General features: G+C 42.2%; 84 protein-coding genes (1 of these 84 running past the window's edge). 77 read left to right on the plus strand and 7 right to left on the minus strand.

The genetic code is table 11. From position 1 onward, the window contains the following. The first annotated feature begins 12 nt into the window (after positions 1-12). The 42 genes from D6853_RS10225 to D6853_RS10425 all read left to right on the plus strand — a co-directional run bounded on the left by D6853_RS10225 (position 13) and on the right by D6853_RS10425 (position 56,831). Positions 13-3,090 (plus strand): hypothetical protein, encoded by a 3,078-nt coding sequence (locus tag D6853_RS10225; RefSeq protein ID WP_120657921.1) that lies wholly within the window; start codon positions 13-15, stop codon positions 3,088-3,090. Then, positions 3,090-4,181: a WG repeat-containing protein gene (locus tag D6853_RS10230; protein WP_158588729.1), complete on the plus strand. Its 1,092-nt coding sequence runs from the start codon at positions 3,090-3,092 to the stop codon at positions 4,179-4,181. The genes D6853_RS10225 and D6853_RS10230 overlap by 1 nt, the downstream gene beginning before the upstream one ends. Positions 4,182-4,217: 36 nt before the next feature. Then, on the plus strand, positions 4,218-6,812 hold the full coding sequence (locus tag D6853_RS10235; protein ID WP_147367744.1) for a hypothetical protein: 2,595 nt from the start codon (positions 4,218-4,220) through the stop codon (positions 6,810-6,812). Positions 6,813-6,826: 14 nt separating this feature from the next. Next, a complete protein-coding gene (locus D6853_RS10240; RefSeq protein WP_120657924.1) occupies positions 6,827-7,807 on the plus strand; it encodes a hypothetical protein in 981 nt (326 codons plus the stop codon). Between the two features lie 49 nt (positions 7,808-7,856). Next, complete coding sequence (locus D6853_RS10245) at positions 7,857-8,873, plus strand: hypothetical protein (protein WP_120657925.1); 1,017 nt, start codon at positions 7,857-7,859, stop codon at positions 8,871-8,873. A 37-nt stretch (positions 8,874-8,910) separates the two neighbouring features. Beyond that, a complete protein-coding gene (locus D6853_RS10250; RefSeq protein ID WP_120657926.1) occupies positions 8,911-12,528 on the plus strand; it encodes a hypothetical protein in 3,618 nt (1,205 codons plus the stop codon). Further along, positions 12,519-13,673: a WG repeat-containing protein gene (locus D6853_RS10255; RefSeq protein WP_120657927.1), complete on the plus strand. Its 1,155-nt coding sequence runs from the start codon at positions 12,519-12,521 to the stop codon at positions 13,671-13,673. Before D6853_RS10250 ends, D6853_RS10255 begins: the two co-directional genes overlap by 10 nt. Before the next feature lie 174 nt (positions 13,674-13,847). After that, positions 13,848-14,576 carry a hypothetical protein gene (locus D6853_RS10260; protein WP_120657928.1) on the plus strand — a complete coding sequence of 243 codons (729 nt, stop codon included), beginning with the start codon at positions 13,848-13,850 and terminating at the stop codon, positions 14,574-14,576. Between the two features lie 150 nt (positions 14,577-14,726). Beyond that, positions 14,727-15,500 carry a hypothetical protein gene (locus tag D6853_RS10265; protein WP_120657929.1) on the plus strand — a complete coding sequence of 258 codons (774 nt, stop codon included), beginning with the start codon at positions 14,727-14,729 and terminating at the stop codon, positions 15,498-15,500. A 21-nt stretch (positions 15,501-15,521) separates the two neighbouring features. Next, on the plus strand, positions 15,522-16,043 hold the full coding sequence (locus D6853_RS10270) for a hypothetical protein (protein WP_120657930.1): 522 nt from the start codon (positions 15,522-15,524) through the stop codon (positions 16,041-16,043). A 20-nt stretch (positions 16,044-16,063) separates the two neighbouring features. Continuing rightward, positions 16,064-17,038 carry a hypothetical protein gene (locus D6853_RS10275; protein ID WP_120657931.1) on the plus strand — a complete coding sequence of 325 codons (975 nt, stop codon included), beginning with the start codon at positions 16,064-16,066 and terminating at the stop codon, positions 17,036-17,038. 337 nt (positions 17,039-17,375) lie between these two features. After that, positions 17,376-18,254: a hypothetical protein gene (locus D6853_RS10280; RefSeq protein WP_120657932.1), complete on the plus strand. Its 879-nt coding sequence runs from the start codon at positions 17,376-17,378 to the stop codon at positions 18,252-18,254. Positions 18,255-18,325: 71 nt separating this feature from the next. After that, positions 18,326-18,499, plus strand: coding sequence for a hypothetical protein (locus tag D6853_RS15315; RefSeq protein ID WP_158588730.1), 174 nt, complete (start codon positions 18,326-18,328; stop codon positions 18,497-18,499). Positions 18,500-18,545: 46 nt separating this feature from the next. Beyond that, the gene (locus tag D6853_RS10285; protein WP_120657933.1) at positions 18,546-20,180 is read left to right on the plus strand and encodes a hypothetical protein; all 1,635 of its coding nucleotides are present in this window, start codon (positions 18,546-18,548) and stop codon (positions 20,178-20,180) included. A 17-nt stretch (positions 20,181-20,197) separates the two neighbouring features. Continuing rightward, positions 20,198-20,482, plus strand: a complete 285-nt coding sequence (locus tag D6853_RS10290) for a hypothetical protein (RefSeq protein ID WP_120657934.1) — start codon at positions 20,198-20,200, stop codon at positions 20,480-20,482. A gap of 5 nt (positions 20,483-20,487) precedes the next feature. Further along, positions 20,488-21,351, plus strand: coding sequence for a WG repeat-containing protein (locus D6853_RS10295; RefSeq protein WP_120657935.1), 864 nt, complete (start codon positions 20,488-20,490; stop codon positions 21,349-21,351). A 105-nt stretch (positions 21,352-21,456) separates the two neighbouring features. Further along, the gene (locus D6853_RS10300) at positions 21,457-23,097 is read left to right on the plus strand and encodes a zinc ribbon domain-containing protein (RefSeq protein ID WP_147367748.1); all 1,641 of its coding nucleotides are present in this window, start codon (positions 21,457-21,459) and stop codon (positions 23,095-23,097) included. An 11-nt stretch (positions 23,098-23,108) separates the two neighbouring features. Further along, entirely contained in the window at positions 23,109-26,222 is a 3,114-nt protein-coding gene (locus D6853_RS10305; protein ID WP_120657937.1) for a toll/interleukin-1 receptor domain-containing protein, read from the plus strand. 24 nt (positions 26,223-26,246) lie between these two features. Then, complete coding sequence (locus tag D6853_RS10310; protein ID WP_120657938.1) at positions 26,247-29,375, plus strand: TIR domain-containing protein; 3,129 nt, start codon at positions 26,247-26,249, stop codon at positions 29,373-29,375. Positions 29,376-29,432: 57 nt separating this feature from the next. Next, positions 29,433-31,163: a DUF6709 family protein gene (locus tag D6853_RS10315; protein ID WP_120657939.1), complete on the plus strand. Its 1,731-nt coding sequence runs from the start codon at positions 29,433-29,435 to the stop codon at positions 31,161-31,163. Positions 31,164-31,310: 147 nt separating this feature from the next. After that, positions 31,311-32,606, plus strand: a complete 1,296-nt coding sequence (locus tag D6853_RS10320) for an ATP-binding protein (RefSeq protein ID WP_120657940.1) — start codon at positions 31,311-31,313, stop codon at positions 32,604-32,606. 66 nt (positions 32,607-32,672) lie between these two features. After that, positions 32,673-33,491: a PP2C family protein-serine/threonine phosphatase gene (locus tag D6853_RS10325; RefSeq protein WP_120657941.1), complete on the plus strand. Its 819-nt coding sequence runs from the start codon at positions 32,673-32,675 to the stop codon at positions 33,489-33,491. A 9-nt stretch (positions 33,492-33,500) separates the two neighbouring features. After that, entirely contained in the window at positions 33,501-35,186 is a 1,686-nt protein-coding gene (locus tag D6853_RS10330; protein ID WP_120657942.1) for a serine/threonine protein kinase, read from the plus strand. 37 nt (positions 35,187-35,223) lie between these two features. Beyond that, the gene (locus D6853_RS10335) at positions 35,224-35,700 is read left to right on the plus strand and encodes a hypothetical protein (RefSeq protein WP_120657943.1); all 477 of its coding nucleotides are present in this window, start codon (positions 35,224-35,226) and stop codon (positions 35,698-35,700) included. Next, positions 35,687-37,573 carry an excinuclease ABC subunit UvrC gene (gene uvrC, locus D6853_RS10340; protein ID WP_120657944.1) on the plus strand — a complete coding sequence of 629 codons (1,887 nt, stop codon included), beginning with the start codon at positions 35,687-35,689 and terminating at the stop codon, positions 37,571-37,573. Before D6853_RS10335 ends, uvrC begins: the two co-directional genes overlap by 14 nt. Positions 37,574-37,605: 32 nt before the next feature. Further along, positions 37,606-39,426: a hypothetical protein gene (locus tag D6853_RS10345; RefSeq protein ID WP_120657945.1), complete on the plus strand. Its 1,821-nt coding sequence runs from the start codon at positions 37,606-37,608 to the stop codon at positions 39,424-39,426. A gap of 51 nt (positions 39,427-39,477) precedes the next feature. Continuing rightward, positions 39,478-39,939, plus strand: a complete 462-nt coding sequence (locus D6853_RS10350) for a hypothetical protein (protein ID WP_120657946.1) — start codon at positions 39,478-39,480, stop codon at positions 39,937-39,939. Beyond that, positions 39,936-40,634, plus strand: a complete 699-nt coding sequence (locus D6853_RS10355) for a hypothetical protein (protein WP_120657947.1) — start codon at positions 39,936-39,938, stop codon at positions 40,632-40,634. The genes D6853_RS10350 and D6853_RS10355 overlap by 4 nt, the downstream gene beginning before the upstream one ends. A gap of 33 nt (positions 40,635-40,667) precedes the next feature. Continuing rightward, positions 40,668-42,356, plus strand: coding sequence for a substrate-binding and vWA domain-containing protein (locus D6853_RS10360; protein WP_120657948.1), 1,689 nt, complete (start codon positions 40,668-40,670; stop codon positions 42,354-42,356). 27 nt (positions 42,357-42,383) lie between these two features. Then, complete coding sequence (gene hprK, locus D6853_RS10365) at positions 42,384-43,328, plus strand: HPr(Ser) kinase/phosphatase (RefSeq protein ID WP_120657949.1); 945 nt, start codon at positions 42,384-42,386, stop codon at positions 43,326-43,328. A 76-nt stretch (positions 43,329-43,404) separates the two neighbouring features. Next, complete coding sequence (locus D6853_RS10370; protein WP_120657950.1) at positions 43,405-44,340, plus strand: ROK family glucokinase; 936 nt, start codon at positions 43,405-43,407, stop codon at positions 44,338-44,340. A gap of 54 nt (positions 44,341-44,394) precedes the next feature. Then, positions 44,395-45,306, plus strand: a complete 912-nt coding sequence (gene murB / locus D6853_RS10375; RefSeq protein ID WP_330542127.1) for a UDP-N-acetylmuramate dehydrogenase — start codon at positions 44,395-44,397, stop codon at positions 45,304-45,306. A 39-nt stretch (positions 45,307-45,345) separates the two neighbouring features. Further along, complete coding sequence (rapZ, locus tag D6853_RS10380) at positions 45,346-46,221, plus strand: RNase adapter RapZ (protein WP_092246507.1); 876 nt, start codon at positions 45,346-45,348, stop codon at positions 46,219-46,221. Positions 46,222-46,239: 18 nt separating this feature from the next. Next, entirely contained in the window at positions 46,240-47,181 is a 942-nt protein-coding gene (whiA, locus tag D6853_RS10385; protein ID WP_120657951.1) for a DNA-binding protein WhiA, read from the plus strand. Between the two features lie 13 nt (positions 47,182-47,194). Continuing rightward, a complete protein-coding gene (locus D6853_RS10390; RefSeq protein ID WP_120657952.1) occupies positions 47,195-47,458 on the plus strand; it encodes an HPr family phosphocarrier protein in 264 nt (87 codons plus the stop codon). A 281-nt stretch (positions 47,459-47,739) separates the two neighbouring features. Further along, entirely contained in the window at positions 47,740-48,693 is a 954-nt protein-coding gene (locus D6853_RS10395; protein WP_120657953.1) for a GNAT family N-acetyltransferase, read from the plus strand. A 166-nt stretch (positions 48,694-48,859) separates the two neighbouring features. Continuing rightward, positions 48,860-50,653 (plus strand): Na/Pi cotransporter family protein, encoded by a 1,794-nt coding sequence (locus D6853_RS10400; protein ID WP_120657954.1) that lies wholly within the window; start codon positions 48,860-48,862, stop codon positions 50,651-50,653. A 52-nt stretch (positions 50,654-50,705) separates the two neighbouring features. Beyond that, entirely contained in the window at positions 50,706-51,266 is a 561-nt protein-coding gene (locus tag D6853_RS10405) for an NUDIX hydrolase (RefSeq protein ID WP_120657955.1), read from the plus strand. Positions 51,267-51,328: 62 nt separating this feature from the next. Continuing rightward, positions 51,329-52,093, plus strand: a complete 765-nt coding sequence (locus D6853_RS10410) for a Crp/Fnr family transcriptional regulator (protein WP_120657956.1) — start codon at positions 51,329-51,331, stop codon at positions 52,091-52,093. A gap of 13 nt (positions 52,094-52,106) precedes the next feature. Continuing rightward, positions 52,107-52,838, plus strand: a complete 732-nt coding sequence (pflA, locus tag D6853_RS10415) for a pyruvate formate-lyase-activating protein (protein ID WP_120657957.1) — start codon at positions 52,107-52,109, stop codon at positions 52,836-52,838. Between the two features lie 164 nt (positions 52,839-53,002). After that, positions 53,003-55,267, plus strand: coding sequence for a formate C-acetyltransferase (gene pflB / locus D6853_RS10420; protein ID WP_120657958.1), 2,265 nt, complete (start codon positions 53,003-53,005; stop codon positions 55,265-55,267). A 211-nt stretch (positions 55,268-55,478) separates the two neighbouring features. Continuing rightward, positions 55,479-56,831: an MATE family efflux transporter gene (locus tag D6853_RS10425; protein ID WP_120657959.1), complete on the plus strand. Its 1,353-nt coding sequence runs from the start codon at positions 55,479-55,481 to the stop codon at positions 56,829-56,831. 30 nt (positions 56,832-56,861) lie between these two features. On the opposite strand, the gene D6853_RS10430 is transcribed toward D6853_RS10425, so the two are convergent. After that, on the minus strand, positions 56,862-57,368 hold the full coding sequence (locus tag D6853_RS10430; RefSeq protein ID WP_120657960.1) for a helix-turn-helix domain-containing protein: 507 nt from the start codon (positions 57,366-57,368) through the stop codon (positions 56,862-56,864). Positions 57,369-57,803: 435 nt separating this feature from the next. Here D6853_RS10430 and D6853_RS10435 point away from each other — a divergent pair, with 435 nt between their 5' ends. The 5 genes from D6853_RS10435 to D6853_RS10455 all read left to right on the plus strand — a co-directional run bounded on the left by D6853_RS10435 (position 57,804) and on the right by D6853_RS10455 (position 69,371). Beyond that, the gene (locus tag D6853_RS10435; protein ID WP_120657961.1) at positions 57,804-59,573 is read left to right on the plus strand and encodes an ammonium transporter; all 1,770 of its coding nucleotides are present in this window, start codon (positions 57,804-57,806) and stop codon (positions 59,571-59,573) included. 103 nt (positions 59,574-59,676) lie between these two features. Next, positions 59,677-61,260 (plus strand): asparagine synthase B, encoded by a 1,584-nt coding sequence (gene asnB / locus D6853_RS10440; RefSeq protein WP_120657962.1) that lies wholly within the window; start codon positions 59,677-59,679, stop codon positions 61,258-61,260. Further along, positions 61,261-63,396: a glutamine synthetase III family protein gene (locus D6853_RS10445; RefSeq protein ID WP_243108335.1), complete on the plus strand. Its 2,136-nt coding sequence runs from the start codon at positions 61,261-61,263 to the stop codon at positions 63,394-63,396. Positions 63,397-63,460: 64 nt separating this feature from the next. Continuing rightward, a complete protein-coding gene (gltB, locus tag D6853_RS10450; RefSeq protein ID WP_120657963.1) occupies positions 63,461-67,870 on the plus strand; it encodes a glutamate synthase large subunit in 4,410 nt (1,469 codons plus the stop codon). Between the two features lie 13 nt (positions 67,871-67,883). Beyond that, a complete protein-coding gene (locus D6853_RS10455) occupies positions 67,884-69,371 on the plus strand; it encodes a glutamate synthase subunit beta (RefSeq protein ID WP_120657964.1) in 1,488 nt (495 codons plus the stop codon). Positions 69,372-69,497: 126 nt separating this feature from the next. On the opposite strand, the gene D6853_RS10460 is transcribed toward D6853_RS10455, so the two are convergent. Beyond that, the gene (locus D6853_RS10460; RefSeq protein ID WP_243108336.1) at positions 69,498-70,697 is read right to left on the minus strand and encodes a peptidoglycan recognition protein family protein; all 1,200 of its coding nucleotides are present in this window, start codon (positions 70,695-70,697) and stop codon (positions 69,498-69,500) included. A 238-nt stretch (positions 70,698-70,935) separates the two neighbouring features. Between D6853_RS10460 and D6853_RS10465 the strand changes: the two genes are divergently transcribed. From D6853_RS10465 to D6853_RS10550, 18 genes are all read left to right on the plus strand, one after another. Then, complete coding sequence (locus D6853_RS10465; RefSeq protein ID WP_120657965.1) at positions 70,936-72,645, plus strand: methyl-accepting chemotaxis protein; 1,710 nt, start codon at positions 70,936-70,938, stop codon at positions 72,643-72,645. Positions 72,646-72,997: 352 nt separating this feature from the next. Then, positions 72,998-74,362 (plus strand): magnesium transporter, encoded by a 1,365-nt coding sequence (gene mgtE / locus D6853_RS10470; RefSeq protein ID WP_120657966.1) that lies wholly within the window; start codon positions 72,998-73,000, stop codon positions 74,360-74,362. A 35-nt stretch (positions 74,363-74,397) separates the two neighbouring features. Then, positions 74,398-76,251, plus strand: a complete 1,854-nt coding sequence (locus D6853_RS10475; RefSeq protein ID WP_243108337.1) for a 5'-nucleotidase C-terminal domain-containing protein — start codon at positions 74,398-74,400, stop codon at positions 76,249-76,251. A 336-nt stretch (positions 76,252-76,587) separates the two neighbouring features. Next, positions 76,588-77,442 carry a MerR family transcriptional regulator gene (locus D6853_RS10480; RefSeq protein ID WP_120657967.1) on the plus strand — a complete coding sequence of 285 codons (855 nt, stop codon included), beginning with the start codon at positions 76,588-76,590 and terminating at the stop codon, positions 77,440-77,442. 316 nt (positions 77,443-77,758) lie between these two features. After that, entirely contained in the window at positions 77,759-78,178 is a 420-nt protein-coding gene (locus D6853_RS10485) for a hypothetical protein (protein WP_120657968.1), read from the plus strand. 124 nt (positions 78,179-78,302) lie between these two features. Further along, positions 78,303-78,968: a hypothetical protein gene (locus D6853_RS15495; protein ID WP_120657969.1), complete on the plus strand. Its 666-nt coding sequence runs from the start codon at positions 78,303-78,305 to the stop codon at positions 78,966-78,968. A gap of 134 nt (positions 78,969-79,102) precedes the next feature. Then, positions 79,103-80,917, plus strand: a complete 1,815-nt coding sequence (aspS, locus tag D6853_RS10495; protein ID WP_120657970.1) for an aspartate--tRNA ligase — start codon at positions 79,103-79,105, stop codon at positions 80,915-80,917. Positions 80,918-81,146: 229 nt separating this feature from the next. Then, on the plus strand, positions 81,147-81,422 hold the full coding sequence (locus tag D6853_RS10500; protein ID WP_243108338.1) for an AtpZ/AtpI family protein: 276 nt from the start codon (positions 81,147-81,149) through the stop codon (positions 81,420-81,422). Between the two features lie 37 nt (positions 81,423-81,459). Beyond that, positions 81,460-81,870: an ATP synthase subunit I gene (locus tag D6853_RS10505; RefSeq protein WP_120657971.1), complete on the plus strand. Its 411-nt coding sequence runs from the start codon at positions 81,460-81,462 to the stop codon at positions 81,868-81,870. 10 nt (positions 81,871-81,880) lie between these two features. Beyond that, positions 81,881-82,651 (plus strand): F0F1 ATP synthase subunit A, encoded by a 771-nt coding sequence (locus D6853_RS10510; RefSeq protein ID WP_120657972.1) that lies wholly within the window; start codon positions 81,881-81,883, stop codon positions 82,649-82,651. A 64-nt stretch (positions 82,652-82,715) separates the two neighbouring features. Continuing rightward, positions 82,716-82,997 carry an ATP synthase F0 subunit C gene (atpE, locus tag D6853_RS10515; protein ID WP_120657973.1) on the plus strand — a complete coding sequence of 94 codons (282 nt, stop codon included), beginning with the start codon at positions 82,716-82,718 and terminating at the stop codon, positions 82,995-82,997. 35 nt (positions 82,998-83,032) lie between these two features. After that, a complete protein-coding gene (atpF, locus tag D6853_RS10520; protein WP_243108339.1) occupies positions 83,033-83,569 on the plus strand; it encodes a F0F1 ATP synthase subunit B in 537 nt (178 codons plus the stop codon). Positions 83,570-83,588: 19 nt separating this feature from the next. After that, a complete protein-coding gene (gene atpH / locus D6853_RS10525; RefSeq protein WP_120657974.1) occupies positions 83,589-84,128 on the plus strand; it encodes an ATP synthase F1 subunit delta in 540 nt (179 codons plus the stop codon). A gap of 25 nt (positions 84,129-84,153) precedes the next feature. Beyond that, positions 84,154-85,686, plus strand: a complete 1,533-nt coding sequence (gene atpA, locus D6853_RS10530; protein WP_092246435.1) for a F0F1 ATP synthase subunit alpha — start codon at positions 84,154-84,156, stop codon at positions 85,684-85,686. A 14-nt stretch (positions 85,687-85,700) separates the two neighbouring features. After that, complete coding sequence (gene atpG / locus D6853_RS10535) at positions 85,701-86,561, plus strand: ATP synthase F1 subunit gamma (RefSeq protein ID WP_120657975.1); 861 nt, start codon at positions 85,701-85,703, stop codon at positions 86,559-86,561. Between the two features lie 110 nt (positions 86,562-86,671). Beyond that, complete coding sequence (gene atpD / locus D6853_RS10540; RefSeq protein WP_092246429.1) at positions 86,672-88,066, plus strand: F0F1 ATP synthase subunit beta; 1,395 nt, start codon at positions 86,672-86,674, stop codon at positions 88,064-88,066. Positions 88,067-88,077: 11 nt separating this feature from the next. Further along, positions 88,078-88,494, plus strand: a complete 417-nt coding sequence (gene atpC, locus D6853_RS10545) for an ATP synthase F1 subunit epsilon (protein ID WP_120657976.1) — start codon at positions 88,078-88,080, stop codon at positions 88,492-88,494. A gap of 153 nt (positions 88,495-88,647) precedes the next feature. Further along, the gene (locus D6853_RS10550) at positions 88,648-90,546 is read left to right on the plus strand and encodes a sialate O-acetylesterase (protein WP_120657977.1); all 1,899 of its coding nucleotides are present in this window, start codon (positions 88,648-88,650) and stop codon (positions 90,544-90,546) included. Positions 90,547-90,549: 3 nt separating this feature from the next. Here the strand turns inward: D6853_RS10550 and D6853_RS10555 are convergent, their stop codons facing one another. Next, a complete protein-coding gene (locus tag D6853_RS10555; RefSeq protein WP_120657978.1) occupies positions 90,550-91,443 on the minus strand; it encodes a helix-turn-helix transcriptional regulator in 894 nt (297 codons plus the stop codon). 117 nt (positions 91,444-91,560) lie between these two features. Here D6853_RS10555 and D6853_RS10560 point away from each other — a divergent pair, with 117 nt between their 5' ends. The 3 genes from D6853_RS10560 to D6853_RS10570 all read left to right on the plus strand — a co-directional run bounded on the left by D6853_RS10560 (position 91,561) and on the right by D6853_RS10570 (position 97,417). Then, complete coding sequence (locus D6853_RS10560) at positions 91,561-93,507, plus strand: alpha-glucuronidase (protein ID WP_120657979.1); 1,947 nt, start codon at positions 91,561-91,563, stop codon at positions 93,505-93,507. A 151-nt stretch (positions 93,508-93,658) separates the two neighbouring features. Then, positions 93,659-95,779: a glycoside hydrolase family 3 C-terminal domain-containing protein gene (locus tag D6853_RS10565; RefSeq protein WP_120657980.1), complete on the plus strand. Its 2,121-nt coding sequence runs from the start codon at positions 93,659-93,661 to the stop codon at positions 95,777-95,779. 156 nt (positions 95,780-95,935) lie between these two features. After that, on the plus strand, positions 95,936-97,417 hold the full coding sequence (locus tag D6853_RS10570) for an L-fucose/L-arabinose isomerase family protein (RefSeq protein WP_120658142.1): 1,482 nt from the start codon (positions 95,936-95,938) through the stop codon (positions 97,415-97,417). A gap of 135 nt (positions 97,418-97,552) precedes the next feature. On the opposite strand, the gene xylA is transcribed toward D6853_RS10570, so the two are convergent. After that, positions 97,553-98,875, minus strand: coding sequence for a xylose isomerase (gene xylA, locus D6853_RS10575; RefSeq protein ID WP_120657981.1), 1,323 nt, complete (start codon positions 98,873-98,875; stop codon positions 97,553-97,555). A gap of 188 nt (positions 98,876-99,063) precedes the next feature. Between xylA and D6853_RS10580 the strand changes: the two genes are divergently transcribed. The 9 genes from D6853_RS10580 (at position 99,064) to D6853_RS10620 (ending at position 111,980) form a co-directional block, all read left to right on the plus strand. Then, positions 99,064-100,776, plus strand: a complete 1,713-nt coding sequence (locus D6853_RS10580) for a GH25 family lysozyme (protein ID WP_158588731.1) — start codon at positions 99,064-99,066, stop codon at positions 100,774-100,776. Between the two features lie 162 nt (positions 100,777-100,938). Next, complete coding sequence (locus D6853_RS10585; RefSeq protein ID WP_120657983.1) at positions 100,939-102,168, plus strand: UTP--glucose-1-phosphate uridylyltransferase; 1,230 nt, start codon at positions 100,939-100,941, stop codon at positions 102,166-102,168. A 42-nt stretch (positions 102,169-102,210) separates the two neighbouring features. Next, complete coding sequence (gene galE, locus D6853_RS10590) at positions 102,211-103,227, plus strand: UDP-glucose 4-epimerase GalE (protein WP_120657984.1); 1,017 nt, start codon at positions 102,211-102,213, stop codon at positions 103,225-103,227. A 35-nt stretch (positions 103,228-103,262) separates the two neighbouring features. Beyond that, positions 103,263-103,532 (plus strand): hypothetical protein, encoded by a 270-nt coding sequence (locus D6853_RS10595; RefSeq protein ID WP_120657985.1) that lies wholly within the window; start codon positions 103,263-103,265, stop codon positions 103,530-103,532. A gap of 107 nt (positions 103,533-103,639) precedes the next feature. Further along, positions 103,640-105,166: a S1C family serine protease gene (locus D6853_RS10600; RefSeq protein WP_120657986.1), complete on the plus strand. Its 1,527-nt coding sequence runs from the start codon at positions 103,640-103,642 to the stop codon at positions 105,164-105,166. A 29-nt stretch (positions 105,167-105,195) separates the two neighbouring features. Continuing rightward, complete coding sequence (gene clpX / locus D6853_RS10605) at positions 105,196-106,821, plus strand: ATP-dependent Clp protease ATP-binding subunit ClpX (RefSeq protein ID WP_120657987.1); 1,626 nt, start codon at positions 105,196-105,198, stop codon at positions 106,819-106,821. Between the two features lie 98 nt (positions 106,822-106,919). Then, complete coding sequence (locus tag D6853_RS10610) at positions 106,920-108,674, plus strand: hypothetical protein (RefSeq protein WP_120657988.1); 1,755 nt, start codon at positions 106,920-106,922, stop codon at positions 108,672-108,674. Continuing rightward, positions 108,671-110,446, plus strand: coding sequence for a hypothetical protein (locus D6853_RS10615; protein ID WP_120657989.1), 1,776 nt, complete (start codon positions 108,671-108,673; stop codon positions 110,444-110,446). Before D6853_RS10610 ends, D6853_RS10615 begins: the two co-directional genes overlap by 4 nt. Positions 110,447-110,468: 22 nt before the next feature. After that, positions 110,469-111,980: a hypothetical protein gene (locus D6853_RS10620; protein ID WP_120657990.1), complete on the plus strand. Its 1,512-nt coding sequence runs from the start codon at positions 110,469-110,471 to the stop codon at positions 111,978-111,980. A gap of 46 nt (positions 111,981-112,026) precedes the next feature. On the opposite strand, the gene arcC is transcribed toward D6853_RS10620, so the two are convergent. The 3 genes from arcC to D6853_RS10635 all read right to left on the minus strand — a co-directional run. Further along, the gene (arcC, locus tag D6853_RS10625) at positions 112,027-112,965 is read right to left on the minus strand and encodes a carbamate kinase (protein ID WP_120657991.1); all 939 of its coding nucleotides are present in this window, start codon (positions 112,963-112,965) and stop codon (positions 112,027-112,029) included. Between the two features lie 65 nt (positions 112,966-113,030). After that, the gene (locus D6853_RS10630; RefSeq protein ID WP_120657992.1) at positions 113,031-114,965 is read right to left on the minus strand and encodes a glycoside hydrolase family 2 protein; all 1,935 of its coding nucleotides are present in this window, start codon (positions 114,963-114,965) and stop codon (positions 113,031-113,033) included. Next, positions 114,952-115,343: the 3' portion of a DUF975 family protein gene (locus D6853_RS10635; protein ID WP_120657993.1), read on the minus strand. Its footprint extends 352 nt past the window's final position; 392 of the gene's 744 nt are visible here — the last part of the coding sequence; the start codon falls outside the window, past its right edge; its stop codon occupies positions 114,952-114,954. The genes D6853_RS10630 and D6853_RS10635 overlap by 14 nt, the downstream gene beginning before the upstream one ends.

A 115,343-nucleotide genomic window follows, 5' to 3' on the forward strand; every position in this document is an offset into this window, starting at 1 on the left:
GGAGAATAAAAGATGGGATTCAACGACGGAAAATTTTACGATGCCAAACTGTCAATGGATTATTACGATGCGTTGAAGTTTGAAAAAGAAAACTTTGATATGAAGGCAGACGGAGTCAGATTGTCCAACGACGATTTCGAAGCTAACGAGCAGTTTGACGGAGAAATGCCAAACTACCTCAAGAGATTTGTTAAGTACGGCGGCGGAAAGATGCTCAACGATAACACTGATACCTATGCTCAGATGATAAATGATCAGAGGTTTATCATGAATTCTTTTGAATCCATCGTTGACCCCTCTCCCAATGCAAGATTAGAGATAAACACACTTGAGAAGATCAATACGGATTTCAAGGCATTTCATAAAAGATTTGATGAGATAGCAAGAGAGACCCATCAGATAGTAGACGATCTAAACAGAGAGTTCGGAGGAGAGATCGACGGAGGATTTCCTCAGCCCGAAAGCCGGAGAGCGCTTGCGTCCTTTGAGGATATCTGCGGTGGATACGATCCCGGAAAAGGATTCTTTAAGGAGTGCCAGGACAAGCTCCTTGAGTTTGATGCCACGGTAAACTCTGCCCTCAGAGCAAAAGATACAAGAATGGAAGTTGCCGATCTTAATAAGAGGATACAGGCAACAAAGAATATCATAGGCAGTTACATCTACAACGATCCGAACCCGGAGAAGATAGAAACTGAAGGGGTCGGCGATTCAAAGATAAAAGAAGTAAAGATCCTTAATAAGAAGCTGGATTACTTCTGTGATAACGTAAATAAGTATTTCGATAACAGAGCAGAGATAGATGCCGTCGCGGTTGAAGCCAGTCCGATTGACGGTAATTTCTTATGCTCTTTTGACAAGATGGAAGGAAAGAAGGGGCCGTTGCCCAAAGCCATCATCAAATCCCCTACATATGGACCTTATAAGAAGATAGTTACAAAAATTGCCAAGAGATCGGAAGAAGATCCGACAGCATATACTATAACTCCCCAGGGAGCAGCGCTTACTTTCGGAGTGGGCGGAGCCATGCAGAGTTATATAGAAAAGGGTGATTTCTCCGATCTTGGAAAGAACGCCAAGGCTAACTATGAGGCTTTCCAACAGGGAAGTGTCAACTATATGATAGATAAAGTGGCGGGAACAAGATATATTCCAGGTCGCGTGCAACAGGTAGCCCATGCAATTCAAGGAAAAGTATATGATATCAATCTTCCGGATGCGACAGGAGTACCCGGTCTTTTAAATACAAGCACGACAGCTGCGGGAATGAATGATCAAATCAAAGATATCTGGTCAACATTCAGAGAGTATATGCAAGGCCAGGGTTCAGGTAAGGGAGTAAATGTTTCGGCGGCGATGAATAACTTCTTCCAAGGAGCAGGATATACAACTCTATTTGGATCATCATTCTTTGGCAGCAAATTTGCAAATAAACAGGGCACTGCTTCAACAAAGGGGGCAAATTCTAAGTCCATGACGGTTAGCATGGTAGGCAGCAAAGGAGTCAAAACAACCCCTCAGAAAGAATACGATGAAAAAGTATCAGGTAATCAGTCTAATGTGTCAGGAATAAAAGATGATGAAAAGCCATTGTATTACGATTTACACCAATATGGTTTTAGCGATGCGGCAATATTAGAGGCGCTCAAAAATGGCATATCTCCGGACAAATTATTGGAGCTTTGTAAAAGTTTTGATACTGAGGAAGCTTCAATCTTTCTTAACTTGGTTTTGGAACAGAAGTATGAGGAAGCATTTAGTTACCTAAGTCAATTAGATAATCCAGAGGCATTGATAAATGATTATAATCTTATGAGTGCTTTATCCTTATATAGTTTCAATATTCCTAAAATAGATAACAACGGAGACATTACTGCACAATCTCAAGAGAAATTTGCAGCATTCATGTCAGGTATTCTTAACGCGCAAGGGCCATTTAAAAACTATTCAGTTGATATATTTAAACAGATGTATATCAATTCATCTATCCTTGCAGTTGCGTATAATGATAGCGTACTTCTTACAGATATTGAAAAAGTTGGCGAAGAAACATATAAAAGGATGTGCCTGGAAGCCGAAAAGAGGATGACCATTACTAATTTCTACGCAACAGAGAGCGTAGCTTTAAAGGAGACTTCGTTAGCTACAGGAGGTGAGCCAGAAGCAAGCGTTGATATCATCAGTTTTTCAACCGGAAAATTAGAAATAGATAATTGTTTAACTTATGAAAGAGTCAATTCAAAGAAAGAAACTGAAAAATATAGAGTAAGCGTTACTCAGCATATAGATGCAGGTTCCATAAATGATAAAGAGGCGGGAATAGAATTAAATGAACTTATAAAGAAGAGAGATAAACTGGTGAATAAGCTGGTAACTGATGTGCTTAAAGATACATCATATGCGATACATCCGTTGTTGGGATATTCTGTAAGGCTTATTTGTGATATTACAGCTGGAAATGAATCTGACACACTTGACGATGCGACACGTTGCGTTAATGAAATATTGAAGACCACAAGTGACAAAAAGATAAACAGCGGAATTATAGGCGGTATTTCTGTTGCCGGTGATTTTTACGATTATTTTAAAGAGTACAACAAGATTAGTGATGAGATAGAAGGCGGGAAGCAGGGAATAAGGACAGATTGGTTTGGATATCGGTATAGTTATGATTATGATACTTATGGAGGTATATTTGCTGCTAAACACGAGACTGATTTTACTAGTGTAACATCTAATCCTATTAGGCCGGATGCTTATCAGCTTATGAAAGAATGGGAAGCAGGTGGAATAAATTCCTTGATAGCAAATTCAGATGTGATAAAGGACCCTGACAGTGTAGTTAATTCATTTGATGAAAAGTTTAAGACAAGAATAGATAATAGTAATTTGGATCAAGACCAAATTGAGCTTGCAAAAAAGCTAGTATATGGAGGAGAGGATCTAGATTTAAGAAGTGTTGATTACGCTGACTTTAATGCTTGTATCAACTTTTTGGACGAGGTTTACCAAGATACAGGTGATGGAGGATGCTTCGGATCGGTACATGCTTTATGGGATTCTAGAATACAGCAGTTTGGAGGCAGATGATGAAACGAAAAGGAATAGTAATTCTAGCAATCATAGCTTTTGGAGTTTTTTTATGGTTGATATACATGAATGGTTATAAACGAGGGAGTTGGTATCTCATTGATGCTACCGGCAACCGAGTTTCAAATATCGGTTATGAGGATTGCAAAGGAGTAATCGAAATAGAAGATAAGCATTTTTTTGTTTTTACCAAAAGGAACAGATTCAGTACGAAAATTCCGTTCTATAAAGAGACTTTTTTCATAGTTGATAATGAAGGAAAAACAATATTTAAAGGTGATTCAAAAAGAATAGAAATAGACGATTTACACAATCTGATTCAGGACAAGGGCCGATACATAATTATAGATGCTAAAGGGAAGACTATATATAAGGCGCCTAAGGATAAAGGAATAGAAGATGGTACCAATTATTTTGGAGTAGTACCTTTTTATTATAGAGATGAAAATGTCTCTGAGGATGATCGCAGATATGGTTATATAAATATGCAGGACGAGGTAATTTTGGAACCACAGTTTAAGAGGGCCGATCCGATTGGAAAAGATGGCCTTGCCTGCGTAGTCACAGAAGAAGGAAAATATGGATTTATAGATGCAAAAGGTGAATATGCGATTCCACCAATATATGATTATGCAGATGAGTTTTCAGATGGCCTTGCACAAGTTGCATTGGGAGAAAAAAGAGAATATGTGGATACAGAAGGAACCGTAGTTCTTGAAAAAGAAGGCGGATATTTTCATGAAGGGTTTGCTTCTATAAAGAATGAATCTGGTAAAGAAGCGTATATGGATAAGAACGGAGAATTAATAACAGATTATGATTATGACATAGCATATCCTTTTTATAATGGATATGCGATAGCAACCATTGATGGGTTGGATGGAGCTATCGATACTAAAGGTGAGATTATAATCGAGCCCAAATTCAAGAATTTGGGCCTTTTTTCAGAAGATGGTCTTGCAGCTTTAAAAGGTGATAATGGATTTTATGGATTCATAAATACAAAGGGAGAATGGCAGATAGCCGCCCAATATGAAAACGTATACGATTATCGTGATGGAGTTGCGGCTGTCAAGGAAGCAGCAAAATAAAAAAGAAAGAGTAAAAAAAGAAAGCGGGGATTAATAATGGCAAAACATAAGTCTTCATCAGGAAGTTTTTCAACAATGACTGGTAATTCATTTATAATGAACAATCCTATATTTAATCAAAAGAAAATGGGATTGCAGCAGAGTGCCAGTCAGCTGATATTCAACAAATCTCCTTTTGACATGGAAGGGGAAGTATGCGGTACGGAAAGCATGCTTTATGCGGCCCAGTGCTGGCATGAAATAGCAGATTCAAGTGATAAGCTACAGGTTTTTTTAGCTGATGATATTTATAAAATGTGTAGCAATATACAAAACTCGATAAATCAGACAGATCAGATATTGGCGGCATCTCTTTCTTGTTCTATGTCTAATTATACACAGGTAAACGTCCTTCCGGCTGTAAAAGCAATAATAGCGAAAGGAATATCAGACGCAATTAGTGTTACAACTGTGGCCAGTGCTAAATTAATGAAGCGTATGATATATATGCAGATTCGTGAAGAGTTTATGACTACATATAATATAGACGAAGAAACCATGGCACAAGTTGACGAATGGATCGAGCAATATGAGGCCGGGGATCCGGCCTTTGTAACAGTACTTAAAAAGTACCAAAACATGTCAGATAAAGAATGGAAACAGTTATACACAGATGAATCCAAGGAGCAAGAGTGTAAAGATTTTGTTGCATTGACTGTTTTATTTACTTGGTCAGGATATATGGCAGAGCAAGGAAAGGATGGAACCGGAACATATCAAGGGGTATGCGAAAACATAATATCTAATTTTTATACAGTTAAAGAAAAGAATGAAGATGATTTATTTAGTGATGCAACTATAGATAATCCGCTTGTTAATAATTTCAGGTTGGGGATGGATAGTTTAGGTGCATCGGATTCGCTGGCGTACAATATTTCTACAAAACTATTGAGCGATCAAAATGCGTATCATGTAAATAATCAAAGTGATATAAATAAAGATGTAGACGTTAATTTGTATTATGACGAAAGTGGATTTGTCGGAGTGCAGGTTCGAGATTGTAAAAGTGCGAACCCTGAAAATATTAATCAATTTCTTGCCACAGGAAAAGAGCATGCTAAAGAATATATTAGTAGTCAGAGAGAGGGAATAAGTAATTATAGTAATCATTTAATGAGTGATGATGAGCTTGCAGGAATGTTTCAGTCGGTTAACACTCCAAATGATCTTAACATCATGAGAAATCTCGTAATATCAGATTCTAAATTTATGATCGATGGAGATAATGCGTTTGATATTGAGTATATGGAAGACCACGGGGGCCAAGGGTATTATAAAGAAGGAATAAGCGACACTTTTAGCGTGGCATTGGGCCAAATGAGCTCGACTATTTTGGAGAGGGGCGCTCAAAGTGACTATGTTGATTATGAAAACTTTCTTGAAGCAGTATCTGATAGTAGTATCAAGGGAAGTAATCATAATATTTTGTTTGATATCACTACAGGCACGGGAACATATGTGGATAACTGCGCAATTAATGTTGTAGACGATGAAATTGGAGGCGATAATGACCAGGAACTAAAAGCTGCATTAAATGCAGCAAATGCCAATTTTGGAGCGCTTAGCCAGCTGTATGAAAGATATATTGATGATGCTAATCTTTTACAAGGTGATGCTACTTATTCCAATGTAGATGTCAAAGACATCTCATATTCTGAGCAAGATGGTCATTTAACCTTTTGGATGAATTGTGATAAGGAATCGGGCTTTGCTTTTTGGAGAGATAAAGAGAAGCAGGAATTTAAAATTGATGTAAATCTTTCATCTGACGGGCTTGCTTTTAAGGATCAGCAAGAGGCAATACAGCAGGATTTGAAAAATGAAATGGAGCGAAAAAAGGCTAACCTCGTAGTCGATACAGTGATAGATTTAACAGGAAATATCAATCCTTTTTTAAAAGATAGCCTTTATATTGTAAAAGATATATCTACCCAAAAGGATGTGTCAATCCATGCAGCAACGCTTGTTAAAGATGGAATGGGAAAAGTGTTTAAGGGAGAAAAGTATAAGCATTTAAACGGAGGAGTTTCTGCAGGAACTACTTTGATGGGGGCGTATTCAAAATATAATGATATTATACAAGAGTATGAAAAAGCCAAAGAGCAGTGCAATGAAGTCGAAAAATTAAATTCATTCTATTGTTTTAACACGGGTTCCCATACAGTTGGACTATATGATTATGATTCTATTAGAAGGGTTCAAAGATGGAATGAAAATGGTGTTGTTGAAATAGTTGGAGGCGATGAAAAAACTAATGATAAGATATATAATTCATTAGTAACTGATGGAGAGATAAATAATTCTGTATTGAAGACGATAGGAGTGGACTTATGCGACGAAGAACATGCATTTGACCATTTGGATGATGATAGTAAAGCCAGGCCGACAGATGCATACGATAAGATTGAACAAGATACAGGTTATACTAAAGATAATATCGAAGAGGCTCTCAATCTTATGATACATGGCTATAACAATGATGAGGATGCAACTTATCGAAGCATAACAGATATACCATTTGAGTTACAGGATGCATGTATGCATACAATTTCGGTACATGGTCCCGATTCAAATATTTATGAGGCTTGGTAAGGGGGTAGTTAACAGTGAAGAGCAATAATGTAGTATTTGTAGCGATGTTAGTATTAACGGTTATTTGTTTTTTTGCAAATGGATATGGAGGGTATGGAAAAAATATATGCAATAACTATTATAAAACCACATCTATTTATCTGGAAGATGAAGATAAGGATCGTCAAGAAGAGCTTTTAATTGGCAAGTATTCTTCTGTTGAGGATGCCATAGCTGATCTTAACATAGAGCCGTTACAAAGATATGATTGGGACGATACTATCTTTTTTAGTAGGATCGGAGTAAATGAGTCTGACCTTTCGATTATAAGTTATAGATATAACAGTAAATCTGGAGAATTATATCAATTTAAAGATTTGCATAGTTGGATAGACATAAAAAACGCCCGATATGATGGCTTTTGGTATGATTACGCTTTTGCACAAAATATTACATGGGACTGTCTTGATAATTACAAGTATATTCCGGGAACGAACGAGCATGGAGATATTTTTTACGGAGTATGGATTGGTGATGAAATAAAAACAATCAAAATCAAAAAAGGAATATTTAGCTATATTCCACTTGAATGTGATATCGATTCAGCTTATTTCTGGACATATGAATTGGAGAATTCTAAGGATTTGTTAAACTCGGTAGCAAAACCTGTAGAAAATTCTTCTACTCATTACAAATGTGATTTAGGGGATGTAAAGAAACTACTAGGGATAAAATGTAAACTATTAGTTGATAGAAGAATGATTATTTATTGGGGAATAACACTTATTTTATCAGTGTTGTTAATTCTTTCTGTTTATAAAACATATTCATTAAACAGCGAAGGGGGACATTTTGCCGCAAGAGTGGTTATGTGGTTTTTATCAGTATTTTTATGCATTATGGTATCAACATTAATATCGTATTATTTATCAAATCCAAGATTGTTTTTTGGTATAGAGGGAATAGATAAATATATAGCTAAATTTACGGGCTGGAATCTTCCAAACGTACATTAAGTAGTCTATTTTAGCAGTATCATTGTTCATGATGATAAGGGATATATAAATGAAATTTATTAACTTATTTTATCTTGGCTTACTATTTCTAATAATTTGCTTAGCCGGCGGTATATTAATTAGTTTTTATACACCTTCTAAAAATTACAAATTGTATGGTCGAAGTGAGCAATACTTACCGTTATCGGATTCCGACAAGGCTGATGATTCGAGTAAGTTTAAGCTTATAGACAAATATGAATCCTTAGAAGATGCTAAAGAAAAAATCGGTTATGAGCCACTTAAGGAATATGAATCCAATGGGGACATATACATACTGGTTTCTGAAGGTTGGGAATTGGCTGATGATAGGCTGATATGTTATTGTTACAAAACTGATTCCAAAGAACTATATAAAGTAGTAGATGGATCATTCTCGTTGTCATTAGACTGTAAGACTGGTTGTGATGCTGACTGGTATGATGAAGAACTTATATTTGAGCTTATGTGTACAAACGGAGGCTATGGACATTTTATCCCTCAAGGCGTAAGTGAAGCGGGAGACATCGGAGATGTTTATTATGGAATATGGTGTGGAGATGAGGTAAAAAATATATCTTTTGAAAAAGGAAAGTTTGATTATGTGTTAATTGGTAATCATAATGGCAGAAATGATTATCTGTGTACCTATGAATTAAAAGATTCCACTGAGATTTTTGGAAAGGCTCTTGGACGTAATGAGAAAGGATATTGCTATGATTGTGAATATGTCAAGAAGGAATTGGGTATAAAGTGCAAATATACACTTGACAAGCGCGTGATTATTTATTTGATAATAACCGGTATATTATCATTACTGGCAATTCTATCGATCATTAAAACGGTCGTACTTAATCAAAAGGTATCCGGAGTATCAATACCGCAGATACTATTTTGGGTGATTTCGATTGTGTTAATTATTTCTGTCGCATTGCTGATTACATATTTTGCCTGCAATCCAAGACTTGTATTTGGATGGAACACAAATATGCTTGTGAAAGAAGCGACAGGTTTTTCTTTACCAAATCATCCAGAAACAATATGGTAAAAACAAATAAAAACGCTTATAACAGGGAGAATAAAAGATGGGATTCAACGACGGAAAATTTTACGATGCCAAACTGTCAATGGATTATTACGATGCGTTGAAGTTTGAAAAAGAAAACTTTGATATGAAGGCAGACGGAGTCAGATTGTCCAACGACGATTTCGAAGCTAACGAGCAGTTTGACGGAGAAATGCCAAACTACCTCAAGAGATTTGTTAAGTACGGCGGCGGAAAGATGCTCAACGATAACACTGATACCTATGCTCAGATGATAAATGATCAGAGATTTATCATGAATTCATTTGAATCAATCGTTGACCCCTCTCCCAATGCAAGATTAGAGATAAACACACTTGAGAAGATCAATACGGATTTCAAGGCATTTCATAAAAGATTTGATGAGATAGCAAGAGAGACCCATCAGATAGTAGACGATCTAAACAGAGAGTTCGGAGGAGAGATCGACGGAGGATTTCCTCAGCCCGAAAGCCGGAGAGCGCTTGAGTCCTTTGAGGATATCTGCGGTGGATACGATCCCGGAAAAGGATTCTTTAAGGAGTGCCAGGACAAGCTCCTTGAGTTTGATGCCACGGTAAACTCTGCCCTCAGAGCAAAAGATACAAGAATGGAAGTTGCCGATCTTAATAAGAGGATACAGGCAACAAAGAATATCATAGGCAGTTACATCTACAACGATCCGAACCCGGAGAAGATAGAAACTGAAGGGGTCGGCGATTCAAAGATAAAAGAAGTAAAGATCCTTAATAAGAAGCTGGATTACTTCTGTGATAACGTAAATAAGTATTTCGATAACAGAGCAGAGATAGATGCCGTCGCGGTTGAAGCCAGTCCGATTGACGGTAATTTCTTATGCTCTTTTGACAAGATGGAAGGAAAGAAGGGGCCGTTGCCCAAAGCCATCATCAAATCCCCTACATATGGACCTTATAAGAAGATAGTTACAAAAAATGCCAAGAGATCGGAAGAAGATCCGACAGCATATACTATAACTCCCCAGGGAGCAGCGCTTACTTTCGGAGTGGGCGGAGCCATGCAGAGTTATATAGAAAAGGGTGATTTCTCCGATCTTGGAAAGAACGCCAAGGCTAACTATGAGGCTTTCCAACAGGGAAGTGTCAACTATATGATAGATAAAGTGGCGGGAACAAGATATATTCCAGGTCGCGTGCAACAGGTAGCCCATGCAATTCAAGGAAAAGTATATGATATCAATCTTCCGGATGCGACAGGAGTACCCGGTCTTTTAAATACAAGCACGGCAGCTGCGGGAATGAATGATCAAATCAAAGATATCTGGTCAACATTCAGAGAGTATATGCAAGGCCAGGGTTCAGGTAAGGGAGTAAATGTTTCGGCGGCGATGAATAACTTCTTCCAAGGAGCAGGATATACAACTCTATTTGGATCATCCTTCTTTGGCAGCAAATTTGCAAATAAAAAGGGCACTGCTCCTACAAAGGGGGCAAATCCTAAGTTTATGACTGTGAGTATGGTAGGCAGCTCAAAAGCGCTGGATGAATCGAATAACACTAATAATAAGACAAAGACAAAAACCAATAATGTTAGGAAGGTTACGAGCACCGAAAACTCTACAAGAACCACGTCATCAAGTGGACAGACAATAACAAGCTTGTCAAAAGCTCAGGAGTTATTGCTTAAAGATCCAACAACCGGAAAATATGGATTTGAAGAACTTGCTGAAAGGATTAGAAACGGTTATCAACCCACAAAAGAAGAGTTGGATGCCTTGGCTGAGCTTTGGGAAACATACTTTGGCAGAATTGAGGTCGGAACAGCTAAAGCGATTGATTATGAAACGGCTGAGCGGTTGCTAAAGGTTTTGGTAGTGGCGGAGACTCCTGAGGAAGCTACCGCGGGATACATATATAAATTTAATGAGAAGTTGGCAAAAAAAATAATTGATAGATTAGATCCGGATTCATTAGCGGTGTTGGCTATAGTAAACATGGAACGTTTTTCACTATGTGGACCAGAAAACGGACTTGGCACTGAATTCGCTATGAACGCATTGTCTTTTGATATAAAAAAAGATAGAGCGGGAATAGCGTTATCAATGTATGTAGATTTGGATGGGGTTGAAAAAACACATGAATACCACGAGACTATTTGCGTTGTATCAAATGAGAGTGCTACAAATTATATTAAAAGCGAGCGCGCAAAGGATTCCGGTTTTGGGAATGGTGTAAATATAGGAGAACTGGCAAGAATTTTGACATCTGTGCAAACGCAAGATGATATGAATTTCTTCGAAAAACTCATTAATGATAACAACTACAATGATGCGTTTAGTTATAAGAACGATTTATCATTCTCGGCACAAATGGGATTAGCTGATTACCATTTATATTTCTATCAAACCGATGTAGATGGAATATATAGATCAGGGAACGCTAGAGAAGGTGAATTCTTAAATATTTTAAATAGTGCAATAAGTGGAGAATCTAAATATCTGGAATATCTTTATAATGCATCAGAGCTTAGAGCAGCAAGCTCTGCAATTACAATTGCATGCTGTGATAACAGAAACTCGAATTTGAAGGCGCTTTACGGTGAATATAGAAGAGAACTGACATTGACAAATTTGTATTGGTTTGTGACGCAAAAAGATAATGAAAATAGCGATACACATGTACATATAGATGGCATTTCACAGACAGTATTTCAAGATGTAAATGTGAGTATGACGGGAGGGGTTGGAGAATCTTCTCAGACATATACATTTAGCAATGTTGATAGTAATCCCAATGGCGTAATCGGGAAATTAGAGGTATATGAAGCACATAAAATTACAGAGTTATTAGATGAGAAGGTCAAGAGTGATTTAAAAACCTTAGCAAAAGATTGTATAACCGGAGCAGCAGCCTTCTTTGGCCCGGAGGCGTTGATTTTGGCTATGCTAATAGATTTGGGAATAGATTCAACTGACACACAGCGCAAGATTTCATTAAATGGGGCATACACAAATGCATTAAAAATCGCAAAACAGAACGGTGCATCGGCGGGATCTATTGATACAGCAAGTAATATGGGATCAACAGTAATAAATGTGCTGGCTGATGTATTAAAAATATATAACGATTCTGCAGCTTATAATAGTAGATTAACTGAGGAGCAATTAAAATACAAGGCGATATGGTTTGGAACAGGTGCATATTATAGCACTGATGGCAGCAGTTACGATGTAAACTTTAATTCATCAATAATATCACCGATGTGTGTGGCTAATGTACGTGCTTGGCAAGCGCAGGGATTAGCTTTGACATTGCATTTTGGAACTTATGAAGGTTGCGATAACGATTTGGATTTAAATAATCCGGAAGATCAGCAGCTTGCAAGACTAAGAACAAGAGCTAGGGCTCTAGAAAGAGCAGAGGAAATTATACAGTATATTGGGGATAATCATGATGAATATGGAGAAGCAGCGCTTGAAAGAATAAGGCTGTATCTTACCGGTACAAATAATAATAACGATAAGTTATCCCTTTTTGGGCTAGAGGATTATGAGCAATTTAACAAAGATATGTTAATAATTGAGGATGCAAACAATGCCATAAAGAATGATAACGAACCGACAATAGATATTGAAAAAGAATGGAGTGATCTATGTCAATAAAAACCAAAAAGATTATAGTAATCTTGGCGTTTATATTTATAGCAGCTTTTTTGGCAGGTGACTTGGCTTTTGTAAGTAGATCTAATGTAGCGGAAGGTTATTACTATATCGATGAGAATTTTAATATCATTAATAAAGCTCCGGTAGACACTTTGCCCGGAAAATTTTCTAAAGAAGGATATGCTATAGGAGATGGCGGAGTAGATATATGGATAATGGATAAAGAAGGGAAGTTCGTGAAGCGACCGGATGATGATACAACAGCTACGAATTTTGAAGAAGATGGTCTTTTTAAAACATGCAAAGGATACTATGACAAAGATTTTAATTTAGTTATAGAAATTAAGTATTCGGATAATTATAGTCCATGTAAGAATATAATTGATAGTAATCCCAGGGCATTTTCATCTAATGAATTAGCAGCAGTCCCTGTTTACCGAAAAATGGATAATGATCACGCAGCTGTTGAGGTTTGGGGATATATTAATAAAAACGGAGAATTTATGATAGAACCCCAATATAAAAGTGCAGAAGATTTTGGCAAAAATGGTTATGCATTAGTAGAAAACATGGACGGTACTTTTGTATTTATTGACGAAAATGGTAATGAGGTTTCGAAAAAGTATTCGAATGCATATCCGTTTAGCGATAATGGTTTGGCTATTGTCTGCGAAAGTGATTCCAAAAGGGCTGGCTATGTTAATGATGACTTCGAGTTTGTTATTGAGAATGACGGTTACGTGAAACATCCTTTTTCAGACAACAATCTAGCCGCGGTTTCAAAAAAAGTGGATAAAGCCTTTATATGGGGGTTTATAAACGAAAAAGGAGAACAGGTTATAGATTTTCAATTTGGAGCTGTTCCATATGGTTTTGTAAATGGATATTGTGTAGTTTGCAAAGGCGGAAAATGGGGATTTATTGATGAAACAGGTAATTATATATTTGAGAAAAAATTTAGCCGGCAGCCCAATTCGTTCTCAGAGGATGGCATAGCATTGATTCAGGATGACAATGGTTTATATGGTTATATAAAAACAGATGGAACATGGCTTTTAGAGCCGCAGTTTGAAAAAGCAACAGACTATAGTAATGGTTATGCCGGAGTATGGTTGAATGAAAATCAGAAGATAAAAACTCAATAATAGGAACATTGATTGTTTATATTTTTCATCATTATATGCTAATACATAGTAGTATCATGCCAGATAATAAGTCAGGTTACTATCACTTAACTAGTAGGATTTTTAAAGGATGTTCATTTTTATATATTGAAGATATCAAATATTAATTGTGAATGGCTCTAAGGCGGTATGCGCATGAATAATATAAGAAAACAAGTAGTTATAAGTGTTTTAATTATGATTATATTTTCTTTAACTTCCTGTGGGCCGAGGTTTTATGTAAGTGAATATGATATTAATTTAGAGCACGAAGAGTGGGCTGATGAGATAGGTCTTTTTTCTCACAAGAATCTAAAGGTGAGAGAGTATGAGGCTAAAAGTACAGGTATAAGACTTGAGCTTGAGTATGACAACGGAGTGACCGGATATAAAGAGTTGTGCGATGTTGTTAATGCACACAATAAATTTGTAGAAGAGAATCCGGATTATTTTCCAAATGATTTCAATGTGACATTTACCAATAAACACGCAAGTGAATATTCACCGTCCTTTTTTTCAAATATAAGAAACGGTTCGAATGGATTAGGCTATATCAGTGAATTGGGGAGAGAAGATTCTGCGAAGCTTCTGTATATGTGTATCAGTGTAGATGGAGATCATACTGAGAATAAGGAAAATGCAGACATACATATAGATGTACCAATTGTAATCCTTCAGTCATACAACGAGTCATATACGCCTAAAGGAGAGGCATACGCTTTTTTGAAGGAATTCAACAATCTTGAGCAAGTGATAATTGATTTTTGGGAACCGGGATATGACAAGGACGGAGTATTAGATGCAATCAGAGAATATGCACCTAATGCTGAAATATATGAAGTAAAAAGCGTCAATAGAGAAGACCATTTGGAAAAATGTCCGTGAATATCGGAAAGAGGAGAGAGTAATAATGAAACAATATTGTGTAGATAAGCAGGTTGGAGTTTATTGTATTATGAATGCCTTGATGGAAGATGAAAATTGATACTGATAGCTAGAGACCACTAACAATTACTGTATTTGAAAGGAAAAAGTATGAGCAAGAGAATTAAGACTGAAATAGTAGCACTTGTGGCTATAACAATTATAGGTGCAAGCATGATGGGATGCGGAAGAAATGCTGTAATAAATGAAAATGCTACAGTATTCGATTCCGAAAAGCTTAATGAAGAGAGTACTGATCTGACAAGTGACAAAGTAGTTGAAGATAGTTCGGAATATCAATCGGATTCCAGTATCGATATGGATGATGAAACCGATAAAGAGAAGAACGAAAAAGTTGTTGAGGGTGGTTCGGATTCTATAAATGATTATTTCCCCTCTTGTGAAAAGAAAGATGATGAATATACTGTTATCAACTTTTTTGAAGAGGATACAAAGTCTATACCGGTAAGCATTAATAAATTGACTACTTACAAGAATGGTGATGTATATAATATTGCCATACATTATGAAGATGTTCCAGGAAGATATTATTGGGGAATTACGGATAGATATGATCTCGGAACATTTTACGTTACAGAAAATACAATATATATGTTAGAAGGATGTGAGGACATTCCTGGAGAAGAATTTATATCCTCTGGAACAGTTGTATGTTCAGATGAAGATACTCAGCAGAATATAGAGGGAGATGAAATAGTAATCACACATGACGGTGATGATTGTGTCTTTACTAAGAGAAATACACTTATTGAAAGTGGATTTTACTGCATATATAGATGGGCCAAGGGTAAGGGACTTGTCTACTATAAATCAGGGTATGGAGCCGAAGGAGATCCTATTGAAATTGAATTAAAGACTAATTAAAGCGAAAAAGAAGGCTAGAGTATGGGGACAGTAACAAATAATACCGCTGGCATTACAGGCAGTAGTGGACAAACCGAAGCGTTAAAAATCGAAAGTAATGAGTATACAAGTTTAGTTAGAAACATTAATAGAGCTGCCGGCATTTTGGTGCTAAAGAAAGCTGATAATAAGACAGTGGGTGAAGCATGTGGTACGGAGAGTTTGGACATAATGGCGAATTTTTGGGATAAAATCCACAAAACAGATGATTTTTATAAATCATTTGTTCAGCTTTCTGTATATCCTGCTCTTTTAAAGGTCTGTAGTATGATTTTGAAAACAGATAAGAATAATGCGCTACAGTTGAACCAGGGAGGAGTAGATACATCCGCAAGTAGTAAGTATCAAAACAGCAAAACCCAAAAGCAAAACCAATATGATAAGGCACCGGAGGAATTTACGAATGAATGGCAAGGCATTATAGTAATGAACAGGGACGATAAGATTCCGGGATCAGGAAATATTGATGCTGTTACGGAAGCTGATACAGGGCAGACTAGATAAAAATCGCTTAAGGAGAGAAGATGAAAAAGAAAACGATTAAAGTTATAGCGGTAGCGTTGTTAACAGTAATTGCTTTATCGGGTTGTGCTACACAGGTGGAGAACGAAACTGCTACAGAAAAAACAATTGAAGCGGCCATAGAAGAATCTAACGAAGAATCTTCTGTTAATGTGAGTAATACGGATACAACTAAAGACAATACTTCAGAAACAGATTCTTCTGTAGAACAAGTGGCTTTATCCGATTATGATGCTGCAGATCTGATGAGTGGAGAAGCGCTCTCAGAAGAAGAATTAAATGACTTGCAAGCGTTTATGAATAAAGCAGAAAATTATGGATATACAGTATTGCAATATAAAACTCCCAAAGACATAGATAATGAAGAATTATCCAAATATGAAACGTATTCAAAAGAAGAGATAACTTGTATAAAAGGGGTTAAAAAAGATAATCTGGTGCAAGTTGTGATAGAGTTTGTTGATTCTACCAAATACAACAGACGTATAACGTTATTAGCAACTAATGATTTAGATAATCCATATCAGTTCTATTCTAATCGCCAGCTCTGGGAAGAGAAGGCGGACAAGATTATTGAAGCAACGGATTACGATACAAATGAAAAGATCACTTGCGGTGTAATTACTGATTACGGTGAGTGGGGGCCGGAAATTGATGAGATAGAAGACAATGCAGTTAAAAATTACATTGTGCTTGAACCACCGATTGGCGACACTTTACAATGCAAAGAAGTAAAAGAAATAGCATTTTGCGATATAAATAGCGATGGAATAAAAGACATGATCGTTATTCTGGTATATGGCGATGAAACCATTGCAGTATTGTGTGGTGGAGGCCAAGATAAAAACGGAGATTTTGTGTATTACGAATGGAAATATGGTTTTACATCTTGGCTTAGTTCTAATGTTAGCGAAATCACAGCGGATAATGTAATTAGCTATATTAAGGATCATCAAGATGAGATGAAGAAAATTTAAAGGAGATATAGGAGTAATTTGATTTGGATAAGGGATCAATTTTGCTGGTGAGCTTTGATGAGGAGTATGTTACAAGTGTTGAAGGATATCTGTCAAAAAAACTATCAGAATCTTTTAAGCTTGAATTTATTACTCGAATCGAATATCTATCTGAGTATGTGAGAGTTAGATAGTATTATTAGGGGAGGATACAAGATTGATCAAAACACAGATTGTGATGAATTATTTGATGATTTAGAAGAAATCAACAAAGCTTATATCGACGTGAGCCCGGCAAGACATTCGGTACAACAGGATACTTTGAAAATATTTAGAATTTGGAGCGGAGAGAAACCGTATGATGAATAAATTTGAATATAGAAAGAAGATAGTGTTACTGGTTTTGGCGTGTACTTTTATGCTTTTGGCCGGGTGCGCCAAGCTCAATAAAGCCGGAATCAATTCGAATGACCATGTAACTGTTACGGTTAACGAGGAAACTCAAATAGATATAACAGGTAAAGCTCAGAATATTATAAGGGATGTTTATGATGATGGCGGTTCTATTTATGATTATATGCTAGGACATTTATATAGAGTAGACGATTCAGAAACAATATATATGGATAGCAACCCTTTTTTTGAAAAGGCTTCATATACAATATGCCTTCGACCGGAAAAAATACCGGATGAAGATATGTCAAAGATAGGCTATTTGGATTTTTATTTTCAGACAGAGGAATATAATTGCAAAGCCGTATCACTCTTTGAAGGTTGGGATGGGACTATCTCGAAACTAAACGACTATTTAGATGATGATAACAGCATATGTCTTGAGGATGGAAAAGGTGGAAGGGATTGCAGAATTGCGGCGTTTAAGGATGGTGAAATTGTACCGATTGAGACAATAAGTGAAGATTATGACAAAATTGCAGAAGAGATAGCACAGAAGGGATCGTTAGTTGATTATTTAAAGGCAGAAAATAAAACATATGGTAGAAATGATTCCGGAAGCTGTGTTCCTACAAGTTATACTCTCTACAGAGATGTAAATAAACAACCAATAGAATTCTACGCGTTATATTGCGCATTGCTTGATTGGGGAAGTGAGTATGTTGAAGGAAAGATTAATAACTTTGGGCTGATAATTTGGACCCCCAAAGAGGAATATGTAGATATTGTGGTTGCTTGCCCAATAGATAGTTATGAGGCGTTAATAAAAGCGGAGATGAGATAAGGGTTCATTTTTGATTTATAAACTATTAAAAGTCAAAACAATACATTATTTATAAATAGGAAAGGAGAAATATGGCACAAGATAGAAGCGCAGATATTGCGAGATTAGAGCGAGACATAGGTCGATTGGAAGATGCAGAGAATAAAGCCGGTGAGATGTTACAAGAGAATGTTATCCTGCTAGAAGATTTGGGAGATTTTCGATTTTTCAAGATCATACGAATATCCGGAAATCAGTGGAAATGATCAAAATATTATTTTACAGCGAGCAATTAGAAGCGAACTTCATGAAATGGGGCTTACAGACGAGGAAATTAAAAACGCGACGACTAAGAGCTCATTAACGTTAGAAGAGCTTGCATGCGTATGTGAAGGAATGATCGCGGAAGATAAAGTATATAAAAATGATGGAGCTGAAATAGCGCTGTTTAAAGCTGTGATTAATGGTAATGCTAAAGATGCCTATAATAAATATGGCGACAAGCTCGATGATGGTGAAACAAAGTGTTGGTACGGAGTATCAAAATACATCATGGGAACAGTAACGCTACAAAAAAATGAAAATGGAAAAGAATACCTTTGTGGCAATGTTGATGAATTTAAAGATCAGATAAATGCAGCACTTGGAAGTGATAAACCAAGAGCAATCATGAGCGCACTAAATTTAGGATCGAGTATGGTGGCATTAGATAGCAATTACTTGGCGGCAGTTACAGCGGATGATTGCGAGTGTTATAGCCCGGTATATAGAGAATATAAGAAAAATATGATTATAAATGATACATTTACATTTCTGTCATGCCGGCTAGATGATGAAGCATATGGAGTGGTGGATGATATATATAAAGACAGAGAGAATGTTGTTACCAATGTAACATATGATGATGGTCTTGTGTTAACTGTTGAATCTACAGAATATAGTTTTGGTGATGAGGTAGATCGCAAAACATATGAAATGACTGTAAAATATAAATGTGGACCTGGAGATGTTTCCAATGCTATTGCGGATGAACATTTTCAGGACGCTGTAACTGCGGCAGAAGCAGAGCAAAGGAATCTTTTGGGAAAGATTACAAAAGATGGATTTATGATTGGTGGTGCAGTTGCAGGAGGTTTATTAGCTGAAAATCCTGAAGCAGGAACCGCGGTTGTATCATATGCATATGATGCTGCCGAAGCTATTCATGACCAAAGTATTAGTGGAGATAAATACAAAGAATATATTGATAAATCAGTAAAGAAGCTTATAGATATAGATTATAAGTATGCGTCTGATGGAACTGAAAAAATGACAGGAGATGCTAAAAAAGAATATTATTCTCAAGCGTCAGAAGCGTTGTATGATACATATAAATATTTTTCATATACAGGATTGGAAGATGCCCAAAATGAGCAAGCGGATTATTATAAAGTTAAATATACGGGATCTGTTGGCTGTTGCTATATAGATGAGGCGTGTGATCCGAAAAAAGATGGAACACTCTCATATAGTTCTCTACATACTGGTTTTGTTGCGCCTGAGTATCTGTCATCATTTACGGAACTAAAAGAGAATTCGCATGTAGCATATACCAATCCAAATGGACAAGAGCATACTACTGAAGCGCATGGCTTAGCGAAGAACTGGTCTCCTGAATTTACAGAAAAGATGCTGGAAGTAATGAATCCTGACAATCCATCATCAAACGATGATTATAGATTACCTAGTCAAGAAGTCTATAATGAATATAAGGGAATACTTACAGGAGGATATGATATTACAAAGGTCGAAAATTTTGAAGATCTCGACGAGTCGCTAGAACAGATACAAGATACATATGATTATGTCGTTAATCTTCCGGAGGTGCAAGAAGCGGGATATGCACCTAAGGGCGATGGTCATAATGGCGATATTAGATACTTATGGGGAGAACAAGCAGATTTTTAATTTAAGGAAGGGTGATTATGTATTCGAATTATAAGAGCATAGTGTTTAGGATACTGTTATGTTTTTTTCTTTTATGTATGACTGTTGGTTGTAGAAAAGAAAAAAATGCGTATGGATATTATTATATTAATGAGTCAGACGAAATAGTAAGTCCTTTTTATGATTATGATTATGATATACCGTCTCCTTTTTATGATAAGAATATAGCCAGAATTGAAAAAAAAGAAAATGCCTTAGATGAAGAACGTGATGTATATTTTATAGATCGTGAGTTTAATATTATAGGTGACAGTTTTTTTTAAAAAACATGATTGAAACCGGAGTATATGAAGGTAAGCCGGTATTTATTTCCGGAACAGAAAAAGGAATAGATATATTAGATGAGAATATGAGCATTATATCATCTATTCCATATGAGATGGAAGGTGTCGAGCAAATTGAGAGCATTATATCACCGCCTGGAAACAATGGATTATTGGCACTTAAGGATTCCGAAACCGGTAAATGGGGATATGTTTCGATAGAAGGAAAACTAATGATTGATTATTCATATCAAGTGGCGCAAATTTTTACTGTTGATGGGATTGCAATTGTTAAAGCGGAGAATGGATTGTATGGTGCAATAGATGAAAAGGGCGAATATGTAATTGAACCCCAATACAATTGCATGACTAATTTTAGTAATGGAAGATCATTTGCTCAGATCAGTAAAGGTGGCGAAGGAATTCTTATAGATCTAGAAGGTAATAAATTATCAGATAATAAGTTTTGCTTTTCATCATTCCCGGATGTTGTGGATATTTACATTGATGGACTCGCTTGTGTACAAGATTATAATACAAAACTATATGGATACATTGATGATTATGGAGATTATGTTATTGAGCCCCAATTTATAAAAGCGAATGACTTTGTAAATGGATATGCGACTGTCACAGGAAGCAACGGATTGAGAGGAATTATAAACGACAAGGGCGAAGAAGTGGTTCCATGTCAATATGAGGATATGACATTCTTATCTGAAGATGGTGTTGTTAAAATTAGAAAAGACGGATTGGATGGCTATTATTCTATAGATAAAGGATGGATTATTGAACCAAAGTACAAGGACGCGACCGGCTTTTTCAATGGATATGCAATAATCAAAGTTAATGAGACGATAAAACAATAAACAAAATAATAATTGCACCTAACGTGTTATAACGAGGAGAAAAAACAAATCTGAAGATATAACCTATGGAAATAAAGCTTGCAGAACCAAGATAGGATATAAATTATGAAATGCAGCAGTTGTGGCTATGAAGTAAATGAGAATACACGCCATTGTCCCATGTGTGGCAATCCTATCTATTTACAGGAGAAAGTGCCTGTAAAAAAAGAATCCGTAACCAGTGAACCAAATAAAAATGTCGATAAGGATATTCCCGGTTTTAAGTTACCCAAGATAATGATAGATAAGAAAAGGGCAGTTTTTCTTGGACTATCTTTATTGGCATTTTTTGTATTAATTATCGGGGTTAAGTTTACCGTCTCTTTATTTGATGGTCATAGGAACTTTCAGAGTCTTTTTTCATCAAGTGATAATGATGATTATGTGGAATATACCGGAGATACCATCCTTGAAGAGGGCGGCGTTTTCTATAACAGCGCAGGAGCTGTAAATGATGATTACAAGGACAATATAATAAATATTTCTTTTGACAAGTTTTCTTCCGAAGGAGTTTTCACTGATCGGGAAGAAGAACTCTATTATATAAAAAGCGATCTGTCGGTTGAGCAGATAGGACATGCGGTTGATCTGGGCATGAATTTTAATGGCGGGTATGCATATTATATAAACGGAAAATTCGAGCTGAAAGTCATAGACTTAAGCACTATGGAAGAGTGTGGATTTAGCTGCGAAGATACCGTAAAAGAAGCCGTTCTTTCGCCAAACGGAAAGTACATATGTTATAGGAAAAGAGGCCTGAATCAAAATGATATTTGTGCAGAGGTAATTGTCAGTTCGATAGATGGCAAAGAGGTGTCAAGCTGCCAATATGAAGAATTATATTCGGATCAATATGATATCTTAAGCGTAAGTAACGACGGAACAACCGTTTTTTTGTTGAACTCAATTGGTGATGTATCTTGCGTGTACAAGGGGGAAATGCAGTCTTTATTTTCAGATCTTAAACCGGCGCTGTTCCTCAACAGTGATATGGATAAACTCTTGACACTGGGAGCATCGGGAGCAGTATGTTACTATTCTCCCGAATCCCAAAATAATTCTGTTTTAACATATGGGGATGAAGGCGGCATCTACCTGAAAAGCTATCATATATTTGACAAGGCTTATGTATTTGACGACAACAGTTTTGAGGGATGTGTAGTAGCAGAGGATGGCAAGCATTATTGGCTTGATAAGGATTTAAATAAAGTTCCGCTTGCATATGATGCGGTAACTAAGAGTGTTCCGATAAGCGGAAGAGACGGGAGTTATAAATTTGTATTTCATGACGGAGAGAATGTCCACTTGGCAACTTTCGAAAATGGAGTGGCTTCGGATAAGAAGATTCTTTACGGAATGAATAGAATAAAAAATATTTACGCCGACGGTGACTTATCAAATATATGGTCAGTCAATGAGGCTAATGAGATATATCATGTAACGGATGAAAAAGCCGATTTGGTATATCAGCAGGATTCCGACTTGGATCTGTCTGCGGCGTATGATCTGTATACCGATAAGTTGTATTTTGTCAAAGGACGAAAGACACTGTTTTCGATTGATTCCGATGAGAATATTAAAACTATAACCGACGAATGTACCGAAGTAAAACCGATTGATGAGTTTTATAAATATGTGACGTACACTGACTTTGATATATCGGATTATAGTATTATTTTTGATAACTATGTAAAGAAAGAGTATTGAAAAGGGGATTTATGAGCACACATTACAATGCATTTATTTCATACAAACACGCCGAGCTGGATAATAAGATTGCAGCTATGGTTGAGCGCGGCCTTGAACACTATCATATTCCGCGCAAGATACAAAAAAAGACCGGCATTAAAAGGATAGAGAGAATCTTTAGGGATACAGACGAACTCCCTATTACAAGTGACCTTAGCGGAACTATCGCAGAGGCTCTTGAAAACGCCGATTATCTTATAGTTATATGCTCAACAAATACTTGCAAATCCATGTGGGTAGAAAGAGAGATAAAACTCTTTTTGCAGAACCATACTCAGGATCAGATCCTTACTGTGCTTGCAGACGGAGAGCCTGTTGACGTCGTGCCTGAAATACTGAAAAACAAAGAGGTTATCAGGGTTAATGATCTTGGAATAGAAGAGACGGTAACTATTCCCGTTGAACCGCTTTCCTGTGATTTCAGACTTCCAAAGAGAGAAGCTTTTAATACTGAGCTTCCGCGGCTTGCGGCAGCTCTAGTAGGTTGCGGATATAACGAGCTTATGGACAGACAGCGCCAGTACAAGATGAAAAGACTGACCGCTGTTTTTGCAGGAGTAATGGCTATTGCTCTCGGATTTGCCGGATATATGTTTTACAGCAGAAATCAGATAAATGAAAGTTACCGTGCATCTCTTATCAGTCAGTCCAAGTACCTTGCCAATGAATCTGAGAGGCTTCTTAAAAATCAGGACAGGATTGATGCACTTCATTTGGCACTTAATGCACTTCCGAATGAAGAAATGCCCGACAGACCAGTTACAATTGAGGCAGTAAGAGCACTTACACGTGCCACATTGGCATATAAACCAGGTGATTCATCGAACATTGGCTCCTTATGGAATTATGAACTTCCAAATAGTATTTCCAAGATGGGCTTGTCATCTCAGGCTGATCATTTTATAGCTATAGATTATAAGGGTAACGTTAAGATCTGGGATACAGCTACTCATGATGAATTATACAGCTTTTATCCAAAAGACAAAAATCATGTTCCTTCTGAGTATGTGTTTATTGAGGAGGAAAAAGCAATCATCTTGGGATCCAAGATGATACGTTGCATTAGCCTTGAAGATGGTTCTGTGGAATGGGAAAACGATAGTTTTGAAGACGAGTCTATATCAGTTAAACCGATTGTGCTAACTAAAGAAGGGAATATTCTGGTATTGGCTGGAGGCTCGTTACGTGTTTATTCAACAGAGGATGGAAATGAAGTTGAAAGATATGCTATTTCGCAAGAAGTATTGGATATGCTTTTAGCTGCTAATTATATTGATAATATCAAATTTTCCCCGGATTACAGTAAGATTGCTTATACATACACGACTAAAGAAGACAAGGCGGGATTAGCCGTTTTTGATATTTCGACGGGTAATACCATCTATAAAACTACTGAGTATAATTCTGTTAAAGGACTTAGTTACCCTAAAGACGGTCAGTTGTTTTTTGCAGGCGATACAATAGACATTACAGATATCAATGATTCAAGCTATAGTGTTCTCAATATGCACGCAATCACAGAATACAGTGTAAATGTTTTTTGCTTTGATCCGGACGATCTTTCCGAAAAATGGGAAAACGAACTGACTTGTGATGGTATTTATTATGATTCTCATTTTATTTACATCCCGGATACAGATTACATTTATTTTTTCATGGCAAATGTCTGTGACTGTTATGATTTGAATTCCGGAGAGCGTATACATCATTATAGCGCCGATACTCCGTTGATATTTGGATACTTTGCCAAGGATAATCCAAATTTTATTACCCATAACGGCGGAATTGCAATGACAAGTGATTTCGGTGATAAAGATGTTTTTCAGATAATAGATTACTTTTCGGATAATTTAACCAAAGCGGCTGTAGGGAAAGGCGTTTATACAGTAGAAAATAACAGTAATCGTGTTGTCTACTACGGAGTCGGAGTTTGCGATAAGGAGTGGACTTCTTATGAGAACTCGCCACAAGTAGATAGTTTGTATAATTCGTATCTTGATGATAATGCTGCGGCTGTTATCTATGATAAAGATGAAGAAGTTTACCTTGATGTATTTGACCCGAATTCCAAAGCGTTTGTGAAAAGTATTGTTTTTCCGGAAGAAGGGGACACAAAATTTGATTATTCGATAAGAGGATCCTATCAAGATAAATTGCTTATTATCTATACGCCAAGTGGAATAGTTAAAGAGCTTATATTGTATAGTGTTGATTGTAAGACAGGAGAATATACCAGAAATAAAATTGGAAAGGATAACCCTCCGGATACAATACCTAAACTTGAAAACGGGAAGTTTGTTTTTGTTGATAGAGATTCACTGCTCTATTTTATCCGAATATACGATATAGCTAAAGATAAGTATACTAATTACAGATTCCCTACCGATGATTATAATAATGTCACTGAACTTTTTTATTTCGAAAAGCAAGGATATATCTATGCTTCGGGGAATCAGGATTTTATAGTTGACATTAATGAGAATGAGACGTATCCGGTTGATAACAAAGAAGACTGGGATAGAACCTGGGGCGTATCAATGAATGAAGATGGTTCATTGATAGCGATAAGTAATAAAAAAGATATAGTTATAAAAGATATTAAAGGGAAAGATATTGCAGAGATTCCTTGTCTTGATGTCGGAACACAAAGACCTTTTTTTTATAAAGAAAAAGGAAGTAACAAAGAACTACTTATTGTTCCCTTTGTGGATGGAAGCCTTTGCAGATACGATGCATTAACTGGTGAACTTATAGGAAAGACAGGGATATCAACAGATGGTACTCCTGATTTAAAAAGTACGGTAACCATTGATCGTGAGAATTCCTGTATATATCTTTGTAGCAGAACGATCACCAATATTATCGACATGGATAGCTATCTTGAGCTGGCATATATAACTGGATCATTAGGATATCATAAGCCTACAGACACATTTGTGTGTATCTATAAGGACGATGAACATATTGATCATCTCGGCTACTTCCGACGCTACACTTTAGACGATCTTATAAAGAAAGCCAAAGATCTTCTTATGGACCACGAGATGCCGCAGGAGCAGAAGGACGCTTACGGAATAGGATAAAAAGTAATTAGGGAAAATGATTAGATGAGCACACATTACAATGCATTTATTTCATACAAGCATGCAGAGCTGGATAACAAGATTGCAGCTATGGTTGAGCGCGGCCTTGAGCACTATCACATTCCGCACAAGATCCAAAAGAAGACCGGTATTAAAAGGATAGAGAGAATTTTCAGGGATACCGATGAGCTCCCGATCACAAGTGACCTAAGCGGAACTATCGCCGAGGCTCTTGAAAACGCCGATTATCTTATAGTTATATGTTCTACCAACACCTGCAAATCCATGTGGGTAGAAAGAGAAATAAAACTCTTTTTACAAAACCATACTCAGGACCAGATCCTTACTGTGCTTGCAGACGGAGAGCCTGCTGATGTTGTGCCTAAAATTTTGCAGAGCAGAGAAGTTACAAGAGTAACTGAACAGGGAGTGGAAGAGACTGTAACAGAGCCGGTCGAACCGCTTTCATGTGATTTCAGGATTCCGAAAAGAGAAGCGAAGAACGTAGAGTTACCGCGTCTTGTAGCTACACTTATAGGAAGCTCATATAACGAGCTTATGGACAGACAGCGTCAGTATAAGATGAAAAGACTGACTGCTGTTTTTGCAGGTGTATTGGCAATTGCTCTCGGATTTGCCGGATATATGTTCTACAGCAAGAATCAGATAAATGAAAGCTATCGTGCTTCTCTTATAAGCCAGTCCAAGTACCTTGCAAATGAGGCACAGAAACTTATGGACCAAGATGACAGAATGGATGCGCTTCATCTGGCTATTTATGCCCTTCCGAATGAAGAGATGCCGGACAGACCGGTTACCGATGAGGCTGTTAAAGCGATAACTGACGCTACAATGGCGTATATACCGATAGCTTCAGCAAATATTGCTCCGGTTTGGAATTATGAAATGCCTAATACTATAAATACGATGGATGTCAGCGTTGAAGAAAAACTCTTTGTAGCTTTGGACATTAAAGGTATTATCAAGATATGGGATGCAAAGACTCATGAAGAATTGTGCTGTTTTGTTCCGGATGACAGCAATTCGGTTCCCGAAAATTTTAAAATTCTTTCGAACAGAAAAGTACTTATAATAGGAGCTCATTTTATAAAGTGTATTAATCCCGATGATGATAGCATTATATGGGAAAAAGAATATAAGGATATATTTACCTCAAGAAATGTCAATGTAAGATCAGACGGAAATCTTTTGATATCTTTAAGCGACGGAACATTTTACATCATTTCTCAAGCTGACGGATCAGAGATTGCAGAGTATAAACTCCCGGCGGAGATAACAGAATCTGTTGGTGGTTCGGTGGGTATTGGGAATGTTTCTTTGTCGCCTGACAATAACAAGATTGCTTTTACCTTTACCAATCATGATCTAAATTGTTCGATTGGAATATATGATATAACAACAAACAAGGCAATCCAAAAAGACACCGGAATACAGTCATTATATATACATTCAGTTCTTTTGCCGACAGATAATGAATTTCTTTTGGTCTACACTACAGAAGAAATCACTTCAATGAATACCGGTTATTCTAATATGAAAGTTTTTTCTACCGATAGGGATATTGTTCAATGTTTTGATACGAACAATCTGTCTGTAAAGTGGGAAAATGATTTTTTATATGATGTTTTTTCATCCGATAGAGAATTAATATATACCCCGGCTAGCAATGCGGTGTCTTATTACTCCGGTAACGTATGCGATACTTATGACTTGGTGTCCGGAGAAAAACTGCATCACTATGCTATAGATTGTCCGATAATATACGGGTATGCAGAAAAAGATGATCCGAATCCGAGTTTTATAACTTCAAACGGCGGCAGCGCGACAATAGAACCTACAATGCAGAATAAAGGTGATACGGTCGTAGTTATGAAGTATTTTGCAGATAATATTAGAAAAGCTACACCCGGTCGTGGTATATATGTGTCAAAAAGTGGAAGCAGCCGCATTATTTATTATGCTTCACTTACAAGTGATAATGAGTGGACTGCTTATGAAAAATCTCCTGAGATAGCCAGCCTTTACAAAGCCTTTCTTGATAATAATGTGGCGGCTACGGTTTTGAAGAATGAAGAAGAAACCGTTTTGGATATATTTGATCCAAATACTATGGCTTATAAGACAAGGGCAACTTTACCGATCAATAAAGACGACTCCGGTCATCTTTCGATATTGGGGAGTCATGAGGGGAAAATCCTGGTAACCAATTCTCTCACGGGATTGTTTTCTGATCTGACTTTATATAGTGTTGACTGTAATACAGGAGAGTATACAGAACAAAAACTAAATGACCACACATTTTATGATGTGGCTCAGCCTAAATATGATAACGGAAAGATTGTATTTATTGATCGTGATAATTCCGACTATTTTGCTATAGTATATGATGTCTCAACAGGGAAAAGAGACAGGTACCACATTCCGTTAGAAAAATCAGCTTCAATCAAGAATCTGTTTTATTTTGAAAAGCAAGGATATATCTACGTATCCGGAACAAAGGATTATATTATAGACATAGACGAAAACGAAATATATCCTTTAGAATATCATGACGGATGGGGTGAAACTCAATATGTTTCCATGAATGAGGACGGGACGTTACTTGCGTCCTATGATAAAAAAGATATTGTTATAAGCGATATAAAAGGAAAAGAAGTATCAGCTATTCCGTCCCTTGATGCGGGAATGTTTAAGCCTGCTTTTTATAAAGATAAAAAAAGCGAAACCGAGCTTTTACTTGTACCGTTCTTTGACGGTAAACTGTGTAGATATAATGCATTAACGGGGGAGATTGTAGGACAATCAGATTATGCGGGATACGATGCAACAAGAAATGATTGTGAATATACTTTTGATAGTGATCGTTCTTGCATGTATTTGTATATGCCCGGAAACTCGGCAACAAGCATAATAGATGTGGATAGCTTTATAGAACTTGGATGCGTGAGATCTTCCATGGGTTATCATGAACCAACCGATACTTTCCCGTGTATATCCAAGGACAAAGAATATAAATACCACCTCGGCTACTTCCGCCATTACACCTTAGATGACCTTATCAAAAAAGCAGAAGATCTCTTGCAAGATCACGAGATGCCGCAGGAGCAGAAGGACGCTTACGGAATAGGATAAAAGATAAAAAATATGTATGAATAGAATATAGAAAAAATATAGCCATGGAGAAAATGTATGTTTAAAAGAAATTTAGTGTTCTTTATCGCGCTGATTGTTTTTATCGGTGCGATAGCGCTCTCGGTACCGAACTGGGGTGAGGTACGGGATGTAGCGACGGGGAATTATCGAGATCTGAATGAATACCTTGCGGAGAGCGGTGACGGCTTACTGCCTGATAAATATGTCACCGTTACGATCAATTCCAATATCGGATGCTTCGCAAGCCGCGACGCTAACGAAGATAATGAGGCAGAGTACTTCTATGTTGCCTGGCTTGACGATAATTCTTTTATCCCGGTAAAGGTTAAAGACGACGCGTATGATCTGATGGAAAAGATGTCAGAAAAAACCTGGGATTATGTCGACGGCAAGATCAGCGAGGATGAATATGACGCGGAGCCGTATACATTTATAGCTTCGATCAACGAGATGGAAGATGACGCTGCGAGGTTCTATCGCTCGTACATCGCGGAATGCGGAATTGATGAAAGCACGCACGTTGTTAGGTATCAGGAACTTAGAAGAGCGTATCCAAGCGTTCCTATAGTGATCATCGACAGGTTCCTGTTCCATATACTTGCTGCGATTGTCGCGCTCCTCGTGATGATCGGCTTCGGCAAGAGGATGATGTTGCAGCGTAAGAGTATGAGCTCTTTTGAGTCTTCGGTTCAGGAGTATAATCCGGCCGACAAAGTTAAAAGACTGCCGGTGGTTTCTGCGAAGCAGGCCGTTATGAGAATAGCGAATCCTGTATTTGCCAATTATCATAAGGGTAATAAGAAAACTCTTTTGATTTGCCTGATAATAATATTCCTCGGAGTCTTTATTCCCGCGGATTTGTATGCGTACAGCAAGTTTTATAAGCCCGGCGGAGACGCAGGCGTTGTCTATGATATGGACAATCCGGAAGAATTTGCCAAGGCAAAGAATAAATCCGTCGGAGAACTTAAGACTGAGTATCTTCCGGTTATAGTCCGTTCTACAGGCAGTTCAACCGGAGACTACATTGTATACGGAGAAAGTACCGGCTACATCGCCGAGCTTGATGACGGCGAGTATTCCAAAGCGTTAAAAGATATAAGGGAAAAAGGATTCACGATTCTTCACGGATACTATTCGAAAGCCTCGGATGAGACGGCTAAATATGCGATAGAGTATATCAACGATTACTTTGGCGAGAACTATGCCGAGAGTGAGTTTAACAATGTTTTCGGAAATCACAGTCTTGTGGTTGAGGAAAGCTACAAAGGCGGCGGAGTAACCGAAAGTACAGTAAAGACTATAACGGTAATAACGCTGATCGTTGCGGCGCTTGCGCTCATCGTACTTATAGGAACGATTATCTCCGTCAAGGATTTCAAGAAGGAGCTTAGTTATTTCACGGACGCCGAATATTTCGTTATAGAGTCGGAACTTGCATCTCCTCAGACTTACAAAGGCTCAGATAGTATTTATTGCACCGACAGACACATCGTCGCGCTCGGCGGCAAGAGGATGATCATACCATATTCCGATATCCTCTGGGCTTATCTTAAGATCAATTACACGAACGGCACGGAGACGAACTATGAGATAGTTGTTCTCGATAAGGAAAAAGGTGCATATAACCTGCCCGCATTTAAGCGCGGTAACGAAAACAAGCAGATAATCGGAAACATTCTGGAAAAAATAAAGACTAAGAACCCGAACGCCCGAATTGGCTACACTCAGGAGAATATTCGGGCCGCCGCGAAGGTTACGGTTTGAATTATTTTTCTCCGACCGAAAACCTCACAAACCTCCGATTCAAAAGCTCACATTTCTCCGACCAAAAGCCTTCCAAACCTCCGATTCAAAATTGATTTTTTCTCCGATTTGAGATAAAATATTCAGGAAAGACAAGGAGAAAACGGGATGAGAGAAAAGCCATACATAGAAAGATTATTTGATGGAATAGTGGAATTTACTTTGAAGAGTAAGGGTGCAATGGTCATTGTTGGACCAAAGTGGTGCGGCAAATCAACTACAGCCAACAGATACGCTAAGACAGTTATAGATTTGATGCCGCTGGAATCAAGGAATGAATTCATTGAACTTGCAAAGATATCTCCGTCAAATTTTTTGAACTATGGTCCTAAACCAATACTGATCGATGAGTGGCAGCATGTGTCTTTTATATGGGATCAAGTGAAGTACGAAGTCGATAAGACCGGTGAGTTTGGTCAATATATCTTGACCGGAAGTGTTACCGACAAGACCAGATCTGAGCTTGATGAAGATAGTAGTAGGCATACGGGGAATGGCAGGATCATACGTAAGATGATGAGGACACTATCCCTATATGAAACAGGTGACAGTAATGGAACAGTCTCATTGCTAGATCTTAAAAACGGTAAGTTTACTCAGTCAATGTCCCAAAAAGATATAAATGATTATGCATATTTTATCTGCAGAGGAGGTTGGCCAGTTGCAATAGGAAAAGATAGAGATATTTCCTTGGCGCAGGCAAGAGATTATTATGAAGTGGTTGTAACGGATGATATTTTCTCTCTTAAAGATATACCGTTAAAAAAAGATGAGCAAAAAGCCAGAAAACTGATGCGCTCATACGCCAGAAATGTTTCTATAGCGGCTACAGACGCTACACTTCGTGATGATTGCGCCGGAGGTGATGAGACATTTGATAAAGATGTTTTTGCAAAATATTTAAATGCGCTCAGAAACCTATATGTTATAGAAGAACTTCCTGCTTGGAATCCGAATCTGAGGAGCAGAACTGCAATACGAACGAAGGAAACGAGGCATTTCACAGATCCATCAATTGGAGCAGCGGCGCTGGGAATAACTCCGGAAGGGATTTTCAAGGACATAACAACATTCGGCTTGTTGTTTGAATCATTGGTGGTACATGATCTTAGAGTATATGCAGATACAATAGGGGCGCGTGTCTATAAGTATCGAGATGCCAAAAGAAGAGAGGCTGATGCGGTAATTCAATTTGCCGATGGAACATGGGCTTTGATAGAAGTAAAGTTAGGTGGACAAGATGATATAGAGCAGGCAGCACAAAATCTTATAAAGATAGCAGACGACATAGACTGGAAGAAGTCAGGGAAACCGGCATTTCTTATGGTTGTCACTAAAAATAAAGTGGCGTACCGAATGGAAAACGGAGTATACGTAGTGCCGTTATGCTGCTTAAAGAATTGATAGTAATAATGAAGTTATATATAATATAATCCAATAGCGTAAGCTAATATATATCTAGGTGACAACATGGAATTTAATGTAAGCTTTTGCACTGATAAGGGCCTTGTAAAAGAGGTCAATCAGGATGCCATAATGGTTAAGGTGGCAGGAACAACACAATACGGAAAGGTTCTGATGGCGGTTTTGTGCGACGGAATGGGCGGCTTGTCTCAGGGAGAAGTCGCAAGCGCAGACCTGGTTGCGGCATTCGCGACATGGTTTGAAAAAGGTTTGCCGGCAGCGCTGTCGGGAAAGAACAAGACAGAAAGGCTTGATGAGGACAATCAGAGCATTGAGGCTGATGTCCGGGCGGAGATCCAATATCAGTGGATTGAGCTTATTAACGACGTCAACAAAAAGCTCGGTGCGTTCGGAAGAGCGAACGGAGCCAAGCTTGGAACAACCGTTGTTGCGATTCTTTTTATCGGCGGAGAATTTATCGCCGTCAACGTCGGCGACTCCAGAATATATATGTTAAAAGACAAAGTGAAAACGCAGATCACTCACGACCAGAGCGTCGTCCAAAGTCTTATCGACAAGGGTGTCATGAATCGTGAAGAAGCAGAAGAGAGCCCTCAGAGAAGTGTCCTTTTGCAGTGCGTCGGTGCGTCCGAAAACGTAAAGCCACAATTTATTTTTGGAAGCATAGAGAAGAACACATCAGTAATACTGTGCTCTGACGGCTTTTGGAGGAAATTGTCCGAAGAAGAATTTACAGATGGACTTGACAATTTGCCCGATGTAACAGAAGATGATATGCAAAAGAAACTTGACGGGATTTTGGAACTTATTAAATCAAAAGGCGAGAAAGATAACATTTCCGCCATACACATATATGTGAAGTAGGAAACAGCTATGTTAGAGATAGGAAGTATTGTCGGAGGCAAGTATAAAGTACTTAACGTAATAGGCCAAGGCGGAATGAGCACAGTTTATCTTGCCATGAATGAGCGCGCCAACAAGCAGTGGGCGATCAAAGAGGTCAGGGAAGATGCCGTGACCAATTTCCAGCTTGTCAAGCAGAGCCTTATAACAGAGACTGAGCTCTTGAAGACTCTGTCTCATCCATACCTTCCGAGCATCGTCGACGTTATCGAAGAGGATGGTCGTTTCCTTATTGTTATGGATTATATAGAAGGTAATACTCTCGAAAGAGCGCTCGATTATCTCGGACCTCAGCCTCAGGAGTACGTAATTGAGTGGGGAATCCAGCTTTGCGACGTTCTTGAGTACCTTCATACAAGAGAACCCGCTATCATATACAGAGATCTCAAGCCTTCCAATATCATGCTTCGTCCCAACGGAACGATCACGCTTATCGATTTTGGAACGGCTCGTGAATATAAAGAAGAAAATACAGGTGACACATCATACCTCGGAACCCGTGATTATGCGGCTCCCGAGCAGTTCGGCGGAATGGGACAGACAGATGCAAGAACTGATATTTACTGTCTTGGCGCGACTATGTATCACCTTGTTACGGGACACAGCCCAAGTGAACCGCCCTATGAGTTCAAGCCTATCAGAGATTGGAATCCGTCTCTTTCACCCGGACTTGAGCACATCATAGAGAAGTGCGTTCAGAGCAATCCCGAGGATAGATATAACTCCTGCGCGGAAGTTATGTACGACCTGCAGAATTACCTTGAGCTTGATAAGGGTTATAGAAAAGAAGCTAAGCTTAGCGTTACTCTTTTTGCGACCGTTCTTATCATATGCTTCCTTGCCACGGTAACAGCGATAGATTCACACTCCAAAGCTAAAACTATGGAGAAGGACATATTTACAAAGATAATGGCCGATGCTAAGGCTGCCGATAATGAACTGACGGCAGCGGAGCTTTATACCCAGGCGATAATAGATCAGCCGAATAATCCGGAAGGATACCTGGAACTTCTTGATAATGTTTTCCTCAGGGACGATTCTTTGACAAAGGACGAGGACGAACTTATCAGACAGATTATGATCACTCCCGTGGAAAACTCCACAGTCGAGAAAAGACTTGCTCAGGACAAGGACGTTTATGCGGAAGTTGCTTACAGATATGGTCTTGCGTACTTCTACTATTATAATGAGACCGGAAACAAGCAGATGGCCGCCAAGTGGTTCCAGTTAGCGACCAGCCAGAGAAGGCTTCCCAAGGCACGTCAGGAAAGAGCTTCCAGACTTGGCAAGATCTCACAGTACTATGCGACCATAGGAAAAGAGTCCAAGAGCGGCGATAAGGAAGTAAGCTATATGGACTTCTGGAACGATCTCGTTGCCATTGCGGACGGCAATATTACTGAAAGTGACAATCTTGTAACCGCACTAGTTATTTATAAAGAGCTCGCGGTTCAGATATATGATAATGCCAACAAGTTTAAGTCTGACGGTGTCGGAGCTCAGGAAATGGCAGATGAACTTGATTATATTGAAAGACATATAGAAGAAGATATTGTAAAGGTTCATGAGCTTACGCAAAGTGATAAAGATCAATTGACAGAGACCAGAAATGCAATTGCTTCCGCACTTACCGTGCTTGAGAATTTGGGTAAATGATAGATGTTATCCCTATATAGGATAACGGAGGATTACTATGGATGAGATTCAATATTTTAAAACAGTTGCAAACGTATCTACCATCATAGCTGTAGTCATGTTGCTACTGGCTATACTTATGTGGTTCAAGCTTGGTATGTATCACTACATAATGGTTCTTAGCGGAAGCGGTGCAAGAAAAGGTGCGGAGAAGATCAGACGAGCAGCGCAGGAGCAGGGCGCGCAGAGTGGTGTGATCGGAGGAAAGGCCGGAGGAAAAGCCATAGTTAAGTGGGGCACTTCCGAGAGCCTGTGGAAAAAAGCCGAGAACTTTTTTGAGGGTAAGAACGAGAACTACCTTCTTTACAGTAAAGACCTCAGATACTTGGAGCAGACTATGCCCCTTGAAAGTGCTGAGGAGTATGCTACAAGGGTACTTGAAGAGATCAAGGATCCCGAGCCCGAGCCGGATAACAAGTCCGATTTCATTATCGAGCGCGAGATCATAAGCAAGTATTATAATGGCAAACTTTGATGTCAAAGAAGAACTGAAAAAACTCCCGAACAAGCCCGGGGTCTACATCATGCATGATGCTGATGACACCATCATGTATGTAGGCAAGGCGATAAACCTGCACAATCGTGTCAGGTCTTATTTTCGTTCAAATATAGGTCGCGGCCCGCAGATCGACAGGATGGTCAAACAGATCGCAAGATTCGAGTACATCGTCACTGATTCCGAACTCGAGGCGCTTGTATTGGAGAACAACTTGATAAAAGAGCACTGTCCCAGATACAACACACTCCTTAAGGACGACAAGACTTATCCTTATATTAAGGTGACGGTATCTGAGGATTATCCGAGAGTTCTTTTCTCCAGACTTATGAAAAAAGACAGATCGAGATACTTCGGTCCTTTTACAAGCGCGGCAGCAGTGAAGGATACGATCGATCTTATTAATAAACTGTACGGCCTTCGAACCTGCAACAGGAGCCTTCCGAGAGATATAGGGCTGGACAGACCGTGTCTTAATTATCATATGAAGCAGTGCTGCGGCCCCTGCATAGGTGAAGTAACCAAAGAGGAGTATAGGGAAAGAGTCGATAAGGCTCTTGAATTTCTTGGCGGAAACTACGGCGTTATTATAAAAGAGCTTGAGCAGAAGATGCATGATGCTTCGGATGAGCTTGATTTTGAGGCGGCGGCGCGCTACAGAGACCTCCTTGCAAGCGTTAAGGTTGTTGCGCAGAAGCAGAAGATGACCGACTCTTCTATGGAAGATAAAGATATAATCGCTATCGCTTCCGATGAAAAAGATGCTGTGGTTCAGGTCTTTTTTGTTCGAGACGGAAGACTTATCGGCAGAGAGCATTTCTATATGACACACGTGTCTGAAAATCCGCAGGCCGAGATCTTGCAGGATTTTGTAAAACAGTTCTACGCAGGTACGCCGTTCATCCCAAGAACGCTCATGCTTCCGGAAACCATAGAAGACATTGAGATAATAGAGAAGTGGCTCTCGACCAGGAAGGGCAGCAGGGTGTATATCACCGTTCCTGAAAGAGGTCAGAAGGAAAAGCTCATGGAGCTTGCGGCGCAGAATGCGCAGCTTGTCTTAAGTAAAGATAAAGAGCGCATCAAGCGCGAAGAAGGAAGAACAATAGGAGCGGTAAAAGAGATAGAAAAGCTCCTTGGCATAAAGGGACTTAACAGAATGGAAGCCTATGATATCTCGAATATCAGTGGCTTTGCCAACGTTGGTTCCATGGTCGTTTATGAAAAAGGTAAACCCAAAAAGAGCGACTACAGAAAGTTTAGGATAAAATCCGTCGCAGGTCCCGATGACTACGCCTGCATGCACGAGGTTCTTACAAGACGTCTTCTTCACGGAATAGAAGAAAAACAGGAGCTTGAAGTAAGAGATATCGATGCCAAATACGGAAGCTTTACCAAGTTTCCCGATCTTATACTTATGGACGGTGGTAGAGGCCAGGTCAATATCTGCCTTCAGGTTTTGGATGAGCTTGGGATCAAGATTCCCGTCTGCGGAATGGTCAAAGACGACAACCACAGAACGAGAGGCCTGTATTTCAACAATGTGGAACTTCCGATAGATACAAGATCCGAGGGCTTTAAGCTCATCACAAGGATTCAGGATGAGGCGCACAGATTCGCAATAGAATATCACAGATCTCTTCGAAGTAAATCGCAGGTCAAGAGCTCTCTTGATGATATTCCGGGCATCGGCCCTTCAAGAAGAAAAGCGCTGATGAAGCATTTCAGATCGATAGAGGATATCAAGAACGCAACTGTCGAGGAACTCTCCGCGGTTCCGGAGATTCCTGAGAATGTTGCGGTGCAGATTTATAAGTATTTCCGCGAAAAGACCGGAGAAACAGACAAGTAATTAAGATCATAAAAAGAAAGAGGATAATAAAAATGGGGAAAAACAGTACATACAGAAGTAAAAAGATCTGGGGGATAATTTCCGCGGCGGCGCTTATCATCCCCATGACCGCATGTTCGGACACATACACCGATCCGAATGAGCCGGTCAACCGTATTGACGAAGAGATCACTTACGGAGAAGATGATCTGGTGACAACACCGAGAAAGCTTCTTGAGGCTTCGGAAGAAACCATAAAGTATGCAGGACTTGTTGAGGCGTCAGGTCGCTATAGATATTCATATGATCACAGTTTTGGTGCGGGCAGCTCTTATTTGGACAACGGCATAAAAGAATCTTATGATGGCGTTATTACTTATTCCGGGCGAAGAGATGAATCAGGAAATACATCAAGCGTACTTTCCGGAAATATAGATTATCTACATGAAATTGACATGTATGATTTCCAAAGAATAACCAATTCAGATGGTACAGAACGCAAAGATGCACGGTATGATTACTATAGGCAGAGCACGGAAGCGGGAGAGGAAGAGCGCTTTGTATTCTTCGGAAGCGGTGAAATCTGTGACAAGATCGATATAGAGGGGATATTGATTCCGGATATCTCACAAGCAGTAGTCGAAGACGTTTTAGTTATTGATGATACGATCAAAATTAAAATGACCGGCGATATGCATTTCTTAACTGATGCGATCGGTGAAAAAATTACCGGTAGGAAGTTGATATCTGAAGCTTATTATGAGTTTGATGCCAACACCCGTGAATTAAAACAAGTGCGTGTTTCAGGAAGTGACAAGAACGATCAATCGCGGGTGAATACTATAGGTTCCGGCCAAAGAAACAATAACAATTCTTATACTTTTGAAGATATCGAAACAGAGATTTTTGACTTGGAATTGGTTATAGAAAATATTTCAAACACCCCATCTGAAATGATCGAGATCCCGGACACCGTCTGTGAAAACGGGAACATAAATAATCTGATCTTAAATGATGGCGAGTTTAAATTCGGCGATACGGTAAGCAGCCCTTTCAATATGGAAAGCGAAGCCTCAGAGGTTGTAGGCAATATCTGGACTGAGGTTACTACAAATATCGGGAAAGAAACCTGCAGTGTAAAAGAGATACAGAATGCTCTTGCGGAAATCGCACAAAACTATGGCTGCGACGATGTAAGAACCGGCTATGCTGCAGTAGGACAAGATGACCTTAACGGTAAGTATGACACGGGAGTTCTCTTAAAGTATGAACTGCTGGCTGAAGGAAACGTAAAATACGTGATGGTTGTCCCAGTCATATTTACAGATAACGAAGCAAGTTCTAATACGTGCATCGCCCTTGACGGAGAAGACTATGTCAAGGTTGGATACGAGGGTTCCATGGATTTTGTGCATGACTGTACGCCTGGTTGTCAGTATCATGCAAAATATATACTTATGGCAGACGGAACAGTAAAGGAAATGTACGAAGAGATAAAGCAAGGAAAGATCTCTGAGCTGGAGGATGAGACAAATCTTGCGGTTTTCCCGGAAGAAGATAGGGAAACGCTTAAATCCATGGCTGAAAGTCTTGATATAGCACAGATTGCAGGCATCATAAGATTCGGAATAAGCGAGAAAGATACCGAAGATGTAGATCCCAGCGGTATTGGCGTGAATTATGAGGAATTGGAAGATACGATCAAGTATCATTATGTGATTGATTATGATATCGGAGATAAAAAGGTCAATGAGATAAAAGAGCAGTATTCTCTTGATATTATCACTCAAAAAGAAAAGGATAACATGATCAGCAAGAAAAAACTTAATGTTGAAGAAGACGAGATCGAGTGGATGCAAATTTTCGATGAATAATATATAATTACTCAAAGATTGCTATAAGGAAAGAATTGGGTTTACGCAACAATGATTAATTCGGAGATCATGCTTCTGCAAAGGAAAATTGCAGATTATCCTGTGCAGATCGATAAAATACAAAAAAGATATGCGCTTGTGAATACTCCAAAGGCTACCAGCATCGAATCGGCGATAAAGGGACTGAATGCGTATATTATCCAGCTTAAAGTCAACAACAGCTCTTTTGACAAAATAAAAGAGTATATTAAGGTTGACGGAAGCAGACTGGATGAGCTGATGCAGCAGGAGCAAAGCGGGAGTGTGGAATCCGCAGATTCCCTGCAGCTTAGCAAGGTTCAGCTTCAACAAGCCGGAGCAATGGTGGAGACATATCTTAATTCTATCAGCGCACAGCTCGACGGAGCCGAGGTTGCGCTTGAAAAGCTCAGACTGGCACAGAAGCAAAAAAAGACAGTAGATGTCATCAATCTTCTTGCGATGATTGAAAAAGGAGACGGATATAGTTTATGAAGAAAAAGAATCTGATGGTAGGAATACCGTTATTTATCATAGGAATAGCCGCAGCGGTGGCAATAGGGATCAATGCTTCCGACCTTATTATTTCTCTTGGCATCGTTGTTTTCAAAATCTTTTCTTTTGTGGCGTACGCGGCACTTGGAGTGGGATTTCTTTTGATCGCGGTTCCGATCGTGATACGTCTTTTGAAGAATCGTGCGGAAAAAGAGGCTCTTGCTAAAAAGGCAGCAGAGGAAGAGGAAGCAATACGTAAAAAGAAAGAAGATGTAAAAGGACTCGTCAGAGAGTTAATGAGCGAGGAAGAGAAATTTGTTCCGATCGGACAGACTCTTTTAAAAGAAATGGAAGATATGGATGAGTTTATCGAAAGGAACGAGAAGCTCTTTAAATTCAACGATATGACTGAGTTTGAGAGCATGAAGGAGATCATTTCTCAGGCTAAGAATGCGCTTTATCATAATTGCCGAGGAGTTGTGAATCTGTATGTTGCTTTGGAATCTTCGGAGGAATTTACAACAGAATCCGGCAAGATACTTGATAGCAATAACGAGCTATTGGACAATGCAAAGAAGTTCCTGTTAGAGCTTGCAAGATATACCAATGAGCAGAATGAAGACACCGATGCGGTTACACTTATCCGTGATTATGCGGATGCTATCGGACAGTCACTGAAACATACATATAATTAAAATGTTTTAAGGAAAGAGAGTTGTGAGGAGAAAATGAAAAAAAGTAAAAGAATTTTGAGGGGGCTTGCAGCAACTGTGTTGGCGATTGCCATAACGGGCTGTAACGGGAATGTAACAGAGAACGGCACACTTAATAATTCCCTTAGCTATGATGATGCGGTGACAGAGCTTAATACCTTTGTCAAAAAAATAAATCCGACGACAATTCCGGCCAGACTTGACGTGGATATGTCGGATGCGTCCGTGGCAGATTCATTGGCAAGCATTGATACTTTTGATATGATGCTTGAGGGAAATGGTGAAATAAATATAGAGATCGCAGCGCCTTCGGAGTTTTGCGGAAAGTCATACCCGGATGAATGGCTTGTTGCCGTCGGACAAAAGTTCAACAAGGAAGGCTATACGGTAGACGGAAAGAGCGTTTCCGTTTCAATAAGAAAGATATCATCGGGTGAGACCCTGACATACATAACGGAGGGCGGATATCAGCCGGACCTTTATATCCCTTCCAATGATATGTGGGGCGACATGCTCGCCGCCGAAGGTGTTAAGACCGTTAAGCTTGCAGACAGGATAGCGGGCAATACAGCCGGTATCCTTATGTCAAAAGAGGTATATGACAGCTATACGGAAAAGTATGGAGAAGTTACGGTTGACGGCGTCCTTGAAGCCGCCAATGCGGGGGATCTCGTGTTTGCTTATACCAATCCGTATACATCAGCGACCGGAATGAACATTCTTTGTTCAATGCTTCATGCATTTGACAGTGCGAGCCCGCTTTCTGACAACGCGGTCAGCCAGCTTGTGCAGTATCAGAATAATGCGCCTACCGCGGCGTATACTACTTCTATTCTTAAGGATTCTGCCGCGAAGGGCATAATCGATGCGATGGTAATGGAAGAGCAGACGTATATCAATACGCCGGAGCTTAAGAATTATGTATATACACCGGCGGGTGTTCGTCACGATCATCCTGTTTATGCTTTCGGATGGACTGATGAAGCAGAGACGGAAGTTGCTCAAAAATTTGTGGAATACTGCCAGTCTTCGGCAAGTCAGGACATGGCAAAAGAAAGAGGCTTTAACCTTCACGAGGAATATGTTTCCGAGCAGTACGGAATGTCCGGAGCAGATTATCTCTCTGCACAGAAGGTATGGAAGACTAATAAGAACGGAACCCGTCCCACCATTGCGGTGTTTGTGACAGATGTTTCCGGCTCTATGAACGGAACGAGGATCAAGTCTCTTAAAGAATCGCTTCTTAATACCATGCAATATATAGATTCAGGCAGCTACATCGGACTTGTGAGTTATAGTGATAAAGTATTTATCAACCTTCCGATAGAGAAGTTTGATAATAAACAGCGCGCATATTTCAGCGGCGCGGTTAAGGACCTTGAGCTTGGCGGACAGACGGCGACATACGACGCTGTTCTTGTCGGAATGCAGATGCTCGTCGAAAAGAGTAAAGAAGTTCCCGATGCAAACCTTATGCTATTTGTTCTTTCAGACGGGGCGCAGAATGCCGGCTATGAACTTAAGAGAATCACACCGATAGTTGGAGGTCTTGGAATTTCGGTATATACTATTGGTTATGAGATGGAAGACTCAGATAAAAAAGAGTTGCAGACTCTTTCGGAAATAAACGAGGCAGTATGTATTGATGCAGATGCATCTGATATAGTTAATGAGCTTAGAAATCTATTTAATGTAAATATGTGATGTTATAATTCAATCCGGGAGGAAAGCATGGCAAGCGTTAGTCTTAAAACCATCATCGAGAAAATGAAGCTCGATAATCTGACACCTGAGCTGGACATCAAGAAGATCCGTATCAGCCAGCCTGATATCAACAGACCGGCACTTCAGCTCGCAGGTTACTTCGAGCACTTTGAAGCGACCAGACTTCAGGTAATCGGCTTCGTTGAGTATACGTACATGGAGTCTTTTTCCGACGAAGAAAAAGAGAAAATGTATAAGGAGTTCTTATCGTTTGATATTCCGGGAGTTGTCTTCTGCAGAGAGCTCATTCCGGATCCTATATTCATAAAGATCGCATTGCAGGAAAAAGTTCCTGTACTTATGACCAAGAAATCAACTTCCGCATTTATGGCGGAGATCATCAGATGGCTCAATGTTAAGCTTGCGCCCTGCATTTCAATCCACGGCGTTCTTGTCGATGTTTACGGTGTCGGCGTTCTTATCACGGGTGAGAGCGGAATCGGTAAATCAGAGACTGCAATAGAGCTTATCAAGAGAGGACATCGTCTTGTATCCGATGATGTTGTTGAGCTTAGAAGAGTAAGTGAGGAGACGCTTATCGGCTCGGCTCCCGATATAACCAAGCACTTCATCGAGATGAGAGGTGTCGGAATCATCGACGTTAAAACCCTCTACGGTGTATCGAGTGTAAGAGAGACCCAGACGATCGACCTTGTTATCAAGCTTGAGGACTGGGATAAAGATAAAGAGTACGACAGACTCGGCCTTGAAGAAGAGTACACAGAGTACCTCGGAAACAAGATCGTGTGCCATCGCATCCCGATCCGTCCCGGACGAAATCTTGCTGTAATCTGTGAGTCCGCAGCGGTTAATCACAGACAGAAGGCAATGGGCTACAATGCGGCACAGGAGCTCTACAACAGAGTTCAGAATTCGCTTGCAAAGAGAAGATCAGAGGAAGACGACGACTGATCTGAAAGACAGAAATAATCGGAGGCAATATTTCTTTTGACTTCGTTATCATATTTATAGAGGAGAATTATAGAAAATGAGCAGATATGTATTTGGCGTAGATATCGGAGGAACTACGGTTAAGATCGGACTTCTCACTGAGGCAGGCGAGAAGATCGAGGTTTGGGAGATTCCCACAAGGACCGAGAATCACGGAGAGAATATTCTTCCCGATGTTGCGCAGTCCATAAGAGCCAAGATGAACGAAAAGGGCATTGACGATTCTGAAGTTATCGGTGCGGGCGTAGGTGTTCCCGGTGCAGTTAATGTCGACGGAATCTGCCATCAGGCGGTTAACCTTGGCTGGGAAAAGATGAATGTAGTTAACGAGCTTCATTCAAGACTTAAGCTTCCCGTTAAGGCAGGAAACGATGCTAACGTTGCGGCTCTCGGCGAGCAGTGGAAGGGCGGCGGACAGGGTTATCCCAATATGCTCCTTGTTACACTAGGAACCGGAGTTGGCGGCGGTATCATAAACGAAGGCAAGATCCTTACAGGTTCAAGAGGATCGGGCGGAGAGATCGGACACATCCATCTTGTAGATGATGAGCCCGATGCATGCGGATGCGGCAACCACGGCTGCTTTGAGCAGTTTGCGAGCGCAACCGGTGCAGTAAGAATTGCAAAAAGAGTTCTCGCAGAGTACGACGATGACAGCGTTCTTCGCGGCAAGGACTTTGCTTGTAAAGATATTTTCGATGCAGCCAAGAACGGCGATAAGATCGCAAAGATCTGTGCCGACAAGTATGGCTATTATCTCGGAAAAGGTATCGCAGCGGTTGCAACTGTTGTTAACCCTGAGATCATCGTTATCGGCGGCGGTGTTTCCAAGGCCGGCGATATGCTCTTTGATCTTTTGATGCCAAGCTTTAAGAAGTATGTATTCTCAGGCTGTGCAGATGCTAAGTTTGCTCTTGCAAAGCTTGGAAACGATGCGGGAGTATTTGGCGCAGCTAAGATGCTTCTGTATTGATAGAGCGAGGTCTGAAAAGGCTATAGTCAGACGTTTATAGAGGTGAAAGTTTTTTTGAATAAAGAAGTAGTTGAGTATATGAGACAGATTGTCTCATCCGAAAATGTAATAGAGAACGAAGATATGAGCAGGCACACAACGTTTAAGACGGGTGGGCCTGCGAGCTTATTTATAAGTCCGGAAGACACCGAGCAGCTTACAGAGGTTATTGCTGTATTAAAAAGAATTTCCGAAGACTTTTTTATCCTCGGAAACGGAAGCAATATTCTTGTTTCGGACAAGGGCTTTGACGGAGCGGTTATTTCACTTAGGAAGTTTTCCGAGGTTACGCTCAAGGACGACACGACGATCGAGGCGGGAGCGGGTGCACTTAATTCAGCCATAGCATCTTTTGCAAGGGATAACTCTCTTGCCGGATTTGAGTTTGCTGCGGGGATTCCCGGAACAATAGGCGGTGCGATGATCATGAACGCGGGAGCCTATGACGGTGAGATGAAGCTGGTGACCAAAGAGGTTACGGTGCTTTCTCCTTCGGGCGAGATAATGGTGCTTGATAATTCAACCATGGAATTCGGATACAGGACCACTGCGATAAAGGGACGAGGATACGTTGTTCTTTCCGCTGCGTTACAGCTTGAAAAGGGTGACCAAGAAGCCATAACCGCAAAGATGGCGGAGCTTGCTTCAAGAAGAAGGGACAAGCAGCCGCTCGAATATCCAAGCGCAGGTTCTACTTTTAAAAGACCCGAAGGATATTTTGCGGGTAAGCTTATCGAGGATGCGGGGCTTCGCGGATACAGTGTCGGCGGCGCCGCGGTTTCAGAAAAGCACTGCGGATTTGTTATCAACAAGGGCGGAGCGACTTCGTCCGATATTTATAAGCTTATAATCGAAGTAAAAGAAAAGGTAATGCAGGCTTCGGGTGTGGAGCTTGAACCTGAAGTTATAATGCTTGGCGAGTTCTGAGCAGTTTTTGTTTGAAGGATATGTAAGGAAGGGTAATTTATGAGGTTCGTCATTGTGACCGGAATGAGCGGCGGCGGAAAAGCTACCGCGATACATATGCTCGAGGATGCGGGATTCTACTGTGTAGACAATCTTCCCGTTTCTCTTATCGAGAAGTTTGCTGAGCTGATAACGCTCCCCGAGAACGAGATTGACAAGGCTGTTCTTGGAATTGACGCAAGAGCAGGTGAGAGATTTGACCAGGTTGCCGGAATGATTGATTCCCTTAAGGAAAGGGGAATTCCTGTTGAAGTTCTTTTCATGGACGCGAGCGATCAGGTGCTCATCAAGAGATACAAAGAGACAAGACGTGTTCATCCCATGAACGTCAACGCCACGGGCAATCGTATCGAAGACGGTATTGCCAAGGAGAGAGAGGTTCTTGCAGAGGTCAAGAAGCGCGCGGATTACGTTATTGATTCTTCCCAGCTTCTTACAAGAGAACTCAGGGAAGAGCTTGATAGGATCTTCGTTAAGAATGAAGACTACAATTCTCTTATGGTAACAATCCTTTCATTTGGATTTAAGTACGGTATTCCTTCGGATGCGGATCTTGTTTTTGATGTAAGATTTTTGCCGAATCCGTTTTATATTGATGAACTTAAACCTCAGACCGGAAACGACAAACCCGTTCAGGATTACGTTAAGAGCTTCCCTGCTTGCGGAGAGTTCCTTGATAAGCTGACGGACATGCTTACTTTCCTTATTCCGGGCTATGTTCAGGAAGGAAAGTATCAGCTGGTTGTAGCGATTGGTTGTACCGGAGGCCAGCACAGAAGCGTTACGATAGCCAACGAGCTCTATGACAGACTCAAGGCTTCGGGCGGAAATTTCGGACTTAAGCTGGCACACAGGGACGTTAAACACGCTAAGTGATACTTACTGAGGTGAGATATGTCTTTTTCATCGGATGTTAAAGAAGAACTTGTAGGGCATTTCGGGAATTCGAGACATTGTCAACTGGCCGAGATAGCGGCGATAATATCCGCCATAGGATACGTGAAAGTGGGCAGCGATGGGCAAAAGAAGCTGTTCCTTCAGGCCGACAATGAACAGATAGTCAGAAAGTTCTTTACATTATTAAGAAAAGCATTTAATATAGGAACTAGCATTTTTGAGAAAGATGCTGATATCAAGGCGAATGGCCGTATTTACAGGCTTGTATCGATTGACGGATCGGTTCTTGAAGCTTGTCTCAAGGCAGTTAAGCTCGTTACTCCCGAGGGAGAGCTTAAGGACTTACAAGACGGTATCAGCCCCATGGTCACCAAGAATTCGTGTTGTAAAAGAGCTTTTATCAGAGATTCTTTTCTGTGTCTTGGTTCCATAAGCGATCCCAATAAGGGTTATCATCTTGAGTTTGTCTGCGACCGTGAGATTCAGGCGGTTCAGCTGCAGGAGATGATCGAAAGTTTTGATATCGAGGCCCGCATAGTTGTACGCAAAAAATATTATGTACTCTACGTGAAGGAGGGCTCGGGGATAGTTGATCTTCTAAATATCATGGAGGCTCATGTAAGCCTTATGAATCTTGAGAATCTCAGGATAGTCAAGGAGATGAGGAATTCCATTAACAGAAGAGTCAACTGCGAGGTTGCCAATATTACCAAGACGGTTAATGCAGCCACCAAGCAAATAGAGGACATAACGTATATAAGAGACCATTACGGTTTCGACAATCTGCAGGACAGTCTTAGAGAAATGGCAGAGGTAAGGCTTGAGCATCCGGATGCAACACTTCTGGAGCTTGGAGGTTACCTGGAGCCACCTGTAGGAAAATCCGGTGTTAATCATCGTCTTAGAAAGTTAAGTGAGCTCGCTGAAAAGCTGAGATGAGGAGGAAAAATCTATGTTAACAAAATCTGTTGAGATCAAGTTGCCCAGAGGGCTTGAGGCTAGACCCGTTGCTGAACTTGTTCAGCTTGCGAGCAAGTACGAGAGCACAGTGCATATCGAGGCACAGTCCAAGAAAGTAAATGCCAAGAGTATCATGGGAATGATGACACTTAACCTCAATTCGGGTGAGGAAGTTACAGTGATCGCTGAGGGAACAGACGAAGTATCTGCAGTTGCCGATATGGAGAGCTTCCTTCTTGGAAACGGACAGAAATAAAAAAAGACCCTAAAAAGGGAGGATGCCAGGTAAGTTAACTTACCTGGCATATTATGAAAAAGTTTTATTTGGTATTGTCTTAACTCATCTGACAATATTATATTAACAGGCGAGTATGTACAAAAGATGATTTGAGGTAACCATTCTTTTAATTAATTGTAAATAAATTATGAACGCGAGGATTCCTTAGGGAATCCTTTTTCTTATGTGTAAGACACGGTAAATAGTGTGTATAATAGAAGAGACATGATGTTTGGAGCATAAGATAACAGGAGTAAGAAGTGCTGAAAAAGGTTTTGTTTTATATAGATAAAAAAAATATGACGGACAATGAAGTCGCAGCAAATATTAATGAGGCGGCTGATTATGTGAAGAGCTGTGGGTTCGAGGTGACTGTAAAGCTTTCTGGCGCTGTAGGTGATGAAAATAAAGCCGGCGTGAAAGCTCAGGATTCATCAGGAAGCGCTTCATTGGAAGAGTCTCTTTTCCTTACGGATTCAAGTCTGGCGGCGAAACTCCTTACGGACGAAGGCGCCTATGTTGTCGGATTATCTCATGAGCTTAATAAGAACGAGGATTTCTCCGGGCTTAAATATGTCTTTACCGACATTCAAGACGTCGACATCGATTCATATATAAAGGCTTATCAGAGATATGCGCATCTTCCGTGGGAAGTCATTAAGACGCCAAGACTCCTTATAAGAGAGACGACTCTTGATGATGTCGACAGATTTTATGAGCTATACAAAGATCCCGAGATGACAAGATATATGGAGGGACTCTTTGAAAATCCCGACGATGAAAAGCGCTATCAGAAGGATTACATAGAAAAAGTTTACGGCCTTATGGGCTTTGGAATATGGACCGTAGTAAAAAGAGATGACAATACCGTCATCGGAAGAGCAGGCTATTCCGTAAGAAACGGTTTTGATGATATCGAACTTGGCTTTCTTATAGGAAAAGACTATCAGGGACAAGGCTATGCCTATGAAGCCTGCGATGCGATCTTGCAATACGGAAAGGAGATCCTTCTTTTTGAAAAAGTCCAGACACTTGTAAAAGAAGAAAACACCGTATCGATCAACCTATGCAAAAAGCTTGGATTTACGGAGCTTGATACCGTAGAAGTTGAAGAGAATATCTACGGCGAAGAGTATAATACCGTGAAAACGGGAGGTGCCAAGCAACCAAACGCCGCAAGAGGCAAGTATGTAAGATTGATGAAACAGCTATAATATCAGATGCCGGAGAACAAGCCAAGAACGCAGTGTTTTTCGGCATCCTTTAATTTAAGGTGGCTTTTTTCCTCTACATCCTTTAATATATATGTGTAACAGAAGGATTATAGTTTGATAGGTACGGAGAGTGAAGCTCTTAATGATGAGTGCCTATGGAGGAGAAATGGACCCAAAAGAATTATTTACTTTGATAGCAGGACTGATAGGTGGTCTTGCGATGTTCCTTTACGGAATGAATGTTATGAGCGGAGGTCTTACCAAGGCCGCCGGAGGAAGGCTTGAAAGTGTACTTGCCAAAGTAACCAAGCATCCTATAATCGCGTATTTATTCGGTGTCGGTGTTACCGCACTGGTTCAATCATCATCCGCATCTACCGTAATGGTAGTCGGTCTCGTTAACTCGGGAATTATGACTCTTAAGCAGGCAGTCAATGTTATCCTTGGTGCCAACCTCGGTACAACATTTACAGCTTGGCTTCTTTCACTTAACGGTATCAGCAGTGAGAATTTCTTTGTAAGCTTACTTAAACCCAAGTCATTTACACCTTTCCTTGCAATGATAGGTATAGCTCTATATATGTTCTCCAAGAACGACAAGAAGAAAAACATCGGAACAGTCCTTCTCGGATTTTCTGTTCTTATGTTTGGAATGAGCAGCATGTCGGATGCCATGGCTCCCCTTAAGACCAACGAGGAGTTCAAACAGCTACTTACAACCTTCAGCAATCCAATAATCGGCTTCATGGTCGGAATCATTTTCACAATGGTCATCCAGAGTTCGGCCGGTACTATCGGTGTGCTCCAGGCAATCGCAAGAGACGTTCCCGTATTATACAGCGTCGCTATTCCTGTTGTTGTGGGAGCTGAGGTCGGTACCTGTATCACAGCCATTCTTTCATCGTTCGGTGCCAACAAGAACGGTAAGAGAACTGCTCTTATGCACCTTTACTTCAACCTTATCAAGGCCCTTTCATTCATGATCATCTTCTATATAGTAAACAGCATTGTTCATTTTTCTTTTATGGGCAACAGGATCGGAATGGCAGGAATCGCCGGAATTCATACGCTTATTAACTTAGTCGCAACGCCGCTCATGCTTCCTTTTGCGGGATTACTTGTAAACCTTGCGCTTAAGACAATTCCTATAGATGAAAAAGAGAAGAAGGAACAGGAGGAACAGCAGGGAATCCGTACACTCGATCCCCGCTTCCTTTCAAACCCGCCCTTTGCTCTTGAACAGGCAAGACAGGCAGCCATTGATATGGCTAACATGGCAAAAGATTCCTTGTACAAGGCTGTAGACCTTATTACCGATTTCAAGGAAGAGACAGCGGAAGAGGTTGATTATCTTGAGAGAAAGGTCGATCAGTACGAAGACCAGCTCGGAACTTATCTTATGAAGATAAACAACCATCATCTTTCACCTGAGGACAGCCATACACTTTCAGTGCTTCTGCACTGTATCACAGACTATGAGAGAATAAGTGACCACGCGCTCAACATCATGCAGAAGGCTCGTGGAATGAGCGAGAACAAGAGAAGCTTTACTCCCAAGGCGCAGAGCGAGATGGATATCTTTTCTTCTGCGGTAAAAGAGATCGTGGATATGTCAATCAATGCGCTTAAGACGCAGGATCCTGAAGTTGCCAAGACTATCGAACCTTTGGAAGAAGCTATTGACGGTATTCATAAAGAAGTTAAACGTCGTCACGTAAGACGACTTCGCAAAGGAAAATGTACGATCGAGCAGGGCTTTGATCTTAGCGACATCGGAACCGATTACGAGCGTATCGCCGATCACTGCAGTAACATAGCTGTCGGAATCATTGAAGTTAATGAGGATGCATACGATGCTCACGGCTATCTCGAAGCACTTAAGGCCGAAAAGAGAGAAGGCTTTGAGCAGGCAGTTGATTTCTATGAGCGCAAGTACGAGCTTCCTTCTGTAAAGTTCTAAGTATAAAACAGAAGTACGAACACATTGTATTTACAAAAATCAGGTAATAACTATGGATTTTCAGTATCTGGAAAAAAGAGAGCAGGGCGAGTTTATTACCCGCTACAATCTGCATTACAAGACAGTAGACAACAAAGACAAGACATACGAGATAATCAGCAGAAATCCGGATCTCAAGGGCTTTGATGATATTAAAAATAAAAAAGTAGACGCGGTCGTGCTCATCATGCATGACGAGACCGGAGAGAAAATACTGATAAACAAAGAGTTCAGAATGGCAGCAGGGGCGTGGGTTTACAACTTCCCCGCGGGACTTATCGATCCCGGAGAAGTTCCTGAAGAAAGCGCCAGAAGAGAACTCAAGGAAGAGACGGGGCTTGATATCATCGCCATAGATGACTGGATCGGCGAGAGTTACAGCGCCGTCGGTTTTTCCAACGAGAAGAATGTATGCTGCGTCGGAAGAGCTTCAGGAACATTCGCAAAGAGTAGTTCTACTCTTGAAGAAATTCAGCCCGGGTGGTATACCAAAGAAGAAGTAAGAAAACTTCTGAAAGAAGAGCCTTTTGCCGCAAGGACGCAGGCTTATTGCTACGCTTGGTCACACAAGTAAATTGCGCTCGTCGTTGATGCGCAAGATACGTGGGTTTTATTATTTGTATTTTCGGTATTTGTATGAGCGAAAAGAAAGATCAGAAAAACAAGGGAATATATCAGGCTTCAAAGAATAAAGAAGAGCTGAAAAAAGGCATAGAAGGCATTAAGATATGTGAGGATTGCGGAGGACTATGCACAGAGAGTGTGCCTATCATGGAAGGTCTTCCCGTCAATGCTCAGGTCAGTCTTATGGAGCATTCCGTTCATGAAACGCTCAAAAAGAACAGTTATCTTTTCAGAGAAGGTGAGCCGGTAGATTCTATATGCATCATCCGAAAGGGAAGAGTTAAACTCTGCAGATATGATTCCCTCGGAAGAGAGCAGATCATCACCATTCTTGCAGATCACGATATCATCTGGGAAGGAATGTTCCTGGATGGCAGTATTTATCCGTATTCAGCAGTATGTCTTACCAATGCATCCATCTGCACGATTCACAGAGACGATTTCATCAAGGTTGTTGACAATCCGACAGCTGCCATGAATATTATTATTCTTTTGAGTAAAAAGCTTCATGACGCCAACGAGCGCAATATGCTGCTTTCAACCAAAGATCCCATGGCAAGACTGGCAGGCTTTTTAATGTACAGAGTTGACAGAAGCGTAGAAGATGATATAGTTTTAAAGCTCGATGATATAGCTGCGAGTGTCAACTTAAGGACGGAGACAGTCAGCAGGAAGCTGCGCGAGATGGAAAAAGAGGGTCTGATCCAAAGGATAGGTCATGCAAGGATCAAAGTTCTTGACAGAGACGCCCTCAGGGATATTTATATTTACCAGTAATTTAGGAGTATTTATGATTAAAGGTGCAATTCATTCGATAGAGACCTTCGGTTCCGTTGACGGACCCGGAATCAGATTTATAGTTTTTTTAAAGGGATGCAATCTCAGATGTAAATACTGTCACAACGCAGATACATGGGATCCCAAGTCGGAGGATATGAGAACGCCCGATGAGCTTCTCGATTTCGCGGAGAGATACAGAAGCTACTGGGGTGAAGAAGGCGGAATTACTGTAAGCGGAGGAGAGCCTCTTCTTCAGATTGATTTCCTTATAGAGCTTTTTACCAAGGCAAAAGAGCGTGGGATAAATACCTGCATAGACACGGCGCTCCAGCCTTTTACAAGAGAAGAACCTTTCTTTTCCAAGTTTAAAAAGCTTGTGGAAGTAACGGATCTTATGCTCGTTGATATCAAGCACATCGATAATGAAGAGCACAAGAAGCTCACGGGACTTCCCAATGAGAATATTCTCGACGGAATGCAGTATTTGTCGGAGATCGGACAGCCGATCTGGATAAGACACGTACTTGTTCCCGATATCACTGACAACGACGAATACCTCAGAAAGACCAGAGCATTTATTGAGAATCTTTCTAACGTTAAAAAGATAGAAGTTCTTCCCTACCATTCTTTGGGCCAGCATAAATTCGAGGTTCTCGGAATACCGTACGAGCTGGAAGGCGTAAAATCGCCGTCTAAAGAGCGTGTGGAGAATGCAACCCAGATTTTACGCGGGTTAAAGTGATCGATATACCGAAAAAGACAGCAAAAAAGCGCTGTCTTTTTTTTAACAATATTTTTTAAAACTTGATTCTAATCAATGTTTGGCCAAATGCTAAATGGTAATATAATTCTCGGTCAGTATAAGTGATAATAATTTAACAATACTGCTTTGAAAGGAGTTTTGATATGAACGAAGCATGGAGAGGTTTTAAAGGAACCCACTGGCTGGATGACGTTAATGTAAGAGATTTCATCCAGAATAACTACACACCTTACGATGGCGATGAGAGCTTTTTGGCTGATCCCACAGATGCAACTAACAAGCTTTGGGGCAAGCTTCAGGAGCTTCAGAAGCAGGAGCGTGAAAAGGGCGGCGTTCTTGAGTGCGAGACAGAGGTTGTTTCAAGCCTTACAGCATACGGCCCCGGATACATTGACGAGTCTATGAAGGATCTTGAGAAGGTAGTTGGTCTCCAGACAGACAAGCCTCTTAAGAGAGCATTCATGCCTTTCGGTGGAATCAAGATGGCTGAGGAAGCTGCTGAGACATACGGCTACAAGGTTAACGAGAAGTTCCACAAGATCTTCACTGAGTATCACAAGACTCACAACCAGGCAGTATTTGATGCATACACACCTGAGATGAGAGCAGCAAGACACAGCCACATCGTAACAGGTCTTCCTGATACATACGGCCGTGGACGTATCGTAGGCGACTACAGAAGAGTAGCTCTTTACGGTATCGACTACCTCATCGAGAAGAAGATGGAAGATTACAACAACTGCGGTGACGGAACAATGCTTGATCACATCATCCGTCAGAGAGAAGAGATCTCAGAGCAGGTTAGAGCTCTTAAGGGAATGAAAGAGATGGCTAAGGTTTACGGCTATGATATTTCTGCACCTGCTAAGAATGCAAAAGAGGCTGTTCAGTGGCTTTACTTTGGTTACCTTGCAGCTATCAAGACTCAAAACGGTGCTGCTATGTCAGTTGGACGTGTATCTACATTCCTTGACATCTACATCGAGAGAGATATTAAAGAGGGAACACTTACAGAGAGCGAGGCTCAGGAGCTTATCGACCACATGACAATGAAGTTCAGAATGGTTAAGTTCGCTCGTATCCCTTCATACAACAACCTTTTCTCAGGCGATCCCGTTTGGGCAACACTTGAGGTTGGTGGACTTGGTATGGACGGACGTCACATGGTTACAAAGAACGACTTCCGTTTCCTCCACACACTTGAGAACATGGGACCTTCACCCGAGCCCAACCTTACAGTACTTTACACAGCTAAGCTTCCTGAGACATTCAAGAAGTACGCTGCTAAGATTTCAGTTACAACATCTTCAATCCAGTACGAGAACGACGATGTTATGCGTCCTATCTGGGGCGATGATTACAGCATCTGCTGCTGCGTATCAGCTACACAGACAGGTAAAGAGATGCAGTTCTTCGGAGCAAGAGCTAACCTTGCTAAGTGCCTTCTTTACGCTATCAACGGCGGTAAGGATGAGAAGTTCCTTACAAAAGACGGTAAGCACATGCAGATCGGACCTGAAATGGCTCCTATCACAGCTGACGTTCTTGACTACGATGAAGTTATGCGTAAGTATGACGTAATGATGGATTGGCTTGCAGGACTCTATGTAAACATCCTCAACCTTATCCAGTACATGCACGACAAGTACTACTACGAAGCAGCTGAGATGGCTCTTATCGATACAAACGTAAGACGTACATTCGCTACAGGTATCGCTGGATTCTCACACGTTGTTGATTCACTTTCAGCTATCAAGTACGCTAAGGTTTCAACTGTTCGTGACGAGTCAGGTCTTGTTGTAGATTACAAGATCGAGGGAGACTTCCCCAGATACGGTAACGATGATGAGAGAGCAGACGAGATCGCTGTATGGCTCCTTAAGACATTCATGAAGAAGATCGAGAAGCACCACACATATCGTGATTCTGAGCCTACAACATCTATCCTTACAATCACATCTAACGTTGTTTACGGTAAGGCTACAGGTGCTACACCTGACGGAAGACCTGCATTCGCTTCATTCGCACCCGGAGCATCACCTTCATACGGTGCAGAGAAGGCCGGACTTCTTGCTTCACTTAACTCTGTTGCTAAGATTCCTTACGAGTACGCTCTTGACGGAATTTCTAACACACAGACAATGAACCCCAACGCTCTTGGCCACGACGACGAAGAGAGATCAAACAAGCTCGTTAACGTTCTTGACGGATACTTCAACCAGGGTGCTCATCACCTCAACGTTAACGTATTCGGTAAGGAGAAGCTCATCGATGCTATGGAGCATCCTGAGAAGCCTGAGTATGCTAACTTCACTATCCGTGTATCAGGATATGCTGTTAAGTTCATCAACCTTACTAAGGAGCAGCAGCTCGACGTTATCGCACGTACATGCCACGAGGCACTTTGATAACATAAACAAGTTTCATTGCAATACGTTGTTTTATAATAAGAAGAACGACTCGATATTTCGGGTCGTTCTTTTTATGTCATACGGTTCATAATTTTAGATAAAAATAACAATTTAAACTATTTTATTTTGCACAAAACAATGATAGAGTGAAGATATGCGAAAGCCTTAAAAATACAGCTTTTGCCCAGATTATCATATGAGGCGTTATATGAATAAAAGATATGTCACCGACATGACAGAAGGCAATGAACTTCTGCTTCTAATTAAGTTCACGATCCCCATGCTTCTGGGGAATCTTTTCCAGCAGTTTTATAATATGGCGGACACTGTTATCGTGGGACATTACGGCGGTAAATACGGAATGCCCGCTATCGGTGCGGTCGGAAGTGTCAATTTTCTCTTTTTCTCTCTTTGCATGGGAATGGGAGCCGGAGTCGGCATCATGATCTCTCAGCATTTTGGAGCCGGTAAGGATGACTACGTTAAGAAGATAGTCGGTAACTCAATCTATATTACGCTTGTAGCAGGCCTGCTTATGAGTATCATAAGTGTGACCTTGGCAAAGCCTATTCTTAATATAATGAAGATACCGGATGAGTGTATGGCAGATGCCCTTACATATATGAGAGTTGTCTGCGGAGCAACAATCCTTGTTGCAGGTTATAATATGATCTCTTCTATATTAAGAGCGCTCGGAGATTCAAGAACACCTCTTATCTTCCTGGTGGTTGCCTGCCTTATAAACATTGTCCTTGACATTATAACCGTCAAATGGCTCGGAATGGGCGTCTTGGGAGCTGCGCTTGCAACCGTTATATCGCAGACTATCGCTATGATCGGATCGATAGTTGTGGGAATCAGGATCAATCCATATCTTCAGATAGAAAAAAGACATCGCGAGGTTGATATGAATATCATCGATAACGCCATAAGACTTGGCGTTCCGCTTGCGCTTCAGAACGCGCTTATAGCCTTTTCTTGCGTGGCACTGCAAACTGTTGTAAACAGCTTCAAGAGCGATGTAATGACTGCATATACCGCAACAGGAAGGATCGAGCAGCTTGTACAGCAACCGTTCGGATCGCTTGGTACAGCGATCTCAACGTTTACGGGGCAGAATACAGGCGCAAGGAAACTCGACAGGGTAAAGAGCGGATGCATAAAGAGTGTGATGCTTATAGCGGCCTTCAGCGTTCTAATGGTGGTTGTTATGTTTTCGCAGGGAGAGAATATAATAAGATTCTTTACACCCAATGAAAACGCAGTCAAGATCGGTGCGCAGGGTCTTAAGATAACGAGTATGTTCTATTTCTTTTTGGGACTGATATATGTGTTCAGAGGAACGCTCAATGGCGTAGGAGATGCTGCTTTTGCCTTGATAAACGGAATTCTTGAAGTAGTCGGAAGACTTGGCTTTGCAGCGTTATTGGTATCCATATCCGGTATAGGAATGTGGGGCTGTTGGTATACCAACGGACTTACATGGGCCATAACCGGAATAGGATGTGTGCTTAGATATATGAAGGGCGGCTGGAGAAAAAGAATCTTCAATGAGGCGTGATGCCATTGAAGGGAGTGCTAAGAAAACGCTTTACTTTTGAAGCTCTTTGAGCTTTTTGCCGTTGATCTTTCCATCGGCGATCATATTAGCCATCCAGATTTTTAATGATTCAACCGTCATATCTATATTGTCGAGTTGCTTTTGTATCTCAACAAAATCTTTCAGCTCATCGTCAGAAATAACGCCATCAGCGGTTATCTCGATGAGCTTTGTTTTTTGGCTGTCGAGAGAATTAAGCGCTGAAAGCATGCCAAGTACGATCTCCGATAAAGAAGAAACCTTAACTTCCGGAACGGTATCTTTTCCTATACGACATTCATGCGTGCAGTAGTAGTTGCACAGTTCGGGGCGCTTGTATGCATTGGCCATATCAATGACATCTTCGGGATGGACAAGAGTCTTTTCCGTCTCAAGCTTCTCAAGGCGGCTCTCGCTGATGGTTCCTATAAGCTCACTTGCCTGAGCTCTTGTAAGCCCCAGAGCCTCTCTGCTTTCAAAGTATATATTCTTATTTTCTCTGACGGATTTCTTGCCCATGATAATCTCCTGAAATATTCATCTGTTAGATAGTGTCTTCGTTATTATACAGCAGTGTTGGTGCGAAGGAACAGTGACTTCAAAAATAAATTGAAAAAAATTTTAAAAACATGCTTGACAATGATTGTATACCGAAGTACAATCTTAAACAATAAGGCAAGGGCGTCTTAGAGAATACTCTCTAAGGCGCTTTCTGTGTTTTTGGATGCTAATCCGCGGAAGTATACTTTTAATTGTATACAAGTATTCATACATGGAAAACTTGTCCTATACAAAAACGGTCTATGACCGACAATAATTATTAAATATGTAAGGACGGCACAATGGGGTGTCATGCTGATGTTAATATGCAGCAATCCCGTTGTACCGTCCTTTTATCATTAGAGAGATCTTGAAAACAAGAGATTTCTCGGTGAACAGATCGGAGGAGAAAGTATGAGCGAAGAAATCTTAAGCGCGGTTAACGGCCAGGTCTTCAGTGTCTGGTTTCTGATCGGTGCAGCGTTGGTATTCTGGATGCAGGCCGGATTTGCTATGTGTGAGGCAGGTTTTACAAGAGCCAAGAACACCGGAAATATCATAATGAAAAACCTTATGGATTTCTGTATCGGTACTGTAGTATTCATCTTAATTGGTTTTGGTTTATTACTTGGTGAAGATATCGTAGGAATCATCGGAAGACCCGGATTTGACATCTTCACAAATTATGCAAATTTTGATTGGTCCAACTTTGTATTCAACCTTGTGTTCTGTGCAACAACAGCAACAATCGTTTCAGGATCAATGGCTGAGAGAACAAAGTTCTTATCATATTGTGTGTACTCGGCAGTTATTTCAGCAGTGATCTACCCCATCGAAGCACATTGGGTATGGGGCGGCGGATTCCTCGCACAGATGGGATTCCATGATTTTGCAGGTTCAACATGTATCCACATGGTTGGTGGTATCTCAGCTCTCATCGGAGCAGCTATCTTAGGACCCCGTATCGGTAAGTTCGAAAGAAATAAGGAAGGCAAAGTTACCAAGGTAAATGCTTTCCCCGGACACAACCTTGTGGCAGCTTCACTCGGTGTATTTATCCTTTGGCTTGGATGGTACGGATTCAACGGTGCAGCTTGTACTTCAGTAGAGCAGCTCGGATCCGTATTCGTAACAACAACAATCGCACCTGCACTTGCAACTGTAACATGTATGATCTTCACATGGCTCAGATATGGTAAGCCCGATGTTTCGATGTGTCTCAACGCATCACTTGCAGGTCTTGTAGCTATCACAGCTCCCTGTGATGTAACAGATGCTTTCGGAGCAATCGTGATCGGTATCGTAGCTGGTCTCCTTGTTTGCCTCGGTGTTTGGTTCCTTGATTACAAGCTTCACGTTGACGATCCCGTTGGTGCCGTTGCGGTTCACTGCTTGAACGGTATCTGGGGAACAATTGCAGTTGGTCTTTTCGCAACAAACACAGCGCCCGGTTATTCAATCGCTGATGCACAGGGCAACGAGCTCGTAGGTCTTTTCTACGGCGGCGGTTTCAAGCTTCTTGGTCTTCAGATTATAGGATTCTTAGCCGTAGCAGCTTGGACAGTAGTTACTATTACAATCACATTCTTCGCTATTAAGAAGATACTTGGACTTAGAGTTACAGAAGAGGAAGAGATCCTCGGACTTGATTCAACAGAACACGGACTTGCTTCTGCATATTCAGGATTCGCTATCATGGATGTCTCAAACACCCTCAACATGGATGTCAACGACAACACAGATCTTGGTCAGAGCGAATATGTATATGCTTCACAGGTTCAGAAAGATGCAGCGGTTCCCGTTGTCACAGGTCCTGTTCATACACAGTCCGCTATACATAAAGTAGTAATCATCGCAAAGCTCTCTCGTTACGACAAGCTTCGTAAGGCAATGAACGATCTCGGTGTAACCGGCATGACGGTAACTCAGGTAATGGGCTGCGGAGTTCAGAAGGGTTCCGGCGACATGTACCGTGGAGTTGAGATGGATGCAACACTTCTTCCCAAGGTCAAGGTTGAGGTTGTTGTAAGCAAGATTCCTGTAGAAGCAGTTATAGAGGCAGCTAAGAAGACATTGTACACCGGCCACATCGGCGACGGTAAGATCTTCGTTTACAGCGTAGACAAGGTAGTAAAGATCAGAACAGGTGAGGAAGATCTTGAAGCTCTTGCAGACGTTGAATAATTGTGAGCACTTGGCGAGGTTCTTTCGAGCCCGGTGCGAACGTCTTACGTCGAGCGAAGCGAGAGCGTAAGTTCTTTATTAAAAATATTTAGGAGGATGGAGTATGTGCGCAATACTGACATACGAAGGTGATGACATATCCGAGCAGGAGTTTCAAGCTCTTTTGCAAAGAACAAGCCTTAGAGGCCCGGATATGTCCAGGTACAAAAAGGTAGAAAAAGGATATATAGGTTTTAATCGTCTCTCGATAATGGGACTAAATGAAGAAGGAATGCAACCTTTTTACCTTAATGATAATGCAGTAATTTGTAACGGAGAGTTATATGGATTCAGAGCACTGCGAGAGTACCTGGTATCCCTCGGATACAGCTTTAGAAGCGACAGTGATTGCGAGATACTCCTCCCTTTGTATGAGAAACTCGGAACCAAGATGTTCGATATTCTCGATGCGGAATTTGCCTGCGTCATATATGACGGTGAAAAGAAAAAGTTCATAGCCGCAAGAGATCCGATAGGAATCAGACCTCTTTACTATGGATACGACAAAAAAGGAAACATAATTTTTGCATCGGAACCCAAGAACATGGTTGGTGTGGCAGACAAGATAATGCCTTTCCCTCCCGGACATTACTACGAGGATGGCAAGTTCATCTGCTACAGAGATATGACTAAGGTAAAAGAAGTAAAGTTTGATGAAGTAAACGTGATCGCGAAAAAGATTCACGACAAGCTTCTCAAAGGAATAGAAAAGAGACTTTCAGCCGATGCGCCGATAGGATTTCTTTTATCGGGCGGCCTTGATTCATCACTTGTTTGCGGAGCCGCAGCAAAGATGCTTGGCAAGAAGATAAGAACCTTCGCGATCGGAATGGACATAGACGCGATCGACCTTAAGTACGCAAGAGAAGTTGCGGATTATATAGGAAGCGAACACACAGAAGTGATCATTTCCAAAAAAGATGTTATTGAGGCGGTCGAGCCTGTTATAGAAGCTCTCGGAACATATGACATTACGACAATACGAGCTTCTATCGGAATGTATCTTCTGTGCAAATGGATTCACGAAAACACAGATATCAAGGTAATCCTTACAGGAGAGATATCCGACGAGCTCTTTGGATATAAATATACAGACTTTGCACCAAGCGCGGATGAGTTCCAGAAAGAAGCGCAAAAGAGAATTCACGAGATACACATGTACGACGTACTCAGAGCCGACAGATGTATCAGCGTAAACTCTCTTGAAGCGAGAGTTCCTTTCGGAGATCTTGATTTTGTAGAGTATGTAATGAGCATTGACCCGGAGAAGAAGATGAACACCTACGGCATCGGTAAATATCTTTTGCGTCATGCGTTTGAAAAAGATGAGCTGATACCGAGGACGATCCTCATGAGAGAGAAAGCAGCATTCTCCGATGCGGTCGGACATTCACTTCGTGATGATCTTATAGAGTGTGCGGACAGCCTTTACAGCTACGCAGATTACGAGACCAAGAAAAAGAAATACACTCACGCAACACCTTTTACAAAGGAATCGCTTTGGTACAGAGAGATTTTTGAAAAGTATTATCCCGGCCAGTCAGATATGGTTGTGGACTTCTGGATGCCCAACAAGAACTGGGAAGGTTGCAATGTAAACGATCCTTCCGCAAGAGTTCTTTCAAACTACGGAGCATCTGCAAAATAAATGAGTATGAATATGGAGGACAAAAAGATGATCGATGCATCAAAACTTACAGAACAATTCGGAAGTCTGGTATTTAGCGACAAGATTATGAAAGAGCGCTTGCCTAAGGACATTTACAAGGCAGTGCACAAGACAATAGAAAAAGGAACACACCTTGAGCTCGACGTTGCAAATACAGTCGCAGCAGTAATGAAAGAGTGGGCTATCGAAAACGGTGCAACACACTTCACACACTGGTTCCAGCCTATGACAGGTCTTACCGCAGAGAAACACGACAGCTTCATTTCACCTACAGGCGACGGACAGATCCTCATGGAGTTCTCGGGAAAAGAGCTTGTTAAGGGCGAACCTGATGCATCAAGCTTCCCTTCAGGAGGACTCAGAGCAACATTCGAGGCAAGAGGATACACAGCATGGGATCCTTCATCACCTGCATTTATCAAGGACGGATCACTTTACATTCCTACAGCATTCTGCTCATACGGCGGAGAAGCACTTGATAAAAAGACTCCTCTTTTAAGATCAATGGATGCTCTTTCAAAAGAAGCAGTTAAGGTCCTTAACCTTCTCGGATATAAGGACGTTGCAAGAGTAGATACTACGATCGGTTCCGAGCAGGAATACTTCCTTATCGACAAGGACTTCTATAAGCAGAGAAAAGACCTTCTCTTCACAGGAAGAACTCTTATCGGAGCACCTGCATCAAAGGGACAGGAGATGGAAGATCACTACTTTGGTGTTATCAAGCCCAAGGTATCGGCATATATGCACGATCTTGACGAGGAACTCTGGAAACTCGGAATTCCCGCTAAGACCAAACACAACGAGGTTGCTCCTTCACAGCACGAGCTTGCTCCCGTATTCGAGACAGCTAACGTAGCCGTAGATCATAACCAGCTCACAATGGAAGTTATGAAGAAGGTTGCTGACAAGCACAATTATGCTTGCCTCCTTCATGAGAAGCCTTTCGAAGGAATCAACGGATCAGGTAAGCACAACAACTGGTCAGTATGCACAGATACAGGAATGAACCTTCTCGATCCCGGAAAGACACCGGCAGAGAACATTCCTTTCCTCGTATTTTTAACAGCAGTGATCGCAGCAGTTGATGAGTATGCACCAATCCTTCGTCTCTCTGTTGCATCTGCAGGAAACGATCACAGACTCGGCGGAAACGAGGCACCTCCGGCAATCGTGTCTATCTTCGTTGGAGATGAGCTTGCACAGGTTATCAAGAGTGTTGAAGAAGGTACAGCATATCACGGAGCAGCAAAGGTTCAGATGGGTATGGGTGCGGATGTACTTCCTCACTTTACAAAGGACAACACAGACAGAAACAGAACATCACCTTTCGCATTCACAGGAAACAAGTTTGAGTTCCGTATGCCCGGTTCTGCAGTGTCTGTAGCAAACGCAAACATCGTTCTTAATACAGCAGTTGCTGAGATACTTACAAGACTTTACGAGAAGCTTTCAAAGTTCAGCGAAGCTGAGATGAAAGAAAAAGTTCTTGAGGTTCTTCAGGAAGAACTTAAAGAACATAAGAGAGTTCTTTTCAACGGAAACGGATATTCAGACGAGTGGGTTGCTGAGGCTGAAAAGAGAGGCCTTCCTAACCTCAAGTCACTTCCCGAGGCAATGCCTTACTGGATCAAGGACGAGTCAATAAGTCTCTTCACAAAGCATAAGATTTTCACAGAAGAAGAGATCAGATCAAGATATGACATTCTCCTTGAGAACTACTCAAAGTCAATTCATATCGAGGCTCTCACAATGGAAGAGATGGTCAGAAAAGATCTTACAGAAGGAATCATTTCTTATGAAAAAGATCTTACAAGTGAGATCCTTCAGAAGAAGAGTGTTCTTGAAGGCGTAGGCGGAAAGCTTGAGAGCGGAATCCTCAAAGAGCTTGATGAAGCATCCGAGAAGATGGGACAGGCTCTTGCAAAGCTTACAGAAGATACAAAGGCAGCAGAAGAAAAGGCTGATCTTTTGGAGCAGGCAAGCTTCTACAAAGAGCAGATCCTTACGGATATGGATGAGGTCAGAAAATACGCGGATAAGGCAGAAGCTCTGGTACCCGATAAGTACCTCAGCTATCCGACATACGGTCAGATGTTATTTTCACTTAGATAATAGCGGAGCAATTCGTGTTATCGGCTAGAAATAAGATTTAAGAAAAAGGATAAGGATAATAAGGATGGAGATGTGGAAAGAAGAACATGATGCCTGCGGAATAGGTGCAGTCATCAATATAGACGGAACCCCGGACAATAAAGTACTTGGCGATGCGCTCTCGATCGTAGAGAAGCTTGAGCACAGAGCCGGTAAAGATGCTTCCGGAAAAGTTGGCGATGGCGTTGGAATATTGGTGCAGATATCGCACTCATTTTTCTCAAAAGAAGCCAAGAAAATTGGAATGAAACTGGGAGGAGCCGGAGATTACGGAATCGGTATGTTCTTTTTTCCGCAGGACTCCATGAAGCGTATGTTTGCTAAACGTATGCTTGAAGTTATCGCAGAAAAGCAGGATCTTAAGGTTCTGGGATGGAGAGATGTAGAGATCCATCCCGAGATCCTTGGTGAAGCAGCGCTTGTATGCATGCCGCATATCAGCCAGTGCTTTATCGAAAGACCCAAGGATGTCAAAAAAGGCATCGACTTTGACAGAAAATTATATTGCTTAAGAAGAGAGTATGAGAAGAGTTCAGACGATACTTATATCTGCTCTTTCTCATCAAGAACCATTGTTTATAAGGGAATGTTCCTTGTAGGACAGCTTAGAAATTTCTATGAGGATCTTCTTTCACCTGATTACAAGACTGCTATCGCTATGGTTCACTCAAGATTCTCAACCAACACAACGCCTTCATGGCATAGAGCACACCCTTACAGGATGATCGCTCACAACGGTGAGATCAACACCATCAGAGGTAACAGCGACAGAATGCTTGCCCGTGAAGAGACAATGGCATCAAGCATTCTTGAAAAAGATCTCGGCAAGGTTTATCCCGTTATCGCAGCGTCCGGATCGGATTCCGCGATGCTTGATAATACGCTCGAATTCCTTTACATGAACGGAATGGAGCTTCCTCTTGCAATGATGATCACAATCCCTGAACCATGGAAGCACAATGATTTCATGAAGCAGGACAGAAAAGATTTCTATCATTACTATGCAACAATGATGGAGCCTTGGGATGGCCCCGCTGCAGTTCTTTTTACAGACGGAGAACTGTTCGGTGCAACTCTCGACAGAAACGGACTTCGTCCTTCAAGATATTATGTTACCAAGGACGGAAGACTTATACTTGCATCCGAAGTCGGAGTGCTTGATATCCCCGAGGAAAATATTGAGAAGAAATCCAGACTTTCACCGGGACACATGCTCCTTGTAAATACCAAGGAAGGCAGGATCATTTCCGATGAAGAGTGTAAGGAGAGATATTCAAAGACAAGCCCTTACGGTGAGTGGCTTGACAGATCTCTTTTGCACCTTAACAAGCTCAATATACCCAATAAGAAAATCCCTACGCACACTCAGGAAATGCGTGACAAATTATATAAAGTATTCGGATATTCATACGAAGACGTCAAGGATCAGATCATGCCCATGGCAACTAATGGCATTGAGCCTACTGTTTCTATGGGAACAGACGTCCCGCTCGCATTTATATCCAAGCACCACCAGCCCTTGTTCTGCTATTTTAAGCAGCTCTTTGCTCAGGTTACCAATCCGCCTATCGACTCTTTGAGAGAGAAGGTGGTTACGGATACAACTGTTTACATCGGTTCCGACGGTAATCTTCTTCAGGAAAAGAGCGACAACTGCCGCGTGCTTGAGGTCAACAACCCTATCCTTACGGGTGTAGACCTAATGAAGATTGAGTCCTTGGATCAGGACGGCTTCCATGCCAAAAAGATCTCACTCTTATATTATAAAAACACTTCTGTAGAAAGAGCTTTGGATCAGCTAGACGTTGCAGTGGACAGAGCGGTTTCGGAAGGCGCGAACATCATCATCCTTTCTGACCGTGGAGTTGATGAGAACCACATGCCGATCCCTTCTCTTTTGGCAGTTTCATCTGTTGAGCAGCATCTGGTAAGAACAAAGAGACGTACAGCCGTTTCTCTCATCCTTGAGAGCGGTGAGCCTCGCGACGTTCATCAGATCGCGTGTCTGCTTGGTTACGGTGCAAGAGCCATCCATCCTTATCTTGCGCACGAATGCATAGCAGAACTCATAGATAACGGAATCCTTGATAAGGATTACCACACAGCGATAGATGATTATAACAAAGCTCTTCTCGGAGGTGTTGTAAAGATTGCGGCTAAGATGGGTATCTCAACGCTGCAGTCCTATCAGTCGGCAAGAATTTTCGAGGCTATAGGTCTCTCCGACGAAGTTGTAAATAAGTACTTCACCGGCACAACAAACAGAGTCGGCGGAGTTGGTATAGATCAGATCGGTGAAGACGTGGAGATCAGGCACAACAGAGCCTTCGATCCTCTCGGACTTCCCGCAGATACAAGTCTTGATTCACTCGGCTTCCACAGCCTAAGAAGCGGCGATGACAAAGAGGATCACATGTATTCTCCCAAGACCATCGTTACTTTGCAGCGCTCGGTAAGAGAGGGTGACTATGAGAGATTCAAGGAATACTCTCATATGGTGGACGACGAGAACAGAATGCATACTTTGAGAGCTCTTTTGTCCTTCGTTCCTACAGGTAAAAAAGTGCCCCTCGAAGAGGTTGAGAGTGAAGACGAGATCGTAAAGAGATTCCAGACGGGAGCTATGTCATACGGCTCACTCTCTCAGGAAGCTCATGAGACGATAGCTATCGCCATGAACAGACTCGGCGGAAAATCCAATACCGGTGAGGGCGGCGAAGCGATAGAAAGATTCGGAACAGAAAAGAACAGTGCCGTTAAGCAGGTAGCTTCAGGTAGATTCGGTGTTACCGGAAGATATCTTTTAAGCGGACAGGAAATACAGATCAAGATGGCGCAGGGTGCTAAGCCCGGTGAAGGTGGACATCTTCCCGGAGCAAAGGTATATCCTTGGGTTGCAAGAACACGTTTTTCAACTCCGGGTGTAACCCTTATCTCACCTCCGCCTCACCACGATATTTATTCGATCGAGGATCTGGCGCAGCTCATCTATGATCTTAAGAATGCCAATGACAAAGCAAGGATCTCGGTTAAGCTCGTTTCCGAAGCAGGTGTCGGAACTATCGCATCAGGTGTTGCAAAGGCAGGTGCGCAGGTTATCCTCGTATCCGGCTATGACGGAGGAACAGGTGCTGCTCCTTCATCATCAGTTCACCATGCGGGACTTCCTTGGGAGCTCGGCGTAAGCGAAGCGCATCAGGCACTTCTCGACAGCGGACTTAGAAGCAGAGTTGTTCTTGAGACCGACGGTAAGCTTATGACAGGTAGAGATGTTGCTATCGCAGCGCTCCTTGGTGCGGAAGAATTCGGTTTTGCTACAGCGCCTCTTGTAACTCTTGGTTGTATGATGATGCGTGTCTGCAACAAGGATACATGTCCTGTCGGAATCGCTACTCAGAACGAAGAGCTCAGAAAGAGATTTGCAGGAAAGCCCGAGCACCTTATGAACTTCATGCATTTCATCGCTAGAGAGCTTCGTGAGATCATGAGCGAGCTTGGCTTTAAGACTGTTGAAGAGATGGTCGGAAGAACCGATTGCCTCAAGATGAGAGATGTTCCTTCTCTTCGTTGCAGGGGTGCGGTCAATCTCGGAAGGATCATTGATTCTTCATATGCAAAGAGAAAAGACAGCCATTTCAACCCCAAGCATGTTTATAACTTTGAGCTTGAAAAGACTATCGATGCCAAGGTTCTTGTGCCTGCATACGAGAAGTTCAAGAAAGGTGGCAATAAGCCTGCCACTGTAAAAGTAGATATATCAAGTACCGACAGAAGCTTCGGTACACTCCTTGGAAGTAGGGTTACTGCTGACTTTACAGATACCCTTCCCGATGATTCGTTTACTGTTGTTGCAAACGGCGGAGGCGGACAGTCCTTTGGTGCGTTCATTCCAAACGGACTTACACTTCGTCTCTACGGTGATGCCAACGACGGTTTCGGAAAGGGATTGTCAGGCGGAAAGCTTATAGTAACACCTTCCAAGAATGCCACATACAAGGCTCACGAAAATATTGTTATCGGTAACGTTGCGCTTTACGGAGCAACATCAGGTAAGGCATACGTATGCGGTATCGCAGGTGAGCGTTTCTGTGTAAGAAATTCAGGTGCCATTGCTGTCGCTGAAGGCTGCGGTGATCACGGATTGGAATATATGACAGGCGGAAAAGCAGTCATTCTCGGAATGACCGGTAAAAACTTCGCTGCCGGAATGAGCGGCGGAATCGCCTACGTTCTTGATAAGGAGCACACTCTTTATCTTAGAATGAACAAAGACATGGTTTCATTGACGGAACTTACTGACAAGGCTGATATTGCCGATCTTAAGGCTATCCTCAAGGACTATGCAAAAGAGACGGAATCAGAGTATGCAAAAGAGATTCTGGCTCACTTTGATGAATATATTCCTAACTTTAAAAAGATCGTACCGAATAAGTGATAGGAGGCAGAAAATGGGTAAAGTAACAGGATTTCTTGAATATAAAAGAACAACCAATGGAGATGTGCCTCCAAAGGAAAGATTATGTAACTTCAAAGAGTTTCACACATATCTCGACAGGGATAAAAGAGCGGAGCAGGCAGCCAGATGTATGAACTGCGGCGTTCCGTTCTGCCAGTCGGCAATAAGTCTTGGCGGAATGGTAACGGGATGTCCTCTGCACAACCTCATCCCCGAGTGGAACGATCAGATATATGCAGGACACGAGGAGCATGCATACAGCAGGCTCCACAAGACAAGTAACTTCCCCGAGTTCACGGGAAGGGTTTGTCCCGCGCTTTGTGAGAAAGCTTGCATGTGCGGACAGAACGGCGAAGCGGTTACCGTTCATGACAACGAGCTCTATCTTATAGAGACCGCGTTTAAAAAAGGCTATGTAAAGCCCATGATCCCCGCTATAAGAAGCGGTAAGAGAGTAGCCGTTGTAGGAAGCGGCCCTTCAGGACTTGCTACAGCCGATGAGCTCAATCACAGAGGACATATTGTTGATGTGTACGAAAGAGATGATCGCATAGGCGGACTTCTCATGTACGGTATCCCAAACATGAAGCTTGATAAAAAAGTCATCGAGAGACGTCGCAAGCTCATGGAGGAAGAGGGAGTAACATTCCATACAGGAGTTAATGTAGATAAAAAAGAAGCTCAGAAGCTGTTAAAAGAGTATGATGCTGTTGTACTTTGCTGCGGAGCAAAGAAGGCAAGACCTCTTCCCGTAGCTGATCCCGAGAAGATCAAAGGAGTGTATAACGCTGTCGATTTCCTTACAAGGACGACGAAAGCTCTTTTGGAATCTGAGGACAGATCTGTAGAGGCATTAAAAGCACACGGCGGATATATCGATGCGGAAGGCAAGCACGTAGTCATCGTAGGTGGTGGCGATACGGGTAACGACTGTATCGGAACTGTTTTAAGACACGGCGCAAAGAGCGTTACCGCACTTGAGATGATGCCCAAGCCTCCCGTAGAGAGAGCAGCAAACAATCCTTGGCCCGAGTGGCCGAAGGTCCTTAAGACCGACTACGGTCATGAGGAAGCAATAAGCGTATTCGGAGAGGACCCAAGAGTCTACGAGACAACAGTTAAGAGTGTCACCACAGACAAAAAGGGTTCCATTAAAGAGATAGAAACCGTAAAGGTTGCATTTAAGGACGGTAAGCTTACAGAAGTAGCCGGAACAGAAAAGAAATTGAAATGTGACCTGCTCCTTATAGCAGCGGGCTTCATCGGATGTGAAGATTATTCCGCTGATGCTTTCGGAGCAAAGAGAAGTCAGAGAGGAACTGTGGTTACCGGAGAGGGAACCTACAGGATCGATGACACCAAGATATTCTCCGCAGGAGACATGCGCAGAGGACAGTCACTTGTAGTCTGGGCGATCGCGGAAGGCCGCGCCTGTGCCGGAGAAGTTGATAGATATTTGATGGGTTACTCTAACCTGTGATCAAATATATTTGCCTTTTTTACATTGTAAACGCCCGAGTGGTATATGACCACTCGGGCGTTTGCTTTATGTGCGCCGGGCGCACGTTTTCAATTTGGAGGATTGGTAAGTGCTATATAAGTGCTGTTATTTCTTAAGATCTTCTTTGAGCTGCTCCCATGCATCGGGATGCTGTACAAAATATCTCGGACACTCTTTTCCTGTAACATCGTAGTGTCTGATGACATGATCCGTATTGAGATTATATTTATCCATAAGCCATTTGGTGAGCTTTATAACTGTATCATATGATGCATCGGTAAACTGTCCGGTCTCATCCTGATGGCAGACCTCAATGGATATAGTGTCGTTATTTCTGTGATTGGTGGCTGCCGATCTTTCATTAAGCGGTACACACAGAATTGCTTCTCCTTCTATTCCGACTATGAAATGAGAACAGGAATCCGAACTCGGATCGTTGAAATAGCTTCTGTTCTGTGCGGCGCTTGTTCCGGGGTTGGCGGTATAGTGGATTACTATATCCTCAACGCCATCCAAAGGTAATAATGTTCTTGATGGATTTCCTTGGTCTACACTGTCTATCAGATCAACCTTGACCCAAGAAGGAACATCTATATCTTCCTTGCCGTTTGTATTTTTCTTATCGGAAGACTGTGAGGTCTCCGTTATATCGGAGGTATCAAGACCACCGGATATAGGAAGGTTCTTTACTATAATAAAGAGAAGACCTGCCAGTGCAAGAAGCTCGAATATAAGGAGGAAAAAGCTGCCGAAAAGCTTATTCTTTCTGCGCTTTCCGGGTCTGATATCAAATTCATCAAAATCGCGTGACTTAGACCTTCCGGCGTAAGTTCTGTTATCGTTATATTTTCTTGCTGTCGGTCGGTTATTGTCGTATCTGCGAGGTTCGGGTCTGCGTGGTTCGGGTCTGCGTGCAGCAGATCTGTTAGCAGTAGTCCTGCGAGAAGCCGGTCTGTAGTCGTCATATCTTCGAGCTTCATATCTTTGAGATTCATATCTGCGAGCTGAGGTTCTTGAATCATCATGTCTGCGAACGTCGCTTTTAAGATTTATCATATGAACGTCATCTTTGATGTCATCGTATCTACCCGTATACATCGAACGTGAAGAAGACCTGCGTGCGTGCGCTTTGCGATCATCCTCTACGTCGTTACCGTAATTGTATATTTCCGCTCTGCGACCGCCGGGCCTGTCGCTACTGTGCCTGCGCGCTTCGCTTCCCCTTGAACTACTGCCCGCGCCGCTGGCTCTTTTCATATTTGAACTATTATTGTAATAAATGCTATCTAATTCTTTTGATTTCAAAACAATGCCTCTTCCTAAAAAAACAAGCGTGTATTACATAGTGTACTACCAGTACTAGTACACTATATCACTTCCGAAATAGCATTGCAATACATTAATTGTAAAAAAATAGCAAAAACACGTAACTTTTTGAGATATACGATTTTATAGATATTTTATCCACTCAATATCGATTGTGCGTTATCATTTTAGTATAGGATCCTGTTTTTGTTTTTGGCTTCACAGAGAGGAGTCACGCATGAAAGTACGTAAGATCGGTATTACCAGTAAAGTAATTATGGGAGTGATTGCACTTTTTCTTGTGGCAGATGTCATTTTGGGAATAGTTATTTATAACAAGGCGAGTGACATATTGAACCTCGAGATAAGGAAGAATACTGAGGCTATTTCCTCATCAACGGCCGCGCTTATAGACGGAGCTATAGTAGCCTCTGTTCAGCCGGGAGAAGAGGAGACGGAAGATTATCTTAAGGTCAGCAATATGCTTACTGACGTCCTGGATGCGTCCGGTGTCGAGTATCTTTATACTGTGAGATATGCCGCCGATAAATCCCTTGAGTACGCTATTGATGCGCAGATAGAGGATATGTCCTATATCGGAGACAAGTTTACTGACGAAGAGGTTATTTCGGCACTGCAAGGACAGGTCGTTTCCAGTAATGAGCCTTATACAGACGAGTGGGGTACGCACATCACGTCTTACAGCCCCATCTATGTTGATGGCAAGGTTGTCGGTGCGGTGGGCGCCGATGTAAGCATGGATTGGGTTAAAGAACAGACGGGTGCGCTGGTAAACGATATTGTTATTACCTGTCTTATCGTACTGATCGTGGGATGTATTATTCTGATCATCCTCAGCAAAGCACTCAGTAAAAAGTTTATACTGCTCAATGACAAGATTGTCGAGCTTACAAAAGGAGACGGCGATCTTACCAAAAATATTGAGCTTGATTCCGGCGATGAATTTGAGGTTATCGGAGGAAATATCAACAAGCTTATTTCTTTTATCCGCGAGATGCTTCTTTCCATAAATGCGGATTCCGACAGGCTTAGTAAGGCATCGGGTCATATCGCGGAAAACGTTAAGGATGTACGAAGTAATTCCGAGGCGATATCTGCGACGATCACGGATATGAGCTCTGTTATGCAGAATACGTCGAGTTCGCTCAATGAGATGGCCGAGCATATGAATGAAATTACGGATTCGTTTAAGGACATTGTTTCAGAAATAGAAGGCGGTCGTGACTTCTCCAAAGAAGTTAAGAACTCCGCTTCTGAGACGGGCAAAAGAGCTGAAGCTGAGCGAAGCAGCGCCGAAGAAAAAGTTTCGGATATGGCAGAGTCTGTTTCCGATAAGATTGAGCGGTCTAAGGCTGTAAGCAGAATTGATGATCTTACGGGAAATATTATTGCGATATCAAACCAGACCAATCTTCTTGCACTGAATGCTTCAATAGAAGCGGCAAGAGCGGGAGACGCGGGAAGAGGCTTTGCGGTTGTTGCCGCGGAAATCGGAGAACTTGCAAGTAACTCGCAGAAGGCAGCAAGTGAGATTCAGACTGTTTCATCCGAAGTTGTAACTGCGGTTAATGAACTTGCTACGGAAGCACAGGATCTTTTGGATTTTGTAAAAGAGACTACTATAGATGGCTTTGATAAGCTCGTTAAGATAAGTGATGATTATCTGAATTCCGCTGAGCGAATCGATGAGATGATGGAACGCTTCGCAGAAGCTTCCGAGCAGATTCAGAGTAATGTCAATCTCATCCAGGAATCTACGGGCTCAATAAACAGCGCTGTGGAAGATGCGACCAAGCATGTGCAGAGTACTGCGGAGAAATCCGTTGAGATGAGCGAGAACATGCTCAAGATCGATGAGGATGCATCCGCCAGCAGCGAACTTTCCGGAAAGCTCCGGACCGAAGTCGGAAAATTCAAACTTGAATAAGACATATGTAAAAAAGAAGCAGCCAAGAAGGCTGCTTCTTTTTTGCTTTAATCATATCTTTTCCATTGCTGCTTTTTTCCATTTTCCGGGGAGCATTCCGCCAGTGTCTTTTCCATTTTGCAATCTTCATCCCGTTTAGCAATTGAATTTTTATTTGGCCTAATATCTACACAACAAAGGCGATTTGTGGTACAGTAAATGTGCTTGTTAATCTAAAGCAATTCGCATCCCTATTGGGAAATCTCCGAAGGAAAGGTGGTGGTTTTTATGAAGAAGGATTCACATAAATGTGGCAGCGATCCTGCTCCCGGTCGAAGTACCATAAAAACCGCACATAGAAAAGGAGATTACCATGGAATTACAAGAAGAGAAGACAATCGTTGAAATCTTAAAAGAGCTTCTTGAATCTAGGCAATACACCAAGCTTCGCCAGACAATCTCAGAGATGAATACAGTAGATATCGCTGCTGCAATGGGAGAGATGGAGGATGAGGATTCCCTCAAGATGTTCAGGATCCTCCCTAAGGACATGGCTGCCGACGTATTTGCCGACCTGGAGCTGGATGATCAGCAATATATCATCCGTTCACTGTCAGATCGAGAGGCTTCCACAATCGTTGACAATCTAATGGCCGATGACGCTACCGACCTTTTGGAGGAAATGCCGGCCAGTGTAGTTAAGCGCATACTTGCCAATGCAAGTCCCGAGACACGCGCTGATATCAATCACCTTCTGCAGTATCCTGAGGACTCTGCCGGAAGTATCATGACCGTGGAGTATGTTGATCTGCGAGAAGATATGTCCGTCACAGATGCAATCAACAGAATACGGCAAAAGGGCGTTGATTCCGAGACAATCAATATCTGCTACGTTGTTACCAAGCAAAAGATACTTGTCGGAACCGTGGCGCTCAGATATTTGCTCATCATGAAACCAGATGACGTGATCGGTGACATCATGAACACCAATGTCATAAGCATCAATACGATGACCGACCAGGAAGAAGCTGCGAGAATGTTCCAGAAATACGGCTTCACCGCCATGCCCGTTGTAGACAACGAATCGCGTATGGTCGGAATCATCACTATCGATGACGTTGTGGACATCTTGGAAGAAGAGGCTACCGAGGATATCGAGAAGATGGCTGCTATCGTGCCGTCCGACAAGCCTTATCCCAAGGTTGGAATCTTTGAGACATACAAGAGCAGAATGCCGTGGCTTCTGTTCCTCATGGTCAGCGCTACATTTACGGGCGCGATCATTACTAAGTTTGAAGATGCGCTTTCAGCATACGTAATACTTACCGCATATATTCCAATGCTTATGGATACAGGCGGTAATGCGGGTTCGCAGGCAAGCGTTTCGATCATTCGTAGTCTTTCGCTAAAAGAGATTGAGTTTGCGAATCTGTTTAAGATCATATGGAAAGAAATAAGAGTTGCCGTGCTTTGCGGTCTTACGCTGGCAGCAGCCAATTTCCTTAAATTGATATTCCTTGACAGACTCACCGTTTCGGTTGCGGCTGTCATTTGTCTGACACTGCTTATGGTTGTTGTTATCGCCAAGCTCATTGGCTGTTGCTTGCCGATGATTACATCCAAGCTCGGCTTTGACCCTGCTGTTATGGCGAGTCCCATGATCACTACGATCGTTGATGCGCTCTCACTCCTTGCGTATTTCAATATTGCAACGAGGTTGCTGCATCTGAATATATAAAACGCTTATTTTATAACGGGAAGGAGAATATGAAAATGAAGAAATTTGCAACTGGTATAGTGGCGTTATGTACTGCGTTTGTTATGACTGTAGGTTGTGCGGCCGGCGGTAGTGCTCCGAAGGATGAGGATAACGGAGCGGCTAAACCTACCGAGAGCGCTTCTGTGGAAGCAAGCTCAGATCAGGCGGGATCCGGCGCGGAGACCAAGACCCTCCGAATAATCGGAACAAGTGACCTTCACGGAAAGTTCCTGCCTTGGGATTATGCTCTTAATGCTGAGGATACTTCCGGTAGTGTAGCTCAGCTTTCTACAGCATTAAAAGAGTATCGCACAGAGGACACCTTGCTTTTTGACGCAGGTGACACCATTCAGGACAATTATTCCGATATCTTTGTCGGACAAGATGACGTACATCCTATGATACAGGCGATAAATGCCCTTAAATATGATGTATGGACGGTCGGAAACCATGAGTTCAACTACGGCATGGATGTTGTAAAAAAGACAATCGGAGATTTGGAATGTGCTACGCTTGGCGGCAATGTTTATGATGAAAACGGAGAGCCGATAGCAGACGGATATACCATCATTGATAAGAACGGCGTCAGAGTTGCCGTTATTGGAATGGTTACTCCCAACATTACACGTTGGGACAGTGTAAACCTTGCTGATTGCATGGTTACCGATCCGCTTGAGGAGACACGCAAGATAATCGACAGCATTAAAGGACAGTATGATGTTCTTGTCGGTGTATATCATATGGGAATTGATGACGAATACGATGTTCCCAATTCCGGAGTTGAGGATATTTTAAAAGAGTGTCCCGAATTCGATGTTATGCTTGCATCCCATGCACACGCATTGGTTGAAGGCGAGACTATAAACGGTACGCTCGTTGTTATGAACACAGAGATGGCGAAGACCTTCTCTGTTATTGATCTTACGCTTGAGAAGGATGGCGACGGTTACAAGGTTGCCGATAAGACATCAAAGAGTGTTGAGACCAAAGATTATGAAGCAGATCCCGAGCTCGTTGAGCTCCTCGGTAAATATGATGAGCAGGCCAAGGATGATGCAAACAGTGTTATAGGAAAGCTTGTCGGAGATCAGCTTTCTCCTGCAAATGAGATAGAAGAGATTCCTACTGCTCAGATAAAAGACACTGCTCTTATCGATCTTATAAATGATGTTCAGCTTCATTATACGGGAGCCAAAGTTTCAGCCGCAGCGCTGTTTACAGCAGGCGCCAACATGTATCCCGGAGATATCAAGAAGTGTGATACGGCACTTATTTATAAATATACCAATACACTTTACAAGCTTCACATGACAGGTGCGCAGCTCAAGAAATACATGGAGTGGTCGGCGAAGTATTTTAACACCTTTAAACCCGGCGACCTCACAATTTCTTTTAACCCCGATGTACGTGCTTATAATTTCGATATGTTCGCGGGTGTAAACTACGAGATCAACATTTCGAAAGAACCCGGCAGCAGGATTGAGAATCTTACATGGCCTGACGGTACACCCGTCCGCGACGACGATGAGTTTGATATCGCAGTAAACAACTACAGAGCTTCATCTCACTTGCTCACACCCGGAGAGGTTTATGAGGAAGGCGAGGATCTTCCGGAACTTGTTGAGATCGATGTCAAAGGCGATATCGGCGGAGTTCGAGAGTTGATCGGTGACTATATATCCAATGTTAAGAAAGGCCAGATCAAACCCGAGTGCGATGATAACTGGAAGATCACAGGTTATGAATGGGATAAGGATTTAAGAGAGAAAGCTGTCACGCAGCTTAAGAATAAGGAGATCGAAATCCCTTGCTCAGAGGACGGCAGAACACCTAACGTAAAGGCGATCACGGAAAAAGATCTTAAATAAAAATCATAAACAAAATTTATGCCCCTTAATATAATTAGTGCGAAGATTTAATATAAAAAAGGTCCCTTGCCTGATCGCAATTCAGGCAAGGGGCAATGTTTTTATTGAGGCTGATTTTTTACAAAGATATCAAATCTTGGAAGCGTGTATTTGATGATACCGTGAGTCGATACATCTATAAGACCCTTATACTTTTTATATTCTTATATACTTTTATATACTTCTATATACTTTCGTCAAATATGGTTTTCGTCATGAATTATATGGCTGTGTTATAATTTTCTTGACCCTGACGTAGCGTCAACCTTTAAACTGAATATAAAAGGAGGCTTGACCATGAAGACAGTAAAAGAAGTTGCTAAAATAGCAGGGCTATCGGAGAGAGCCCTAAGACACTATGACAATATAGGACTCCTCGTTCCTAAGAAAAGAAGCGAAGCCGGATATAGATTATATGACGACGAAGATCTAAAGAGGCTGCGCGCCATAGTTTTTCTGAAAGAAATGGAGATACCGCTTTCCGAGATAAAAGAAATCTTGGACGCCGGAAAACGTGATTATAACAGCGTGTTGAAGGCTCAAAAAGAAAAGCTGGTTCGTAAAGTCAATAAGCTGAACGGATTGATAAGAGTGATAGATGGGCTTGATTCGGAAGGTAAGAATATAAGCTTTGAACCTTTTACAGAAGATGAAGCCAAGACTGTGTCAGATATCTTGATAAAAGAGGCTAAAGAAAAAGAAGCTGAGATCAAGAAGGTTACAAGTAAGCCTGTAAAAAAAGAAGATATTGCAGAGATGAAAAAGACTGTGGAGACCAATCTCACACAAGGAGAGATCGGGGAAGATATTCTTCGCATGTACGGAAGTAAAGAAAACTACTTGAAGGCTCTTAAAGAAATAGATTCCATGACGCCCGAGGAACATAAGGCATTGGAAGAAGAACTTAAGGATATCTATCACTCTTTTGCCAAACTTCCGAAGGAACAAACAAAGCGCCATAAACTTGTGCAGAGACTTGAGGATAACACAAACAAAATGTATCATATGAGTAATGCACGCTCCATGCTGATCGCGGGCGCAAGATCATATATAAGTGATGCTAAAGTCGCGGGAGTTATAGATTCTCTCTATGGAGAAGGCGTTGCTCGAAATGTAGGCAGAGCTGTGCTAGAATATTACGGGGAAAGTTGAACGCGAACATGAGGACAGGAGGAACAAATATGAAGATTATACGTATAATTGGGATTGTGGACGCAGTGGTGCTGATAGTTACAGGCGTTTTATATTTTTTAAATATCCGTTTTTCGCTTTATGTTTTTCCTTTGCTATTATTGATCTTGATAATATGTGCAGGCCTACTTAAGTATCGCGAAAAATAAGCTGTCCTTTTTATGACACACCTAAAATTATAAGCTTGTGTTGTAAGGTAGATAACTACCTCGCGACACAAGCTTTTTTCATTGGGGAGAAAGAGCCCGTGTAGAGGGAAGTATTTTGGAGGTGTGATATGACAAGGGCACTTATGACAGCGGCTAGCTTATATAACGATCAGAGATTTTTATCAAAGAGTGAGCTTAGGATTTACAAGAACAAATTAAGGAGGCAGAAGATTGTAAGAAGACAGCGCCTTGTACTGGGGCTTATTGCGGCGCTCGTGGTCTTTGCGATAATCTTTTTTGCCATGACGATAACACTTAATGCCAAGGTGGATAATAGCGATATTCTCTACAAATACTATAAACAAATCCCTGTTAGTGCAGGTGATTCGCTCTGGAGTATAGCGTCTGCCAACATCTCATACGAGAAGTATGACAGTATAGATGACTATATCGCCGAAGTCTGCAGTATCAATCATATCGAGGAAGGCGGCACGGTTAAGGCGGGAGAAGACATAATAATCCCCTACTACTCCAAAGAATTCAGATAAATTAATAAAAATTGATAAAAATTCTTGCAATTCACTCATGAATGCCTATCTTTTTGACGATAATAAGTATATAATTATGTTGTGGGAATTTCCCAATTTGTTAGAGTATTGTGGAGGTGGGCTTATGAGAACAAAGTATATGATAGCTTTTTTGGCTGCTTGTCTTATGCTGTGCTGCGTAGGATTTGCTTTTTGCGCCAAAAAGAAATGTCCGGATGTAAAACACGAAGAGCCGGGACTTGACCTTAAGCCTGTAATTTATCTATATCCTGAAGAAGACGGAACGGAAGTAGAGGTAAGTCTTGACTACGACGGTAATCTCAATGAACTTATTCCTGAGTTTAGTTCTGAGAATAAGTGGGAAGTGGTTGCCGACAAGGACGGTACCATCACGTATGACGGACAGACTTACGAATATCTTTTCTGGGAAGGAGATCCCAATTACGAGTATGATTTCTTCTCAGGCTTCTGCGTTAAGGGTTCTGATACTGAGAGCTTCCTTAATGACAAGCTTCATGAGATGGGACTTAATGATGCTGAAACCGCTGAGTTCATAGAGTTCTGGCTTCCCAGAATGGAAGGCAATGAATATAATGTGATCAGCTTCCAGGGCGATACATACAAGAAGGGCGCGAAGCTTAGCGTTTCGCCTCAGCCTGATAATCTTATCCGTGTATTCATGGCATGGTATCCGTCCGATAAATATGTAAAGATCAATCCGCAGTCCATACAAGAGGGCAGCAGAGACGGATTCACCGTTGTAGAATGGGGTGGCAACAAGGTTAGATAATAATAAGGTAAATACACTTGCAACTAATGCAATGATGTTCTAAAATGTTGTGCGTGGTATTGGATTTTTTCCGATACCGCGCATTTTAAATTGCAAAAACATCAATATTTTTAATCAGAAATGGAGTAATACACATGATGCAATCACGTACACATAACTGTGGTGAGCTTCGTATCGGCGATGCCGGCAAGAGCGTTACGCTTGTCGGATGGCTTGAGAATATGAGAGAAGTAGGAAGCGGACTCGGATTCGTCGTACTTCGTGACTTCTACGGCACAACACAGATCGTTCTTGAGACCGAGGAGATGGTTAAGACAGCGAAGGCTATCAACAAAGAGTCTACAATTTCCGTAAAGGGTGTTGTAAGAGAGCGTAGCTCTAAGAACCCCAAGCAGGAGACAGGTGACATTGAGGTCGTTCCCGAGTCTATCGAGATTCTCGGACGTTGTAGATACAATGAGCTTCCTTTTGAGATCAACCACTCAAGAGAGGCTGATGAGACTGCTCGTCTTAAGTACAGATACCTTGATCTTCGTAATCCCGAGGTTAAAAAGAACATTATTCTTAGATGTAACGTAATTGCAGCTCTTCGTCAGTCAATGACGGAGCATGGTTTCTTGGAGATCACAACTCCCATACTTACAGCATCTTCACCCGAGGGCGCAAGAGACTACCTTGTTCCTGCGAGAAAGCATCCGGGCAAGTTCTATGCACTTCCTCAGGCACCTCAGCAGTTCAAGCAGCTTCTCATGACAGCCGGCTTTGACCGCTACTTCCAGATTGCACCTTGTTTCCGTGATGAGGACGCAAGAGGCGACAGAAGCCCCGGAGAGTTCTATCAGCTTGATATGGAGATGGCATTTGCTTCTCAGGAAGATGTATTTGCAGTTATCGAGGATGTACTTCCTCCTATTTTTGCTAAGTACGGTAACTACGACCGCGCTTCAGGTGCACCTTTCATGCGCATTCCTTACCTTGAGGCAATGGAGAAGTACGGAACAGATAAGCCCGATCTCAGAATCGACCTTACAGTACAGGACGTTACAGAGCAGCTTGCAGATTGTGGCTTCGGACCTTTTGCCAAGACCGCAGAGGACGGAAGTGTTACAGATGTAAGGATCAAGGCTGTAGTTATATCTGATTTCAAAGAGAGCAGAAAGTTTATAGATAAGACAATAAGCGATGTTGAGGTTCAGTCAGGAAACAAGGCTTATTGGTTCAGAATAGACGAGAACAACGAACTTGTAGGCGGTATCTCCAAGTTTGTTGCGCCCATTAAGGATGCTGTTGTTTCAGCACTTAATCTTAAGGCAGGCGACCTTGTTGTTCTTTCAAGCGGCAAGCTCGGCGCTGCACAGAAGACAGCCGGTGTTATCGTTAAGACCTTTGGCGCTGCGGTTCCCGGACACATGGATAAAGAGCAGTACACATTCTGTTGGATCGTTGATTTCCCTATGTACGAGATAGGCGAGGAGTCAGGCGAGCTTGAGTTCTGCCACAATCCTTTCTCAATGCCCAGCGGCGGTCTTGAGACACTTCTTAAGGCTGAGAGAGGCGAGATCGATCCTCTTTCCATTACAGCGGATCAGTACGACCTTGTATGTAACGGCGTAGAGCTTTCATCAGGAGCCGTTCGTAACCATGATCCCGAGATAATGATCAAGGCATTTGAGATGGTAAGACTTGGCGAAGATGACGTTAAGGCCAAGTTCCCTGCTATGTACAACGCATTCTGCTACGGAGCACCTCCGCACGCAGGAATCGCTCCCGGTGTAGACCGTATGGTTATGCTCCTTGCAGGAGAGGACTCTATCAGAGAGATCATTCCTTTCCCTATGAACAAGAACGCTCAGGACGTAATGATGGGTGCTCCCGGATTCGTTACAGACAAGCAGCTTGAGGAACTTCATATCAAAACTACTGCTGTAGAGCAGGAGCCGGAAGCTTGATGCATGGTGATTTACACGAAATATAACGGTAAAATTTTGTAAAATATATATAAACATAGAAGTCGGATATCGCGAAATCCAGTATTTACGCGGCATCCGACTTTTTTGATGCAACTGAGTAAAAATTGCGATAATAGCTTGTTTTATTGTGAAATGAGCGTAAATAAGTTAAGATATAAGGTAGGATTGTATCGAATTTTATTAAAAGAGGAGCGTAGACAGAAATTAGATGCAGATGAAGCGAATGTCTGAAATATTTGGTCAATTAGCTATGGTCGGACAGCTGGGGCTATCCCTTCTGATGCCGCTTCTTATGTGTCTGTTTGCGTGTTATCTATTATGCTCCAAGCTATCAGTGGGAGCGTGGGTTTACATACCGGGATTTATAATGGGGCTTGGAGGTTCTATGATGACTGCCTATAAGGTCTATCTGGCAGTTCTAAAAAAAGAATCTAAAAAGAAATCAAGAAGCAATAACGAAATATCTTTCAACAAACATATTTGAATTTTGAACTAAGACTTTGGACAGGGGAGAATCAGGCATGAAATTACAGTCTGCAGTTAAAAAAGAGACGGGGATAGTTGCGGCAAGTACGGGAGCAGGTATTCTCATAATGATCGTTGTGTTTTTTGTTTTGCACATGGTTATACCCGATTGGGTACCATTTGATATAAAAGTTATTCTCGGAGCGATCGGCGGTTTTGCCGTTGCTGTAGGAAACTTCTTTTGGATGGCGTTAACCGTGCAAAAGGTGGCATCTATCACTGACGATGCAAAGGCTAGGGGTACAATGGGAGTAAGCTATAGGTACAGAACTCTTCTCCAGTTTCTCTGGATCATTTTGGCCATAGTGGTGCCGTTTATCAATCCGGTATCGGGGATACTTCCCCTTTTCATTCCTAGCTTGATGATAAAACTACGCGGAATATTATCTGCGGGGAAAGGAGGTTGAAGACGAAGATATGAGTAGTGATTTCTCGATTGTCGGCCCCAAGATATATGCGACGATCCATACAGGTATTCCCGTTTTGGGAGACATCAACATTACCGAGACGCTTGTTGTGAGCTGGATCGTAATGGCGATAATTACCGGACTGTGCATATTCCTTACAAGAGGTCTGAAGGTTGAGAACATATCAAAGAGGCAGGCTTTTGCGGAAATGCTTGTCGAGACGGGCAATAACTTCGTTAGAAACAACACCGGAGGAAACAAGTTCGATAAACTGATACCGTTTGTGTCAGCTCTTTTTGCTACAAGTGTAATATCGAACCTGATAAGTCTTACGGGACTTCGAAGTCCGACGGCGGATCTGTCGACGGAAGCGGCTTGGGCAGTAGTCGTATTTATTATGATCACTGCTACCAAGATAAAGACCAACGGTCTTGGAGGTTATTTGAAGGGCTTCACAACACCTATTGCGGTCATGACACCTTTCAACATTCTCTCGGAGCTTGCGACACCTGTCAGCATGGCTTGCCGTCATTTCGGAAATATCCTTTCCGGCGTAGTTATCGACGGTCTTATTTACTGGGGATTGGGACTTGCGTCCGCTGCTCTCCTTGGGCTTATTCCGGGAGCGGTTGGAAGACTCCTTTCCAACATCCCTATCTTGGGAGTGGGTATCCCGGCCGTCACAGGCGTGTACTTTGATTGGTTCTCAGGATGCATGCAGGCATTCATCTTCTGTATGTTGACGGTAATGTATATCGCCAATGCAGCAGAGGAAGGCTAAAAATTAAATACAAATATCAAATAGAACAAAAAAACAAATTGTTTTTCTAGGAGGACAAATAATTATGGGTGATTTTCAGTTATTAGCTAGAGGTATAGCACTTGCAGGATGCGGAATCGGTGCAGGATGTGCACTTATCGCAGGTATCGGCCCCGGTATCGGTGAAGGAAATGCCGTTTCTAAGGCGCTCGAAGCAATCGGACGTCAGCCTGAGTGCAAAGGTGATGTAACAAGTACAATGCTTCTTGGTTGTGCTATCGCAGAGACAACAGGTATCTACGGATTCGTTACAGGACTTCTGCTTATCTTCGTAGCACCCGGAATGTTCATGAACTATCTGCAGTAATAAAGGATTCGTATTCGATATAGAGGAGAACATATATGCAATTACAGGCGCTTATGATGTTCACTGCGGAAGCTAAGAATACGCAGGAACTGGTAACACTGGTTCCCTGGACCTTTATTGCACAGATAATAAATCTTTTCATTCAGATGTATCTGATCAAGAGATTTCTTTTCAAACCTATCAATAACATACTTGAGAAGAGAAAAGAGCTTGCGGATAAAGAGATCAGGGAAGCAAGAGAGGCCAAAGAAGAAGCCGATTCTCTGAAGGACCAATACGAGAGCAGCTTGACCAACGCTCATGCCGAGGCGGCTCAGATAGTTTCCGACGCACAGAAGGAAGCACAGAGCAAGGCAGATGCCATGGTAAAAGAGGCTCAGCAGGAAGCTTCGGATATCAAAGCCAGAGCTGCTGCGGATATTGAGCAGGAGAAGAAGAAGGCTATCAACGAGGCCAAAGATGAAATCGGCGGACTTGCAATGGATATTGCAGGTAAGGTTGTAGAAAAAGAGATCAATGAGGCAGACCACAAGAAGCTTATCGATGACTTCATAAGCAAGGTGGGAGCTTAATCAAAGAAAAGAGGTAATCATGAGTAAAGCTGGAGATCTTTATGGGCAGAGCCTGTATGATCTGGCAGCCGAAGAGAACCTTACGGATGAAATACTGGGAGAAATGGAGATCATAAGGGATCTTTTCAAAGAAAATCCCGATTATATCACTCTCCTCTCGGAACCTTCCGTTCCCAAGAAAGAAAGACTTAAGCTTGTTGATGAAGCGTTTAAAGACGGATGTCAGGAATACCTTCTTAACTTCATCAAGATCCTTATAGAAAAAGATCTTTTGCGTGAGTTTTCTGCTTGTCAGAAGAGATTCAGAAGGAGCTACAATGAGGAACACGGTATCGCAGATGCCCTTGTTACCACAGCAGTAGCGCTGGGCGACGCGCAGCTTGAGCAGCTTAAAGCTAAGCTCGAGAAGATAAGCGGCAAGAAAGTACTTCTTTCACAGAAGGTTGACCCCGGAGTTCTTGGAGGAGTCCGCGTCGATCTTGAAGGACAGCTCTTTGACGGAACGGTCAAAGGCAGGTTATCCGAGATACAGAGACGTGTCGACGAGACAGTTATATAAAGAAAAATAAACGTCGGAGGATAATATGGAACTGAAACCAGAAAAAATATCCGAGGTCATTCGAAGCCAGATAAAGAATTATCAGAACGCAATAATCCAGAACGAGACCGGAACGGTTCTCACAGTCGGTGACGGTATTGCCAGAGTCAGCGGCCTTTTGAACTGTATGTCCGGAGAGCTTTTGGAGTTTGAAAACGGTACATTCGGAATGGCCCAGAACCTCGAAGAAACAGTAGTATCTGCGGTTTTGTTCGGAGAAGATGTAGGAATCAGCGAAGGACAGACCGTTAAGCGTACAGGAAGAGTCGTATCTGTTCCTGTAGGTGAGAAGATGATCGGACGTGTCGTTAATGCTATCGGACAGCCTATCGACGGCGCAGGCCCGATCGAATCATCTGAATACAGACCTGTGGAGTCACCCGCTCCCGGTATCATTGCAAGACAGCCCGTTAAAGAGCCTCTTCAGACAGGTATCAAGGCTATCGATTCAATGATCCCCATCGGAAGAGGTCAGCGTGAGCTTATCATCGGTGACAGACAGACAGGTAAAACAACAATAGCTATAGATACTATCCTTAACCAGAAGGGCAAGGATGTTATCTGTATTTATGTTGCTATCGGACAGAAACGTTCGACAGTAACGGCGCTGGTTGAGGACCTTAAGAAGGGCGGCGCAATGGACTACACGATCGTAGTTGCCGCTACAGCTTCTGAGCCCAGCCCGCTTCAGTATATTTCTCCTTACACAGGTTGTGCAATGGGTGAGTACTTTATGAATAAAGGTAAGCACGTGCTTTGCATCTACGACGATCTTTCCAAGCACGCCGTAGCATATCGTGCACTTTCACTTTTGATCAGAAGACCCCCCGGACGTGAGGCTTATCCTGGAGACGTTTTCTACCTCCACTCAAGACTTCTTGAGAGAGCCGCTAAGCTTTCCGATGAGAACGGAGGAGGATCACTTACCGCACTTCCCATCATCGAGACACAGGCGGGCGACGTATCTGCGTACATCCCGACCAACGTTATCTCTATCACAGATGGACAGATATTCCTTGAGACAGAGCTATTCCACTCAGGAATCATGCCGGCCGTTAACCCCGGTATTTCGGTATCCCGAGTTGGTGGTAACGCTCAGATCAAGGCAATGAAGAAGGTTGCGGGTACACTTAAACTCGTATATTCACAGTATCGAGAACTTCAGAGCTTTGCTCAGTTCGGTTCCGACCTTGACGAAGACACCAAGGCGCGTCTTGCACAAGGTGAGCGTATCGTTGAAGTACTCAAGCAGGACAAGAATAAACCCGTTCCCGTTGAGAAGCAGGTTGCTATCCTTTACGCCGTTGTAAACAACATCCTTATTAAGGTTGAGGCAACGGACGTTGCAGAGTACGAGGAAGGCCTTTACGAATTCCTTGACAACGATCCTTCCGGAATTGCAGCTATGCGCGACATCCGCGAGACAGGTAAGCTCGAGGAAGAAACAGAGAAAAAGTTAAAAGACGCATTGAACGCATACACAGACAACTTCTTAAAGAAAAAAGCGAGTGCGAATTAATAGGAGGATAAAAAATGGCCGGAAGTATGAAAGCTGTTAAACTCCGAATCAAGAGCGTTCAAAGCACTATGCAGATAACCAAGGCGATGCAGCTCGTCGCTGCATCAAAGCTCCGCAAGGCAAAAGAAAAGGCGGATTTATCCAAACCTTATCTTGAGACCACACTTGCAACACTTACAGACATCGCAAACGGTAATACTGATTTCAGATCACCGTATACCCAGAGCGGTAAGAGCGATAAATGGCTGTACGTTGTAATTGCGGGTGACAGAGGACTTGCGGGCGGCTACAACTCCAACTTATTTAAGTTCATGGAGTCGGAGACCAAGGACAGAGGTGAATACACCGTCCTTCCCATCGGTAAGAAATCCGTTGAATATTTTAAGCACAGAAAAGTGTCTCTTTTCACGGAAGAATATGCCGAGGTAGCCAAGATAACAATCTCCGATTGTTTCCAGATAGCCAAGCTTATCTGCGATGCATACAGAAACGGCGAGTTCGGACATATTTATCTGTGCTATACCGATTTTGTATCGATGCTTTCTCAGATTCCTACCGCATCATCGCTTCTTCCTCTTTCCGATCTTAAGTCGGAAGAAAAGGTAGACGATGGCAAGGCTAAAGATCTGATACTGTATGAACCGGACAGTGAGACTGTGTTCAACGCTATTGTCCCGGAATATCTGGCGGGAATCATGTATTCCAGTATCAGCATTTCTTATGCGAGTGAGCTTGCAGCAAGAAGAACAGCGATGGAAGCCGCTACAGATAACGCAGAAGAAATGATAGATACCTTGAGTCTGTACTATAACAGAGCGCGTCAGGCAAGCATCACGCAGGAGATCACGGAGATCGTTGCGGGAGCTGAAAGCTGAACACTTGGCGAGGTATTTTCGAGCCTAGTGTGAAGCTTGTTCTGTCGAGTGCAAAGCACGAGAGCAGAACTTCCATATGAAGCGCTATAAAATGCAAAAGGAGTTTAACAATGAGTGAAAATCATGTTGGAAAGGTAATACAGGTTACAGGACCTGTACTCGACATCCGATTCAAAGAGGGTGAACTTCCCGACCTTCACAATGCTATAGAGATCATGATCGATGATCACAAGCTGGTTGCGGAGGTTGCTCAGCAGATCGGAGATGACGTAGTACGTTGCGTAGCCATGAGCTCAACAGACGGACTTGTTCGTGGTGTTGACGCTGTTGATACCGGAAGCTCTATCACCGTTCCCGTTGGTGAAGAGTGCCTTGGTAGAATCTTTAACCTTCTCGGAGACCCAGTTGATAACGGCCCTGCTCCTCAGACAGCAGAGAGATGGCCTATTCACAGACCTGCTCCCGCTTACGAAGATCAGGTTCCCGCTACAGAGATCTTTGAGACAGGTATCAAGGTCGTTGACCTTATCTGCCCTTACGCTAAGGGCGGTAAGATCGGTCTTTTCGGCGGTGCCGGAGTAGGTAAGACCGTTCTTATCATGGAGCTTATCAATAACGTTGCTACAGCACACGGCGGACTTTCAGTATTCACCGGTGTTGGAGAGCGTACCCGTGAAGGAAACGACCTTTACGGAGAAATGAAAGAATCCGGAGTTATCAATAAGACAGCTCTGGTTTACGGACAGATGAACGAGCCACCCGGAGCCAGAATGAGAGTTGGTCTTTCAGGACTTACGATGGCTGAGTATTTCCGTGATGTAAAAAATCAGGACGTGCTCCTCTTCATCGATAATATTTTCCGTTTCACACAGGCTGGTTCAGAGGTTTCAGCGCTTCTCGGACGTATGCCTTCAGCCGTAGGTTATCAGCCCACACTTGCTACCGAGATGGGTGCGCTCCAGGAGCGTATCACATCAACCAAGAAGGGCTCCATCACATCGGTTCAGGCTGTATACGTTCCTGCCGATGACCTTACCGACCCGGCGCCCGCTACAACATTCACACACCTTGATGCTACAACGGTTCTTTCCCGTGACATCGCATCCAAGGGTATTTATCCCGCTGTTGATCCGCTTGATTCAACAAGCCGTATCCTCTCTCCCGATATCGTCGGAAAAGAGCACTACGAAGTTGCCAAGGGAGTACAGCAGGTGCTTCAGAGATATCGTGAGCTTCAGGATATCATTGCGATCATGGGTATGGACGAGCTTTCAGAAGAAGATAAGCTCACCGTATACAGAGCACGTAAGGTTCAGAACTTCCTGTCACAGAGCTTCTCCGTTGCGGAGCAGTTCACAGGACTTCCCGGAAAGTACGTTCCTCTTAAGGAGACAATCCGCGGATTCAAGATGATCCTTGACGGCGAGTGCGATGATCTTCCCGAGAGTGCATTCCTTCTCGTTGGAACTATCGACGAAGTATTTGAGAAAGCTAAGAAGCAGTAAGGGGGATCTGTATGTCCACTTCTTATCATTTACAGGTTGTATCCCTGGACGGCCTTGAATTTGAAGGTGAAGTTCAAAAGATATTGCTACGTACGATAGACGGTGACGTCGAGATACTTGCTCGTCACACCAACTACTGTACGGCTATCGGAATGGGCACAGCCAAAGTCGTCACAGCAGATGGCGAAGAGAGAAAAGCCGCCTGTATCGGCGGAATGCTTTCTGTTATGAACGGAGAAGTCAGAGTTCTTCCCACAACTTGGGAGTGGAGCGAAGACATCGATATCGAGCGTGCCAAAGCAGCCAAAGCCAAAGCAGAGGAGATGCTTGAGAACGAGATCCTTGATAAGGAAGCAAGAGTAAGAGCGGAAGCCAAGCTCTACAGAGCGCTTGTCAGGATCGGTTCCTCCGGACACAGTCAGGAATAAGTCATTTTTTTAAAGTAAATATCGCTCCGAATGCTAAAATGATATACTATCTTGCGTAATAGCAAAATATAGCATGATTTTAGCAATATGTACGCGGTAAAATAAGAATAGCAATGGTTATAATCAAATCATTAAGAGGATAGGAGATTAGCCATGGCTAGACTTATTTTACCGCGTTTGTTGTCTGACGGATGCGTATTACAAAGAAGAAAAAGTATACATATCTGGGGCTGGGACACTCCCGGCGTCAGGGTAACGGCAATGCTTGACGGAGTGGTCGGAAATGTTGAAACATCCGAGGACGGACGATTTGACATTTATCTTCTTGCCAGAGAGGGCGGCGGCCCTTATGAGCTTACTGTTTCCGACAGCGAGGGGGAAAGTATCACTGTTAAGGACGTAATGATCGGAATTGTCTGGTTCTGCTCGGGACAGTCCAACATGGAATTTCCCGGCGCGAGAGTCGCGGATAAATATCCGGAGCTTAAGGCAATAGAAGACAATGACAAGATCAGAACCTTCAAGATAGTGGAAGAAACATGCTTTTCAGGACCTTACGAAGAACACAACACCGGAAGCTGGGTGTCCGTAAACAAAGACACCATCATGAACTTTTCGATAGTAGCTTACTTTTTTGCCGAAGTAATAAGATCCATGACCAATCAGGCAGTCGGCCTTATAAACGCATCCCTCGGAGGTTCGAGGATAGAATCCTGGATGAGCAGACAGATGCTTGAAGGGTACGATGAGCTTATAGCCGAGACCGACAAATACAATGACGAGGCTTTCAGAAATGAGAGAGCCAAGTGGAATGAAGACAAGACCAATAAATGGATAAACGATCTTTATGACAAAGACCTCGGGATACAGAATTCTTGGGAAAAAGAGAATACGGATGATTCGGACTGGGATGAACTTTCGGTTCCCACTATGTTTACCGGAACTCCTTTGGAAGGACACGTAGGAAGCGTATGGCTACGAAAGAAATTCGATCTGCCAAAAGAGCTTGCGGGTAAGAGTGCGCGTCTTTTCCTCGGAACAATGGTTGATTCCGATGTGACATACATTAACGGTGAAAAAGTCGGAACAACCGAATATCAGTATCCGCCCAGAAAATACGACATAAGAGAAGGCCTTACAAGAGAAAAAGACAATGTACTTACGGTCCGTCTCAGTATAGAAACGGGGCTTGGAAGGATAACTCCGGGACCTATCAAGGAATACAGGATATTTAACGAAGAAGCATCAGAGAATCTGGACGGAATCTGGAAGTACAAGATCGGTGCGACCTGCGACAAGATGCCGCCTACGGATTTTATAAATTGGAAAGCTTCGGGACTTTACAACGCTATGACTGCGCCTTGCCATAATTTCCCTATCGACGGAATTATCTGGTATCAGGGCGAGAGCAATGTCGCAGAGCCCTGGGATTACGCCGATCTGACAGAGAGAATGATACGAGGCTACAGAAAGGCATGGAATGAATACAATCTTCCGTTTATCGCCGTGCAGCTTCCGAATTTTGTTATCGATCTTACAGAGGAAGAGAATTGGGGCGAGTTTAGACTCGTGCAGAACAAGATTTTGGATATACCTTCAACCGGTCTTGTCGTTACGCTGGGGCTTGGAGAAGACAACGACCTTCATCCCGTGACCAAGAAGCCTGTAGGAGAAAGACTGGCGCTCTGGGCAGGACATCTTAAATACTTATATACCGCAACGTATTGCGGACCTATAGCAACTAATGTAAAAAAGCTTGAAGATACAGGGGAAGGAATTACTGTTATTGTTGAAGCAAAATATGCGGACTATCCTAAGGTTTCGGATGAAGGAAAAGGAACCGAGATACGAGATTTCTTTTTCGTAGATAAAGACGGGGAGCTTCATGAAGCGGATGCGGAAATAAAAGAGGGCAGCATCGTTGTACGCAGCAAGGGTGATGTCAAGAATGCAGTCGCTCTTCGCTGGTGCTGTGAAAACACCTATAGAGGCGGACTCATAGTTAACGTCACCGGCATACCGATGTGCCCGTTTGAAATACCTATTGAATAAAGATCAGGTGGCGGGAGTAAAGTCTGCTCCCGTCCTGTAAAGCTTTCTAAACTCAGTGGGTGAGCATTTGTTGATCTCTTTAAACACCCTGTTGAAGGTTGAAAGACTAAAGAAACCGGATTGAAGCGCGATATCCATGACCGAGAGATCCGTATCGCCGAGGAGCTCCTGAGCCATCATTACTCTTCGCTTGGTTATGTATTGATAACAGGAAATACCCATGTAGTTCTTAAAGAGTCTTTCAAAGTGGAATTTGGAAAAGCCTGCGAGCTCAGCCAACTGCTCAACCGTAAGATCGTCGGATCTGTGTGAGTCGATGTAGTTGGTAACCGCAACCAGCTTAGCTATATTCTTGCGCTGAGGATCGGCGGTGTTTTTCGCAAGATTTGTGTCGCCTAAGTGCATGCTTCCTATCTGCGCAAGTATTAAAGTAACAAGTGAGTAAACTGAGATCTGAAGGAATTCATCTCGCTGACCGTATAGCCTGTCGATTTCCCAGAAGTAATTCTGGAGACGAGCCGTTTCAACGGGATATTCTTCCTGCTTGATATGTACGTAAGCAGGCATTGCTTTAAGAAGCGGAACAAGAGATGAAACCTGAGAGTATCCGCCGATGTCGAAAAGGAGAATAAGCTTTTCTCCGCCATCTGACTCGGAAAGATATTCGTGAAGTGTTCCGGGAGCGACCATTACGATGTCACCGGGTACACAATTTATCACTGTTGATTTATCATTGTGAAATTTGACGCGAAGCGTTCCCGACAATAGCAGGATGAGCTCGATCTCATTGTGCCAGTGAGTCGGATACTCGCTCAGAGTGTTGTGATATAACAGCACACCTTTTTGAGTATCGTAATAGATATCTTCGCGGGATTGTTCGTTGATATCATGTATCATACGAGGAAACTCCTTGCGTGTAAACTACTGTAAATTACAGAAGTATTTTACCATATAACACCCAAAATAGTAGCTAGATATTTTCGTAAATTTTCGTAAACTGAAAGGATTTTTTTGATGGAAAAAAAGAAGTGGTCAGAGCTTTGGCTTTCATATGACAAGGTAACTGAGCTAGGCGGCTCGCAGACTCTGACAATTGAAGGATTTGACGCCGAAAACAGGATCATAAAAAGTGCGGCAAAAGAGCTGGAAAGGGGATTTAATGGGTTTGCAAAGATCTCTTTTGTCAGAGAATCATCAGTCGCAAAGGAAGGCTATGAGATTGCAGGCGCAGATAGTAAGATCACCGTAAAAGCAAGCGATGAAAACGGAATCCTTTACGGAGTATTTGCGCTTCTTAGAAACCTTGCTATGGGAGTTTCTATTGAAAGTGTTAATGAGAAATCTTCTCCTTCCAATCCGCTTCGAATGATGAATCACTGGGACAACATGGACGGAAGCATAGAGAGAGGATATTCCGGAGAATCATTCTTTTTTGAAAACGATGACATAATTATTAATGACAGAACTGTCGATTACGCAAGACTTATGGCAAGCATCGGGATAAACGCGATCGCCATAAACAACGTCAATGTAAAAGGCGCAGCGACGTATCTTATAACCGACAGATTTTTTGACAAGGTAAAAAAGTTGCAGGATATATTTGCAGATTACGGAATAAAGCTGTATCTTACGATCAATTTCGCTTCTCCTATCGAGATAGGTGGCTTTGATACCTGCGATCCACTTGATGAGACAGTCATTTCCTGGTGGAAAGACAAGGCAAAAGAAGTATTTGAAAAGCTTCCCGGTATCGGAGGCTTCCTTGTAAAAGCAGATTCCGAGGGAAGACCAGGACCTTTTACCTACGGAAGAACGCAAGCTGACGGAGCCAATATGCTTGCTGATGCCGTAGAGCCTTTTGGCGGGATTATCATCTGGAGATGTTTTGTCTACAACTGCACTCAGGATTGGCGCGATCATAAGACTGACAGAGCAAGAGCCGGCTATGACTACTTTAAGGAATTTGACGGAGCGTATCGCGACAACGTTATCCTTCAGATCAAGAACGGACCGATGGATTTCCAGATAAGAGAGCCCGTTTCTCCGCTACTTGGAGGGCTTACAAAGACCAATCAAATTCTTGAAGTTCAGATCGCACAGGAATACACAGGACATCAGATAGATCTGTGCTATCTTATTCCGATGTTCAAGGAAGTACTGGATTTCCATACATATTGCAAAGAAGGCGCGGACACTGTCGCCGATATCATAAGCGGAAAGACGATGGGCAATAAGAATGCCGGCTTTGCGGCTGTCATCAACACCGGTAATGACTACAACTGGACAGGGAACGACCTTGCGGCTGCCAATCTTTACGGCTTTGGAAGACTTGCTTTTGATATGAGCCTTAGCTCTGAGGAGATAGCAAGAGAGTGGGTTTCCCTTACTTATCATATGGATAAAAAATCGGAAGATACTCTGGTCGACATGCTCCTAAATTCAAGAGAAATATATGAGAAATACACATCTCCTCTCGGAATCGGTTGGATGGTGACACCCAATACGCACTACGGACCGAGCGTTGACGGATATGAGTATTCAAGATGGGGAACCTATCACAGAGCAGATCACCATGCGATTGGCGTTGACAGAAGCGATAAGGGAACAGGATATGCGCAGCAGTATTATAAGAAGAATGCGGATATGTTTAACGATCCCGATACCTGCCCCGAGGAGCTGCTTCTTTTCTTCCATAGGATTCCTTATACCTACAAGCTAAAGAGCGGGCAGACGCTTATTCAGTACATCTACGATTCGCATTTTGAAGGAGCGAAGCAGGCAAAAGAGCTGATGGAAAAATGGGAATCGTTAAAAGGCGCAGTGCCCGAAGATGTATTTGAGAGAGTAATGGAAAGGTTTAAGCTTCAGGTTGAAAACGCCAATGAGTGGAGGGATCAGATCAACTCATATTTCTTTAGAAAGAGCGACATTCCCGATGAGAAGGGAAGGAAGATATACTAAAGAGCAGGCCGCCGGCCTGTTTCTTTTTTCGCATAATTCAAGACATAAAAAGCATTAAATGATAGGAATGCAACTTGGAACCTCAGTACAATGTTTATACATGTTATTGGAATCGTATTAGGAATCTTAACATACTAAATGAGGTGGATTAATGAACAGAGAAGAGGCAAGAAAAAGAGCTAAAGAGCTCGTTGCGAAGATGACCGTTGAGGAGAAGGCGTCTCAGCTTCGTTACGATGCACCCGCAATCGAGAGATTGGGGATTCCTGCTTACAACTGGTGGAATGAGGCACTCCACGGTGTTGCGCGAGCAGGTACGGCAACAATGTTCCCGCAGGCTATCGGTATTGCAGCTGCTTTCGATGAGGATATGATGAAGGATATCGGTGATATCATCGCCCTCGAGGGAAGAGCCAAGTACAACGAGCAGTCCAAGCGCGGAGACAGAGACATTTACAAGGGACTTACATTCTGGGCTCCCAACGTCAATATTTTCAGAGATCCCAGATGGGGAAGAGGACATGAGACATACGGTGAGGATCCTTTCCTTACAAGTACTCTTGCAGTTCCTTTTATCAAAGGTATTCAGGGCGACGGTGAGTACATGAAGGCAGCAGCTTGTGCCAAGCACTTCGCTGTACACTCAGGTCCCGAGGCGGAGAGACATTATTTCAATGCCAAGGCTTCAGCCAAGGATCTTGAGGAAACATACCTTCCCGCATTCGAGGCTTGTGTTAAGGAAGCTGATGTTGAGGCTGTTATGGGTGCTTACAACAGAACCAATGACGAGCCTTGCTGTGCAAACAAACCTCTTATGGTGGATCTTCTCAGAGGCAAGTGGGGATTCGAAGGACACTTCGTTTCAGACTGCTGGGCTGTAAGAGATTTCCATGAAAATCACAAGGTTACCGGAACTCCCGAGGAGTCGGTTGCACTTGCGCTTGAGATGGGTTGCGACCTTAACTGCGGATGTACATACCAGAAGCTCATGAACGCATACAGAGCAGGACTTGTAAAAGAGAGTGTTATCACAGAGTCTTGCGAGAGATTGTTTACAACAAGATTCCTTCTCGGAATGTTTGATAAGACTGAGATGGATGAGATTCCGTATACAGTCGTTGAGAGTAAAGACCATCTTGCGGTCGCTCACAAGGCTGCAAAGGAGAGTATCGTACTTCTTAAGAACGACGGAATACTTCCTCTTGATAAGAACAAGTTAAAAACTATCGGTGTAGTTGGTCCCAACGCGGATTCAAGATCTGCACTTATAGGTAATTATCACGGAACTTCTTCAAGATATATCACTGTTCTTGAAGGTATCCAGGATAAGCTCGGCGACGATGTAAGGGTACTTTATTCAGAGGGTAGTCACCTCTGGCAGACCAATGCAAGTGCGCTGTCAGATCCCAACGGTTCGGACAGAATCGCAGAGGCTCAGGCAGTAGCCGAGTATTCGGATGTGGTTGTAGTGGTAGTCGGTCTCGACGAGACTCTCGAAGGTGAAGAGGGAGATACAGGTAACCAGTTTGCCTCAGGAGATAAGATCAATCTTAATCTTCCCATGCCTCAGAGACAGCTCATCAACTCAGTACTTGAGATGAAGAAGCCTACTATCGTTATCAATATGTCAGGTAGTGCCATCAACCTTTCCAAGGCTGAGGACGAGGCAAGCGCTGTAATCCAGGCTTGGTATCCCGGTGCTCTTGGCGGTAAGGATGTTGCGGATATCCTCTTTGGAGATGTATCACCTTCAGGAAAGCTTCCCGTTACATTCTACTATTCTTCAGAAGAGCTTCCCGATTTCAGGGATTACTCAATGAAGAACAGAACCTACAGATATTTTGAGGGCAAGCCTCTTTATCCTTTTGGTTACGGTCTTACATACGGCGATGTTGTATGCAAGGACATCGATGTGGCCGTTAAGAAGTCTTCCGACGGAAATGTAGAAGGTGCGGAAGTTACCGTTACCGTTTCCAACGAAGGTAAAGTTGCAACTGATGATGTAGTTCAGATCTACATCAAGGACAAGGAATTCGAGCTTGCTATTCCCAATCCTTGCCTTTGCGGATTCAAGAGAGTTCATCTTGAGGCGGGCGCTTCGGAGAAGATAACTGTCTTTGTAAAAGACAAGGCATTTACATCGGTAGACAACGACGGAAACAGAAAGATCTTTTCCAAGAAGTTCGATATTTTTGCCGGAACAATGCAGCCTGATGAGAGATCAAAAGAGCTCACAGGAAAAACTTGCGTAAAGGCAGAAGTTCAGATTTAACCCTTCGTGATGAAGTGGTATAATGTCATTTATACAGTGTATGGCATGAAAAAATAACTGTATTTAATTAGTTCTTTAGAGAGTTTGGCAACTCTTGATATAAAGAAGGACAAAGAAAGGTATAGCGCAAAACGCGCAAAAGAAAGGGGATTTTTTATGATCAACATGCCTGAAGTAAAAATCGGTCTTGTTGCTGTCAGCCGTGACTGTTTCCCTGCATCTCTTGCAGTAAACAGAAGAAAAGCTTTGGTTGAAGCATACAAGAAAAACTACAATGATAAGGACGTATATGAGTGTCCTATCTGCATCATCGAGAGTGAGATTGACATGGTCAATGCTCTTGAAGATATTAAGAAGGCAGGATGTAACGCACTTTGCGTATATCTTGGAAACTTCGGACCTGAAATTTCAGAGACACTTCTTGCTAAGCACTTTGACGGACCTATCATGTTCTGTGCTGCAGCAGAGGAGTCACAGAATGACCTTATCGACGGAAGAGGAGATGCTTACTGCGGAATGCTTAATGCAAGCTACAACCTCCACCTTCGTAACGTAAAGGCATATATACCTGAGTATCCCGTTGGAACAGCAGAGGGATGCGCTAAGATGATCAACGAGTTCGTGCCTATCGCAAGAGCTATTGCAGGCCTTCGTGATCTCAAGATCATCAGCTTTGGTCCCAGACCTATGAACTTCCTTGCTTGTAACGCACCTATCCAGCAGATCTACAACATGGGCGCAGAGATCGAAGAGAACTCAGAACTTGACCTCTTCGAGAGCTTCAACAAGCACGCAGGCGACAAGAGAATTCCCGATGTTGTTAAGGACATGGAGAAGGATCTCGGCGCAGGCAACAAGAAGCCTGAAATCCTTGAGAAGCTTGCTCAGTATGAGCTTACACTTCTTGACTGGATTGAGGAGCACAGAGGCTATAAGAAGTATGTAGCTATCGCAGGAAAGTGCTGGCCTGCATTCCAGACACAGTTCGGATTCGTTCCTTGCTACGTTAACTCAAGACTTACAGGACGCGGAATCCCCGTATCTTGCGAGGTAGATATCTACGGTGCTATCAGTGAGTTCATCGGAACATGCGTAAGTAACGATTCAGTTACTCTCCTTGATATCAACAACTCAGTTCCTGAGGATATGTACAACGAGAGCATCAAGGGCAAGTTCGATTACAAGCACACAGATACATTCATGGGCTTCCACTGCGGAAATACATGCACAGGCAAGCTTTCAAGCTGCGAGATGAAGTTCCAGAGGATCATGGCCAGAAACCTTCCCGAGGAAGTTACACAGGGAACTCTCGAGGGAGATATCATCCCCGGAGATATCACATTCTTCAGACTTCAGAGCACATCAGACAATCACCTTCGCACATACGTTGCAGAGGGAGAGGTTCTTCCTGTTGCTACTAAGTCATTCGGTGGTATCGGTGTATTCGCTATTCCTGAGATGGGAAGATTCTACAGACACGTACTTATCGAGGGCAACTTCCCTCACCACGGCGCTGTAGCATTCGGCCACTTCGGAAAGGCTCTCTATGAGGTATTTAAGTATATCGGAGCAGAGACAATCGGCTACAACCAGCCTGCATCTCTTCCTTATCCTACAGAGAATCCTTTCAACAAGTAATTTCAGATTAAAGACATATTCTAATTAACCAATTAACCTATAGAAAAGAGCGAGGCCTTTCGGTCCCGCTCTTTTCATAATGGAAAAAAGTATGTAGGAAGCGCGCCGATATAAGATCTACGCGTCTGTCACATCTTAGTTGGCAAAGAGTACGTTGTTGACAATGCTCTCAAGAAGTTCCTGTCTTCCTGATATAGGAAGTTCCGGAGCTTTCATATTGCAAGCATAATCGGAAAGCTCTGCAAGGCTGGTGTTGCCCTGGCGGATCTTCTTACCGATCTCGCTCTCAAATGTTGAATAACGCTCTTTGATGAAATCTTCGATACGTCCGTCCTCAATGAGCTCTGCAGCTTTGATAAGTCCGAGTGCAAAAGTGTCCATACCAATGATGAATGCGTAGAACATATCTTCATATGTGTAGCTGGGACGTCTGTTCTTGGAGTCGAAGTTAAATCCGCCTGTAAGTCCGCCGGACTTAAGTACTTCGTACATTGCCATTGTTGCGTCATATACGTTGCAAGGGAATTCGTCGGTATCCCATCCGAGAAGCGGATCGCCCTGATTGGCATCGATTGAACCGAGCATTCCGTTGATGGCGCTGATCCTGAGCTCATGCTCAAAGGTATGCTGAGCAAGTGTAGCGTGGTTAGCTTCGATGTTCATCTTGAAGTCCTTATCAAGACCGTACTGACGAAGGAAACCGATAGCTGTAGCGGCGTCAAAGTCGTACTGGTGTTTCATGGGCTCCTTCGGCTTGGGCTCGATGTAGAAGTCGCCTGTAAAGCCGATGCTTCTGCCGTAATCAACAGCAAGGTGCATGAGCTTTGCGATATTCTCCTGTTCGAATTTTACATCTGTATTAAGGAGGGTCTCATATCCTTCACGTCCGCCCCAGAATACGTATCCGCGGCCGCCGAGCTTAACGGTGATGTCGAGAGCTTTTTTAACCTGAGCAGCTGCGAAGCAGAATACGTCGGCTGAACATGTGCTTCCGGCACCTGCCATGAAACGAGGATTGCTGAACATGTTGGCTGTTCCCCAGAGACACTTGATATCTGTGCCTTTCATCTTCTCAAGGATGTAATCGGAGATCTCATCAAGACGTCTGTTGGTCTCGTTTATGTCATCGGCTTCGGGAACAAGGTCAACATCGTGGAAACAGAAGTACTTGATACCGAGCTTTTTCATGAACTCAAAGCCGGCATCAACTTTGGCTTTAGCGTGTTCCATGGTTCCTTCTTCACTAGCTCCGAAGGATTTATCCGCTGTGCCTCTTCCGAACATGTCTACGCCGTTGGCGCCGAGATTGTGCCACCAAGCCATTGCGAAAGGAAGGTGCTCTTCCATTGTTTTACCCATAATAACTCTCTTGGGATCATAGTATTTGAAAGCTAATGGATTTTTGCTGTCTTTTCCCTCAAATTTAATCTCGGGAATACCTTTAAAAATTTCACTCATTTGAAAATACCTCCTGTGTTTTCTGCGTTATCATAATGTTAGCATATGCTAACCGAATAAGATAGTCTAGTTTAGAAAATGCTTTTTTATAATCAAATATTGTTTTAATAAAAAAATGGACACATTTTCATGTTATAATTTTTTAGGTTAGTGAATAAATTTTAGAAATGAGGAGAGGAGAAGATTTAATGAAAAAAACGACCAGAGCAATTCTTTCGGTAGGAATACTGCCCGTAATGGCGGCATCCCTATTTTTTACGCCCGTTGCAAGCGTAGGTGCTAAAGCGGCAGGCGCAGAAGTTGCCACAGGTATCGATGTATCCAAGTATCAGGGTGGCATCAACTGGCAGCAGGTTAAGGCAGCCGGTGTAAGGTTTGCTATGATCAGGGTAGGATCTACCAAAAAGGGATTAGACGAGCAATTTGTAAATAACATCAACGGGGCAAACGCGGCAGGTATCAGAACCGGTATTTATATCTATTCTTATGCAACAACACCTGAGCAGGCTGCAGCAGAGGCTAATCAGGTTCTTCAGTGGGTTGCGCCTTATTCGGTAACTTTCCCCATTGCTATAGATATAGAAGATTCATGTCAGAAGGGACTTAACCCTCAGCAGCTTCAGGCTATCGCAGATACATTCTGCGGAATAATCAACGGTGCAGGCTATGAGTCAATGGTTTACGCCAGCAGAAACTGGTACAGAGACAGAATGCCCGTGGTAGCCGGCGCAAAGTGGATCGCACAGTACAGTGATAAGCTTGAGTATGCGGGTGACTACGTAATGTGGCAGTCATCAAGCAGTGGATCATATCCCGGAATTGCTGGAAGAGTAGACGTTGACCATCTTTATTCAGATTATTTCTCACGTATCATTCCTGAGGGATTCAATAACGTAGGCGGACAGACATTCTACTACAGCAATTATCGTAAACAGTTCGGATGGCTCAATCTTGCAGGTCAGAAGTATCATACAGATCCGACCGGAGTTGTTCAGACAGGATGGTTCCAGGATGAGAATGGTATTTTCTTCCTTAATCCCGGAGCAGGCGGACTTGCACAGACAGGTTTTGCCGATATCGAGGGCGGTCACTACTATTTTGATGAGAACGGTGTTAAGCGCACAGGTCTTCTTAACCTTGGCGGTACAGTATATTATACAGATCCCAACGGCGTTTGCCAGAGAGGTTTCGTTGATCTCGAGGACGGCAAGCATTACTTTGATGAGCAGTATGTAATGCGCACAGGCCTTACTCAGATAGGTGACAAGCTTTATTTCTTTGCTCCCAACGGCGCAATGCAGACAGGTATGCAAGCACTTGAGACAGGTAAGTATATGTTCGGTGCAGACGGAGTGGCTGTTGCAGGATGGTTCTCCAACGAGCAGGGACAGCGTTTCTACTTCGCACCTGACACACATACCGCAGTTGTAGGTCTTCAGACTATTGAGAAAGCTAACTATCTCTTCGGAGAGGACGGCGTTATGCAGGTAGGATGGAGTGGAGATCTTGCAAACAGATTCTACTTCGGACCTGACGGAAAGATGGTAACAGGCTGGAATGCGATCGAGGGACGTAACTTCTACTTCGGCGCAGACGGCAAGATGGTTGTTGGTCTTGCAGGACTTCAGGATGGTGTATATTATCTTGATCCTACAGACGGACATCAGGTTGTAGGTTGGGTAGAGCTTCCCGACGGATGGCATTACTTTGATGCCAACAACGGAAAGATGCTTGCCAATGTGAGCGCACCTCTTGATAACGTGCCTTGCACATTTGATAAGAACGGTGTCCTTGTAGATCCCGCTGGTTGGGTTCCCGGAACACCCGCTCCCGTAGCAGAGCCTGCACCCGATGCAGCCGCAGAGGCATCTTCAGCACCCGCAGCACCTGCACAGGGCTGATAGAACGGCTTCTACAATACAGTGAATTTTCAGCGCCCTTCGCTTTAGCGAGGGGCGTTTTTTGTGTGCGGAAGCGAGAGCAGAACTTCATTATTTTTTTGCCAAAAATGTAGTATAATATAGTCTACGGCTGAAAAAACTATATGGCCATTGGAGGGTAACATGAATTTTGAAGAAGCAAAAAAGAAACTGGAACAGTACGGCCAGACACATGTACTGAAATATTACGACGAGCTTTCGGAGAGTGAGAAGGCGGAACTCTTACAGCAGATAGAAGATACTGATTTTGCGGTACTTGAGAATTGTAAGAATTTGGGACACAGCGCAGGAAGAGGAAAATTTGAACCTCTCGCCGCAATGCAGGTTTCAGAGATAGAGAAAAGAAAAGACGAATTTAAAAAGATTGGTGTTGAGACGATCAAGGCAGGCAAGGTTGCTGCAGTTCTTTTGGCAGGAGGAATGGGAACAAGACTTGGTTCCGACAACCCCAAGGGAATGTATGACATCGGACTTACAAAGCCCGTTTATATTTTCCAGAGAATTATCGAGAACCTTCTCGATACAGTTAAACAGGCTGACGGAAGCTACATCCATCTCTTTATCATGACAAGTGAAAAGAACAACGATGCTACTGTTAATTTCTTAAAAGAGCACAAGTTCTTCGGATATCCCGAGGATAAGGTTACATTCTTTAAGCAGGATATGGCACCCGCTTCCGATTACGACGGAAAAGTTTATATGGAGGGCAAGAACAGGATCTCTACTTCTCCCAACGGTAACGCAGGCTGGTATTCATCAATGCTTAAGGCAGGTCTTCGCGACGTGATCCTTAAAGAGGGCATCGAGTGGATCGATATTTTTGCGGTTGATAACGTACTTCAGAGAATCGCAGATCCTTGCTTTGTGGGCGCGACAGTTAATGCAGGTGTTGCTTGCGGAGCCAAGGTTGTAAGAAAGAATGCTCCCGATGAGAAGGTCGGAGTTATGTGTCTTGAGGACGGCATGCCTTCAATCGTAGAGTATTACGAGCTTTCACAGGAGATGATGGACGCCAAGGACGAGAACGGTGATCCCGCATATAACTACGGCGTTATTCTCAACTACCTCTTTAATGAGAAGGCTCTTTTTGACATTGCTCAGAAGACTCTTCCTCTTCACGTTGTTGAGAAGAAGATTCCTTATATAGATGAAAACGCCAATCTTATTAAGCCCGAGAAGCCCAACGGATGCAAGTTTGAGCAGCTCGTACTTGATATGATCCATATGCTCGACAGCTGCCTTCCTTATGAGGTTGTAAGAGAGCATGAGTTTGCACCGATCAAAAATAAAGAGGGTATTGATTCCGTAGAGTCTGCAAGAGAGCTCTGCAAGAAGAACGGAATTGAATTATAAGAAATATTTTGCGACAAGCAAAGCGATCAAGGAGATAATACAATGGCAATACTAGTTACAGGCGGAGCAGGATTTATCGGTTCACACACAGTTGTTGAACTTCAGAATGCAGGATATGACGTGGTTGTTATGGACAATCTTGTCAATGCCAATTCCAAGTGTCTTAAGAGAGTAGAGGCGATCACAGGTAAAAAAGTTCCTTTTTATGAGACTGACATCAGGGACAGGGAGGGGCTTGAGGAGATCTTTACAAAAGAAAAGATCGACGGAGTTATCCATTTTGCGGGACTTAAGGCTGTAGGCGAATCCGTTGAGAAGCCTTGGGAATACTATGACAACAACATCACGGGAACACTTACACTTGTGGATGTTATGAGAAAGCACGGATGCAAGAACATTATCTTTTCATCATCCGCTACTGTATACGGAGATCCCGCATTTGTTCCTATTACAGAGGAATGCCCCAAGGGAACATGTACAAACCCTTACGGCTGGACCAAGTCAATGCTTGAGCAGGTTCTTTCGGATATCCAGAAGGCAGATCCCGAGTGGAACGTAGTGCTTCTTCGTTATTTCAATCCCATCGGAGCACACAAGAGCGGAACGATCGGTGAGAATCCCAACGGAATCCCCAACAACCTTATGCCTTACATCACACAAGTTGCAGTTGGTAAGCTTCAGCAGCTCAGCGTTTTCGGTGATGATTATGACACACCTGACGGAACGGGCGTCAGAGATTATATCCATGTTGTGGATCTTGCGCTCGGACATGTTAAGGCTCTTAAGAAGCTCGAAAAGGGAAGCGGTCTTAATATCTACAATCTCGGAACAGGTAACGGATACAGCGTTCTTGATATCGTTAAGAACTTCGAGGCTGCTACAGGCAAGAAGATTCCTTATGTTATAAAGGGAAGAAGAGCCGGAGATATCGCTACTTGCTATGCTAGCGCAGCTAAGGCTGAAAAAGAGCTTGGATGGAAGGCTCAGTACGGCATCAAAGAGATGTGCGAAGATTCATGGAGATGGCAGAGTCAGAACCCCAACGGATATGACGACTGATACAGAGACTAAAATAAATCCGCACGGAGAGTAATATGTTTAGATTATGGGTTCGACTTATCGATGACAATCATTTGATAAAAGATATGGTTGTTTGCGATGACAGCGCTGATACGCGCACTCACAAGGTGATGAATGCCATTGAGAAGGCCTGCTATGAGATGGATCTGTCCAAGCCAATCTGGCTTGATAACACAGTGAGGGATTTTCAACTTCACAACAAGTGCAGGTTTACGAAGGATGCGTTTATAGAAGAAGTGTCTTTTGACTACATGGAGATTCAGGTTTTAGAAGAGGATTTTTAATTTATTGATTATTGTTTTATTATAATTAAAACACAATTGCGTCACACAATGAAACTATACTAAAGCCATAAATTCAAAGGTATGCAGAAGAAAGAAGGTATCTAACTATGTACGAGGATGAGAATAAATCTAACAGTAATAGCTACGGACAGAACAATAATAGCTATAGCGGATACTCTTATGAGAACAATAATTCAAGTTCTTACAACAACAATCCTTACAGTAACGGACAGAGTCCATATGGCTATGGTTCTAACAGCCAGGGCTATGGTACATATCAGTACAGTACCAATCAGAATAAAGAAGAACAGGCTCCCAAGCCTCCTAAGAAGAAAAAGAAAGTCGGAGCTGTTATTGCAGTTTTACTGGTTCTGCTTCTTTTAGGCGGCGGTGCGTTTGCAGGTATTTATTATCTCAGAGGCGGTTTTGGCCCGAAGAATACAGTTGCTCAGGTGGAAGAAAAAGACGATCAGTCAGCGGCACAGGAAAACAGTGCGGCAGCTACGGAAGAAGATAAAACAAAAGAGGAAGACGATCAGATCAAGACAACGACAACTACGTCAGGTGAGACACGAGCAGTCGTAACCGATGTGACGGGCGTTGTTGAGGAAGTTATGCCGGCAATGGTTATCATTCACAATAACTTTACTCAGTCAGCCAATTTCTTTGGATATGTTCAGGAGGAAGAGGCACAGGCTTCAGGAAGCGGAATTATTGTCGGACACAATGATACAGAGCTTTTGATCGCAACCAACTATCACGTTATAGATGGGGCAGATTCACTTGAAGTAATCTTTAATGACGAGACATCTGTGAATGCAGCGGTTAAGGGAACCAATTCAGACATGGACCTTGCTGTTATCGCAGTTATGCGTGAAGATATTCCGGATGAGACCTATGATTCCATCAAGGAAGCAACACTTGGCGACAGCAATTCACTTAAGCTCGGTGAGCCTGCTATAGCAATAGGTAATGCTCTTGGATACGGCCAGTCCGTTACAACAGGCGTTATCTCAGCGCTTAATCGTGAAGTTTCAACAGGTCAGAACGGAGAGAAGCATACATTTATTCAGACTGATGCAGCTATCAATCCCGGTAACTCAGGTGGTGCGCTTCTTAATCTTACCGGAGAGGTTATCGGAATCAATTCAAATAAGCTCGGTGGTAATGCCGTAGAAGGTATGGGCTATGCAATCCCTATCTCAGATGCTAAGCCTATTATCGATCAGCTTATGAATGAAAAGACAATGATCAAGGTTGCGGACGAAGAGCGCGGATTTGTCGGAATTCAGGGTGACAGCGTTCCTTCAGATGTAACTGACGCTTACGGAATTCCTCAGGGCGTATACGTTCGTAAGGTAACTCCAGGCGGCGGTGCTGAGGCAGCAGGTCTTATAAAGGGCGATGTAATAGTTAAATTTGACGGTCATGAGATCACATCTATGAATGATCTTCAGACAAGACTTCAGTATTATAAAGTCGGAACACCGGTTAAGGTTAGTATCATGAGAGCTGACGGTTCCGAGTATAAAGAGATGGAAGTGGAGATCACTCTCGGAGAGGCACCCAAGGATGATGCCGATGCGGAGACAAATGAAGCGGATGAGGCTTCAAGTGAGTCTTCAGATGATTAAAAAAGGAAAGATAAAGAGCGGGGTAATTAATGCAGGATAACAGAGACGACATTCTTGATTTCAGAGAAGTAGACGAAGAAATCAATATTGAAAATAAAAGTGATGAGAAAGATGCTACAGACACTTCTGTAAACAGCACCGGTGATGGAAATAACAGCGGAAGCGGAGACAATACTGTAGATAAAGGCAGTGCTTCCGGAAGTGAAGGCAATAACTCGAATTCGGAGAACGCATTCGAGGACGTGTGCTTCGTGTGCAGAAGACCGGAGAGCAAAGCCGGCAAGATGTTCCATCTTCCCAATAACATCAGCGTTTGCCCTGACTGTATGCACAAGATGATGGATACGGTCAGCCAGTTTGATTATCAGAACATGCTGAACAATCCCAACCTTATGAACGAGCTCAATAAGAATATGGGCGGTTTCCCGGGTATGGGCATGTTTGATATGGGTAATATCCCCGGCGGTAACAACTTCAATATGAACGGCGGAATTCCCAACTCTCAGAAGATCAAAAAGAAGAGTGAGTCAACGATAAAGCCTGCATTTGATATCAAGAATATCCCTGCACCTCACAAGATAAAAGCTAAGCTTGACGAGTATGTTATAGGTCAGGATCAGGCCAAAAAGGTTATGTCCGTTGCCGTGTACAACCACTACAAGAGAGTTGCTACAGGCACTATGGATGACATAGAGATTGAGAAGTCCAACATTTTGCTACTTGGACCTACAGGTTGCGGTAAGACATATCTTGTAAAGACGCTTGCCAAGCTCCTTGATGTGCCGCTTGCTATCGCTGATGCAACATCACTTACAGAGGCCGGATATATCGGCGATGATATTGAGAGCGTTGTAAGTAAGCTACTTGCGGCAGCAGGCAATGACGTAGAGAAGACAGAACACGGCATCATCTTTATCGATGAGATCGATAAGATTGCCAAGAAGAAAAATACAACATCAAGAGATGTAAGCGGTGAATCCGTTCAGCAGGGAATGCTTAAGCTCCTTGAGGGCTCCGAAGTTGAAGTTCCCGTAGGAGCAGGCAGCAAGAACGCTATGGTTCCTCTTGCTACGGTCAACACAAGAAACATCTTATTTATCTGCGGCGGTGCTTTCCCCGATATCGAGGAGATTATCACACAGAGACTTAATAAGAAAACTTCGATCGGATTTGACGCAGACCTTAAAGATAAATATGAAGACGATCCCAACATCTTATCCAATGTAGTTGTTGAGGACCTTAAGAAATTCGGAATGATTCCCGAGTTCCTCGGTCGTCTTCCCATTATATGTACACTTCAGGCTCTAACCAAAGAGATGTATGTTAAGATCCTAAAGGAGCCCAAGAATGCTATACTTAAGCAGTATCAAAAGCTTCTTGCACTCGACGAAGTGGATCTTAGATTTGATGACAGCGCACTTGAAGCCATTGCCGAAAAGGCAATGGAGAAAGAGACCGGAGCCAGAGCACTCCGTGCCATCATCGAAGATTTCATGCTGGATATAATGTATGAGATTCCCAAGGATGAGAATATCGGACGTGTAACAATTACAAGAGACTATATCGAAGGCAAGGCTTCTCCAATGATAGAGATAAGAGGAGAAGAAGTGCATAAGAGAATTCCTCAGTTAAACACAGAACAGGCTAAGAATTAATAGCCTGTTCTTTTTTTGTCTTTTCTATTGCTAGTAGGGGACGTGTATCGTATAATCAAATTGTTAATATAATCTTTACAAAAAGGAAAAGAGTTAAAATGAAAAGGGGACAAAATAAATCCGGGGCAATAAAGGGCGCTCTGTATGCAATCGCTATTTTTAATTTTTTGAATCTGTTTTTGCATGTCTTTAGTTTTTACAAACCAATTATTTTTTCAGAGATAGATTATGGTCTTTATGGAGTAAAGATACTTCTGTATTTTTTGGTGTATGGATTTCTTAAAAGAAATACCGGGGAAAGATTCAGAGGTTATTGCAATATGTTACTGGCAACAGCGGGGATTGATATCCTTGAGTTGTTGATCTCTGTAATAAACTGCAGCTTGAAGCTTGTTCCATTCGTGATCATGTTTTTCATAGGGACAAAATATATTCTGAATTTCTTGTCGTATAAATATCTCATCGGTGTAACAAAAGAAGATGCAGATCCTAATGATTCCGAATTGAAAAACAATAACAATGATTCAGATGTCGCCGGAGAATTATGGAATTACTCCAATTTCGTAATGCTTGTAGGCATATTAACAGGTTCTGCCTTGAACTTTCTTCCTATAAGTTACCTTGTACTGATAGTTAAATTTATATATGAGTTAAAAATCATAAAAACCACAGCAGACAAGAAGGATGTTTTCGGTAAAGCAATTAAAGAGACAAGTGATGTAAATATGAATTCGATACATCGGTTTAATCCGAGTAAGATCGCAAAGATATCTTTGATTGTTAGCCTTTTTGCAGTATTGATTGCATTGATCGGTAGAGGAATATATCTGTATTTTTCATATGATAAAGAAGAATATGAAAAATACTTATCAAAAAAGCAATGGTATGAATCGGAACCCCAGGAATATGGTGAAGATAATGTGTATGTTTATGAAATTCACAATCAAATGCCTGAGTGGACAGGTCTAAGAAGAGAAACAAGAGGATTTTTAAATACGATAACCGGAATGGATACCGGACCTCGATATAAGTACATGTTCTTTGGTGATTCTGATATTTCATGGGATGGAGATTCAAATTTTATAAACAAAAAAGGTGAGATAGTTACTCATATTCCCTTTTTGGAAAGAGCTACGGTATCCGATAGACAGCATGTATTTAGGGCTATAGTGGAATATTGTTATAGAAATAAATATGATAGAGAGGATGTTTTTAATTATAGGGAGATTACAGCAGAGAGGAACGAAGAACAATTTGGCACTATACATATAAGACGAGGTCCGATTTTTGAAAACGGATACGTTGAATATTATAGTGATTTTTATGATGATTATGGCTTATTAAAAGAAGACGGAACCTGTTATTCGGCGAAATATTTTATATGTGCTTGTGCGCATAACAACTTGATAAAGATATATATAAACGGAAATGATGAAATCTATAATTCGAACGGAAAGCTGCTTTACAAAGGCCCTTCTTATATATGTAATGCGGGTATTATTTTATACGATGAAAAATATACCCCTGAAAATAAAAATTTTGATCATACCATGTACCATGTAATGGACTATGAAGGAAACGTAATAGAGGGACTATACGGAGACTGGAACTATGAACGTGGTGGGAGTTTTGTAAGTCTTCATAAATACGAGGATGTTGATTCAATAGATTATAAAGCGGTAGCAATCTATAAGGGTAAGGTTTTGTTTGAGTCTGACCTATATGAAGACTATGATGTTAAAAAGATGGATCAGAACGGAAATATAACTAAGATCAGAGCGCGTTCCAAAAAGGGGAATGAGGATGTTTTTTTGGATGCGGAAGGAAATATTATTGAGGAAAGAGACGAATGAAAAAAGTAAATAACAATGCCGGAGCAATAAAGGGCGCTCTGTATGCAATCGCAGTTTTTAATTTTTTGAATCTGTTTTTGCATGTCTTTAGTTTTTACAAACCAATTATTTTTTCAGAGATTGATTATGGTCTTTATGGAGTAAAGATACTACTTTACTTTTTGGTGTACAGGTTTTTGAAAAAGGAAGCAGGCAATAAATTCCATGGTTTTTATAAACTTATCAAAGCAACGATTTTGTTGGATATTGTTGAACTTATAATATCCATAGTAAACAGTAGCCTGAAATGTATTCCATATATATTCATGCTTCTTGTGTTGCTTAAATTTGCTTTGAATGTTTTCTCTTATGTGGTGCTAAATTATATCGCATCGGTAGAGGCGGATCGTTGCCGTAAATATGAATTGATAAATAGATTTAAAAACGTAAGTGAGAAATGGATAGCATTTAATATACTTCTTTTTTGCAATATTATCATTGGGTTTGTAAGCAGATTTCCGCTTCTTATAGGAATATCCTATGCTTTGTTGATCATAAGGTTTATTTTTGAAATTAAGATGATCAGTTCTACAATGAGTGTAATCGGATTTTTTTGTGGTCCTATGCGCTTGGCTATATATGAATCTTCTATGGCAAAATATATGAGCCGTGATTTCTTTGGCAAACATAAAAGAGAAAAATGGATTATAAGAATATGTATGCTTACGATTGTAGGCATCATCTTTGTATATGGCAGCCACTTATATTTTACATATGATCACAGCGAACATCATGAAAGAATCATAAGTGATGAATATTTGAATTCCGTACAGATTGATCCCGATGACAAAGAGATTACCGAAACCTATGTGGATTGGAATAGAATGCCGGAGTGGACGGGACTGAAAAGAGGGCGTGTAGGGTTTGTGAATTTGGTTACTCGCATGGATTCGGGAGCACAGTATAATGAGTATATTTCGTTTGATAGGACAGGGATTGCATGGACCGGGAAAAACTATATAGATCAAAATGCCAAAGTGGTACTCAAGATTAATAACCCTTTTCTTATAATGGCAAAGGCATCACACAGACAACATATTTTAAGATATGTTATAAAGCATAGCTCTAATTATAGGGAGTTCGAGTTAGAGGATTGTTTTTTAGACAGTGAGTCAATAGATAATTATTATAAAAACAATTTTGGCTATGATCAGTGGACGATTTTTGGGAATGGAATAGTTAAGTTTTATAGTGATTTCTATGATGGATATGGGTTCTTGGGAGATGACGGAAATGTTGTTTTGCCACCGGCATATTACTATATTCGATCCAATTTAAATAATAGTCTGTCCTTTATATACGATCGCCATTATCACTGTAAAGGTGTAATTAATGCTAAAGGGAAAGTGATAATGCATCCCTACTATAAAGATGATACGTATGTATTTAATGCCGGGGTGATTTTATATAGTAAGAGTAGCTATAATGTCGGTGAGGAACATAGACCGTTTGGTTATCAAATAATAGATTATGAAGGAAATATCTGGGAAGGATACTATGAAGATTTTGAAGAACCATACGGTGATCTTTTAAGTGTTCATAAATACGCGGATACGAAAACTGAAGATTACACAACTTTGGCAATTCATGACGGAAAGGTATTGGTGGAGTCCGATAAATATGAGAGATTTAGGGGCGAAACTGATAAAGACGGAAACTTAATCTATATTAAAGCGACGACAAAATCAGGAGATGAAATCAAGTTGGACCTTGAAGGAAATATCATAGAATAGTTGTGTTTGAGGAAAGAGATATATGAAAAAAGGACATAACAATGCCGGAGCAATAAAGGGAGCTCTGTATGCAATCGCTATTTTTAATTTTATAAATTTATTTATACATAACTTTAGTATATATAAACCTTTTATTTTCTCGCAGATAGATTATGCTCTGTACGGGGTGAAGATTCTTCTGTATTTCATGGTATACAGATTTCTTAAAAGAAATGTCGGGAAAAGATTTGTCGGTTACTGTGTGCTTTTAAAGGCAACAATGATTCTGGATATTGTCGAGCTGGTAATATCTGTTGTGAACAGCACTTCGATCTATGTGCCGTACATCATCATGCTCATAATACTTACAAAGCTTGTACTTGATTATTTATCATATATAGTGCTTGATTCTATAGCAATTGAAGAGGCATACTGTTTTAGGCTTGAAACAATTCGACCCGGGTATGAAGCATCAATCAAGAATTGGAGTGCGTTTAACTTTTTTATTGTTCTCTTTGCTTTTATTGGATTCTTTATAAAGATGCCTATCTTTATGTATTGGCTTCCGCTGCTGATCAGATTTATATATGAGCTTAAGCTTATACGGGCTACAACTCGGATCATGAACTGTTACAACGGACCATGTGAAAAAGTGTACGACAATTCTTTTATTGCGAGATTGCGACGTGGAGAATTATTTGTTATAGGTAATAAGACCAAATGGGCCATAAGAGCTGTCTTGTCGGTAGCGGTAGTTTCTTTGTTCATAACCGGAATGTATTTATACTATTCATATGATGAGGAAGATTACAGTTGGTATTTGCAAAAAAAGAAGGAAATTGAATCCGAGGAGTCAGAGAATACAGGGACAGATAATATTTTCGAATATGATATTTGCAATAAGATGCCGGAGTGGACAGGGTTGCAAAGATATAAATACGGTTTTATAAATGAGGATACTAAAAAGGATTCGGGTCCGTGCTATAAGTGGATTGATTTCGATGAAAACGGTGTTTCGTGGGATGGAATAAAAAGCATTATAGATACAGACCAAAATGTTGTTACACATATGCCTCTTATTGAATGGGCAACTTTATCTCATAGACAGCATATACTAAGGGCTTTAAACGATTATGGTATGCAGGGAGATGATTTTGCGGACTGTATGAATTACAGCGAGGAATTAGTTGAAATATTCAAACATGAGTTTAGGACTCATGAGACTTGGAATCCGACAATATTTGTAAATGGGGTGACAGTGTTTTATTCCGAACTTACGGGTGGATACGGACTTTTGAAGGATGACGGAAGAGTAGTTGCGCCGCCTAAATACAAACATATAAGAATAATCCATGAGACGGGCCTTGCCTATGTATATAAAGGTGACAGTAAAAGTATGTATATTATAGGCTTGATGAATCCCGAAGGAAAATTGATCCTCAATATGGACGAATTAGGTATTGAAAAAACACATATAACGGACTCCGGAGATATTGAATATGAAGTAAGAGGGGAAAAACACGTTATAGACAATGAAGGAAATATCATAAAATGAAAAAACGAGCAGGAACTTAGATTCCTGCTCGAAGCTTTTATGTTTATCATTCAAATGTAATAAATGTTCCTGCTTTGCCCTTGAGTGCATCATCAACGGCTGCGATTGAAGTGATAAGAACAGATCCGTTGTGGTTGGATTCAAGGAACTCGATGGCTGCTTCGATTTTGGGAAGCATATCGACTTCGCCGAACTCGCCGGCTTCGATGTATTTCTTGGCGTCAGCGACGCTCATCTTGATGATCGGTTCCTGATCCTCTTTTCCGAAGTTCTTGTATACGCAAGGAACGGAAGTAAGAATTATAAGTCTGTCAGAATTAAGGTCTGCAGCAAGCTTACCTGCGATAGCATCTTTCTCGATAACAGCAGATGCGCCTTTGAGGACGTGAGCCTGCTCGATTACGGGAATTCCGCCGCCGCCGCAAGCGATAACGACCTGACCTGCATCAACAAGTGTCTTGATAGCGTCAATCTCAACGATATCGATGGGCTTGGGAGCTGCTATTATTCGTCTGTAGCCCTTTCCGGGATCTTCCTTTACGAAGTTGCCTTTTTTAACTTCGTTATCGGCATCTTCTTTTGACATGTAACGACCGATGGCTTTGGTCGGTGCGTAGAAAGCTTCGTCGTAAGGATCAACCGTAACCTGTGTAAGTATGGTGCTTACGGGCTTACTGATTCCGCGTCTTGTAAGCTCGGTCTTAAGTGAATTCTGGATATCGTATCCGACATATCCCTGGCTCATGGCGTTACATACGCACATGGGAGCTGAAGTATAATCTATATACATTCTGTGAAGCTCGGTCATTGCCTTGTGGATCATGCTGACCTGAGGGCCGTTACTGTGAGTGATCACAAGCTGATAACCCGCCTCGACAAGGTCTGCAAGAGCTTTGGCTGTAACCTTGGTAGCATTCATCTGCTCGTTGGTGGTTACGCCCAGCGCCTCGTGACCGAGAGAAACAACTGCTCTGATGTTTTCCATTTTGTCCTCATTCCTGCACATAATCATATATCTGTGCGATAAAAGTAAGATAGAACTATTTTACTCTATTTGCCGCTATTTTGGAAGACATCATCCTCCAGGAAATACGACATATCGCCGTCTAAATTCGGGTTGATCTTGGTGATCCTTCGATCGTAAGTCATAAGACCGTTCACTTCTTCTTCGACGTCGCTGAGCTGCGTATATACAGCACCTGCAAGTCCCTGTTTTATAAGCGGTTTGATGCTTCCGTTTATAAGGTTGTAGTAGGCAACGCCGAGAGCGTCAAGCGTGTCATATTTTTTATATCCATAGATTCTGTCAACGCTTGAATGGCCGTCGATATGGCAAGTGAAGCCGCCGTACTCGGAAATGACGAAAGCTCTTTTGTTCTTATCTATTTCAACGGCTAGAGGTCTGAAGTAGTTGTGGACGCTTCTGTAGTTGCCGGTTCCTTCGTCGAACCAGCCGCTCGCCTGATCGATCGGGCGTGTGTCGTCGCATTCTCTAGCCATTATGGTTGCGCCTGCAGCGTTGAACTGCCCCCAGCCTTCATTAAATAGAACCCATGTCGCGATCGACGGAACATTGTAAAGATACTTGATTGTGTTCTGCATCTCTTCTATCCACTCTTTGCGGCCTTCTGCTGAGTGTCTTGAGAATGTCTTGTAATATGCGGGACCGTCGGAAAGCCTTCCGAACACCTTAGGGAAAAGAGTCGGCAAATAAGTCACAACGGGCTTGGCATAAGAAGAACCGCCGCATACCATGTCCTGCCATACTATCATTCCGAGCTTGTCACAGTGATAGTACCAGCGCGCAGCCTCTATTTTGATGTGCTTGCGCATCATGTTAAACTTAAGCCTTTTCATTTCTTTGATGTCATAGATAAGAGCATCGTCAGAAGGCGCTGTGTATAAGCCGTCCGGCCAATAGCCCTGATCCAGAACGCCCATAAGGAAATATGGTCTGTTATTTAAAAAGAATCTTCTTATTCCCGCAGAGTCCGTAGCTATCTCGTATGAGCGGATCGCGAAATATGAACGGACGCGGTCATTTCCCGCAACGATCTGAAGAGGATAAAGATAAGGATCCTCGGGAGACCAAAGATGCGGAGATTCAAGCTCGAAACGGAACTTATAGCAGTGAGAATCGGTATTTTCCGAAATATTAATCGGACGAGTATCCGATGAAAAGTTTTCAAGGGAAGCGTTATGCTTTTCCGGCGCATCGGAAGATGCGGGAGCCTTTACAAGCTCTTGTCCCGGAATTTTCACAGACACGGAGGTGCTCTGTGTTGTGGTGATCGTAATGCATACTGTTTTAAGATCGGGTTCCGGTGTTATCTTAAGCTCTTTTACGTAAATATCGGGAACCTCTTCAAGCCAGACAGTCTGCCAGATTCCGCTCTGCGCGGTGTAGTACATGCCTCCTCTTTTCAGAGTCTGCTTGCCTCTTGAATGATAAGAAGTATCGCTTGTATCACGAACCTTGATGACAAGCGTATTTTCTTTTGCCTCATCCCGATTAAGATAATCGGTTATGTCTATGGTAAATGGGAGATATCCGCCACTGTGAGAGCACGCGAGCTTGCCGTTTATATAGACGTCCGCGAACTGATCGACTGCTCCGAAGTGAAGGAGATATCTTGAATTATCATAAGTTTTGGGAAGTTTTGGAAGTGAGCGTTTGTACCAAAGAATCTCGTCGGGCTTTAATTGCTTTTCGACGCCTGAGAGAATGGCTTCCGGTGAAAAGGGGACAAGTATCTTGCCGTCAGAGATTTCAGGTATGTTGTCGTCTGACGAAGACTCTTTTACAATGCTATAGTCCCAATAACCGTTGAGATTAACGTAGCTGTCGCGCACGAATTGCGGTCTGGGATACTCTGTAAGAACGTGCTCGGGGTCGAGATTTTCGCCCCATGTAGTGTAGAGACGATTTAACACGTCGTCCACGTGCGGCTTGTCTATTGCCTTTATTGCATCAATTAAGTCCATAGTCCACCTTTCCGGCATTGCCGTACTTTACTATCAGATCTTGATAAAACGCAGTGAGCGTAGCATATCTGTAGACGCTGACCCAAAGAAGCGGAATAAAAAGAGTAATAACTCCGAAAATGAACCAGGGAATGAAGCTTATGTGTATGTAAAGAAGCTTGAATTTGTTGCCTTGCATCATTTTCTTGCTGTAAGCCAAAAGCTCTTTTGCCGATTTATCAGGGTAGTCATGCAAAAGAAAGAACGCCTGTGAATAAGTCAATGAAACGTAGACGTTTATAATAAGTCCGATCGCGATCGCGAAGATAAGCGCTCCAATTATTCCCGAAGAAGCATTGTAGCGAAGATAATACATAAGGATCGATCCCGGTATGCTCA

The organism is Butyrivibrio sp. X503 (assembly GCF_003625475.1).
Classification (GTDB): Bacteria; Bacillota; Clostridia; order Lachnospirales; family Lachnospiraceae; genus Butyrivibrio.

Coding starts and splice junctions, on each gene's coding strand:
- D6853_RS10225 (WP_120657921.1), top strand. CDS start 13: ATGGGATTCAACGACGGAAAATTTTACGATGCCAAACTGTCAATGGAT.
- D6853_RS10230 (WP_158588729.1), top strand. CDS start 3,090: ATGAAACGAAAAGGAATAGTAATTCTAGCAATCATAGCTTTTGGAGTT.
- D6853_RS10235 (WP_147367744.1), top strand. CDS start 4,218: ATGGCAAAACATAAGTCTTCATCAGGAAGTTTTTCAACAATGACTGGT.
- D6853_RS10245 (WP_120657925.1), top strand. CDS start 7,857: ATGAAATTTATTAACTTATTTTATCTTGGCTTACTATTTCTAATAATT.
- D6853_RS10250 (WP_120657926.1), top strand. CDS start 8,911: ATGGGATTCAACGACGGAAAATTTTACGATGCCAAACTGTCAATGGAT.
- D6853_RS10255 (WP_120657927.1), top strand. CDS start 12,519: ATGTCAATAAAAACCAAAAAGATTATAGTAATCTTGGCGTTTATATTT.
- D6853_RS10260 (WP_120657928.1), top strand. CDS start 13,848: ATGAATAATATAAGAAAACAAGTAGTTATAAGTGTTTTAATTATGATT.
- D6853_RS10265 (WP_120657929.1), top strand. CDS start 14,727: ATGAGCAAGAGAATTAAGACTGAAATAGTAGCACTTGTGGCTATAACA.
- D6853_RS10270 (WP_120657930.1), top strand. CDS start 15,522: ATGGGGACAGTAACAAATAATACCGCTGGCATTACAGGCAGTAGTGGA.
- D6853_RS10275 (WP_120657931.1), top strand. CDS start 16,064: ATGAAAAAGAAAACGATTAAAGTTATAGCGGTAGCGTTGTTAACAGTA.
- D6853_RS10280 (WP_120657932.1), top strand. CDS start 17,376: ATGATGAATAAATTTGAATATAGAAAGAAGATAGTGTTACTGGTTTTG.
- D6853_RS15315 (WP_158588730.1), top strand. CDS start 18,326: ATGGCACAAGATAGAAGCGCAGATATTGCGAGATTAGAGCGAGACATA.
- D6853_RS10285 (WP_120657933.1), top strand. CDS start 18,546: ATGGGGCTTACAGACGAGGAAATTAAAAACGCGACGACTAAGAGCTCA.
- D6853_RS10290 (WP_120657934.1), top strand. CDS start 20,198: ATGTATTCGAATTATAAGAGCATAGTGTTTAGGATACTGTTATGTTTT.
- D6853_RS10295 (WP_120657935.1), top strand. CDS start 20,488: ATGATTGAAACCGGAGTATATGAAGGTAAGCCGGTATTTATTTCCGGA.
- D6853_RS10300 (WP_147367748.1), top strand. CDS start 21,457: ATGAAATGCAGCAGTTGTGGCTATGAAGTAAATGAGAATACACGCCAT.
- D6853_RS10305 (WP_120657937.1), top strand. CDS start 23,109: ATGAGCACACATTACAATGCATTTATTTCATACAAACACGCCGAGCTG.
- D6853_RS10310 (WP_120657938.1), top strand. CDS start 26,247: ATGAGCACACATTACAATGCATTTATTTCATACAAGCATGCAGAGCTG.
- D6853_RS10315 (WP_120657939.1), top strand. CDS start 29,433: ATGTTTAAAAGAAATTTAGTGTTCTTTATCGCGCTGATTGTTTTTATC.
- D6853_RS10320 (WP_120657940.1), top strand. CDS start 31,311: ATGAGAGAAAAGCCATACATAGAAAGATTATTTGATGGAATAGTGGAA.
- D6853_RS10325 (WP_120657941.1), top strand. CDS start 32,673: ATGGAATTTAATGTAAGCTTTTGCACTGATAAGGGCCTTGTAAAAGAG.
- D6853_RS10330 (WP_120657942.1), top strand. CDS start 33,501: ATGTTAGAGATAGGAAGTATTGTCGGAGGCAAGTATAAAGTACTTAAC.
- D6853_RS10335 (WP_120657943.1), top strand. CDS start 35,224: ATGGATGAGATTCAATATTTTAAAACAGTTGCAAACGTATCTACCATC.
- uvrC (WP_120657944.1), top strand. CDS start 35,687: ATGGCAAACTTTGATGTCAAAGAAGAACTGAAAAAACTCCCGAACAAG.
- D6853_RS10345 (WP_120657945.1), top strand. CDS start 37,606: ATGGGGAAAAACAGTACATACAGAAGTAAAAAGATCTGGGGGATAATT.
- D6853_RS10350 (WP_120657946.1), top strand. CDS start 39,478: ATGATTAATTCGGAGATCATGCTTCTGCAAAGGAAAATTGCAGATTAT.
- D6853_RS10355 (WP_120657947.1), top strand. CDS start 39,936: ATGAAGAAAAAGAATCTGATGGTAGGAATACCGTTATTTATCATAGGA.
- D6853_RS10360 (WP_120657948.1), top strand. CDS start 40,668: ATGAAAAAAAGTAAAAGAATTTTGAGGGGGCTTGCAGCAACTGTGTTG.
- hprK (WP_120657949.1), top strand. CDS start 42,384: ATGGCAAGCGTTAGTCTTAAAACCATCATCGAGAAAATGAAGCTCGAT.
- D6853_RS10370 (WP_120657950.1), top strand. CDS start 43,405: ATGAGCAGATATGTATTTGGCGTAGATATCGGAGGAACTACGGTTAAG.
- rapZ (WP_092246507.1), top strand. CDS start 45,346: ATGAGGTTCGTCATTGTGACCGGAATGAGCGGCGGCGGAAAAGCTACC.
- whiA (WP_120657951.1), top strand. CDS start 46,240: ATGTCTTTTTCATCGGATGTTAAAGAAGAACTTGTAGGGCATTTCGGG.
- D6853_RS10390 (WP_120657952.1), top strand. CDS start 47,195: ATGTTAACAAAATCTGTTGAGATCAAGTTGCCCAGAGGGCTTGAGGCT.
- D6853_RS10400 (WP_120657954.1), top strand. CDS start 48,860: ATGGACCCAAAAGAATTATTTACTTTGATAGCAGGACTGATAGGTGGT.
- D6853_RS10405 (WP_120657955.1), top strand. CDS start 50,706: ATGGATTTTCAGTATCTGGAAAAAAGAGAGCAGGGCGAGTTTATTACC.
- D6853_RS10410 (WP_120657956.1), top strand. CDS start 51,329: ATGAGCGAAAAGAAAGATCAGAAAAACAAGGGAATATATCAGGCTTCA.
- pflA (WP_120657957.1), top strand. CDS start 52,107: ATGATTAAAGGTGCAATTCATTCGATAGAGACCTTCGGTTCCGTTGAC.
- pflB (WP_120657958.1), top strand. CDS start 53,003: ATGAACGAAGCATGGAGAGGTTTTAAAGGAACCCACTGGCTGGATGAC.
- D6853_RS10425 (WP_120657959.1), top strand. CDS start 55,479: ATGAATAAAAGATATGTCACCGACATGACAGAAGGCAATGAACTTCTG.
- D6853_RS10430 (WP_120657960.1), bottom strand. CDS start 57,368: ATGGGCAAGAAATCCGTCAGAGAAAATAAGAATATATACTTTGAAAGC.
- D6853_RS10435 (WP_120657961.1), top strand. CDS start 57,804: ATGAGCGAAGAAATCTTAAGCGCGGTTAACGGCCAGGTCTTCAGTGTC.
- asnB (WP_120657962.1), top strand. CDS start 59,677: ATGTGCGCAATACTGACATACGAAGGTGATGACATATCCGAGCAGGAG.
- D6853_RS10445 (WP_243108335.1), top strand. CDS start 61,261: ATGAGTATGAATATGGAGGACAAAAAGATGATCGATGCATCAAAACTT.
- gltB (WP_120657963.1), top strand. CDS start 63,461: ATGGAGATGTGGAAAGAAGAACATGATGCCTGCGGAATAGGTGCAGTC.
- D6853_RS10455 (WP_120657964.1), top strand. CDS start 67,884: ATGGGTAAAGTAACAGGATTTCTTGAATATAAAAGAACAACCAATGGA.
- D6853_RS10465 (WP_120657965.1), top strand. CDS start 70,936: ATGAAAGTACGTAAGATCGGTATTACCAGTAAAGTAATTATGGGAGTG.
- mgtE (WP_120657966.1), top strand. CDS start 72,998: ATGGAATTACAAGAAGAGAAGACAATCGTTGAAATCTTAAAAGAGCTT.
- D6853_RS10475 (WP_243108337.1), top strand. CDS start 74,398: ATGAAGAAATTTGCAACTGGTATAGTGGCGTTATGTACTGCGTTTGTT.
- D6853_RS10480 (WP_120657967.1), top strand. CDS start 76,588: ATGAAGACAGTAAAAGAAGTTGCTAAAATAGCAGGGCTATCGGAGAGA.
- D6853_RS10485 (WP_120657968.1), top strand. CDS start 77,759: ATGACAAGGGCACTTATGACAGCGGCTAGCTTATATAACGATCAGAGA.
- D6853_RS15495 (WP_120657969.1), top strand. CDS start 78,303: ATGAGAACAAAGTATATGATAGCTTTTTTGGCTGCTTGTCTTATGCTG.
- aspS (WP_120657970.1), top strand. CDS start 79,103: ATGATGCAATCACGTACACATAACTGTGGTGAGCTTCGTATCGGCGAT.
- D6853_RS10500 (WP_243108338.1), top strand. CDS start 81,147: ATGCAGATGAAGCGAATGTCTGAAATATTTGGTCAATTAGCTATGGTC.
- D6853_RS10505 (WP_120657971.1), top strand. CDS start 81,460: ATGAAATTACAGTCTGCAGTTAAAAAAGAGACGGGGATAGTTGCGGCA.
- D6853_RS10510 (WP_120657972.1), top strand. CDS start 81,881: ATGAGTAGTGATTTCTCGATTGTCGGCCCCAAGATATATGCGACGATC.
- atpE (WP_120657973.1), top strand. CDS start 82,716: ATGGGTGATTTTCAGTTATTAGCTAGAGGTATAGCACTTGCAGGATGC.
- atpF (WP_243108339.1), top strand. CDS start 83,033: ATGCAATTACAGGCGCTTATGATGTTCACTGCGGAAGCTAAGAATACG.
- atpH (WP_120657974.1), top strand. CDS start 83,589: ATGAGTAAAGCTGGAGATCTTTATGGGCAGAGCCTGTATGATCTGGCA.
- atpA (WP_092246435.1), top strand. CDS start 84,154: ATGGAACTGAAACCAGAAAAAATATCCGAGGTCATTCGAAGCCAGATA.
- atpG (WP_120657975.1), top strand. CDS start 85,701: ATGGCCGGAAGTATGAAAGCTGTTAAACTCCGAATCAAGAGCGTTCAA.
- atpD (WP_092246429.1), top strand. CDS start 86,672: ATGAGTGAAAATCATGTTGGAAAGGTAATACAGGTTACAGGACCTGTA.
- atpC (WP_120657976.1), top strand. CDS start 88,078: ATGTCCACTTCTTATCATTTACAGGTTGTATCCCTGGACGGCCTTGAA.
- D6853_RS10550 (WP_120657977.1), top strand. CDS start 88,648: ATGGCTAGACTTATTTTACCGCGTTTGTTGTCTGACGGATGCGTATTA.
- D6853_RS10555 (WP_120657978.1), bottom strand. CDS start 91,443: ATGATACATGATATCAACGAACAATCCCGCGAAGATATCTATTACGAT.
- D6853_RS10560 (WP_120657979.1), top strand. CDS start 91,561: ATGGAAAAAAAGAAGTGGTCAGAGCTTTGGCTTTCATATGACAAGGTA.
- D6853_RS10565 (WP_120657980.1), top strand. CDS start 93,659: ATGAACAGAGAAGAGGCAAGAAAAAGAGCTAAAGAGCTCGTTGCGAAG.
- D6853_RS10570 (WP_120658142.1), top strand. CDS start 95,936: ATGATCAACATGCCTGAAGTAAAAATCGGTCTTGTTGCTGTCAGCCGT.
- xylA (WP_120657981.1), bottom strand. CDS start 98,875: ATGAGTGAAATTTTTAAAGGTATTCCCGAGATTAAATTTGAGGGAAAA.
- D6853_RS10580 (WP_158588731.1), top strand. CDS start 99,064: ATGAAAAAAACGACCAGAGCAATTCTTTCGGTAGGAATACTGCCCGTA.
- D6853_RS10585 (WP_120657983.1), top strand. CDS start 100,939: ATGAATTTTGAAGAAGCAAAAAAGAAACTGGAACAGTACGGCCAGACA.
- galE (WP_120657984.1), top strand. CDS start 102,211: ATGGCAATACTAGTTACAGGCGGAGCAGGATTTATCGGTTCACACACA.
- D6853_RS10595 (WP_120657985.1), top strand. CDS start 103,263: ATGTTTAGATTATGGGTTCGACTTATCGATGACAATCATTTGATAAAA.
- D6853_RS10600 (WP_120657986.1), top strand. CDS start 103,640: ATGTACGAGGATGAGAATAAATCTAACAGTAATAGCTACGGACAGAAC.
- clpX (WP_120657987.1), top strand. CDS start 105,196: ATGCAGGATAACAGAGACGACATTCTTGATTTCAGAGAAGTAGACGAA.
- D6853_RS10610 (WP_120657988.1), top strand. CDS start 106,920: ATGAAAAGGGGACAAAATAAATCCGGGGCAATAAAGGGCGCTCTGTAT.
- D6853_RS10615 (WP_120657989.1), top strand. CDS start 108,671: ATGAAAAAAGTAAATAACAATGCCGGAGCAATAAAGGGCGCTCTGTAT.
- D6853_RS10620 (WP_120657990.1), top strand. CDS start 110,469: ATGAAAAAAGGACATAACAATGCCGGAGCAATAAAGGGAGCTCTGTAT.
- arcC (WP_120657991.1), bottom strand. CDS start 112,965: ATGGAAAACATCAGAGCAGTTGTTTCTCTCGGTCACGAGGCGCTGGGC.
- D6853_RS10630 (WP_120657992.1), bottom strand. CDS start 114,965: ATGGACTTAATTGATGCAATAAAGGCAATAGACAAGCCGCACGTGGAC.